At 37.0% G+C, this 115,343-nt stretch carries 106 protein-coding genes, 5 tRNA genes and 1 CRISPR repeat array (1 of these 112 running past the window's edge); of the genes, 85 read left to right on the top strand and 26 right to left on the bottom strand.

Translation table 11 applies throughout. From position 1 onward, the window contains the following. From map to HMPREF9699_RS11255, 4 genes are all read left to right on the top strand, one after another. Positions 1-454, top strand: the 3' portion of a protein-coding gene (gene map / locus HMPREF9699_RS10365) for a type I methionyl aminopeptidase (RefSeq protein WP_002664596.1). The gene continues 356 nt to the left of window position 1, outside the view; 454 of the gene's 810 nt are visible here — the last part of the coding sequence; its start codon lies beyond the left edge, outside the window; the stop codon is at positions 452-454. A 323-nt stretch (positions 455-777) separates the two neighbouring features. Continuing rightward, a complete protein-coding gene (locus tag HMPREF9699_RS10360; RefSeq protein WP_002664595.1) occupies positions 778-1,740 on the top strand; it encodes a T9SS type A sorting domain-containing protein in 963 nt (320 codons plus the stop codon). Positions 1,741-1,836: 96 nt separating this feature from the next. Then, positions 1,837-2,796, top strand: a complete 960-nt coding sequence (locus HMPREF9699_RS10355) for a T9SS type A sorting domain-containing protein (protein WP_002664594.1) — start codon at positions 1,837-1,839, stop codon at positions 2,794-2,796. A 162-nt stretch (positions 2,797-2,958) separates the two neighbouring features. After that, positions 2,959-3,294, top strand: coding sequence for a hypothetical protein (locus HMPREF9699_RS11255; RefSeq protein WP_147292203.1), 336 nt, complete (start codon positions 2,959-2,961; stop codon positions 3,292-3,294). Positions 3,295-3,392: 98 nt separating this feature from the next. On the opposite strand, the gene HMPREF9699_RS10345 is transcribed toward HMPREF9699_RS11255, so the two are convergent. The 4 genes from HMPREF9699_RS10345 to HMPREF9699_RS11340 form a co-directional block, all read right to left on the bottom strand. Then, positions 3,393-4,910, bottom strand: coding sequence for a RagB/SusD family nutrient uptake outer membrane protein (locus tag HMPREF9699_RS10345; RefSeq protein WP_002664592.1), 1,518 nt, complete (start codon positions 4,908-4,910; stop codon positions 3,393-3,395). Between the two features lie 14 nt (positions 4,911-4,924). Next, on the bottom strand, positions 4,925-7,783 hold the full coding sequence (locus HMPREF9699_RS10340) for a SusC/RagA family TonB-linked outer membrane protein (protein WP_002664591.1): 2,859 nt from the start codon (positions 7,781-7,783) through the stop codon (positions 4,925-4,927). Positions 7,784-7,907: 124 nt separating this feature from the next. Further along, positions 7,908-8,039 (bottom strand): hypothetical protein, encoded by a 132-nt coding sequence (locus tag HMPREF9699_RS11490; protein ID WP_002664590.1) that lies wholly within the window; start codon positions 8,037-8,039, stop codon positions 7,908-7,910. 124 nt (positions 8,040-8,163) lie between these two features. Further along, the gene (locus HMPREF9699_RS11340; RefSeq protein WP_002664589.1) at positions 8,164-8,304 is read right to left on the bottom strand and encodes a hypothetical protein; all 141 of its coding nucleotides are present in this window, start codon (positions 8,302-8,304) and stop codon (positions 8,164-8,166) included. A gap of 277 nt (positions 8,305-8,581) precedes the next feature. On the opposite strand from HMPREF9699_RS11340, the gene HMPREF9699_RS10335 reads away from it, so the two are divergent. From HMPREF9699_RS10335 to HMPREF9699_RS10875, 23 genes are all read left to right on the top strand, one after another. Continuing rightward, entirely contained in the window at positions 8,582-8,896 is a 315-nt protein-coding gene (locus HMPREF9699_RS10335) for a DUF4298 domain-containing protein (RefSeq protein WP_034985959.1), read from the top strand. Positions 8,897-8,931: 35 nt separating this feature from the next. Then, complete coding sequence (locus tag HMPREF9699_RS10330; RefSeq protein WP_002664587.1) at positions 8,932-9,315, top strand: DUF4180 domain-containing protein; 384 nt, start codon at positions 8,932-8,934, stop codon at positions 9,313-9,315. A gap of 36 nt (positions 9,316-9,351) precedes the next feature. Next, on the top strand, positions 9,352-9,891 hold the full coding sequence (locus tag HMPREF9699_RS10325) for a transposase (protein WP_002664581.1): 540 nt from the start codon (positions 9,352-9,354) through the stop codon (positions 9,889-9,891). A gap of 52 nt (positions 9,892-9,943) precedes the next feature. Further along, on the top strand, positions 9,944-10,123 hold the full coding sequence (locus HMPREF9699_RS11610) for a YdeI/OmpD-associated family protein (RefSeq protein WP_081580590.1): 180 nt from the start codon (positions 9,944-9,946) through the stop codon (positions 10,121-10,123). Next, on the top strand, positions 10,120-10,644 hold the full coding sequence (locus HMPREF9699_RS10320) for an alpha/beta hydrolase (RefSeq protein WP_002664580.1): 525 nt from the start codon (positions 10,120-10,122) through the stop codon (positions 10,642-10,644). The genes HMPREF9699_RS11610 and HMPREF9699_RS10320 overlap by 4 nt, the downstream gene beginning before the upstream one ends. A gap of 128 nt (positions 10,645-10,772) precedes the next feature. Then, the gene (locus HMPREF9699_RS10315; protein WP_002664579.1) at positions 10,773-11,159 is read left to right on the top strand and encodes an HU family DNA-binding protein; all 387 of its coding nucleotides are present in this window, start codon (positions 10,773-10,775) and stop codon (positions 11,157-11,159) included. Positions 11,160-11,356: 197 nt separating this feature from the next. Continuing rightward, positions 11,357-11,710, top strand: coding sequence for a VOC family protein (locus HMPREF9699_RS10310; RefSeq protein ID WP_002664576.1), 354 nt, complete (start codon positions 11,357-11,359; stop codon positions 11,708-11,710). 18 nt (positions 11,711-11,728) lie between these two features. Next, complete coding sequence (locus HMPREF9699_RS10305) at positions 11,729-12,295, top strand: hypothetical protein (RefSeq protein WP_002664574.1); 567 nt, start codon at positions 11,729-11,731, stop codon at positions 12,293-12,295. Positions 12,296-12,409: 114 nt separating this feature from the next. After that, a complete protein-coding gene (locus tag HMPREF9699_RS10300) occupies positions 12,410-13,147 on the top strand; it encodes an SDR family oxidoreductase (RefSeq protein WP_002664573.1) in 738 nt (245 codons plus the stop codon). 28 nt (positions 13,148-13,175) lie between these two features. Continuing rightward, positions 13,176-13,382: a YdeI/OmpD-associated family protein gene (locus HMPREF9699_RS10295; protein ID WP_002664571.1), complete on the top strand. Its 207-nt coding sequence runs from the start codon at positions 13,176-13,178 to the stop codon at positions 13,380-13,382. After that, positions 13,379-13,738 carry a DUF4260 domain-containing protein gene (locus tag HMPREF9699_RS10290; protein WP_002664569.1) on the top strand — a complete coding sequence of 120 codons (360 nt, stop codon included), beginning with the start codon at positions 13,379-13,381 and terminating at the stop codon, positions 13,736-13,738. Before HMPREF9699_RS10295 ends, HMPREF9699_RS10290 begins: the two co-directional genes overlap by 4 nt. A gap of 23 nt (positions 13,739-13,761) precedes the next feature. Further along, a complete protein-coding gene (locus HMPREF9699_RS11250; RefSeq protein WP_002664568.1) occupies positions 13,762-14,145 on the top strand; it encodes a GNAT family N-acetyltransferase in 384 nt (127 codons plus the stop codon). Continuing rightward, positions 14,115-14,396 carry a hypothetical protein gene (locus HMPREF9699_RS11245; RefSeq protein ID WP_095917179.1) on the top strand — a complete coding sequence of 94 codons (282 nt, stop codon included), beginning with the start codon at positions 14,115-14,117 and terminating at the stop codon, positions 14,394-14,396. Before HMPREF9699_RS11250 ends, HMPREF9699_RS11245 begins: the two co-directional genes overlap by 31 nt. A gap of 26 nt (positions 14,397-14,422) precedes the next feature. After that, the gene (locus HMPREF9699_RS10275; protein WP_002664567.1) at positions 14,423-15,214 is read left to right on the top strand and encodes a cation transporter; all 792 of its coding nucleotides are present in this window, start codon (positions 14,423-14,425) and stop codon (positions 15,212-15,214) included. A gap of 33 nt (positions 15,215-15,247) precedes the next feature. After that, positions 15,248-15,694, top strand: a complete 447-nt coding sequence (locus HMPREF9699_RS10270) for a GyrI-like domain-containing protein (RefSeq protein WP_002664565.1) — start codon at positions 15,248-15,250, stop codon at positions 15,692-15,694. Between the two features lie 197 nt (positions 15,695-15,891). Further along, the gene (locus HMPREF9699_RS10265; protein WP_002664564.1) at positions 15,892-16,377 is read left to right on the top strand and encodes a GNAT family N-acetyltransferase; all 486 of its coding nucleotides are present in this window, start codon (positions 15,892-15,894) and stop codon (positions 16,375-16,377) included. Between the two features lie 24 nt (positions 16,378-16,401). Then, a complete protein-coding gene (locus HMPREF9699_RS10260; protein ID WP_002664562.1) occupies positions 16,402-17,031 on the top strand; it encodes a class I SAM-dependent methyltransferase in 630 nt (209 codons plus the stop codon). Positions 17,032-17,186: 155 nt separating this feature from the next. Continuing rightward, a complete protein-coding gene (locus HMPREF9699_RS10255) occupies positions 17,187-17,900 on the top strand; it encodes a DUF3822 family protein (RefSeq protein WP_051008213.1) in 714 nt (237 codons plus the stop codon). Between the two features lie 5 nt (positions 17,901-17,905). Then, positions 17,906-18,481 carry an RsmD family RNA methyltransferase gene (locus tag HMPREF9699_RS10250; RefSeq protein WP_002664558.1) on the top strand — a complete coding sequence of 192 codons (576 nt, stop codon included), beginning with the start codon at positions 17,906-17,908 and terminating at the stop codon, positions 18,479-18,481. An 11-nt stretch (positions 18,482-18,492) separates the two neighbouring features. Further along, positions 18,493-19,239 carry a tRNA pseudouridine(38-40) synthase TruA gene (truA, locus tag HMPREF9699_RS10245; protein ID WP_002664557.1) on the top strand — a complete coding sequence of 249 codons (747 nt, stop codon included), beginning with the start codon at positions 18,493-18,495 and terminating at the stop codon, positions 19,237-19,239. An 88-nt stretch (positions 19,240-19,327) separates the two neighbouring features. Then, positions 19,328-20,359 (top strand): tetraacyldisaccharide 4'-kinase, encoded by a 1,032-nt coding sequence (gene lpxK, locus HMPREF9699_RS10240; protein WP_002664555.1) that lies wholly within the window; start codon positions 19,328-19,330, stop codon positions 20,357-20,359. Continuing rightward, positions 20,343-21,161, top strand: a complete 819-nt coding sequence (locus HMPREF9699_RS10235; RefSeq protein ID WP_002664554.1) for a purine-nucleoside phosphorylase — start codon at positions 20,343-20,345, stop codon at positions 21,159-21,161. The genes lpxK and HMPREF9699_RS10235 overlap by 17 nt, the downstream gene beginning before the upstream one ends. A 1,156-nt stretch (positions 21,162-22,317) precedes the next feature. Beyond that, positions 22,318-24,141 (top strand): hypothetical protein, encoded by a 1,824-nt coding sequence (locus tag HMPREF9699_RS10875; RefSeq protein WP_002664552.1) that lies wholly within the window; start codon positions 22,318-22,320, stop codon positions 24,139-24,141. Positions 24,142-24,536: 395 nt separating this feature from the next. On the opposite strand, the gene HMPREF9699_RS10220 is transcribed toward HMPREF9699_RS10875, so the two are convergent. After that, the gene (locus HMPREF9699_RS10220; protein WP_002664550.1) at positions 24,537-25,319 is read right to left on the bottom strand and encodes a zinc ribbon domain-containing protein; all 783 of its coding nucleotides are present in this window, start codon (positions 25,317-25,319) and stop codon (positions 24,537-24,539) included. Between the two features lie 2 nt (positions 25,320-25,321). Continuing rightward, complete coding sequence (locus tag HMPREF9699_RS10215) at positions 25,322-26,416, bottom strand: Nif3-like dinuclear metal center hexameric protein (RefSeq protein ID WP_002664548.1); 1,095 nt, start codon at positions 26,414-26,416, stop codon at positions 25,322-25,324. 46 nt (positions 26,417-26,462) lie between these two features. Here HMPREF9699_RS10215 and HMPREF9699_RS10210 point away from each other — a divergent pair, with 46 nt between their 5' ends. Next, entirely contained in the window at positions 26,463-27,314 is an 852-nt protein-coding gene (locus HMPREF9699_RS10210; protein ID WP_002664547.1) for an ion transporter, read from the top strand. A 78-nt stretch (positions 27,315-27,392) separates the two neighbouring features. Continuing rightward, positions 27,393-28,217, top strand: coding sequence for a CvfB family protein (locus HMPREF9699_RS10205; RefSeq protein ID WP_002664546.1), 825 nt, complete (start codon positions 27,393-27,395; stop codon positions 28,215-28,217). Between the two features lie 5 nt (positions 28,218-28,222). On the opposite strand, the gene HMPREF9699_RS10200 is transcribed toward HMPREF9699_RS10205, so the two are convergent. From HMPREF9699_RS10200 to eno, 3 genes are all read right to left on the bottom strand, one after another. Beyond that, a complete protein-coding gene (locus HMPREF9699_RS10200) occupies positions 28,223-28,807 on the bottom strand; it encodes a ribonuclease HII (protein WP_034985954.1) in 585 nt (194 codons plus the stop codon). A 26-nt stretch (positions 28,808-28,833) separates the two neighbouring features. Further along, the gene (locus HMPREF9699_RS10195; protein ID WP_002664544.1) at positions 28,834-29,409 is read right to left on the bottom strand and encodes a Tll0287-like domain-containing protein; all 576 of its coding nucleotides are present in this window, start codon (positions 29,407-29,409) and stop codon (positions 28,834-28,836) included. Between the two features lie 386 nt (positions 29,410-29,795). Then, positions 29,796-31,088: a phosphopyruvate hydratase gene (gene eno, locus HMPREF9699_RS10190; protein WP_002664543.1), complete on the bottom strand. Its 1,293-nt coding sequence runs from the start codon at positions 31,086-31,088 to the stop codon at positions 29,796-29,798. 94 nt (positions 31,089-31,182) lie between these two features. Here eno and HMPREF9699_RS10185 point away from each other — a divergent pair, with 94 nt between their 5' ends. Further along, entirely contained in the window at positions 31,183-31,521 is a 339-nt protein-coding gene (locus HMPREF9699_RS10185) for a hypothetical protein (RefSeq protein WP_002664542.1), read from the top strand. Positions 31,522-31,591: 70 nt separating this feature from the next. After that, positions 31,592-33,733 (top strand): endonuclease MutS2, encoded by a 2,142-nt coding sequence (locus HMPREF9699_RS10180; protein ID WP_002664540.1) that lies wholly within the window; start codon positions 31,592-31,594, stop codon positions 33,731-33,733. Positions 33,734-33,832: 99 nt separating this feature from the next. On the opposite strand, the gene HMPREF9699_RS10175 is transcribed toward HMPREF9699_RS10180, so the two are convergent. The 4 genes from HMPREF9699_RS10175 to HMPREF9699_RS10160 all read right to left on the bottom strand — a co-directional run bounded on the left by HMPREF9699_RS10175 (position 33,833) and on the right by HMPREF9699_RS10160 (position 37,981). Continuing rightward, positions 33,833-35,986 (bottom strand): TonB-dependent receptor, encoded by a 2,154-nt coding sequence (locus HMPREF9699_RS10175; RefSeq protein ID WP_002664539.1) that lies wholly within the window; start codon positions 35,984-35,986, stop codon positions 33,833-33,835. Positions 35,987-36,181: 195 nt separating this feature from the next. Beyond that, a complete protein-coding gene (locus tag HMPREF9699_RS10170) occupies positions 36,182-36,949 on the bottom strand; it encodes a TPM domain-containing protein (RefSeq protein ID WP_002664537.1) in 768 nt (255 codons plus the stop codon). Then, positions 36,930-37,361 carry a TPM domain-containing protein gene (locus HMPREF9699_RS10165; protein ID WP_002664536.1) on the bottom strand — a complete coding sequence of 144 codons (432 nt, stop codon included), beginning with the start codon at positions 37,359-37,361 and terminating at the stop codon, positions 36,930-36,932. The genes HMPREF9699_RS10170 and HMPREF9699_RS10165 overlap by 20 nt, the downstream gene beginning before the upstream one ends. Before the next feature lie 5 nt (positions 37,362-37,366). Next, positions 37,367-37,981 (bottom strand): LemA family protein, encoded by a 615-nt coding sequence (locus tag HMPREF9699_RS10160; protein ID WP_002664535.1) that lies wholly within the window; start codon positions 37,979-37,981, stop codon positions 37,367-37,369. Positions 37,982-38,045: 64 nt separating this feature from the next. Between HMPREF9699_RS10160 and HMPREF9699_RS10155 the strand changes: the two genes are divergently transcribed. Continuing rightward, complete coding sequence (locus HMPREF9699_RS10155) at positions 38,046-38,555, top strand: dihydrofolate reductase (protein ID WP_002664533.1); 510 nt, start codon at positions 38,046-38,048, stop codon at positions 38,553-38,555. A 118-nt stretch (positions 38,556-38,673) separates the two neighbouring features. On the opposite strand, the gene HMPREF9699_RS10150 is transcribed toward HMPREF9699_RS10155, so the two are convergent. From HMPREF9699_RS10150 to typA, 3 genes are all read right to left on the bottom strand, one after another. After that, positions 38,674-40,800 carry a S8 family peptidase gene (locus HMPREF9699_RS10150; RefSeq protein ID WP_002664532.1) on the bottom strand — a complete coding sequence of 709 codons (2,127 nt, stop codon included), beginning with the start codon at positions 40,798-40,800 and terminating at the stop codon, positions 38,674-38,676. A gap of 10 nt (positions 40,801-40,810) precedes the next feature. Then, complete coding sequence (locus HMPREF9699_RS11485) at positions 40,811-40,939, bottom strand: hypothetical protein (RefSeq protein ID WP_260182294.1); 129 nt, start codon at positions 40,937-40,939, stop codon at positions 40,811-40,813. Between the two features lie 177 nt (positions 40,940-41,116). Beyond that, a complete protein-coding gene (gene typA / locus HMPREF9699_RS10140; RefSeq protein WP_002664530.1) occupies positions 41,117-42,925 on the bottom strand; it encodes a translational GTPase TypA in 1,809 nt (602 codons plus the stop codon). A 121-nt stretch (positions 42,926-43,046) separates the two neighbouring features. Here typA and HMPREF9699_RS10135 point away from each other — a divergent pair, with 121 nt between their 5' ends. The 16 genes from HMPREF9699_RS10135 to guaA all read left to right on the top strand — a co-directional run bounded on the left by HMPREF9699_RS10135 (position 43,047) and on the right by guaA (position 57,470). Continuing rightward, positions 43,047-44,156 carry a 5-(carboxyamino)imidazole ribonucleotide synthase gene (locus HMPREF9699_RS10135; RefSeq protein WP_002664528.1) on the top strand — a complete coding sequence of 370 codons (1,110 nt, stop codon included), beginning with the start codon at positions 43,047-43,049 and terminating at the stop codon, positions 44,154-44,156. 70 nt (positions 44,157-44,226) lie between these two features. Continuing rightward, positions 44,227-44,730 (top strand): 5-(carboxyamino)imidazole ribonucleotide mutase, encoded by a 504-nt coding sequence (gene purE / locus HMPREF9699_RS10130; RefSeq protein WP_002664527.1) that lies wholly within the window; start codon positions 44,227-44,229, stop codon positions 44,728-44,730. A gap of 149 nt (positions 44,731-44,879) precedes the next feature. Then, positions 44,880-45,530 (top strand): hypothetical protein, encoded by a 651-nt coding sequence (locus HMPREF9699_RS10125; protein ID WP_002664526.1) that lies wholly within the window; start codon positions 44,880-44,882, stop codon positions 45,528-45,530. 15 nt (positions 45,531-45,545) lie between these two features. Continuing rightward, positions 45,546-46,271, top strand: a complete 726-nt coding sequence (locus HMPREF9699_RS10120; RefSeq protein ID WP_002664524.1) for a hypothetical protein — start codon at positions 45,546-45,548, stop codon at positions 46,269-46,271. 112 nt (positions 46,272-46,383) lie between these two features. Next, positions 46,384-47,643 carry a pyridoxal phosphate-dependent aminotransferase gene (locus HMPREF9699_RS10115; protein ID WP_002664522.1) on the top strand — a complete coding sequence of 420 codons (1,260 nt, stop codon included), beginning with the start codon at positions 46,384-46,386 and terminating at the stop codon, positions 47,641-47,643. A gap of 3 nt (positions 47,644-47,646) precedes the next feature. Next, a complete protein-coding gene (gene kdsB, locus HMPREF9699_RS10110; protein WP_002664518.1) occupies positions 47,647-48,390 on the top strand; it encodes a 3-deoxy-manno-octulosonate cytidylyltransferase in 744 nt (247 codons plus the stop codon). Positions 48,391-48,393: 3 nt separating this feature from the next. Then, the gene (locus HMPREF9699_RS10105) at positions 48,394-49,068 is read left to right on the top strand and encodes a hypothetical protein (protein ID WP_034985949.1); all 675 of its coding nucleotides are present in this window, start codon (positions 48,394-48,396) and stop codon (positions 49,066-49,068) included. Positions 49,069-49,079: 11 nt separating this feature from the next. Continuing rightward, a complete protein-coding gene (locus HMPREF9699_RS10100; RefSeq protein ID WP_002664516.1) occupies positions 49,080-49,661 on the top strand; it encodes a glutathione peroxidase in 582 nt (193 codons plus the stop codon). A 92-nt stretch (positions 49,662-49,753) separates the two neighbouring features. After that, entirely contained in the window at positions 49,754-50,323 is a 570-nt protein-coding gene (gene purN, locus HMPREF9699_RS10095) for a phosphoribosylglycinamide formyltransferase (RefSeq protein ID WP_002664511.1), read from the top strand. A 65-nt stretch (positions 50,324-50,388) separates the two neighbouring features. Continuing rightward, positions 50,389-50,973 carry an outer membrane beta-barrel protein gene (locus HMPREF9699_RS10090; RefSeq protein ID WP_002664510.1) on the top strand — a complete coding sequence of 195 codons (585 nt, stop codon included), beginning with the start codon at positions 50,389-50,391 and terminating at the stop codon, positions 50,971-50,973. Positions 50,974-51,119: 146 nt separating this feature from the next. Continuing rightward, a complete protein-coding gene (locus HMPREF9699_RS10085; protein ID WP_002664509.1) occupies positions 51,120-51,407 on the top strand; it encodes a hypothetical protein in 288 nt (95 codons plus the stop codon). A 51-nt stretch (positions 51,408-51,458) separates the two neighbouring features. Continuing rightward, the gene (locus HMPREF9699_RS10080; RefSeq protein ID WP_002664508.1) at positions 51,459-52,046 is read left to right on the top strand and encodes a hypothetical protein; all 588 of its coding nucleotides are present in this window, start codon (positions 51,459-51,461) and stop codon (positions 52,044-52,046) included. A 12-nt stretch (positions 52,047-52,058) separates the two neighbouring features. After that, entirely contained in the window at positions 52,059-53,573 is a 1,515-nt protein-coding gene (purH, locus tag HMPREF9699_RS10075; RefSeq protein WP_002664507.1) for a bifunctional phosphoribosylaminoimidazolecarboxamide formyltransferase/IMP cyclohydrolase, read from the top strand. Between the two features lie 97 nt (positions 53,574-53,670). Continuing rightward, positions 53,671-54,279, top strand: coding sequence for a hypothetical protein (locus HMPREF9699_RS10070; protein ID WP_002664506.1), 609 nt, complete (start codon positions 53,671-53,673; stop codon positions 54,277-54,279). A gap of 303 nt (positions 54,280-54,582) precedes the next feature. After that, positions 54,583-55,821, top strand: coding sequence for a phosphoribosylamine--glycine ligase (gene purD, locus HMPREF9699_RS10065; protein WP_002664504.1), 1,239 nt, complete (start codon positions 54,583-54,585; stop codon positions 55,819-55,821). A 119-nt stretch (positions 55,822-55,940) separates the two neighbouring features. Continuing rightward, the gene (guaA, locus tag HMPREF9699_RS10060; protein WP_002664503.1) at positions 55,941-57,470 is read left to right on the top strand and encodes a glutamine-hydrolyzing GMP synthase; all 1,530 of its coding nucleotides are present in this window, start codon (positions 55,941-55,943) and stop codon (positions 57,468-57,470) included. A gap of 328 nt (positions 57,471-57,798) precedes the next feature. Here the strand turns inward: guaA and HMPREF9699_RS10055 are convergent. Together HMPREF9699_RS10055 and HMPREF9699_RS10050 are read right to left on the bottom strand one after the other, a co-directional pair. After that, positions 57,799-57,870 (bottom strand) — tRNA-Glu (locus tag HMPREF9699_RS10055). Between the two features lie 52 nt (positions 57,871-57,922). Next, positions 57,923-59,158: an N-acetylmuramoyl-L-alanine amidase family protein gene (locus HMPREF9699_RS10050; RefSeq protein WP_002664501.1), complete on the bottom strand. Its 1,236-nt coding sequence runs from the start codon at positions 59,156-59,158 to the stop codon at positions 57,923-57,925. 81 nt (positions 59,159-59,239) lie between these two features. Here HMPREF9699_RS10050 and HMPREF9699_RS10045 point away from each other — a divergent pair, with 81 nt between their 5' ends. Further along, on the top strand, positions 59,240-61,846 hold the full coding sequence (locus tag HMPREF9699_RS10045; protein WP_002664500.1) for a putative LPS assembly protein LptD: 2,607 nt from the start codon (positions 59,240-59,242) through the stop codon (positions 61,844-61,846). A gap of 104 nt (positions 61,847-61,950) precedes the next feature. Beyond that, the gene (locus tag HMPREF9699_RS10040; RefSeq protein WP_002664499.1) at positions 61,951-62,706 is read left to right on the top strand and encodes an alpha/beta fold hydrolase; all 756 of its coding nucleotides are present in this window, start codon (positions 61,951-61,953) and stop codon (positions 62,704-62,706) included. 51 nt (positions 62,707-62,757) lie between these two features. Here the strand turns inward: HMPREF9699_RS10040 and HMPREF9699_RS10035 are convergent, their stop codons facing one another. After that, complete coding sequence (locus tag HMPREF9699_RS10035) at positions 62,758-63,483, bottom strand: hypothetical protein (protein WP_002664498.1); 726 nt, start codon at positions 63,481-63,483, stop codon at positions 62,758-62,760. A 55-nt stretch (positions 63,484-63,538) separates the two neighbouring features. Between HMPREF9699_RS10035 and HMPREF9699_RS10030 the strand changes: the two genes are divergently transcribed. After that, positions 63,539-63,961, top strand: coding sequence for an RNA-binding S4 domain-containing protein (locus HMPREF9699_RS10030; protein ID WP_002664496.1), 423 nt, complete (start codon positions 63,539-63,541; stop codon positions 63,959-63,961). Here HMPREF9699_RS10030 and HMPREF9699_RS10025 read toward each other — a convergent pair. After that, complete coding sequence (locus HMPREF9699_RS10025) at positions 63,958-64,485, bottom strand: shikimate kinase (protein WP_002664495.1); 528 nt, start codon at positions 64,483-64,485, stop codon at positions 63,958-63,960. The genes HMPREF9699_RS10030 and HMPREF9699_RS10025 overlap by 4 nt on opposite strands. Before the next feature lie 95 nt (positions 64,486-64,580). On the opposite strand from HMPREF9699_RS10025, the gene HMPREF9699_RS10020 reads away from it, so the two are divergent. From HMPREF9699_RS10020 to HMPREF9699_RS10010, 3 genes are all read left to right on the top strand, one after another. Next, positions 64,581-64,653 (top strand) — tRNA-Lys (locus HMPREF9699_RS10020). Between the two features lie 8 nt (positions 64,654-64,661). After that, a tRNA-Leu gene (locus tag HMPREF9699_RS10015) sits at positions 64,662-64,748 on the top strand. A 7-nt stretch (positions 64,749-64,755) separates the two neighbouring features. Then, positions 64,756-64,828, top strand: a tRNA-Lys gene (locus HMPREF9699_RS10010). Positions 64,829-64,927: 99 nt separating this feature from the next. Here HMPREF9699_RS10010 and HMPREF9699_RS10005 read toward each other — a convergent pair. Further along, positions 64,928-65,614, bottom strand: a complete 687-nt coding sequence (locus tag HMPREF9699_RS10005; RefSeq protein ID WP_002664494.1) for a metal-dependent hydrolase — start codon at positions 65,612-65,614, stop codon at positions 64,928-64,930. A 132-nt stretch (positions 65,615-65,746) separates the two neighbouring features. On the opposite strand from HMPREF9699_RS10005, the gene csx27 reads away from it, so the two are divergent. The 7 genes from csx27 to HMPREF9699_RS10870 all read left to right on the top strand — a co-directional run bounded on the left by csx27 (position 65,747) and on the right by HMPREF9699_RS10870 (position 82,734). Next, complete coding sequence (gene csx27 / locus HMPREF9699_RS10000) at positions 65,747-66,406, top strand: type VI-B CRISPR accessory protein Csx27 (protein WP_002664493.1); 660 nt, start codon at positions 65,747-65,749, stop codon at positions 66,404-66,406. Between the two features lie 9 nt (positions 66,407-66,415). Beyond that, the gene (cas13b, locus tag HMPREF9699_RS09995; protein WP_002664492.1) at positions 66,416-70,090 is read left to right on the top strand and encodes a type VI-B CRISPR-associated RNA-guided ribonuclease Cas13b; all 3,675 of its coding nucleotides are present in this window, start codon (positions 66,416-66,418) and stop codon (positions 70,088-70,090) included. A gap of 58 nt (positions 70,091-70,148) precedes the next feature. Further along, positions 70,149-70,778: a CRISPR direct-repeat array (repeat unit 36 nt; unit sequence GTTGGAACTGCTCTCATTTTGGAGGGTAATCACAAC). A 2,085-nt stretch (positions 70,779-72,863) separates the two neighbouring features. Continuing rightward, positions 72,864-75,722 (top strand): aminomethyl-transferring glycine dehydrogenase, encoded by a 2,859-nt coding sequence (gcvP, locus tag HMPREF9699_RS09990; RefSeq protein ID WP_002664487.1) that lies wholly within the window; start codon positions 72,864-72,866, stop codon positions 75,720-75,722. Positions 75,723-75,855: 133 nt separating this feature from the next. After that, positions 75,856-78,669 carry a T9SS type A sorting domain-containing protein gene (locus HMPREF9699_RS09985; protein WP_245946128.1) on the top strand — a complete coding sequence of 938 codons (2,814 nt, stop codon included), beginning with the start codon at positions 75,856-75,858 and terminating at the stop codon, positions 78,667-78,669. Continuing rightward, positions 78,669-79,097 (top strand): hypothetical protein, encoded by a 429-nt coding sequence (locus HMPREF9699_RS09980; protein WP_034985944.1) that lies wholly within the window; start codon positions 78,669-78,671, stop codon positions 79,095-79,097. Before HMPREF9699_RS09985 ends, HMPREF9699_RS09980 begins: the two co-directional genes overlap by 1 nt. A 942-nt stretch (positions 79,098-80,039) precedes the next feature. Further along, a complete protein-coding gene (locus tag HMPREF9699_RS09975) occupies positions 80,040-80,426 on the top strand; it encodes an HU family DNA-binding protein (RefSeq protein WP_002664482.1) in 387 nt (128 codons plus the stop codon). A gap of 220 nt (positions 80,427-80,646) precedes the next feature. Then, on the top strand, positions 80,647-82,734 hold the full coding sequence (locus tag HMPREF9699_RS10870; protein ID WP_002664480.1) for a hypothetical protein: 2,088 nt from the start codon (positions 80,647-80,649) through the stop codon (positions 82,732-82,734). A gap of 147 nt (positions 82,735-82,881) precedes the next feature. Here HMPREF9699_RS10870 and HMPREF9699_RS09965 read toward each other — a convergent pair whose 3' ends face one another. After that, positions 82,882-84,045: a THUMP domain-containing class I SAM-dependent RNA methyltransferase gene (locus HMPREF9699_RS09965; RefSeq protein WP_002664478.1), complete on the bottom strand. Its 1,164-nt coding sequence runs from the start codon at positions 84,043-84,045 to the stop codon at positions 82,882-82,884. A gap of 74 nt (positions 84,046-84,119) precedes the next feature. Between HMPREF9699_RS09965 and HMPREF9699_RS09960 the strand changes: the two genes are divergently transcribed. The 9 genes from HMPREF9699_RS09960 to HMPREF9699_RS09920 all read left to right on the top strand — a co-directional run bounded on the left by HMPREF9699_RS09960 (position 84,120) and on the right by HMPREF9699_RS09920 (position 94,981). Then, positions 84,120-84,857: a class I SAM-dependent methyltransferase gene (locus tag HMPREF9699_RS09960; RefSeq protein WP_002664476.1), complete on the top strand. Its 738-nt coding sequence runs from the start codon at positions 84,120-84,122 to the stop codon at positions 84,855-84,857. Beyond that, positions 84,854-85,546 carry a ZIP family metal transporter gene (locus HMPREF9699_RS09955; protein ID WP_002664475.1) on the top strand — a complete coding sequence of 231 codons (693 nt, stop codon included), beginning with the start codon at positions 84,854-84,856 and terminating at the stop codon, positions 85,544-85,546. The genes HMPREF9699_RS09960 and HMPREF9699_RS09955 overlap by 4 nt, the downstream gene beginning before the upstream one ends. A 65-nt stretch (positions 85,547-85,611) precedes the next feature. Next, positions 85,612-87,087, top strand: coding sequence for a lipopolysaccharide biosynthesis protein (locus HMPREF9699_RS09950; RefSeq protein WP_002664474.1), 1,476 nt, complete (start codon positions 85,612-85,614; stop codon positions 87,085-87,087). Positions 87,088-87,109: 22 nt separating this feature from the next. Next, positions 87,110-88,048 (top strand): ABC transporter ATP-binding protein, encoded by a 939-nt coding sequence (locus HMPREF9699_RS09945; protein WP_002664473.1) that lies wholly within the window; start codon positions 87,110-87,112, stop codon positions 88,046-88,048. Between the two features lie 109 nt (positions 88,049-88,157). Further along, a complete protein-coding gene (locus HMPREF9699_RS09940; protein WP_002664472.1) occupies positions 88,158-88,616 on the top strand; it encodes a MarR family winged helix-turn-helix transcriptional regulator in 459 nt (152 codons plus the stop codon). A gap of 83 nt (positions 88,617-88,699) precedes the next feature. Continuing rightward, a complete protein-coding gene (locus tag HMPREF9699_RS09935) occupies positions 88,700-91,108 on the top strand; it encodes a 3-hydroxyacyl-CoA dehydrogenase/enoyl-CoA hydratase family protein (protein WP_002664471.1) in 2,409 nt (802 codons plus the stop codon). A 154-nt stretch (positions 91,109-91,262) separates the two neighbouring features. Continuing rightward, positions 91,263-91,616 (top strand): four helix bundle protein, encoded by a 354-nt coding sequence (locus HMPREF9699_RS09930; RefSeq protein WP_002664470.1) that lies wholly within the window; start codon positions 91,263-91,265, stop codon positions 91,614-91,616. Positions 91,617-91,759: 143 nt separating this feature from the next. After that, positions 91,760-92,938 (top strand): thiolase family protein, encoded by a 1,179-nt coding sequence (locus HMPREF9699_RS09925; RefSeq protein WP_002664469.1) that lies wholly within the window; start codon positions 91,760-91,762, stop codon positions 92,936-92,938. Positions 92,939-93,217: 279 nt separating this feature from the next. Then, complete coding sequence (locus HMPREF9699_RS09920) at positions 93,218-94,981, top strand: acyl-CoA dehydrogenase family protein (RefSeq protein WP_002664468.1); 1,764 nt, start codon at positions 93,218-93,220, stop codon at positions 94,979-94,981. 300 nt (positions 94,982-95,281) lie between these two features. Here HMPREF9699_RS09920 and HMPREF9699_RS09915 read toward each other — a convergent pair whose 3' ends face one another. From HMPREF9699_RS09915 to acs, 3 genes are all read right to left on the bottom strand, one after another. Further along, the gene (locus tag HMPREF9699_RS09915; protein ID WP_002664467.1) at positions 95,282-96,427 is read right to left on the bottom strand and encodes an inorganic phosphate transporter; all 1,146 of its coding nucleotides are present in this window, start codon (positions 96,425-96,427) and stop codon (positions 95,282-95,284) included. Positions 96,428-96,449: 22 nt separating this feature from the next. Then, positions 96,450-97,088 carry a DUF47 domain-containing protein gene (locus tag HMPREF9699_RS09910; RefSeq protein ID WP_002664466.1) on the bottom strand — a complete coding sequence of 213 codons (639 nt, stop codon included), beginning with the start codon at positions 97,086-97,088 and terminating at the stop codon, positions 96,450-96,452. Positions 97,089-97,373: 285 nt separating this feature from the next. Beyond that, complete coding sequence (acs, locus tag HMPREF9699_RS09905; RefSeq protein ID WP_002664465.1) at positions 97,374-99,281, bottom strand: acetate--CoA ligase; 1,908 nt, start codon at positions 99,279-99,281, stop codon at positions 97,374-97,376. 435 nt (positions 99,282-99,716) lie between these two features. Between acs and HMPREF9699_RS09900 the strand changes: the two genes are divergently transcribed. The 5 genes from HMPREF9699_RS09900 to HMPREF9699_RS09880 all read left to right on the top strand — a co-directional run bounded on the left by HMPREF9699_RS09900 (position 99,717) and on the right by HMPREF9699_RS09880 (position 105,109). Continuing rightward, positions 99,717-100,052 carry a DUF3276 family protein gene (locus HMPREF9699_RS09900; RefSeq protein WP_002664464.1) on the top strand — a complete coding sequence of 112 codons (336 nt, stop codon included), beginning with the start codon at positions 99,717-99,719 and terminating at the stop codon, positions 100,050-100,052. 86 nt (positions 100,053-100,138) lie between these two features. Beyond that, positions 100,139-102,202 carry a protein-disulfide reductase DsbD family protein gene (locus HMPREF9699_RS09895; protein ID WP_002664463.1) on the top strand — a complete coding sequence of 688 codons (2,064 nt, stop codon included), beginning with the start codon at positions 100,139-100,141 and terminating at the stop codon, positions 102,200-102,202. Positions 102,203-102,305: 103 nt separating this feature from the next. Continuing rightward, entirely contained in the window at positions 102,306-103,277 is a 972-nt protein-coding gene (locus HMPREF9699_RS09890; protein ID WP_002664462.1) for a polyprenyl synthetase family protein, read from the top strand. Between the two features lie 90 nt (positions 103,278-103,367). Further along, positions 103,368-104,351 (top strand): GSCFA domain-containing protein, encoded by a 984-nt coding sequence (locus HMPREF9699_RS09885; RefSeq protein WP_002664461.1) that lies wholly within the window; start codon positions 103,368-103,370, stop codon positions 104,349-104,351. Beyond that, positions 104,348-105,109: a TatD family hydrolase gene (locus tag HMPREF9699_RS09880; RefSeq protein WP_002664460.1), complete on the top strand. Its 762-nt coding sequence runs from the start codon at positions 104,348-104,350 to the stop codon at positions 105,107-105,109. Before HMPREF9699_RS09885 ends, HMPREF9699_RS09880 begins: the two co-directional genes overlap by 4 nt. A 45-nt stretch (positions 105,110-105,154) precedes the next feature. On the opposite strand, the gene HMPREF9699_RS09875 is transcribed toward HMPREF9699_RS09880, so the two are convergent. Continuing rightward, positions 105,155-106,411, bottom strand: coding sequence for a cation:proton antiporter (locus HMPREF9699_RS09875; RefSeq protein ID WP_002664459.1), 1,257 nt, complete (start codon positions 106,409-106,411; stop codon positions 105,155-105,157). 214 nt (positions 106,412-106,625) lie between these two features. On the opposite strand from HMPREF9699_RS09875, the gene HMPREF9699_RS09870 reads away from it, so the two are divergent. The 10 genes from HMPREF9699_RS09870 (at position 106,626) to HMPREF9699_RS09825 (ending at position 115,116) form a co-directional block, all read left to right on the top strand. Continuing rightward, positions 106,626-107,111 (top strand): hypothetical protein, encoded by a 486-nt coding sequence (locus tag HMPREF9699_RS09870; protein ID WP_002664458.1) that lies wholly within the window; start codon positions 106,626-106,628, stop codon positions 107,109-107,111. 43 nt (positions 107,112-107,154) lie between these two features. Next, the gene (locus HMPREF9699_RS09865) at positions 107,155-109,023 is read left to right on the top strand and encodes an ABC-F family ATP-binding cassette domain-containing protein (RefSeq protein ID WP_002664457.1); all 1,869 of its coding nucleotides are present in this window, start codon (positions 107,155-107,157) and stop codon (positions 109,021-109,023) included. A gap of 60 nt (positions 109,024-109,083) precedes the next feature. After that, on the top strand, positions 109,084-110,082 hold the full coding sequence (ribD, locus tag HMPREF9699_RS09860; protein ID WP_034986247.1) for a bifunctional diaminohydroxyphosphoribosylaminopyrimidine deaminase/5-amino-6-(5-phosphoribosylamino)uracil reductase RibD: 999 nt from the start codon (positions 109,084-109,086) through the stop codon (positions 110,080-110,082). Between the two features lie 54 nt (positions 110,083-110,136). Then, positions 110,137-111,012 carry a GTPase Era gene (gene era / locus HMPREF9699_RS09855; protein WP_002664455.1) on the top strand — a complete coding sequence of 292 codons (876 nt, stop codon included), beginning with the start codon at positions 110,137-110,139 and terminating at the stop codon, positions 111,010-111,012. A 118-nt stretch (positions 111,013-111,130) separates the two neighbouring features. After that, positions 111,131-111,215 (top strand) — tRNA-Ser (locus HMPREF9699_RS09850). Between the two features lie 501 nt (positions 111,216-111,716). Further along, positions 111,717-112,643: a 1,2-phenylacetyl-CoA epoxidase subunit PaaA gene (gene paaA / locus HMPREF9699_RS09845; RefSeq protein WP_002664454.1), complete on the top strand. Its 927-nt coding sequence runs from the start codon at positions 111,717-111,719 to the stop codon at positions 112,641-112,643. Positions 112,644-112,661: 18 nt separating this feature from the next. Further along, positions 112,662-112,943, top strand: a complete 282-nt coding sequence (gene paaB / locus HMPREF9699_RS09840) for a 1,2-phenylacetyl-CoA epoxidase subunit PaaB (RefSeq protein WP_002664453.1) — start codon at positions 112,662-112,664, stop codon at positions 112,941-112,943. Between the two features lie 20 nt (positions 112,944-112,963). Then, entirely contained in the window at positions 112,964-113,704 is a 741-nt protein-coding gene (gene paaC, locus HMPREF9699_RS09835) for a 1,2-phenylacetyl-CoA epoxidase subunit PaaC (RefSeq protein WP_002664452.1), read from the top strand. 70 nt (positions 113,705-113,774) lie between these two features. Then, positions 113,775-114,242, top strand: a complete 468-nt coding sequence (paaD, locus tag HMPREF9699_RS09830) for a 1,2-phenylacetyl-CoA epoxidase subunit PaaD (RefSeq protein WP_002664451.1) — start codon at positions 113,775-113,777, stop codon at positions 114,240-114,242. Positions 114,243-114,315: 73 nt separating this feature from the next. Next, positions 114,316-115,116, top strand: a complete 801-nt coding sequence (locus HMPREF9699_RS09825) for an enoyl-CoA hydratase/isomerase family protein (protein WP_002664450.1) — start codon at positions 114,316-114,318, stop codon at positions 115,114-115,116. The last annotated feature ends 227 nt before the right edge of the window (positions 115,117-115,343 follow it).

Genomic DNA, 115,343 nt, shown 5'->3' with positions numbered 1-115,343 from the left:
GAAAAAACTCCTTGAGGTTACTAAGGAATCATTGTATAAAGGCATAGCACAGTGTATCCGAGGGAAGCGAGTAGGAGACATTTCTCATGCTATACAAACCCATTGTGAAGCACATGGCTATGGCGTGGTGCGTGAACTGGTAGGGCATGGATTAGGTAGAAAAATGCACGAAGACCCACAAGTGCCGAATCATGGAAAAAGAGGAAGTGGTAAAGTACTGAAAGATGGTATTGCCTTGGCGATAGAGCCCATGATTAATCTAGGAACGCATGAAGTAATCTTCCATGATGATGGCTGGACGGTTACCTCTAAAGATAATTCTCCTTCCGCTCATTTTGAGCATAATGTGTGTATCATCGGAGGAAAACCCGTTTTGCTCTCCACTTTTAAGTATGTGTACGAAGCACTCGGCATCCAAAGCGATGAAGAAGCACCGTTTACCATGGATTTTTAAAAAAAGAGTGGATATATATATCCGTGTACTTTTTAAATCGTTTGCTAGAAATAAACGAATGAAGTAATAATTTCACAGCTATTATACAAAACCACATAGGTACATTAAGTTAGTTCTAATGTTTCTATGTGTTTTTTAATTTAATATTCAGGGAAATGATTTTTACTCGCTTCTTTTAAGAGAAATTGAAAAAAGAAATGAGATTATTTATGTGAAATATCCATAATCATTTTTTTTTTTGTAGCAAATTCTTGCAATAAGTATATTAGGGTACCCTAAAAAAATGATATATTTGCACCAGATTTTTTTAAAAATATTTTTTTATGAAGAAACCTTTACTTATAGGAATGCTAGCACTAGGGGCTTTGCTTTCTGCACAGCAGCTCATTTCTTTTGAAAACACCGAAGGATTTACCTTTGGGAATGTCCATGGGCAACAAGGATGGATGACAGGGGTAATGGTAGGTAGTAATATGGGAATTAATAATTCTGCATTATTGACCACTAATATTCCTAATATGGATGTAGTTAATCATCAGTTTTTCCATGGCACACAGGCACTAAAATTATTTCCTAACGCTAACCACAGTAGCTTAACTAATTATGATTTATTAGGTGCTTTTCGTACGCTTTCCACTCCCATAGATACTAGTAATTTTACTGTTTCTTATGATGTCAAAATTCAGGAGTTGTATGCTTCTGAGTACATTTTTCAAGGAGTGAATACCAATGCCAATGGCACGGCTCAGGTTTATCGTATGAATTTTGATTTTGATGGAAATGTATATGTAGGAACGGGAGTTTCTAATGGAGTAACATTAGCACAAGTAAGCTCTTGGACACCTAATACTTGGCATAGAGTAAAAATCGTAGGAACACCTACAGGAATAGATTATTATTTAGACAATAATCTTATTGCTGTAGCTCCTCATTTGAATCCTGCCAATACTACTATGAATCGTATAGATTTTGTGCATGATAATGATGGGGACACGGGGGCTTTTGTGGATAGAATAGCCATTAACAATGAGGCTGCACTCAGCGTAAAAGAAACTGCGGAAACTAATACAGCCATTACTATCTATCCGAATCCTACTGCAGATATACTCCATATTTCATCTGAGGAAAAGATACACAGCGTAGCCATCTTTGATATGACGGGCAGAAGAATGAATGCCGAGCTAAAGGCACATGAAGTAGATGTAAATCATTTCCCAAAAGGAAATTATATCATTACTATTTCTACTAGAAAAGGGGAGTTTTCTAAGAAGTTTATTAAAAAGTAATCTATTTATCTGCCATTTTTGTAGCGTCTCAATGATTTGGGACGCTTTTTTATTAAAAAAATGGTATATTTGTGTAGATGTAAAAAAAATAAATCTATGAAAAAACATTTACTTGTAGGAATGGTAGCGTTCAGTTCGTTACTTTCCGCTCAGCAGCTTATTTCTTTTGAAAGTACCGAAGGTTTTACACTCGGGAGTATCCATGGGCAGCAAGGATGGGTTACAGGGGTAATGGATGGCTATGATCTAGATGTCAATAATACCGCATTATTGGCTACCAATATTTCTGATATAGACATCACCAATACTCAGGCATTTCATAATACCCATAGCCTTAAATTATCTCTTACTCCCCATACTTCTTTAGGAGGTTATGACTTATTAGGTGGTTTTTATGAGCTATCTGCTCCGTTAGATGTGAATAATTTTACTATTTCCTTTGATGTGAAAATAGAAAATGTGAGCAATAATGATTTTATATTTCAAGCCGTGAATACCAATGCCAGTGGTACTCCATTTATCTACATGCTCGATTTTTCTTATGATGGGAATATTTATGCTTTAACAAGTACAGGCGTAGGATTTGATTTAGCACAAATTTCTCCTTGGACACCTAATACTTGGCACCGAGTAAAAATAGTAGGGACACCTACGGGAATAGATTATTATCTGGATAATAATATTATCTATGTAGCTCCTCACCTAAACCCTGCCAATACGACCATCAATCGTATAGATTTTTTACATGATAATATAGGGGATACCAATGGTTTTGTAGATAGAATAGCCATTAATAATGAGGCTGCACTCAGTGTAAAAGAAACTGCGGAAAAGAATACAGCTATTACCATTTATCCGAATCCTACAGCAGATGTACTCCATATTTCATCTGAGGAAAAGATACACAGCGTAGCCATCTTTGATATGGCGGGAAGAAGAATGAATGCTGAGCTAAAGGCACATGAAGTAGATGTAAATCATCTCCCAAAAGGAAACTATATCATTACTATTTCTACTGAGAAGGGAAAAGTTTCTAAAAAGTGGATAAAAAAATAGCTTTTATTTTAAATGAAGTCATCAGAAAAGATGCTTTTTGTTATTTATACTTTGTCAAGGCTTTGAGGCTTTGACAAAGTGCTTTATATGCCCATGTGAGATACTTTCCTGTCTTCGGAAAACGCCAAACATTCGTGCGGGAGATTTTCCTGTCTTCGGAAAATGCCAAACATTCGTGCAGGAGACTTTCCTGTCTTCGGAAAACGCCAAACATTCGTGCAGGAGACTTTCCTGTCTTCGGAAAACGCCAAACATTCGTGCGGGAGACTTTCCTGTCTTCGGAAAACGCCAAACATTTGTGCGGGATACTTTCCTGTCTTCGGAAAACGCCAAACATTTGTGCGGGATACTTTCCTGTCTTCGGAAAATGCCAAACATTCGTGCGGGAGATTTTCCTGTCTTCGGAAAACGCCAAACATTCGTGCAGGAGGTTTTTTCCAAAAAAATAAGCACACCCATCAGGTGGATGTGCTTACCATGAAACAATTTAACTGTTAATATGAGTGTAAATTAAAATTAAACCGCTTCAAAGAATGAAAAAGAAATATTAATTAGGGAATGAAAAGTAGGATAAAGATTTATCCTACCTTTTCGGGTTAGTATCCTTTGTTTTGTACCACATTGGGGTTGGCAGATAGTTCAGATAGAGGGATAGGTAGGGTGTACCTATAATCTCCGTTTGGCAAATTCAGAAGTTTAATAGGATGTACATCTGCATTTACTCTATCCATGGTTACTCCTGCTTTGGCAGCCACTCTTTTTAGGTCTATATAGCGGTGTCCTTCAAATGCCAGTTCCACTCTTCTTTCTTTCAGGATGTCTGCCCAAGCCTCTTTTGCATTGGCATATTGAGGTGTAGAGGCTAGTCCTAGGTAATTACGGGCTTCTCTTACTTTCTGTATATAGTGTCTCGCTTGTGCTAAATTGCCCTCGTGGGTAGCACACTCTGCTAAGATGAAATAGATTTCAGAGAGTCGGGCTACTTTTAAATCATTTCTTACTGGGGAAATGCCTTTTCCTGGGTATTTATCTATCACTCCGGACTGTACACCACCATTGGCTTCTAGTGGAGAGGTAGGGTCTATATAGGTGTATCTTCTGATGTCTCCTGGAGTTTCGGAGATGATTTTGGTGATATTGGTACCCGCGAACCATTGTACTGACCCTTGGAAATTGGTACCATTAAGAGCGAATATCCTTGCTACGGCAGAACCTACTCCTCTTACGGGTCTAGATAACGCAAAAATCACTTCGCCTTGGTCTGCATCTGACCAAATTCTTCGGTATGGGCTATTAGAGTTATCTCTATAGAAAGCATTTCTCCATGCTTGGGTTTGTACCTCTGCTGAGGTGAAGTTTCCTGCTGGGGTGAGGCTAAGCCCTGATTCTGTGAGGACTTTTTCTGCAAATATTTTTGCCTGTGCGTGGTTGCCTCTGTAGAGGTAAAATCTTGCCTTAAGGGCATTTACGAAATTTTTGCTTACAAAATATCTGCTTCCTTGGTCTAGAGCGTCATAGGCTTCGTTCAGGTCTTGTAGGATTACATTTTCCACCTCTTTATTAGAGCTTCTCGGGAGTTTAGAGTTGGCATCTAAGAAAGTAGCATTACTGATGATGACACCTTTTCCATTGTCTTGTGTAAGGTCTTCAGAAAAATGGGTGAGTAGCTGTGTGTAGGCCAAAGCTCTTAGCACTTTAGCTTGTGCGATGGCTTTATTATATTGTGCCTGTTCTGATGAGGTAGGAGTGTATTTTTGGGCACCTTCTAAAAATCGGTTGGCATTCAGAATAAGTCCATAGTACTTGAGCCACAAATCGGAAGAATAGCTGTTATTACTATTAAAAGTATGGGTAAAGAGTACATTACTTAGGATGTTGTTTGTCTTTACTTCATCGGAGATAAGTGCAGAGGCTTCTATAGCATCTACAATATCGGTGCTATTGTACACATCATTGAGTGCTCCTTCTATATTTTCTAAGCTGGTAAAGAGTTTTTCTGCGTTTACCTCCCCAGGCTGTACTATATCTATGGCATCTCTACAGCTGTGGAGTGCGGTAAGGGTTCCTACGGATAAAAGGGAAAGTATGCTGAGTTTTAATATCTGTTTTTTCATTATGTTTTTTTTATTTAAAGGTTAATATTTACACCTAAAGAGTAGGTTCTTGGGTTAGGATAAACGGCTCTGGAAGTACCTACAATTTGTTCTGGGTCAAAGCCTTTCCATTGGGTCCAAGTAGCGATGTTTTCTCCTACTATATAGACTTTAAGCCCTGATATCGGTAGGTTTTTGAGTGCTTCTTTGGTAAGATTGTATCCTAAAGTAATGTTTTTAAGTCGGATAAAATCTGTTTTAAACAAAGCAAAATCAGAGTTTCCTACATAGGTTTCGGACACATTCAGTGATGGAAGATTGAGTACATCACGGCTTACATTATATCCTTCTAATACACGAGATGGCATCTGGGTATATCGATACATTTCATCATACGCCCATCCTCCTGCTTGGAAGCTGAATAAGGAAGTAAGGAAGAAACCTTTATAATCTACATCAAGACCGAAACCACCGCTGTATCTAGCGTAGGCAGGTTTGCCAGTAAGTACTCTGTCATTAGGTGTAGGGGCTTTGGTATGTTTTCCATGTTGGTCTAGATACACGAACTGTCCATCTGCCTTATCAATGCCTATATAACGATACAGCTGCCATTGCCATGCTTCCTCTCCTACTACATTTACTATATTTCTACTTCTATCTTCGGAAGCGAGGCTGAGGATTTTATTGCGAGAGTAAGCTGCATTTGCAAATACCGATAGATTAAAATCTTTAGTTTTCACGGCATTGAATCTTAGGGTAGCTTCTATCCCTCGGTTTCTCATTTTCCCACCATTATCTTTATAGGTAAATACGCCATTTACTCCAGAAACAGGTCTGTCTAGATACATATCAGAGAAAGATTTTTCATAGACATCAATGCTTCCCGTGAGGGTATTTCTCCATATTCCGAAATCTAGACCGATATTCGCTTGGGTAATTTTCTCCCAAGAAAGGTAAGGGTTATTCAGTGAGGCATAGAATCTTGGGCTGTTATTATATCCCGTAGCACTGGCATATACGCTTCTTACTATGCTAGGAGATTCTAGTAATGCTACACTATTATTGGTAACAGGGATAATGTTTTGGTTACCATTAGTTCCATAAGAAGCCCTTAGTTTAAGCAAATTAAATGCAGAATCCTCTAGGAAGTTTTCTTTATCAATGTTCCATCTACCAGCCACAGACCAGAATGTATCCCACTTTTTACCATCTGAGAAGCGATAAGAACCATCTCTCCTTACCGTTCCAGAGATACCATATTTGGATTTATAGTCATAATCTACCGTTCCGAAGAGTGCTAGGGTTCCTCCAGTTATCTTAGATGCAGAGATTAGAGGCACATATTTATTAGGGTCCGCAGGGTTAAATGGCACATAGCCTAGTCCAGTTCCTTGTTCCCAGAAGGTAGCATTGAGCCCCGTTTGTCTAAGGTATCTGCTTTGGGAAAATGCTCTTAAATAATCAATATACCCAGCTACGGATAAAGTATGGCCACCCCATTTTTTATTAAAATTCAAACTCGTGATAGAGTTAAAAGTAGCATCGGAGAAGAGATTAAAGAATTCCCATCCACCATATTGTACTCCATTTTGTGTGGCTTGGTACACCTGCATGTAGGAGTTGGGTGTTTCGGCTAAGTTTTTCTCGTGTGCATTATAGGAGATACCTGTTTTATTGGTAACGCTTAGTGCATCAGTTAGTTTATAAGTTCCAGTAGCATTGGCAGTGATGGAGGTTTGGGTATAGTGGTTTTTAGTTCCTCCTTGTAGTAGGGTATCGTAAGCAAGGTAAGGAATATTATCCCCAAAGTATTTCACACCTATGGCTTCATACATGGCTTTACCGTCTGCAAATCTTGGTGCTGCTGTATATCTAGGTGCATATACACTCATTTGTAAAGGATTGTGCAGGTAGCTTCGATTGGCAATATCATTATCTGTGGTGGATTCTCCTCTCAGCTGATTTCTTTTTGAGAAAGAGAGCCCAATTTGGGTGCTATAAGTAAATTTTCTGTTATTAGAACGCCCATTGGTATTGCTTCGTAGGGTAAACCTTTGGAAATCTGTATTTCTTACGATTCCTTCATTCTTAAGATAACCCAAAGAAACATAAGAGCTTAGGTTTTGGGTACCGTAGCGTATTGCTAAGTTATGCTCTTGCGTTGCTCCTGTACGGAAGAATTCTTTTTCCCAGTCGGTATTCAGTGCGTCGTATTTAAGGATATCTTCCTCCGTAGCAAAAGTTTCTCCTAATAGCGGGTTGGCAGGATTTTGTCTTTTAAGCCTGTGCTGTATTAGAAGCTGCTCCTTTCCACTGGCAAGGTTATATTTGTGTTTAGGAAGTCTAGAAAAGCTGGTGGATGCATCATAGCTAATCTTTACACCACTATTGTACGCAGCAGATTTGGTAGTAATCACCACCACACCATTGGCACCAAAGTTACCATATATTGAGGTGGCCTGTGCATCTTTCAAAATAGATACGGTCTCTATATCATTAGGGTTTAGGTTTCTATACTCTGTAGATGAAGACACTATACCATCTATCACATAAAGCGGTTCATCTGAAGCACCTAGAGAGGCCATTCCTCTAATTCTTACATTGATTTTCCCAGAACCTGGCGACCCTGATGATGAAGTTACAGACACTCCAGACGCTGTACCTTGTAGGGAGTTCAGGAAGGATACATTGGGTCTATTTTCTAAAGTTTCTGCTGAAATGGTGGTACTTGCAGTACTAGATTTAGACTTGGTAGAGGTTTTTCCGTATCCTAATACCACTACCGTTTCAATGTTTCTTTCAGAAAGAGAATCTTTCTTTTTCTGTGCTTCTATCCCTTGGCTTCCTAAGAAGAAAAATACTCCAGCGGATAGTAATTTTAATGGTTGATTCATATAAAGTAATTAAATTGTTTTAAAATGATTGTGATTAAAAAATGATAGCCATAGGCTTTTGGTGGAGATGAAAAAAGGGCTCCCGAAAGAATCGGAAGCCCCCAAAGTATAAGTACATTTCAAGCTATCTCGATTCATAATATCCCCTTTTCATGATAAACATCATGAAGCAAATCATCATCATAAAAATGGCTCCTACAATTCCCGTATTGGTAATCGTGGTAATGGCTGTGTTGATGATATTGGCTGTATTCATTGTTGTTTTTTTTAAGTTTTTAAAAGAAATATATGGTTTGAAATAAAGAACTGAAAGGACACAAAAAAAGCTCTCGGAAGAACCGAAAGCCTTTACTTATATTGAGTCAATATATGCCCTCGATTCATAATAGTGTATGGATAAACATCATACCCATCATCATAAAAGAACAGATAGCTCCTTTACAAATAGTTTCTACCACTACTGTAATACCACCGATGGTAGTACACTGAGCAGATGCGGTATGGTGATTTAATTTTTCCATTTTTTTAACTGATAGTATTTTTTAGTTTCTGATGAAATGCCTCTCAGAAAACGGTTGCAAAAGTATAGCCTCTTTTTGAACCTACCAAATATTTTACAATATTTTTTATCAATGAGTGTATAAGAATTTGTCAATAGTAAGTGTATGATGTTGATAATTATTTATATAGTACTCGTGTAATGATAGAAATTCGAATCCTTATACCTACAAAAAATGTTATTTGCTAGTCGTAAAAAGTATTAATTTTGTAGATATTCAAATCATTTTTTTATTTACAATGACCCCAAAACAACTACAAAACATCGCCCAAATGGAGGGAATCCTCAATAAAATAGAAGATTTCACCCCGAAAGCGGAAGGATTTCTAAAACAATGGCAGGAATTACTTCCCGAAGTACAAAAACTTAACACCTATTACGGAAGCGACCAGTGGCGACAAGATTATGACGATGCTAACGCGGGTAAAATCCCCGAAGGAATGCCCCACGGAGTACTCTCGGAAGACCTTGCATACAATGCTTTGGGCGACCAGTATTTCTTGGCAGTGGATTTCTTAAAATTGGTAACCAAAATCATTTCGAGAGAAGAGTAATATTATGATTGTTAAATCTTAGAAAAATCATAAAAATGGAAATAAAAACACACCATAAAAATAGTTCAAAAATTGCTGAAATTCTTTCAGAAAAAGTAATATTAACATCGGTTGATGATACTTTGGACTTAATAGGCAATCTGTCTTATCAGGGATTTTCGCAAATCATTATTCACGAAAAAAATATCTCAACAGATTTTTTCGATTTAAAAACTAAAATTGCGGGTGATATTTTACAGAAATTCACTCAATATCAGATGCCTTTGATTATTGTTGGGGATTTTTCAAAATACGAAAGTAAAAGTCTGAATGATTTTATTTTTGAAAGTAATAAAGGAAAGCAAATCAATTTTATAACATCAATTTCAGATTTTTTTAGTGAAGGCGACCTCAGCGATAGAACAAATAATACTATGTAAGAGCGAAATATTTTTCGCCCCAATAATAGATTGATTATGAAAAAATACAATCCCGATAAACACAAAAGGCGTTCTATTCGTCTGAAAGGATATGATTACAGCCGTGAAGGGTTGTATTTCATCACGATTTGTTGCCAAAACAGAGCACATTATTTTGGGGAAATCATCAATGAGGAAATGCAATTAAACGAAATAGGAGAAATTGCCCAAAAATGTTGGAGAGACATTCCCAATCATTTTAAAAATGTTTTGTTGCATACATTTGTGGTGATGCCCAATCACATTCACGGCATAATAGAAATTGTAACCCCCGTAGGGGCAAATCAACATTTGCCCGATGATAATAGGGCGAAAGATATTTCGCCCCTACGGGGGACATCAAACACCATTGGTTCCATCGTGCGTGGTTTTAAAATTGGTGTAACCAAATGGGTGCGTTCCAATACAAATATCCATCAAATTTGGCAACGCAATTATTACGAACATATTATCCGAAATGAGGCATCGTATTTCAGAATTCACGAATACATCGAAAATAATCCTGCAAAATGGACAGAAGATTGTTTTCACAAATAACCCCGTAGAGCAAATCAACATTTGCCTATAATAAACAATGTAAGGGCGAAAAATATTTCGCCCCAACATATTAAAAGAAACCCCCGAGGCATATGCCGTGTTTCAAAAACTGAGTCCGTCTCACAAAAACGAGTATATCCAATGGATAAATGAAGCCCAAAAGCAAGAAACTAAAGAAAGGCGTTTGGAGAAAATGATAAGTATGTTACTAAACAAAAAGGAAAACCAATGAAAAAACTCATCGTTATTTCGGATTTATGGGGTGTAAAACAATCACAATGGTGGCAATATTACACCGAAACCTTATCCAAACATTTTGAGGTTATCTTTTATGACGCTTGTCAGTTAGGGCAGATAGATGTAAGCCAATATACCGAGGTGGCACTGCATCAGCAATTTATGGACGGTGGCGTTCTACAATCTGTACAAAACTTAACCCACAAAGAAAAAGAAACCTTCGCCATACTAGGTTTTAGCATAGGTGGCTACATCGCTTGGAGAGCCTTACACAGCGGATTAAAAGCCCAACATTTGGTAGCCGTATCTTCCACTCGATTGCGGTATGAAACAATACCTCCAAAAGCTCAGCTTCACCTATTTTATGGTAAAAAAGACCATCATCTGCCCAGTACTGCGTGGTATGATACAATGAAAACATCGCCATACCTGTTTGATGAGGCGTATCACAACTTTTACCAAAAAGAACACATCGCCCAGCAAATCTGTGAGTACATCGAAAATAAGATGCTATAAGCCCTGATAATTCAAAGATATAAAAATGAAAATCAATGCCGTATAATGCTTAAAAATATTATCTTTGTTAGCCATAGGACATACAAGGTATTCCTTAATGAATGTATCATTTCTAAAAATTTTCAATTATGAGCATCAAGTACAAAGTTATCGAGAAAGGGCAACCGGGCGTTGCAGGAGGCGGAACCAAAAAGTTTTATGCCAATGTAGTAACCGAAGGAGAGCTATCGGTAGATGATTTGGTAAAGCAAATCGAGAAATTTTCCGCTCTTAGTGAGGCGGACATTCGCGGGGTGATTATCGCTTTGGAAAATGTAATTCAACAAGGATTAGCCGATAGCAAAATCATTCGTTTGGAAAAACTCGGCAGTCTATACCCTACGCTCAGCAGTAATGGAGTAGCTACCGAAAAGGAGTTTACGGCTAACCAGATAAAATCCGTTAGTGTGAATTATCGCCCAGGTACCCGCATTGTAGAAGCAATGAAAGCAGCAGGTTTTGAAAAGAAAAAATAGTTTTCAGAAAAACCTGCGGTAGTATCCCAAAAAACCAAGCGTGGTTTCACCTAAAACCACACTTGGTTTTATTTCAAACCTGCCGTGCTTTTGCCCAAAACCTGCGGTGGTTTTTTCCGTATGGGTAAATTATTCTTTGCTAAGTGTCATTAGCAAAGAATATTTAAAAACGTTTAATATTTTAAAAGGAATAAGGTATGAATTACGACAATTTTTTTCTTCCCGCCGAAGATTTCGAAAAAAGCAAACATTTTTTTGCTGATGTTTTGGGTTTGGAAATCAAATTTGATTTCTCCCAAATGGGAATGATTGCCTTTAAAGTGGGCAATGAAGAGGCTGCTATTATCTTAAAAGACAAGAAAAAATTTCCGAATGTGAAACCTACCATTTGGCTGGAAGTAGATAATGTAACGGAAGTGTACGAAGATTTAAAAACTAAAGGCGTGGAATTTTTAACACCACCTTTCCCCATAAAAACAGGTTGGGCGGTGGAGTTTTTAGACCCTTCGGGCAATGTAATGGGCTTTACGGATTATCGTTCTAATAATTGAATTTTTAAAAATAAATAAATGATAAATAAGGACAAAAAATATTTTACCTCCCAATGTAAGGGTAAAACATTTTTTACCCCAACGAAACTTTGGCTGTATTTCATCATCACAATGTCGGTGTACTTACTGATGGTTTTTATCACTATCCCTACACTGAACCGCCTTGCCAACGGATTGGATATTATTGATGTCCTCCCTTTTTACGATAGCGAATATGTAGTGCGTCTTTTGGAATATTTGGGAAGCGAGGGCAGACATTACTATCTGTACAAGCAATTACCTATTGATATGATATACCCGCTACTTTATGCCTTTACTTACAGACAGATATTAAAGCATTTCATTGATAAATTGGATTTCAAAAGAGTAAGATGGGTGGTCTTTTTACCCATTTTGGCGGCAGTGTTTGACTACTTGGAAAACATCGGCATCGGCATATCGCTTTACCGCTTTCCGTCGCTTTCAGATGCTGTTTTATCGGTATTGCCTTTTTTCAGTTTGCTAAAAAATCTCTTTGTAGTACTGTATCTGTTAGCATTTTTCGGATTGGGAATTATGGTTTTGGTGAGAAGAAAGAAATTATGATAATTAAAAAAACTCAATTTACTTTTTTTATATGTTTTTATCAATTTAGATAGCAAAACTTAAAAAAAATGTGTTAAAATTATATAACTTTGTCCATTAGTAAAGGATTTAACAATGAAACTATCAAACAACACTATTTTAATTACGGGCGGTTCATCAGGTATTGGTTGGGCATTAGCAAAGCGTTTTTATGAACTTGATAATAAGGTAATTATCACAGGAAGAGACCCTGAAAAATTGGCTCAAATCAAAAGCCAATACCCAAACATTGAAACTTTTGCACAAGATTTGACCCAGCCCCAAGCTCTTGATGATTTAGCCGCTTTTATTAAAGAAAATCACCCTGATTTAAACATTTTGATAAACAACGCGGCGGTGCAGTACAATTATTTGTTTATTGAAGAGCGTGATTACGCCCAAAAAATAGATTACGAACTGGCTATAAATCTGGCTATTCCAATGAAGTTAAGTGTTAATTTACTTCCTATTTTGTTGAAAAACAAAAATTCGGCAGTGGTCAATGTCAGTAGTGGACTTTTTATTGCACCGAAAAAAACGGCTTCGGTGTATTGTGCCACCAAATCGGCATTGCATAGTTTTAGCCAAACGCTTCGTTATCAGTTAGAAAGTACACCTGTTAAGGTATTTGAAATCGTGCCTTCGCTCATCGATACGCCAATGACCCAAGGGCGTGGCAAATCAAAAATCAGCCCTGAAAAGTTGGTTGATGAATTTATAAAAGGCTTTAAGTCAAATAAATACGAAATTTATATCGGCAAAACCAAATTGCTTAAATTCATACATCGCATTTTTCCGAAAGTGGCTTATAATATAATGAAAAACGGATTGTAATCACTTAAAAATCAAAGATAAAATTCATATGGAAAATCAGTTTAGTAATATGGATATAGAAAACATCTTAAAAGAAACCCCTGAGGCGTACAATGTGTTTCAAAAAATGCCCCTTTCGCACCGAAACGAATACATCAAGTGGATAAACGAAGCCAAAAAGCAAGAAACCAAAGAAAGGCGTTTGGAGAAAATGATAAGTATGTTACTTGATAAAATAAACAAGGAAAAACAATGAAAACACTTTTAAAATTAGAATACATCGCTCTTTTCGTGTTGGGCGTTGTGATGTTTGGGCAATCAGAATACGAATGGTGGTGGTTTTTAGTGCTATTCTTCGTGCCTGATTTGTCTATGGTGGGCTATTTGTCAAATCCTAAAATTGGGGCAATGTTTTATAATTTTGCTCATCACTTCGGGACGGCTGTTATTGCTTTTGTGTTAGGTAAATATCTATCTATAAATGAATTGACACTAGCAGGAGGTATTCTATTGGCTCATTCGGCTTTTGATAGAATCTTAGGCTTTGGACTCAAATACAGCGATGATTTTAAAAACACACATTTGGGAAAAATTGGAAAAGAAAGTAATTAAAAATATTTATTAAATCAAAAATTATGAAGCTAACTATCAACGAAAATCTATACCTCAAATTGGTAAAACTATCTGACGCGACGGATATTTTTAACACAATTGACCACCAACGCGAATATTTGGGCGAATGGTTGCCTTTTGTTCAGTATATCAAAGAGGTTGCTGATGAGGAAAATTTCCTAAAATCAGTTTTGGAAACAATGGAGCAAACGCAAGAATATATTTTTTGTATCCGCAAAGATGAGAAGTTTGTGGGGCTTATCAGTTTTATCAAACCGGATATTGCCAATCAGAAAACGGAAATTGGTTATTGGATTTCAAAGGATTATCAAAAGCAAGGCGTTGTAACTCAGGCTACCAAAAGGCGTGGGAACTTTTGCACGAACGATTTTCGGCAGAAGAAATAGAAGAACATCGCTATTTTTTACGCAATCGTTTTGAAATTGGCGGTTTGCGAAAAGACACGGGCAAAGCCGAAATTATTTTTCATTTTGAAAAAGAATTTAGCGACCTTTGCCACCGAGAACAGAAACAAAAAATCAGTGAATATTTTTTGACCGCCCTTCGTGTTTTTGCCCAAAAACAAAAGAAAATCAATTATAATTTTGAGTTGATGTTGGCTGATTTTGAGCGAATTGTGAAGGATTGGCAAAAATGAATTGAATCAAAACAAACAAGAAAAAAATGTACAAGACATCATTTAAAATATCAAAAATGGATTGCCCTTGCGAAGTGCAAATGATAAAAATGAAGCTTGCAGAGTTGCAAAATATTCATTCAATGGAATTTAGCATAGATAATAGACTGTTAATTGTTTTTCATAGTGGTAACTATCAGCAGATTTTTCAGCACCTTAAAAGCCTACAATTAGACACTTCTCTGATTGATAGCAGTGCTGCAGATGATTACTCAAAAACAAATGACACCAATGAAAGAGTATTGCTCTGGCGTGTTTTATATATCAATTTTTTCTTTTTTATTTTAGAAATGGCAACAGGATTTTTATCTGGTTCTATGGGGCTTATCGCCGATAGTTTGGATATGCTTGCTGATAGCTTAGTGTATGGACTTGCTTTATTAGCTGTTGGTACGAGTATCATTTATAAAAAACGCATTGCAAAAATAGCAGGTTATTTTCAAATATTTCTTGCCATTATCGGACTTGTAGAAGTCATTAAGCGATTTATTGGCAGTGAATCCATTCCTCATTTTCAAACGATGGCTTTTGTTTCGTTGCTGGCACTTATTGGTAACGCTCTTTGCTTGTATTTATTGCAAAAGAACAAAAGCCAAGAAGCTCATATGCAAGCCAGTATGATTTTTACTTCTAATGATGTCATTATCAATATAGGGGTGATTATTGCTAGTGGATTGGTTTATTTGACTAATTCTAAATCTCCTGACCTTATCATCGGAGCCATTGTATTTTGCATTGTTTGGCAAGGGGCAATAAAAATTTTAAAACTCTCAAAATAATGTAAATTAACTTTAATTAAAAAAGGAAATCATATGACACACGAATTTAAAATTATAGGCATCGCGGTACGCACGACCAATGCCAACGGACAAGCCGCAACAGATTTGGGCAAACTTTGGGGACAATTTATGAGCGACACCATTTCAAAAATCCCTAATGCCATTTCCGAAGAAATTATCGCGATTTATACCGATTATGAAAGTGATTATCAAGGGGCTTATACCGCGATTATCGGAAAGAGAGTCAGTTCGTTAGACGAAATTCCAAACGGAATGATTGGGCGAGAATTTCCTGCTACAAAATTTCAGAAGTTCATTGCCAAAGGAGAAATGCCCAATGCCGTTATGCAGACTTGGAAAGCCATTTGGGAACAAGATGAAGTGCTGAATCGTGCCTACCAGTACGATTTTGAGGTGTATGGCGAAAAATCCCAAAACGGCAGTGAGTCCGAAGTGGAGGTTTTTATAAGCGTAAAGTAAACAACTCAAAAATGGACACTTACATTGCACTACTCAGGGGCGTGATGCCCAGAAGAAAGAATAGCATTCTAAATATGGGCTTATTTGATTGAACAAAAATTTCTTAGAAAAGAAACTGAAAATCACAAAAACCACACGCAATTTCAATACATTGAACAAGTTGGTGGGAATGGCGGAGGAAATGGAAAATTAGAACTATGGATTTTATTTTAAATAAATTTACAGCAACCGATTTTGAAGATTATTACCGATTGGTAAGCGATGAGCGGGTAATGGCGATGATTACCGAAAGAGCCATTCCCTTGGAGGAAGCAAAGATTGATTTTGAGAATGAACTGAAAAAAAATACCATACATCCCGATTTTGGTATCTTTAAAATCATCGATGAAGAAAATCATTCTTTTATTGGTTTGGCAAAATTGGAAATTGAAACATCAGAAAGTAGAGAATTGGAATTGGGTTATATGTTATTACCCGAATTTTGGGGCAAAGGCATCGCAGGAAAAGTGGCTCGTCAGTTGGTAGATTTTGCTCGAAGCCACTCTCAGATAGAGGGAATTTTTGCTATTATTGACCCGAAAAATATTCCGTCAAGAAAAATATTGATAAACAATGGTTTTGAACATCAAGAATATAAAGATTTCGACGGATTACCTGGTGAAATTCTCAGATTAAAATTTTAATATCAATCGCTCAGCAACAACACTATGAACAACAACCAAAATTGGATAGATAAGTGGAATCATAATTTCCAAAACAAAGAATATGTATATGGCAAATTGCCTAATGTATTTTTGAAAGAACAATTGGATAGGCTTCCTGTTCAAAACATTCTCTTTGCTGCCGAAGGCGAAGGTAGAAATGCAGTATATGCTGCACAAAAAGGGTGGAAAGTTACGGCTTTTGACATCAGCGAGGAAGGGCGAAAAAAGGCACTACAATTAGCGGACGAAGTAGGGGTAAACATTGATTATAGAGTAGGCGAACTGCCTAATTTGGATTTTTCTAACCAAAATTTTGATGTGGTGGCACTGATTTACGCCCACTTTCCCGCAAAAATAAAATCTGATTATCATAAACAACTCGCAAAACTTTTACCAACCAATGGACTTGTGATTTTCGAGGCTTTTTCCAAAAAACATTTGGCGTACCGAGAGCAAAACCCTAAAGTAGGTGGTCCTGCCGATGAAGCTTTGCTATTTTCCATCGAAGAAATTAAAGCCGATTTTTCAGATTTTGAGTTTCTCTATCTCGAAGAACTTGAAATAGAACTGAACGAAGGGTTACTTCATAACGGAAAAGGAGCTGTGATTCGGTGGGTGGCAAGGAAGAAATAAAAATTAATCATTATAAAAACAATATTGTCATTTATAAGAGTCTGTTTACATCTTACCCAGCAAAATTCAAATAAGTTCTAAAAGCCATCTACTAAAAGCCAACCGCTTTTGTGGATTGGGGATTTAAAAATTATTCTCTACCTTTGTTTCCGAATATGAAACTACAATTGCTCTTTACAAAAGACGGATTGCTATGCCGAGAGGTAAAAGGAAGGGCTACAGTAAAATCAGAGCTCTTTCTCAATAGTCCAGAAAATCCTCCGATTTCTATAGAAGATGCACTCCACCAATATCTTCAGCATCCTTATTTTACGGAGATAGAAGTAATCTCTGCGATGAATCATTTTGCCATGATGCCGAGTACTTTTTCTATGCACGAAAAGGGCATGGAGCTTATTTCTTATAATGCAGAGGTGCATCCGGAAAATGAAGAACTTATGCTTACCGTGAATCCGCATTATGGCGTGCAGTATTATTTCACATTACCCAAAAAGTATTATCATCAGATAAAAGAGAGAAACTTGCCTACTTCGTTTAATTTTTCGGGAGAAAAATTTTTACAGTCCATAGAGTTTAGAAATAAACCCGAAATTCATATTCATCTTTATCATCAGCAGTGTGAATTTTTCGTTTCTGACCATAAGAAAATTCTTCTGTACAATAATTTAGACCTGTCATCTGAAGTGGATTTTCTATATTTTATTATGTTCACCGTCAGTAGAATAGGTTTTGACCTGAAGCATACCCACTTTTTCATCTATGGTGAAGTGAGAGAAAACGAAACTTTTGTTTCCGAACTTAGAAAATTTGCATCGCATCTAAAAATTAAGACAGAAAATACCCCGAGAAAACATTTTTTATTAGACTAAAAATCGTGAATCCTACTTATAGAATTATCAGTGGGCAGTGGAAAGCAAAACGGATTTCTGCCCCGAAACATTTTATCGTTCGTCCTACTACTGATTTTGCCAAAGAGGCTCTGTTCAGTATATTGGATAATCGATATGCTCTTGCATCCTCATCTGTATTAGATTTATTTTCGGGCATTGGTTCTATTACTTTGGAATTTGCCTCCAGAGGTTGTCAAGATATCCAATCCGTGGAGATGAATGCCAAACATGCGGGGTTTATTCAGCATACGGCTTCTGAACTTGATTTGGTGCTCAATATGAATATCCAAAGGGCAGATGTATTTGATTGGCTCAAAAAAAATAAAGGGAAAAAACAATATGACATTATTTTTGCCGACCCTCCATTTGATTTAGATGAGAAGAAGTATCAGGAGCTCATTGCTTTGGTATTAGAAAATGATTATCTCAAAGAAAATGGTGTTTTCATTTTAGAGCATTCGTCTAGAATGAAATTAGAACATTCTCAGTTATTAGAAAGCAGAAAATATGGAAATATTTCCTTTGCTTTTTTTAATAAAGAGACCGAAGTTCCACTTTAAAATTCTTTACCATGAGGTATTGTGTAGAATTTTCCTACTTCGGTAAGCACTATTTTGGTTATCAGATTCAGCCTCATCAGGTGAGCGTTCAGGAGGTGATAGAGCGAGCATTTTCTACATTGCTTCGTGAGGAAATAAAAATAACGGGAGCCGGAAGAACGGATACAGGGGTGCATGCTAAAAAAATCTATGCCCACTTAGATACGGAACAAATCATAGTGCAAGGGTTTTGCAGAAAGGTCAATAGCTTTTTACCTCCAGATATAGCCGTCCACCGAATTTTCCCTGTTACCGATGCTTTTCATGCTCGGTTTGATGCTACTTATAGAACTTATGAATATCATATTTCATTAGACAAGAATCCTTTTCTTACGGATTTTGCTTGGCAACATTGGAAGAAAGATTTAGACATGGATAAGATGAATCAAGCGGCTGAAATACTCTTTGAATACCAAGATTTTGCTTGCTTTTCCAAGGTAGGTGCAGATAATAAAACCACCATTTGTCAAATTTTCTTTGCACAGTGGGAGCAAAAAAATGGAAGGCTTATTTTTACCATTTCTGCCAATCGTTTTCTAAGGAATATGGTAAGGGCCATTGTAGGAACTTTAGTAGAGGTGGGTAGAGGGAAAATAGAGCTGAATGATTTTAGAAAAATCATTGATTCCAAAGACCGTGGGAAGGCGGGAAGTTCCGCTCCAGCACAAGGATTGTACTTGGTGGATGTGGGGTATGAATGGGAGAAATTTAAACGCTGAAACTGTCCTGAAATTTTATCCCGAATCCATCTTAAAAACGCATAAGTTTTCGTAATTTTGCTGTCAATTTTTCAAGTAATTTTCCCTCATGAAAAGATGGTATCTTTTTCCGTTTTCTATTTTATATGGCATCGGTGTAGGCATTAGAAATCTGATGTATCATCTCGGTATTAAAAAATCTACTCGGTTTAGGACGCCTGTAATCTGTGTGGGGAATTTATCTGTAGGGGGAAGTGGTAAATCTCCTATGGTCATGTATCTGGCAGAGCTTTTATCCCAAAAAGGAAGAACGGGTGTGCTCTCCAGAGGATATGGAAGAATGACTAAAGGGTATGGCGTAGTGAATTATGATAGCAACTATAAAACGGTAGGAGATGAAGCCATGCAGTTGTTTGAGCGGTTTAAGAACCGTTTTGTCATCGCGGTATGTGAAAAAAGAGTTTTTGGAGCGAAAAAACTCGTTGAAGATATGGACTTGGATTTCCTAATTCTGGATGACGCCATGCAGCATAGAGCCATTAGACCAGGGTTTACCATCATGATGACAGAATACCAAGACCCTTATTTTAAAGATTTTTTGCTTCCCGCAGGAAATCTCCGTGAATTGAGGTCAGGTGCTAAGAGAGCGAATATCATCGTGGTATCTAAATGCCCACCCACAATAACCGACGAAGATAAAAAACTCTATATTTCTAAAATCCATCCTTCGCGTAAGCAAAAAGTATTTTTTTCTTCTATTGGGTATAAAGAAACCATCATGGCAGCCAACCAAAAAGATCATTTGCCCGATAATAATTTGGCATATTATGATATTCTTTTGATCACTGGAATTGCTAACCCTAAACCGTTAGAGGAGCAAATAAGAAAATATAATCCTAATTTTAAGCATTTGAAATTTAAGGACCATCATAATTTTACCGATGCCGATGTAAAGAAAATTCGTGAAGAATTTAAAAAGATGGGTGATTATAAAATTATTTTAACCACGGAAAAAGACTTTGTAAGGCTAAAATCTTACGAGAGTTTGAGAAATAATCTTTATTTTTGGCCTATTCAAACTATTATTGACCAACAAGAAGCGTTTAACCGAAGCATTTTAGAATATGTTAGAAAAATATAAAGCAACCGCAGCATTTATTCAAGAAAAAATAAAAGATACTCCAGATTTTGCCATTGTTTTAGGTTCAGGTTTAGGAGCATTAAAAAAAGAAGTACAGTCCATTTGTACCCTTAAGTACGAGGATATCCCGAATTTCCCACAAACCACCGTGGTAGGGCATGGTGGAAGTCTTATCTATGGGGAATTAGAAGGAAAAAAGGTGCTGATGATGAGTGGAAGATTCCACTATTATGAGGGCTATTCTATGGAGCAAGTTACTTTCCCTTTCCGCGTTTTTCACCTTTTAGGAATTAAAAACCTCATTGTTTCTAATGCATCTGGTGGAGTAAATCCTAGCTTTAATGTAGCGGATATTATGCTGATTACAGATCATATTAATATGATGCCAGAACATCCTTTAAGAGGTAAAAATTTAGATACTTTTGGACCTAGATTTGTGGATATGAGTGTGCCTTATGATAGAGAGATGCTCTCCATTGCCGAAGCGGTAGCAAAAGAAGAAAATATAGATATAAAGAAAGGGGTGTATCTGGGGCTTCAAGGGCCTACTTTTGAAACACCTGCAGAATATGGCATGGTAAGAGCGTTAGGAGGAGATGCTGTAGGAATGAGCACTGTGCCAGAAGTCATTGTAGCAAGACATCAAGGGATGAATTGCTTTGGAATTTCTATTATTACAGATTTGGGTGGTCCTGAAATTTCTTTTGCTGTTTCTCATGAAGAAGTGTTGGCAGCAGCAGATAAAGCGATGCCCAATGTGATTAAAATAGTAAAAGGCGTAGTACAAAGATATGGTGTGTAATTTTCTTTATTATAATCTAAAATAATTTTAGCTAGCGATATAAGTTTCCCCCACTGGCATAAGGTGGGGGATTTTTTATAAGAAAACTTTGCGAATGGCTATTGGCAAATAGCCAATAGCTTTTGGCAATCTGCTTTCTGATCTCTAACCTCTAAATTTTAAAAGCAGTATGCAGTAAGCAATAGATATTAGACTTTTGGTCTGACCTCGTAGAGGTCGGATGTTTATAGTGTGGGATATGATTTCGTATAATATATGACCCCAAAGGGGGCAGCATAAGAAATGGAGTTTTAGTGAATAGGTGATTGAAATCTAAAAGATTTAAAAATCGAAAAAAATAAAGAGAAAGGAGAAACGATTGTTTTCTTGTTTAAAAAGGCTTCTAGCTTTTAGCAATTAGCGAATAGCTTTTTCTAATCTCTTACTTCTAATTTCTAAAATCATTATACATTCTACTTTGTACATTGTACAATTTCTAATCCCTAACATCTTATCTTCAACATCTAAAATTTGTGTCTTGTACAACTTATAAAAAACTTTTTGCATATTAGAAAACTTTATCTATCTTTGCCTCGTTATGTTACACACAATCAATACATATAAAATTACTGAAAAAAAGTGGGCCAAAAATTTGGTCAATTCAAATGATTGTGTAAACACACACACACACACACACACACACACACACACACACACACACACACACACACTTACCTTCGCTAAGTATATATAAATATGCGTGTGTACGCGGAATCTATAAAAAAAATCTAGAGCGAGCAAATATCGGATATTTTAATTTATATCCTCCTTCTTTCGGAAGGGGGCAATTTTGTTTGTGTCTATGTCATCATCATAGTTATTCATTACCCCATAGAGGAGAGACCTGTACCAGTACCTTCCCTATCCTTCACCAGAACCTTTTACAAAAATCAATACGATATCAGTGTCTCCCTTCTAATTTGTACAGTTCACTAATTGTTTTTTGGGAGGATAGGGATTTAATAAGGAATTATCTAAAAAAAGGAAAGAAACTAAAGAATCTAAAGAAACTAAAGAATCTAAAGAAACTAAAAAATCGAAATCATCGAAATGAACGGAATTTTTTAATCTTTCAATCATTTAATAATAAATAACAATCGTTTTTAAATTTAAAATTATGAACAAAACAACAATCAAGATCAGTGTGTTAGCGTTCTTAGGTTTTATGACTTATGGCTACGCACAGCAACAGCAGCAAGACCCACACAGGGGTAAAGTAGGGGTAAACACCATAGAGCCGAGTGCTACGATGGACATCCGCCCAAGTACAGCCAATGCTCAGAAAGAAGCCACCACTAACGAAGGGATTATTGCCCCAAAGCTGAGCAAGACGAGAATTGCTAATATTGCTACGCCAGTAGAAGGTACTTTAGTATATGCTACGGATGATGCTACTTCACTTATTTCTGCTTATACAGGTAATGACCCTAAAGTAGCGAAGATTACGGAAAAAGGGTACTATTTTTACAACGGTACAGAGTGGGTGAAAGCGGGGAGTGATGCTACTGACCAACTTTGGAAATTTGTAAAAGAATTTACAACATCATATTCTTTTCCTCCTACTAATACAGCTAAAGTAACAGAATATGGATTAGTCCCTTCTTTAAAAGAAGGTGAGTATGTAGCTAAAATTCATGTGTTTGATTCTCAAACTGCTGATGATTATTCTGGAATTTTAGATTTGAGTACTGTAGATAAAACAACAAAGGTACCAGCATCTCGTACTAGAATCGGAGCAGCAGGAATGGAACTCTTTAACCATAGAAGCGATCAGACTCATATGGGATATATAGATATGGGAAAGACTGATGATGTAGATTATTCTATCAGAATTATAGGTCAAGACTTGCTTGCTAATACTGATTCTAATGATGATATTCATAACAAGAGGCTTACTATCAGTAGTGTGGATGCTGTGAATGGAAATACATTTTTTTTCCATTTAGATGGGGCTCAAACTCGTTTCTCAAATAATAATGTTAATTATTTGTTTGATGATAATGGATTTTTTTTACAGTCCAAAAAAGCAGTTTCTTCGAACGATATAAATTCTTATACTTATTTTAACATAGCAAAAACTACAGGTGTTAATAGTACAGGAAACAATAGCAAAATGACATTATCTTTAAATCGTTTTTTTAATTCCAATGGAAGTTGGGCTGGTACTACGGAGCGTTTACAAAGAATAGTAAATGCTACTAAAATGGGATTTATTGATTTCGGAATTCATGGAGCGGAAAATAGTAGTAGCTATAATGGTCTTGGATTTGGTTTTAACGAAACCCTCCATGCGGTAATCCGTGAAAACGGCAATGTAGGTGTCGGTACTACAACCCCAACCGAAAAACTCGATGTAGCGGGTAATATTAAGTCATCTTCTTTAGCAAGTAATGCAGGTAATCGTCATGTATATGCAGATGCCAATGGAGTGTTAAAAATAGGTACTAATGATGTAACTACATTAGCCAGCTTATGGACGGAAGATGTTACTAACAATTCCATTAAACTTGCTGTAAATTCGGATGGTTCTACTCGTTCCAATGCGGTTAGTATTTTAGATGATGGTAAAGTACATGCGTCTTCATTTATGGGTACCAATGGAGCCACTATCTTCCCAGATTATGTATTCCAAAAGTACTATACAGGAACTTCTTCTATCAAGGCAGATTATAACTTCAAATCCCTAAGCCAAGTAGAAGATTTTGTAAAAGCGAATGGACACTTACCAGGGTATAAATCTGCGGCAACCATTAAAGCACAAGGATATGTAGATTTAATGGAAACGCAGCTGACCAATGTGGAGAAAATAGAAGAGCTTTACTTGCATAGCATAGAGCAAGACAAAGTGAATAAGCAACAAGCAGAAGCATTGAGAGCTAAAGATGCAGAGATTGCAGATTTAAAGCAGAGGCTTGAGAGATTAGAAAAATTAATTCAATAAATTTTACTTTGCCCTATCAGAGTTGTAGTTCTGATAGGGCTTTTTTTATCAGTTTATAGCTTTGGGCTGCTAGCAGTGGGCTTCTATTTTTGGCCTTTTAGCTTTCTAACCTTTAATTTCTAATTTCTAAAAATATTGTATTTCAAACTTTGTACATCGTATAATCAATTTATCTCCATTTTTTATTGTAAAGAGTTAAAATTGAGTTGGTGAAATTTAATTCGTAGGAAGGGAATTGTTGATGCAGAAAATTTCATTTTCAATCTTCAAAATCAAAAAAATATCCAAAAAAATAAAAAATCCAACAGCTCAAATAAGAAAACTGTTGGATTTTTTTGAAATTTATTTTTTTCTGAAAAAAGGTACATCTTATGAATGTCCCAACTCTCTAAATACTACGAGAACTTTACTATTTCTCTCATTTTCTCATTTTCTTGCTCTACCAGTTCGTCATCTACAAGGATTTTTCCGCTATGCTCGTCGATGATGATTTTTTTTCTTTGTGCTATTTCCATCTGCTTTTGTGGTGGAATGGTGAAGAAAGAACCCTTAGGGGCCCCTCTTTCTAGGCCTACTACTGCTAATCCATTTCTGGAATTTTCACGAATTCTTTTATAAGATTTCAGGAGTCTATCATCTATTTTAGATGAAAATTCTTCTGATTTTTCTAGTAAATATTCCTCCTCTTTTTGTGTCTCGGCAATAAGGCCATCCAGCTCTTCTTTCTTGTGCTTCAGGTGTCCTTTTTGTTGGTCTATTTTTGCCAATAACTCATCCAGTTTTTCTTGTTTCTGAGCAATTTTTGCATTCGCTTCACGAATTCTCTTTTCTGCCAGCTGAATTTCTAAATCTTGAAATTCTATTTCTTTTTCTAAAGCATCGTACTCCTTGTTATTTCGTACATTATCTTGCTGTGCCTTGTACTTTTCTATCAAAGTTTTTGCATGATTGATCACCTCCTTTTTGGTAGAAATATCATTCGTTACTTCTTTGATATCATTTTGAAAATTATCTGCACGCTTTTCCAAACCTTGGATTTCTATATCCAAATCTTCTACTTCCATTGGTAATTCCCCTCTGGTATTGCGTATTTCATCCAATCGTGAGTCTATGATTTGAAGATCATAAAGTGCTCTTAATTTTTCTTCTACTGAAGTCTCAATTGCTTTTTTGGCCATATTTAAAAATAGTTAACTGGATTGGTATTTACCTCTGATTTTAAGATTGCAAAGTTAGCAAATTTTTCCGATAAACGAGCTATGATTTGAGAAACTACAAATTGTTCTGATTCTAAGTGTCCTAAGTCGCAAAGTAGCATCTGTCCTTCGGGCTGAAAAAAATCATGGTATTTCAGGTCTGCCGTAAGGTAGGCATCGCATTTTCTGGTCATTGCTGTATGGATTCCATCGGCACCACTACCTCCTAAAACTGCTACTCTACGGATGGTTTTATTAGAAAAATGAGAATGACGAATCATCTTTACCTGGAAAACATCTTTTATTTTTTGTAAAAAATCTTCCACCGGCAATGCTTGGGGTAAGTCTCCATATTTCCCAAGTCCTACAAAGGGATTTTCATTCTCTAAGGTGATGATTTGGTGGGCTACTTCCTCATAAGGATGCGCAGATTTCATGGCTTCTATTACGGCTTTTGTTTTATGGTTTTCACATACCACAGTTACCATATCTTCTGTAACGAGTTCTCTTGTATGGGTGTTGCCTAAAAAAGGATGAGAGCCTTCCAAAGGTCTAAAACTTCCCATTCCTTCCACGGAAAAGCTACACTGGTCATAAAAGCCAATTTTCCCAGCACCCGATTGAAAAACAGCATTTTTTACCGTTTCAGTATGGGATTTCGGAACGAAAAACTGAATCTGATGGAGACTCTTTTTTTTAGGCATGAGAATCTTCGAGTTTTCAATGCCTAGTGCTTTGCATATTCCTTCATTTACTCCGAAATAATCATTATCTAGGGCGGTATGAACGGCATAAATGGCAATTTTATTTTCGATGGCTTTCAGCACTACCTTTTCTACATAATTGCTTCCCGTGATTTTTTTCATTCCTCTGAAAATAATCGGATGAAAGCAGATTACGAAATTACATTTCTTGTCTATAGCTTCATCAATAACTGCTTCCAGTGCATCATGCCCCACCAAAACGCCTGTGATTTCTCTATCGGGATTTCCACATAAAAGCCCCACATTGTCAAAGTCTTCGGCCTGTTGTATGGTGAAAAGGGTATCTATCTTTTTTGTAAATTCTGATATTTTCATCTTGTTATTTTGCACGAAGATAGTACATTTGCCAAAAATTTGGTCAATGAAAAAGCCAGATCATAGTTTGTTACCCGTAAAAAATCCTACATTAAAGCAAATTTATAGGATCATTTATTTTGCGGATACTCCTGCAGGAAAAATATTTGACATTGTGCTATTAGTATTAATCTTGTTAAGTAGTGCGATGGTCATGATGCAGACGGTAAAGGAGCTAGATGTGAGGTATCATCCGTTCTTTGTTACTTTAGAAGTTACCATTACCATTATTTTTGCCATAGAATATATTCTGAGGATAGTTACGGTAAGAAATAAGAAGGCTTATATTTTCAGTGCTTTAGGAATTTTAGATTTCTTATCCATTGTGCCGTTTTTTATTAGCCTATTCTTTCCTGTGGTTCATATATTCGTCATTGTCCGTACGCTGAGATTGCTCAGAATATTTAGGATTTTTAATCTCGCCGATTATATGAATGACGGTGCCTATATTGTGAGGGCATTGAAAGGAAGTCTGAGGAAAATTTATATTTTCTTGCTTTTTCTGTGTATATTTATCATCATTATTGGCTCCATAATGTATGTAGTGGAGGGCGGAGAGAATGGGTTTAATAGTATTCCTCTGTCCATTTATTGGGCAGTAGTAACTATTACTACCGTGGGATACGGAGATATTTCGCCTATCACTCCTTTGGGGAAGTTTATCTCTATTATTGTAATGCTGGCAGGTTACTCCATCATTGCGGTACCTACGGGAATAGTAACCAGTGAACTCCGAAATTTGAGAAATAAAATGCCTTCGTGTACCCGATGTGGTAAAAATAAACATGATAATGATGCCAGATATTGTAATCACTGTGGAGAAAGATTAGTCATAGAGGAAGATCATCATCTGAAGTGATTCTTATTGGGCTGAAATGTCGGTTAGCGGACATAATTAATTACCATCATCTCTTTCATCACCTTAATACTTAAAAATATGAAAATAGGACAATTTAATCAACTCATCGTGAGTAATAAAAATGAGCATGGATACTATCTGGAAGACCGTAATGGAGCGTGTGTATTCATAGCAAAACTTTTTGCAGAAAATCATTGGCAAATCGGTGATGAGGTGAAAGTTTTTATTTATCAAGATGAAAACGAAATTAAAGCAACGATAGAAGAGCCTTTTATCCAAGTAGGTGAATTTGGTATTCTTAATTGTGTACAGAATCTACCAGCGGGTTCTTTTATGGATTGGGGAATTATTAAGGACTTATTTGTTCCCTATAAGCAGCAGCGAGGGAAAATGGTGGAAGGAAGAAACTACCTAGTCTATGCCTATATAGATGAAGAAACGGGACTCATTACAGGAACTACTAAGTTGCCTAAAAATAATACTACCAGAGATTTCCCTTTTAAAAATGGAGATAAAGTAGAGCTTATTATTGCCAATACCACAGACTTGGGCTGGAATGTCATTATCAATAGAAAATACATTGGTCTGCTTTATAATTCCGAGGTTTTCCAAAATCTTCGTCCCATGATGGAAACCGAAGGTTATATTAAAAATATTCGTGAGGATGGTAAAATAGATGTTATACTACAGCCCGTAGGATTTGAAAATATAGATGCTTTTCAGACCAAAATATTAGAAGAATTAGATGCCAACTATGGTATTCTTTATCTTTCAGACCAGTCTTCTCCTGAAGACATTAAGGCTGAACTCCAAATGAGTAAAAAGAATTTTAAAAAAGCCATCGGTGGACTTTATAAAGCCAAAAAAATAGAAATTTTGGAAGATAAAATACGGCTTTTATAGTGAGGCTAATACTCTAACCTAAAGGTCTTTCTATGGTGAGGCGTAGGCCCGAATTTTCTTAATGCCTCCTGATGTACCTTTGTGGCATATCCCATATTTTTATTCCACCCATACTCAGGATATTCCTCATGAAGTTCTAGCATTATGGCATCTCTATGATTTTTTGCTAGTATAGATGCAGATGCTATAGAAAGGTATTTCGCGTCTCCTTTTACGATGCACTGGTGCGGAACAAAAGGGTAGGGCAAAAATCGGTTCCCATCTACAATAATCAGCTCAGGACGAACGGTCAATTGGTCTAATGCCAAGTGCATTGCATGGATGGCCGCCCAAAGGATATTATGGGTATCTATAAAATCTACATCTACCGTGGCGATGCCATAGTCCATGGCGTTTTGCTGGATGAAAGCACTGAGGTTTTCTCTTTTTTTGAAATTTAATTTCTTAGAATCATTAATAAATTCATTTTTTAGTGCATCAGAAACCACCACTGCGGCAGCCACTACGGGACCGCAAAGACATCCTCTGCCCGCTTCATCGCATCCTGCTTCTAGATACAGATGGGAATAGGAGGTGAGTAATTTTTCCATGAAACTATTGCCCAATAATGTTCAGTTTATTTATTCATCTTTATTTTCCACATTCCTCTCAGTTCGCCTTGGGTATATCCTATTGCTTTATCTTCGGGGTATTTGGAGGAGATGATTGCTAAAGTTTCGGGAGCAATATCCTTAGAGGGATTTCCATGACAAGCAAGACAAGTAGGCATTCCCAGCGGAATGGCTTTGTAGTAATATACAGCATCTTCTCCCTCTATCAGCAGATGATTAGGCATGGTTTTGCTCTGCATTTGTGTGAAAAGCTGTTGCCATGCTTCTTTATCTTGCTCGGTGCTGAGGGTATTATTGGGGTTTCTATTCTTATCGGTTAATCGCTGAATTTCCACTTGATAATTTTGAGACAAAGAGTCTGTGAGCGGAATGGCTTTTTCATTACAAAAGTTTACCGCCTGTGAAGCACCTCCTGCTTTCATCTGTGCCGAAACATGTCCCAGGAGTGCCAATTGGCTTTGTGTGGCAATACTATCTCCCTTTGCTAAAAAAACGGATTGTTCAGACTCAGAAAGTGGAGAATGAGAAGGCTGACACGAAAATAGTACCGCTGCCCAAGCTGAATAAAATATCTTTTTCATAGTATTCTGTATCTTTTTACAAAGATAATTTTTTCTATGCAACTATCCTTGTTTTAAATCTAAAAAAGCCGTTAAAGGGGGTGCTGCTTATTGTACTTTGTCAAAGTTTCGAGACTTTGACAAAATGCTTTTTGCCCGAAGGTAGAGTGAAAGACCTTTCAGCTTTCAGGTATATTTTTTGTTAAAAATTCCTATAAATGGGTTGATAAGAATATTTCGCTTAATGATTTTCATTTTTTTGAGTGTTTTTTCAAAGTGCTTTGAAAGTGCATTAAAACTCAGAAATGTAAGTAAAAAAGTCAAGATGATTTTCATTTTACTATAAAAAACCTTCCAGAGTATAATTCTGAAAGGTTTTAGAGGTGTTTTTGAATCAAAACATTATTTTATCTTTTTACTTTGAAGGCATCCAATCCAGGGAAGATGGCTGTTTCTCCCAATGCTTCTTCTATTCTCAGTAATTGGTTATATTTTGCCATTCTATCAGAGCGAGATGCAGAACCTGTTTTGATTTGTCCGCAGTTCATAGCTACGGCAAGGTCTGCAATGGTAGCATCTTCGGTTTCTCCAGAGCGATGAGACATTACTGAAGTGTATCTATTATGCTGAGCCATTTGTACTGCTGCCATCGTTTCAGAAAGAGAGCCTATTTGGTTTACTTTCACAAGGATGGAGTTTCCTACGCCCTCTTGGATTCCTTTAGAAAGTCTCTCTACATTAGTTACGAAGAGGTCATCACCTACCAGCTGTACTTTATCTCCTATTTTATCAGTGAGCATTTTCCACCCTTGCCAGTCGTCCTCGTGCATACCATCTTCGATGGAGATGATCGGGTATTTTTGAGTCAATTCAGCCAAGTAAGAAACCTGCTCTTCACGGCTTCTGAAAGCACCCTTTTCGCCTTCAAATTTTCTATAATCATAAGAGCCATCTACATAGAACTCTGATGAAGCACAGTCTAATGCCAGCATAATGTCATCACCAGGCTTATATCCTGCTTTTTCAATGGCTTGAAGTAGCGTATCCAGTGCATCTTCGGTTCCGTTAAATGTCGGAGCGAAACCACCTTCGTCTCCCACTGCTGTAGAAAGTCCTCTACCTTTTAATATAGACTTTAGGTGGTGGAAAATTTCCGTTCCTTTTCTCAAAGCATGAGAGAAAGAGTCTGCTTTTACAGGCATAATCATAAACTCTTGGAACGCGATAGGAGCATCTGAGTGAGAGCCTCCATTGATGACATTCATCATAGGTACAGGGAGTGTATTAGCATTCACACCTCCCACATATTTATAAAGTGGCATTCTCAGTTCTGTAGCGGCAGCTTTAGCAGCAGCCAAAGAAACCCCAAGGATGGCATTCGCACCTAACTTACCTTTGTTATTCGTGCCATCTACATCAATCATGATTTGGTCAATGAGGTTTTGCTCAAACACAGGTAAACCGATGAGTTCTGGTGCGATGATCTCTTTTACATTTTCTACTGCTTTTAGTACCCCTTTACCCAAGTAATCTGTACCTCCATCACGAAGTTCTACCGCTTCGTGTTCTCCTGTAGAAGCACCAGAAGGTACCGCTGCACGGCCCATGGCACCGTTTTCCGTGAATACATCTACCTCTATGGTAGGATTTCCTCGAGAGTCTAAAATTTGTCTCGCATCAATAAAAGAAATGTAGCTCATACTTTTTGATATAAAAAATGTTGATGGGCAAATTTACTCATTTTCTATATTGATTTCCAATTTATTTTACAGATATTTGTTCAAATTTTATACGATGAAGATAAAAAAAGTGCTCCTCTTAGGACTGATGAGTGTAGGTATGCTTTACTGTAACTCTACCTCTAAAGATGAAAACCAAAAAGAAGAAAGAATTTCTCAGCGTTTCATCGCTACAGATGGTACCAATGCTATGGTGTTTTTTGGCAAAAAAGAAGGTAAAAAGTATGTGGAGATTCAGAATAATGGGAAAACCATCCGTGTTCACCAGCAACCCACGGATGATAGCCTACAATACACTGAAAATGGAATTATTGTAACGCATAAAGGAGATAGCCTTACCATAGAGCAAAATGATGCCATCATAGAACTCAGAAGACCGAAGAATCATGATTAGGTTTGAGATTTGAAATTCATTATCCCATTCCCAAATTTCCAAATTCCCTCATTATCCTTACCTTTGCCGTGTGAAAATACAGCCAGAAGATTTACAGGAATTAGAATTTCCAGCACTATTAGAAGAGATTATTCCCTTTGCTTTTTCCCATAAAACAGCAGAGCGGATTGCTCAGCTACGCCCATTACCCATAGATGAAGCAGAACTTGAACTCAAAAAAACGGCAGAGTTTTTAACGAGTTTTGAAAGTGCTAATGCCATTCCGTTCAGTGAATATGAAGATATAGAAACTGAGCTGAAGAGAATGTGTATTGAGAATTATAGATTGGATAATCCCTCTTTCGTAAAAATAAAGAACATTACCGAACAAGTAGGACGGCTGAAAAAATTCTTCCCTACGCTGTCCGAAACTTTTCCACATCTTTTGGAGGAAGTACAAGATATTGTATTTCATAAAGAAATTATAGATAAAATAGACGGTGTTTTTAATCGTTTCGGGGAGGTGAAAAGTGACGCTTCTGCTCATTTGAAGCTATTAAGAACGGAGATTCAGCATGCTAAAAAATCCATTCAAGAAAATTTTAACCGTGCATTAACCACCTATGCCGATGTGTTAGAAGATATCCGTGAAACAATTATAGATGACCAAAGGGTGATGGCGGTAAAATCAGGGTTTAAAAAACGCGTTGCTGGGCGTGTGTTGGGCGTGTCCAAAACGGGTTCCATTACTTACATTCAGCCTGAAAGTGTACTGAAACATCAGTTTAAACTGCGTGAGAATGAAGAGGAAGAACAAAAAGAAATCGATAGAATTCTTCGGCAATTGACTGCAGAAATTGCGGAGTATCAGCCGAGTTTAGAAATTTATCAAAATTATATTTTTCATCTTGATTTGACTCGAGCAAAAGCAAAATTTGCCGAAAAAATACATGCCGTACTTCCTAAAATCAATCGGCATAAAACTCTAAGGCTTAAAGCGGCTTATCACCCTTTACTTTGGTTACAAAACAAGGCAGAAAATAAGCAGATTTTTCCACAAACGCTCACACTTACAGAGCATAACAGGATTATTTGTATATCGGGACCTAATGCAGGTGGGAAATCTATTACGCTAAAAACAGTAGGGCTACTTCAGCTGATGATTCAGAGTGGGATTTTGGTGCCTGTACACCCTAAGTCTGAAATGTTTTTCTTTGATAATATCATGACGGATATTGGGGATAATCAGAGTATAGAAAATCATCTTTCCACCTATTCTTCAAGGCTGAAGAAAATGGCGAAAATCATCCGAAACGCCGATGATAAAACGCTTTTACTCATTGATGAATTTGGTACTGGCTCGGACCCCGAATTGGGTGGTGCTTTGGCAGAAAGTTTTCTGGAATTTTTCTACGAAAAAAAGAGTTTTGCCATCATTACTACCCATTATACCAATATAAAATTAGTGATAGAGCAGCTCCCGAATGCCACTAATGCAGCGATGCTTTTTGATGAAAACACCCTAGAACCTTTGTATAAATTAGAAATCGGGCAGGCGGGAAGTTCATTTACTTTTGAGGTGGCAGAGAAAAATAAAATCCCGAGGTTTATCATCCATTCAGCCAAGAAAAAAGTGGAAAAAGATGTGGTAAATCTAGACAAAACCATTGTGAAACTTCAGCAAGAAAAATTTGAGGTGGAAAAGCTCAAATCTAATCTTTCGGAGCAAAAAGAATCCGTAGAAGATAAGAGAGAAAATCTTCAAAAACTGAATCAACAACTGGAGCAAAAACTTTTTAATTTCCAGAAATTGTATGAGGAAGAACATAGAAAATTACAGTTTGGAAATAAGATTGAAGCTTTTATAGATGGCTATGTAAAAGGCAAATCTAGAAAAAATATCGTTCGGGATTTCGTGAAACTTTTGGAACAAGAAAAATACCGAAAACTCGGTACAGATAAAGACGAAAGTAAACGACTGCAAGTGGTAAAAAGAAAAATTACCCAACAGCTAAAACGCCAAGAAGTCATTGAAAAAATTACGGAAACCAATGAGAAACTCGAGGAAAAACGCCAGCAGGAAAGAGCCGTTTGGCTGAAGGTAGGGCAGAGAGTGCGTATTACCGGTTCTACCTCCGTAGGAACAATAGAAAAAATTTCTAAAAATAAAGCTGTTATTAACTACGGTGCTTTTAAAACTACCATCAGCACAGATGAGCTGGAACGCATATAAATTTTAAAGTAAAATGAATAAAAAGCCCTGTAGAAAATTTTCTACAGGGCTTCTCTTTAAAATTGAAAAATATTAAAGTGTTTTCTCAGGTTTTTGTTTTTATTTTATTCGGAGTGTAAATCCAAGTAAGAAATTGGTTCCTGCCTGTGGATAAAGCCCTGGTGTAGGTGAACTGTACCAATCTGGATCACGGAGAGTATATCCATTATTTACATACATTCTATTGAATATATTGTTTACATTCAGGTGGAGAGTAACATCTGTATTTTTTAGATTCAGATCATACCCTGCAATGATATTGGAGACATTGTATGCTCCTAAACGCATGGCATCTTCTTGAGTATTATCTACATACTGAGCTCCTACATATTTATTCACGAAAGAGAGCAGAAGTCTATCAAAAGGCTTGAAGTTCATTGATAGGGAAGTAACAATATCAGGAGAAAAAGCAATTTGTGTATCTCCTTTATCTACCGTGGTTTGGGTATATACATCATAAAACTGATAATTTCGTATTTTATTTTTACTCAGTGCAATATTACCATGGATGCCGAAAAAAGATGTCAGCTGAGCGTTGGCGGATACTTCCACCCCCATACGATAAGAGTTCGGAACATTTTCTTGTAGAGCACTGCCTACATCATTGAGTTTTCCAGTAACTACCAGCTGGTCTTTGTAGAGCATATAATATCCATTGATATCCAACCCAAATTTTCCAAATTGTTTCTCAATCCCCAATTCAAAATCGTGGAGTTTTTCTGGACGAACTTTATCCGATTCTACCAAATCACTTCTTTTCGGTTCTCTATTGGCTTGGGCGTAAGAAAAATAGGCTTTACCACCGTTAAAAAGGTAGCTGATACCTGCCTTAGGATTGAAAAAAGAATAGTGGTTATCGAAATCTACTATTTCTGATGCTACCCCGTGGACAGGCGTTACCGTGTAATGAATATTTCTATATTGTACATCTCCGAAGAGTTCAAAATGATGGATTTTCCATACCGCTTTGAGGTAAGATGCAAATTCATTCTTAAGCCCGTTATTTCGGTAGTATTCATGAACATAATTAGGGTCGGTGCTGATATTGGAATTAAAGACTTGTCCAAAGTGTTTACCATAATACTGGTTTCCTACCAAGCCGATATTGATGAGCATGTTCTCCAAATCTACATTCAAATCGGATACGATGCCGTAGAAATCATTATCTAACCATTTTTTACGAATAAAATCTAACCGATTGAATGAAGTTCCTCCAATGGTAATTGGTGAAAGTCCGTATTTGGAGACTTTGTCATTTTGTTTAAAATTTTCATAATAACCTTCTCCCATAGTATAGTGAGCGGTGGTATTGAGTTTCACTCTCGGTGAAAAACGCTCTTCCCAAGAAAGATGGAGATGAGTTTGGTTATAATTATCGGTTTCATTATTATAAAAACCTACTACATTCCAGTTGGCATCAAAAATTTCTCCTGAAGGATTGTATCTTCTGTTCTTTATGTATTGCTGAGGGGTAATTCCGTTCCAAGCGTGATAAGTTTTTTCTTCCCCACCAAAGAGCCATAGTTTTATTTTTCGTTTATCCGTTCTGTACATTCCCGTTACACTGTAAGAGTTCAGTTTAGAGGAAGCTCTTTCAATGTATCCGTCAGAATTAATCATAGAATACCTTGCTTTAAAAGACAGTTTTCCGTCTAGGAATGTACCCGTATTCACTTCAAAAGTGTTTCTTCTAGAGTTAAAAGAACCATAGGAATGCTGTGTAAGGAAGCTTGCCTTATCTTCTGGCTCAGCGGTAAGGATGTTCACACTGGCTCCGAAAGCCGCCGCTCCATTGGTGGAAGTACCTACTCCTCTTTGGATGATTATCTGGGAAGCAGAAGCTGCTAAATCTGCCATATTGACAAAGAAGGTACCTTGTGATTCAGAATCATTGTAAGGGACATTATTGAGCATTACATTAATTCTGCTGCCATCTACGCCACGAATACGCATTGCGGTGTAGCCTACGCCATTCCCGTCATCTGAAGTGGAGACCATAGCGGTCTGTTGTTCTAATAAAGTGGGAAGATTTTGTCCTAAGATACGGTTTTTAAGGTCTTTTTTTACGCTGATAACTTCGGAAGTTACAGGTAGTTTTTTGGTAAAGTGTACTGCTTCTATGGCAGTTTCTTTCAGAGAGTCTTTCGCTATTGATTCTTGAGCGTAAAAGACAGCAGGACTAAGGCATAGCCCGCACAAAAAAAATCCTTTCATTCTTAATAATTTTTTTAATTATATTGAATAAAAGGGGAAATAATACCTAGGATAAAGGAAGTGTGCACCGTTTTCCTTTCACTTTCGTGTCCCTAAACAGCATTACCTGTTCGAGGTTCATTGGGTATAATCTCAGCCGCCATTGCAGCACCCCTTTTCTATTCGGTTGCAAAAGTAATAAAATTTTCGGAAAAACTACCATCCACCAGAGGCACCGCCGCCGCCGAAACTTCCACCACCGCCGAATCCTCCGAATCCACCAGAAGAGCTTCCTCCACCCAAACTGCCGCCGCCAAATCCACCACTAAAACCGCCGAAGCCACCCCCATAGCGAGTTCTACCACTTCCTGTAATGATGGTTCCACCTCCATTATTCCCAAATAGAGACAATAAAACGATGATTCCGATGAAGATAAGAAAAACGGCTACCCATGAAATATCTTCTTCTTTATCAGAAGGTTTCATCTCATATTTACCTTGTACGGCTTCCATAATGGCATCCACTGCAGCGTTAATACCTTGTGAGTAGTTTCCTTTTTTGAAGGAGGGAGTGATGAGGTAGTCAATGATTTGTCCTGTTACGGCTGCGGTAAGGTATCGCTCTACATCTCTTCCTTGCTGAATGGAGATTTTTCTATCCTCAGAGGCAATGAGCAATACCACGCCATTTTCTTTTCCTTTTTTACCCACCTTCCAGGCATTACCTATCTGGGAGGCTGAGAAGTTAATATCTTCCCCATGAGTGGTAGGGATAATTGCTACTAGAATTTCTACCGAAGTGGAATCATGAAAGGCAATGAGTTTTTGATTGATATTCTCCTTTTCTTGTGTGGATAGCATTCCTACTTCATCATATACAGGATAGATGATAGAGGGTGCTTTGGGTACTACGAATTGGGCGTTTACCCAAAAAGTAAAGCCTAGAAATAGTACTATCCACAGCCTAGGAAAAGCTAAGTTCATTAGGGAGTTCGTTTTCTTTGTTTTCGGTATTAGGGAAATATTTTTGGAGCTGCTCTCCTGTTTTTTTTACGGCATCATTCAGTGCATCAAAATATCTTTCTTGAGCGAATTTTTGAGTCATTTCATCATGTAGTTCATCCCAAAAAGACTGATGTACCCATTGGTGAATTCCTTCATCGCCAATAATGGTAAGATATTTCTGATGGAAATGCACATAAAAGAGAACAGCATTTCTTTCTTTTGTTTTGTGCATTCCCAGTTCGTGGAAAATATTCATGGCTTTTTGAGCGGGAATAGCAGCTTCTTCGGTATCAATATGGATTCTGATTTCCCCTGAAGTGCATTCTTCCGTTTGATGAATGGTTTTTACCAAAGTATCCATTTCGTTTTCAGAAAGATGATTTTTCGGCATGATGATTATTTTTCGTCAGAGAAAACAGATGGAGCTACTTCGGCACCAGCATTGGATTTGAAGTAAGGTTTTTCATTGAAATTAGTAATACCAGCCAAAATATTGGTAGGGAATTTTTTAATCATACTATTGTAGTCTTTTGCTGCATTATTGAAGTTCACCATTTCCACTCTGATGCTGTTTTCTATAGCGGTATATTCTCTTTGGAAATTGATGTACTGTTGGTCAGCTTTTAGGTTGGGATAGTTTTCTACCACGGCTAAAAGTTTGCTGAGTGCACCGCTTAGTTCACCTTGTGCCGCTTGGAATTTTGCAATATCGGCTTCTGTCATATTCGTAGGGTCCACGGTAATATTGGTCGCTTTAGACCTTGCCTCCACCACTGCGGTGAGGGTTTCTTTTTCAAAGTTGGCATAAGACTTTACGGCTCTTTCTAGATTAGGAATAAGGTTGGCTCTTTTTTGATAAACGGTTTCCACATTACTCCATTTGGCTTCTACATTTTGTTCTGTTTCTACCATTTGGTTGTATTTTGGGATTCCCCATAATACGCCTAGACCTAAAATCACTACGATAGCGATGAGCATGGTACTCGCACTAAGACATCCTTTATTTTTCATAATATAATTTTTATCACGATGAAGAGTAGCAAAATTTGTGCTATTTTTGTCTAAAAGTAAAAAAATGGTGACCATTATCGTAGCAATGGGGAAAAATAATGCCATAGGTTTAGAAAATACCATGCCTTGGCATCTTCCTAAAGATTTAAAACATTTTAAAGAAAAAACTTCTGGACATCCTGTCATTATGGGAAGAAAAACTTATGAAAGCATAGGTAAACCACTTCCCAATCGGACGAATATTGTCATTTCCAGAAAGGAAAATTGGTTTGAAGAGGGAATACTCATTGTAGGGTCTATTAAAGAAGCGATGAAATTTGCCCAAAAGATTAATGAAGATTATTTTATCATTGGTGGGGGAAGTCTTTATGAGCAAACGATGAGTTTGGCAGATCGGCTTATCGTTACCGAGGTAGATGCTACGCCTGAGGCAGATACTTTTTTTCCGAAAATTGATGAGAAAATTTGGAAATTGGTGGAAAGTACCTATGAACCTGCAGATGAAAAAAATGCCTACGACCTTACTTTTAAGGTGTATATATCTCATCCTAAAAATGATATAGAATCAAAATAAGATAAGTGTTATTGGAAGAATAGTGAGTTGCAAATTAAGTTCTAAAATATTTAGTAGTTTTCTGTTAAAAAGCCGCTCTTTATTAAAGAGCGGCTTTTTTTGTAAAAGAATAGAAATGTTATTCTTTGATAAACTTTTTAGAAGTTTTGAGGTCTTTAGATTCTATTGAAATGATGTATACACCTTGTTTTAGATCATTTACATGAATAGTACCTTCCTGCTTGATGTCTTGTTGTTTAACCAGTTTTCCTGAAGTGTCAAAAATAGAAACTTTGGCAGAAGAGCTACTAGGAAGCTGAATGTTTACAGTTTCTTTCGCTATGGTAGGGTAGATAAGAGCATCTTTTTTCTTCGCCTGCTCATCAGTGGAAAGAATACCATTCGTTCCTTCTGCAATGATGGCGAAATTTTGAGCCTCATTATTTTGTAAAGTTCCTTTGTGAGCAACTTCTATTCTGTAGGTTCTACCTCCGATGGCGTTTTCTATGAGTACTTGCTCTACATTGTCCACTGTATTGTCTCCTCTTTCGGCTCCAGCATCCAAGTTATTAATGTTAAGTCTCCAAGGGAGTACAGGGGTGTTTGTGGTAGTATCGATGATTCTTAAATCTAGGTCATTGATGAGTTTTGAACTTCTATCATTATGTGCATTAGCAATGGTTAATCCAGAAGGTATCTCAAATTCAGGATCTACCCAAGAAATAGTAACCTTAAGTGGACCATTAGAAGTAGGGGTGATATTGAGCGTGTAAGTACCATTATTATTTAATGCAGGTTCTTCGAAGATCACATTGCCATTAGATTTTCCTACCAAAAGTTCGGCACCTCTCTTAGCATCTGCAAATCCCCAACCAAACCAAGCGTCAGGTCCTGGGTGATTTCCTGCTTCTTGTGCGGAGTGGAGAAGAAGTGTTTTGGCTTTTGCAGCATTGAGGTTTTGACCGTTAAAAAGAGAGGAATAGATGGTATTCCAAAGTCCGATGATACCTGTAACATTTGGTGCAGAGTAAGAAGTACCACTTCCTTGGGTATAGCTTGGTCCGTTAGTTTGAGCATTGTAAGTAGCTGAAAGAACATCACTTCCTACCCCTGCGATATCGGGCTTAATACCGCCGTCATCTCTTGGACCCGCACTACTGAATCCTGATTTTACCACATCAGAAGCATTAGTATATCTACCGTTATTGGCAGTGATTTTCATAGTAGAGCCTACCACAATAATGTTTTTAGCCAAAGAACCAGCACCTATACAGTCATAATTTGTATTACAATTGTTCGGAGGGGGTACCATTGTAGCTGTAAATGGTTCATAAGAATTACCCGAACGATAAAAAGCATTCGCAGTTGCTCCGCTTGGTCCATCACCAAAAGAATTTCCTGCAGATTTTACAATAATTAATGATGGATAATGTCTAACAAGGATATCATAGTTTCGATCTGAATGTAAATAAGAACCTTGAAGATCATGACTTGAATTATCAGTTGGATTAAACTGTCCATGCCAATAATAATTTAAAGCACCATTTTGAAATCTTACATTCCATCCTGAATTTACGCCATACGAATGGTTAGAAATATGAGGCTGAACTTGTAATATTTTTTGGAAAACATTTACTTCATTTGTTCCTCCAGGCAGTGTAGAATTTTGGAAAGAATAGCCCACTACCTGTGCATTAGGTGCTACACCTTTGCTATTTCCTACAGGTGTACCATTAGATGATAGGTTTCTACCTACACTTGCCATCATGCTGGCTACATTGGTGGCATGGAAATTATAAGGCACAGCACTCCCTTCACCATTGGTGATTCTAGTGCTTTCTACTCCTGGCGTAACGGTAGGTGTAGTGGTAGGGGCGGTACCTCCTAAATCTGGGTGATAGTTGTAGATTCTTCCGCCATCAAACTGATGAAGCTGGAGTCCATTTCCTGTAAAAGTTCCGGTGAGTCCACTGATGGTGCCATCGTGCAGAAAGTCAATATTTGCATTCGTGTTCTGGTGGGTGTCATCGGTGCTTAGATAATAAGGTTTTCCCTCCAAAAAGAAAGCTACGCTATTTTTAAGTTGCTCTTTTTCAGATTCATTTTTGAGCGTTGGATTTAAGCTACTCCAATACTTTTCGAATTGAATATTATTTTCAATTCTTTCTTTTTCAAATTTTTCGTACAACTTACGATTGATTCCTTCCTGTGCAGAAAGCGTGAGGGCAGAAACTAAACTACCCAAGAGAATTAATTTTTTATTCATTATACAATTTTTACTTGTCTTTAATTTCTTGTACTTCTTTAATGTCTTTCACTGGTGGTATTTCGGGTTCCAGATTAATCTCTTCTATTCGGATTTTTTCGGCACCCTCTGGCTGTTTTGTATTTTTCTCTTTTTCCATATTTTGTAGAGACTTTTGGCTACAACAAGCGGAAATCCCAATTGAAACGGCCAACAAATATATTATTTTCATATTGATTTAGAACTATATTTATGTAACAAAATTAATGATTTGGTTTAAAATTTCCAACCAATTATAAAAAAACACATTCAATTTAAATGAATGTGTTTTTTTTACTTATTCAGACTTTGCCATTCTTTCGGCTCTTTTTCTATCTTCTTCAGCGAGAATTTTCTTTCGCATTCGGATGAAATTAGGGGTTACTTCTATGGCTTCATCGGCTTGGATGTATTCCATACATTCTTCTAATGACATCTGAATTTTAGGAGCTATGTTTCCATCTTTATCTTTACCCGCAGCACGCATATTATTAAGCTGTTTTCCTTCTACTATGTTTACTACCAAGTCTCCAGGTTTATTTTGCTCTCCTACTATCATTCCCGCATATACTTCCTCTCCTGGATCTACAAAGAACCGTCCTCTATCTTGTAATTTTTCTATGGAGTATGCGGTAGAAGAACCTTGGTTTTTAGAAATCAGTACCCCGTTATTTCTCCCTGCGATGCTTCCTTTAAAAGGTTTGTATTCTGAGAATCGGTGAGCCATGATAGCTTCCCCAGCGGTAGCGGTAAGCATCTGAGAACGAAGTCCAATGAGTCCTCTAGAAGGAATTTCAAACTCTAAATGTTGCATTTCTCCTTTCGTTTCCATGATATGGAGGTCTCCTTTTCTTTGGGTAGCGAGGTCTATTACTCTAGAGGCGTATTCTTCAGGAACATCTACCACCATAGATTCATAAGGCTCGTGCTTTTCTCCGTTAATATCTCTCAGGATGACTTGTGGCTGTCCGATGGTCATTTCGTATCCCTCTCTTCTCATGGTTTCTATTAACACAGAAAGATGGAGTATCCCCCTACCGAACACTAAGAAAGTATTGGCATCCTCCGTTTGCTGAACTCTGAGTGCAAGATTTTTCTCTAGTTCTTTTTCTAACCTTTCTTTTAAGTGGTTAGAAGTTACATATTTTCCATCTTTCCCGAAGAAAGGGGAGTTATTGATAGAAAAAGTCATATTGAGCGTAGGCTCATCAATAGAGAGTCTTGGTAATGGCTCTGGGTTTTCTAAATCCACAAAAGTATCCCCGATTTGGAAGGCGTCAAAGCCTACCACAGCACAGATATCTCCCGCACCTACAGTCTGTACTTTTTTCTTGCCCAAACCTTCAAAAACATAGAGTTCTTTTACTTTCCCTTTGAGGATATTGCCACTCTCCTGAGCGAGTCCTATCCACTGTCCTTCAGAAATGCTTCCTCTGCTTACTTTACCTATGGCTATTCTTCCAAGGAACGAAGAGTAGTCTAAAGAAGTTACCTGAAGCTGTAAACTGCCTTCTTCTACCTTTGGTTCAGGAACATATTGTAAGATACCGTCTAATAATGGTAGAATGCTATCGCTCGGTTCTAATGAAGTATTGAACCAGCCTTGTTTAGAAGAGCCGTAGAAGGTAGGGAAATCCAGTTGTTCTTCAGTAGCATCAAGGTTAAAGAAGAGGTCAAAAACTTGGTCGTGAACTTCATCAGGTCGGCAGTTTTCTTTATCTACTTTGTTGATGACTACGATAGGTTTTAGTCCCAATTCCAGTGCTTTATGGAGTACAAATCTCGTCTGTGGCATCGGGCCTTCAAAAGCATCCACTAGGAGAATCACCCCATCTGCCATTTTCAGTACCCTTTCTACCTCTCCACCGAAATCAGCGTGTCCAGGTGTGTCTATTACATTGATTTTGGTGTCTTTATAAGTTACGGAAATATTTTTAGAAAGAATGGTAATCCCTCTTTCTCTTTCCAAATCATTATTGTCCATGATCAGCTCCCCAGATTCTTGATTTTCGCGGAAGATATTAGTCGCATGGATGATTTTGTCCACCAAAGTTGTTTTTCCATGGTCTACATGGGCAATGATGGCGATGTTTCTAATCTGTTGCATGAAAAAAATTTAGGGAGCAAAAGTACAAAAAAACGAATAAAATCCTTTGAAAAATCCGTACCTTTACCCCAAATTAATTTTATTTTTTATTAATCTTTTCAATTTTTTAATTTTAATTTTTATGAAAATAGGAATCCTCGGTGGGGGGCAGCTCGGAAGAATGTTCATCCAAGAAGCATTAAAATACGATGATGAATTTTATGTTTTAGACCCTAGTTCCGAATGCTCGTGTGCATATATTTCAAGGTTTACACAGGGAGATTTTAATGACTATCAAACTGTTATAGATTTTGGGAAAGATAAAGATGTACTTACTATTGAGATAGAGCATATTAATGCACAGGCTTTGGAAGAGCTTGAAAAACAAGGGGTAAAAGTGGTGCCGAGACCTCATATTATCAAAACCATTCAGCAGAAAATTCTGCAGAAAAAATTTTATCAGCAAAATAATATTCCAAGTCCTGATTTTCAAGTGATTCAAGGTAAATCGGAAGTGGATTTTCCTTTGCCTTTCGTGCAAAAACTGAATACAGGAGGGTATGATGGTAAAGGTGTTCAAGTAATTAAAAATACGGGGGATTTAGAAAAAATGTGGGACGCTCCATCGGTGCTAGAAAAATTAGTGGATATAGATAAAGAGCTTTCGGTCATTATCGCTAAAAATGAGGATGGTGAAATAAAAACATTTCCTGTAACGGAGATGGTAGCAGACCCTAAGCTTAATTTGTTAGATTTTAATATTTGCCCTGCTCATATTTCAGAATCGGTTCAAAATCAAATTGATGAAATTGTAGAAAAGTTTGTTTCAGCTGCAGATTCTGCTGGGCTTTTTGCGATAGAATTATTTTTGGACAAAGAAGGAAAGGTATGGGTGAATGAAACGGCACCGAGACTTCATAATAGTGGTCATCAAAGCCAAGAGGGAAATGCAAACTCACAGTTTGAGCAGTTTTATCGCGTGGTAGCCAATGCACCGTTGGCAGATACAGATGCGAGTGGTTTTTCGGGAATGCTGAATTTGGTAGGAGAAGAGGGGTATTCAGGAAAGGTGAGATACGATGGCATTCAAAAGGTACTCAAATTCCCCAAAACCTATGTTCACCTTTATGGAAAAACTGATACTAAGCCAGGGAGGAAAATGGGACATATCAATGTCCTTGCTGATAGTAGAGCGGAGCTGATGGAAAAACTCATCGAAATCAAAGAAATGGTAAAAGTGATTTCTGAATAAGGATATAGTAAGAGAAATAAAAATAGAAAAATTTAAACAAACAGTACTACATTAAATTAAAATATAAAAAATGGTTGGAATTATTATGGGCAGTCAGAGTGATTTGCCGATTATGAAACAAGCAGCAGATTTTTTGGAATCCATGGGCATTCCGTATGAGCTTACCGTGGTTTCTGCACATAGAACCCCCGAAAGAATGTTTGATTATGCTAAAACCGCTCAGCAGAGAGGGCTAAAAGTGATCATTGCAGGAGCAGGAGGTGCTGCACATCTTCCAGGAATGGTGGCAAGTTGTACCACTTTACCCGTGATAGGTGTTCCTATTTTGTCTTCCAATTCCATTGACGGTTGGGACTCTGTATTGTCTATTTTGCAGATGCCGTCAGGAATTCCTGTGGCAACGGTGGCACTCAATGGAGCTACCAATGCAGGGATTCTCGCAGCGAAAATAGTGGGTACTGGTGATGAAAAAGTTTCCGCAAAACTGCAAAGCTATCAAGATACGCTAAAAAATAAAGTTTTAGATACGGTAGAGGTAATAAAAGATCAATATCCCAATGAGTATGATGGATAAAATGTGATTTTGCTCTATTAAAGTAGGCACTGAATTACAGAGGAATATGAATAAAAGGTGTAAACTTTTGTTCATATTTTTTTGTATTAAAGAGAAAATTTATACTTTTGTAATTCTAAGATTATAATAATTATAATATAAACACAATTATGAAGAAAATTTATTTTGCTTTGGCAATAGGTGCCTCTTGTGTGGCCTTTGCTCAAAAAGGGAAAATCGGAGTGAATAACAGTGATCCTAAGGCTACCTTGGATATCCAAGTAAAGGCAGGAAATACGGATACCAATGAAGGTATCCTTATTCCAAGAGTAAATAAAGCAAGGGTAAAAGCAATTTCATCTACTAATAGAGTAGAAGGAACCTTGGTTTATGTTACTGATGCAGTTCAAGATTCTGATAGTGCTACCTTTACAGGAACAGGAAAAGGGTTTTATTACTATGACGCAGCTACTCAAAGATGGGTGAAAATGGGAAGTGGTGCCGCTACTGCACCAGCGCCAGAGGGGTCTTTTACTAGGAATATTAGAAGTGATAATAGAACTACTGTTGTCGTTGATCAATTGCAAGATGGATCTACTCCTACAGTAGATTACTTTATTCGTATGACTGGTAACCCTACGGCATTAACTTTGCCTAATGTTTCTACTAATGTGGGTAGAGAGATTTGTGCGTATAATCCAGGTACAAATACGGTTACCGTCACTCCTCAGCCTATTGGTGTGGAGCAATCTGTTCAAGCTTCTAGTACAATTTGCTTTATTTCTGATGGTACTAATTGGATAAATTCAAAAGGTTATTAATAATTAAATAAAGAGATGAAAAAAATAATATACTCATTAGCTCTGACAACATTAGCGTTTTCAGCACATGCACAAGTTAGGACTAATCTTAATGTTACTCAAGGTGCTATAAATTCTCAAACCGCATTTATGGATGCTGCCTCTACGGTACAGTGGAATAATTCTAACAATATAGGGAAAGGTATGGTTTTTCCAAGAACGGATTTGACACTTTTGCAAACATTAGTTGCTAATCCTAATGGAATTGGTTCGGCACATCCAAACCGTCTAGATGGTATGATTGTGTACAATGTGGGAACGGGAGCACCAAAAATTAATCCTACGGCAACGCCCAATGTAACCCCAGGGTTTTATTACTATGAAAATAAATCAAGAACTTTGCAAGGGGGAAAATGGGTAAGAATTGGAGATGGTTCTGCTAATAGAGTTTTAGAAATTGCCACTAACGAAGTAGCTACCAATGTAAAAGTAGAGAATAATCAGGTGTACACCATTAAAGGACAATTTACATCTGATGGTTCTACACAGGCGAGAATTAATTTCCCTGCGGGAATGACCTCATTATACAATATCAAGATTTACAAGAAAAATAACTCTGGTGCTACGCAATTAGTACACACTCAGTTGTATGATTATAATCTAACAGCAAATAGTGGTAACAATGTAACTTTCGGTAGTGGAGTAATGTCCACATCTATTCCGGCAGGTACTTATGATTATGTATTAGAGTATTTTAAATAGAAAATTCTGTTTTTACATAAAATTAAGCTCAACTTTATCCCCTTTTCCAAAGAAAAGGGGATTTTTTTTGGTGTCGTTTTTTTCTTATCTTAGCCTTCGAAAAAAATAAGCTATGAAACTTTCAAATCTTGCAGAAAACCTTATCGGTTCAGAAATTATTAAAATAGGAAATGAAGTCAATGACATGAAAGCCAAAGGGGCAAATATTGCCAATCTTACCATTGGAGATTTAAACGCTTCTATCTATCCTATCCCCGCAGGACTTAAATCTGAAATCACAAAAGCATACCAAGAAAATTTAACCAATTATCCACCTGCCAATGGGCTGCTTTCACTGAGAGAGGCTGTATCTAAAGATCTTAAAAATCGTTGGGGGTTAGATTATGATGCTAAGGATATTTTGGTGGCAGGAGGCAGCCGTCCGCTTATCTATGCAGTGTACAGAGCCATTGTAGATGAAGGCGATAAAGTAGTGTACCCTATTCCTTCTTGGAATAATAATCACTATACTTTCCTCACTTCGGGAACACCTGTAGAGGTGGAAACGGCAGTGGAAAATAATTTCTTACCTACAGCAGAAGACCTTAAAGGGAAATTAGACGGAGCGGTACTCTTGGCACTTTGTTCTCCACTGAACCCTACTGGAACGATGTTTACCGAAGACCAGCTGAAAGCGATTTGTCAGCTCGTTATCGAAGAAAATAATAAAAGAAGTGCAGATGAAAAACCACTGTACATCATGTATGACCAAATCTACGCGATGCTTACTTTCGGTGGAAAACATGTAGATCCAGTTTCTCTTTTTCCTGAGCTGAAGCCTTATACCATTTATATTGATGGCATTTCAAAATGTTTTGCCGCTACGGGGGTGCGCGTAGGGTGGAGCTTTGGGCCGAGCCATGTCATTGATAAAATGAAATCATTATTAGGGCATATCGGAGCATGGGCACCTAAACCAGAACAAGAGGCAACGGGTAAATTTCTTAATCAGCCAGCTTCTGTAGATGCGTTTGTGCAAGAGTTTAAAGGAAGTCTTCAGGAGAGTCTATATACGCTGCACCAAGGAATTCAGTCCATGAAAGAAAATGGTTATCAAGTAGATTCATTGGTGCCAATGGGGGCGATGTATCTTACCGTAAAATTAGATTATCTCGGTAAAAAAACAGCTGACGGACAAATGATAAAAGATACCAGCGATTTGGTTTTTTATCTGATTAAAGAAGCCCAGTTGGCACTCGTACCATTTTCGGCATTCGGAAATGAGAAGGAGGTTCCGTGGTTTAGAGCTTCTGTAGGAGGCGTGAGCAAAACAGAAATAGAAGATGCTTTCTTGAGACTACAAAAAGCATTAGACCAATTAGTAGATGCTTAGACTATGAAAATCGTAGCGATAATTCCTGCCCGATTGGCTTCTTCCCGCTTTCCCAATAAATTATTAAAAGATTTAGGAGGGCGAGCAGTCATTGTCCATACTTACCAAAATGCTGTAGCATCAGGGCTCTTTGAGGAAGTCATCATTGCCACAGATTCAGACCTGATTCGGGAGGAAATAGAAAAACATGGAGGCAAAGTGGTGATGACGGGTAAGCACGAAACGGGAAGTGATAGAATAGCCGAAGCCGCAAAGAAGGTAACCGCAGATATTATTATCAATATCCAAGGGGATGAACCTTTTCTTCATAAAAAGCCACTGCAAGATTTGATTTCTGTGTTTAAACAAGATGAAAATCAGGAAATTGATGTTGCATCTCTCTATATACCATTACAAGAAAAAGAGGAAATTCAAAATCCGAATAATGTAAAATTGGTTTGTGATAGAGCGGGGAATGCCATGTATTTTAGCAGATGGCCCATCCCTTTTTTACGCGATGAAACCGAAAATGTGGAATACAAAAAACATATTGGTGTATATGCTTTTAGGAAAACAGCACTAGAAAAGTTTTCAGAATTGCCTTTGGGAGCATCCGAAAATGCAGAAAAAATAGAGGCTATACGGTTTTTGGAAAATAATATGAAAATCCGAATGGTAAAAACCCACTTTGTGGGAGTAGGCATAGATACCCCTGAAGATTTAGAAAAAGCCAAAAAAATCTTAGAAAGATATCAACTAGATGAATAGCGTATGCAAATTTTCAAAATAGTAATGACGGTGCTACTGATGATTGTAGGAATCACACGGCATCAGGCACAGACAGCAAAAGAAATTATCTCTAAAAATATAGAAAACACAGGCGGGCTATTGAGCTGGAAAAAGCTCAATACGGTGCGTCTTATGGGAAAATTGGTTTTAGGAGTGAAAGAATCTTATCCGCTCACTATTTACCAAAGTCGTCCCAATCTCACTCGAACCATCATCAAAAATGGAGGAAAAGAAGTAACCTTAGAGGGCTATGATGGAAAGAAAGGCTATGCCATGAACTACGCCAGTGGACAGCTCCAAGAGTATAAAAACTACATGCCCGAAAGTTTTGATAGTGATTTCATAGACTATGAAAATAAAGGCTTTGAAGCCAAAGTATTGGGTACTGAAAATATCGGTAAACGGCAGGTTTTTAAGGTAGAACTTACCAAAAATGTAAACAAAACCATCTACTATTTTGATACCGAAACTTATATGCTCCTCAAAGAAGACAAGGCAGGAGAAATTTTAGAATACAGTGATTATAAAAAAGTAGGAAACTATCTTTTCCCTTTCAGAATAGAGGGAAGTTCAGTGAAAAAAGACGCTGATTTCGTCATGATTTTTACTAAGATAGAAACCAATTTGGCATTTGATGCTACCACTTATAAATTTTAATACCTTATTTTATGAAAAAACTTTTTCTTTCATTCCTCGCATTGGGAATGATTTCATTAGGAACAGCACAACAATCTTCGCAGAAAAAAAACAATACCGTAACACAAAAAAAAGTAGCACCAGCCTCTATTCACCATTTTAAAATAAAAGCATTAGACGGCTCTGTAATAGATTTTAGTCAATTTAAAGGAAAGAAAATCCTCATCGTAAACACTGCGTCTAAATGTGGATATACGCCACAATACGAACAGCTAGAAAAATTATATCAACAGTACAAAAATCAATTGGTCATCGTAGGTTTTCCTTCCGATAATTTTGGCGGGCAGGAACTGGATACCGATAAAGAAATTGCCTCGTTTTGTAAAGTAAATTATGGCGTTACTTTTCCCATGGCCACGAAAGTGGATGTAAAAGGAAGCCAAGCAACACCTATTTTTAAATTCCTTACCCAAAAATCCCTTAACAGAGTAAAAGATACCGAAATTAAATGGAATTTTACTAAATTTCTTCTTGACGAAAAAGGAAAATTCATGGATAGCTTTCCAAGTAAGGTAGAGCCTTTATCACAAGAAATTCAAAAACATTTGAAGTGATAAGAATGGGAGTGAAATAATGAGGGAATGAGATAATGCGGGAATGTGGGAATTTTTTAATCAATTAATTTTTTAATTAACTAGGGCAAACCATGAAAAACATCATTGTTTTAGTTTCAGGGGGAGGCACCAATCTCCAAAGGATTATAGATAGTATCGATCACGGAGAAATCCCCAATGCAAAAATCAGCCTTGTGGTGGCTGACCGTGAATGCTATGGACTCACCCGAGCCGAAAATCATAAAATCCCTAACCTCCTCATCAAAAGAGGAAAAGATTTTTGTGAAAATTTAGAAAAACATTTGCCCGAAAAGGTAGATTTGATAGTTTTAGCAGGATTTTTATCCATCATTACCCAAGATTTCGTTCAGAAATATGAGGGTAAAATCATCAATATTCACCCATCTTTATTACCCAAATTTGGAGGTAAAGGTATGTGGGGAATGCATGTCCATCATGCCGTGATAGAGGCTAAGGAAACCGAAAGTGGAGCTACCGTACACTATGTAACGGCAGGGATAGATGAGGGCGAAATTATCTTACAAGGCAAAGTTCCCGTTTCAGAAACCGATACTCCAGAGTCCCTTGCTGAGAAAATTCACCAAGTAGAATATGAGATTTTTCCCAAAGCGATAAAAAGAGTATTGCAGGTGAGCGAATAAACGCTGGAAAAACCATAGCAATAGTAAAAATAACTAATTTTTAAAAATAATAAATAAGCATTATTATGAAAAAACTTTTATCCATGGCGGCTTTAGCCGTATTGTCATTTGCCAACGCCCAAAAATGGGATCAAGGGATTAAATTAGGTTATGTGAACTCCACCATTCAGGCCAAGGATGGCGTTCACACACACAATTTCAATCCGATGTCCAACATCTACCTTACTTCATTTTATGAATACAAATTCAATAAATTTTTGTCTGCTCAAGCGGAGTTAGGGATTGCAGGTTTGGGAGCGACTAATTTTCCAAATAATAGTGGGGAACTTGGTAAGCTTAATGTAGCTTTGGTATATATCCCAATAGGAGTGAAATTCTATCCCATCGAAAACAAATTGTCGGTAGGAGCAGGTCTAAACCTTGGGTTCAATGTAGGGGTATATGGTAGAGAAAGGGGAGAAAGAATAAAATATGATAACTTCAATACGGGAAATCACTCTTATTACGCTGGTTTGGAATATAAAATTACCAATAGAATTCTTGCCGAGTTTAAATATGCCAGAGGCTTGAGTAAACTCATAGAACAAGACGGGATAGGTATGAAAAACAACTTCTTCCAAATAGGGGTTGGTTATGGCATAGGTTTATAAACAAATCAAAGTAACTACCTTCTAAATAATTATCTTATTTTTAGATAGATATTAGTAGGGTGGAGGGATAGTTTTTGTAAAACAAGAAAATCTCAGCTGTTCATATCTAAGAATATTTAAAACAAAATAATAAACATTACAATAAAATGGAAAACCAAGAAGAAATCACTAAAATAGTAGAAAAAAACACCGTTGTAATAGTGAAAAACAATAAAAGTGTAGGAGTATCTCTTTTGCTTACTTTTCTATTTGGGCCATTTGGAATGCTTTACTCCACTGTCCTTGGTGCCATTTTGATGGTCATCATCTCTGCGATAGTAGCCTTTTTTACATTAGGATTCGGACTTTTGGTTACTTGGCCTATTTGTATGATTTGGGGAGTATTAGCGGTAATCATTCATAATAATAAAAGCGTGAAAATTAAAGATAATTAGCTAGGAGATGCCTAGCATTATTAACAGAAAGGATACAAAATACCACTCAAAATGAAATACATAGTATTGCTTTTTTTTCTCCCAATTATGATTTTCGGGCAAGAAATAAAAATAGAATCCAAATACGGGGCACACAATAAAGAGTTGAGGGATATTCTATCGTTTGAAGGAATAGATAAAATAAATGTGAAATTTATAGGTAAACAGATTAAAAACAAGCATTTTAAGATATTTGTAAAGCATATTTGGGAGGGAAAAATTACCCAAGTAGATACCTTGATAGATACTCGAGAGCTTTTTAAAAAATCTATTATAGAGAGTGATACCTTATCATTTAACGCTATGGCTAAAAAAGCCACTGAAAATCAGGTTAAAGTGGCGTTCAACTTTAAGCAATTTGGAAATTCTAAAATGTACGATGCTACTAAATCTTTCGATTATTCCTTTAGGTTAATTGGTGATAAAGTAAAAATCCAGCTAGGAAAGGCTTTTCCCTTATTTGCCTACATTCTCCCTTATGAGAAAGATGGGTGGAAACTTTATTGTGCAGTAGATAGCAGTGGAAAAGAGGTAGAAAAATGGGGAGAAGAATTTGGTATCGCACACTACATAATCTACGAAATGATTTTTGAAGAATAAAATAAAGATATAATGAAAAAACGCGCATTAATCTCCGTATCAGATAAAAACGGACTTACAGAATTTGCACAATTTTTAGAGCAAAACCATTACGAACTCATCTCTACGGGAGGAACTTTTAAGCATCTCAAAGAGGCAGGGCTCAATCCTATCCAAATCGATGAGGTGACGGAATTTCCCGAAATGCTAGACGGTAGAGTGAAAACCCTACACCCCAAAGTTCACGGAGGGCTTTTGGCAGTTCGCAACAATGAAGAGCATATGAAAACCGTTCAGGAGCATGGTATTGGACTGATTGACATGGTCATCGTGAACCTTTACCCATTCTTCGAAAATGCCAATAAAGATATTTCTTTGGATGAGAAAGTAGAATTCATCGATATCGGTGGACCTTCCATGCTTCGTTCCGCAGCCAAAAACTTTAATTCTGTAACGGTGATTACTGATGTTCAGGATTATGAAAAGGTGAAATCCGAAATGCAACAAGGCGGAGATACCACTTTAGAAACGCGTAAAACTTTAGCAGGAAAAGTATTTAACCTCACTTCGGCGTACGATGCTGCCATTTCCAAAATGCTTTTGCAAGAAGAATATCCACAATATTTAAACGCTTCATACAAAAAGGTAGCCGATTTGAGATATGGTGAGAATCCACACCAGTCGGCAGCTTACTATGTTTCTACTGTGGAAAACGGAGCGATGAAAGATTTCGAGCAGTTGGGAGGAAAAGAATTATCGTTCAATAATCTTCGTGATATGGACTTGTGCTGGAAAGTGGTGAATGAGTTCAAAGACGAAATGGCTTGTTGTGCCGTGAAGCATTCCACGCCTTGCGGTGTGGCGATTGGAGAAACGGCTTTGGAGACTTACCAAAAAGCCTTTGAGTGCGACCCTGTGTCTATCTTCGGAGGAATAGTGGCGATGAATTATAAAGTGGATAAAGCTACAGCAGAGGAACTTAACAAAACTTTCCTTGAAATCGTAATGGCTACGGATTTTGATGCTGATGCTTTGGAAGTTTTAGCCCAAAAGAAAAACTTAAGAGTGATTAAAATTAAGAATGCGGTCTCTGACCGTCAGGTTTGGGTGAAAATAGATGGTGGAATGCTTGTGCAAAATGCAGATGACCGGTTTTCTACCGATATTAAAGTAGTTACCGAAACCCAACCAACCGAGGAACAAAGAAAAGCTCTTCTGTTTTCCCAAAGAGTGGTAAAATATGTAAAATCCAATGCCATCGTGGTTACTAACGGTAAGCAAGCCTTGGGCGTAGGTGGTGGACAGGTAAATAGAATCTGGGCAACTCAACAAGCCATAGAAAGAGCGAAAGAAAAATTCGGTGGCGATTTAGTTTTGGCCTCTGATGCGTTTTTCCCATTCCGAGATGTGGTGGATACTTGTGCCAAAGAGGGTATTAAAGCCATCATCCAGCCAGGTGGAAGTATAAGAGATGAAGAAAGCATCACCGCTGCGAATGAGCACGACATTCCAATGCTATTTACGGGGATGAGACATTTCTTTCATTAAGCATTGAAGATTTTTTAAGAATCAAAAAAAAGAAAAATTAAAAACCCTTTCAGAGTTCTAAACTTTGAAAGGGTTTAGTAAATAAGATTAGAGTATTATGAAGACTAAAATTTCTTTATTATTGTTGTTTTTAGGGCAATTGGTTTTAGGACAAAACTTAAAAATGACATTGAAAAATGTAACATCCCATCCCGAACTTAGAGAAGTTTTGTATTTCCAAAATATTCAGGTTTCAGAGTTTAATTTTGAAAACGAAAAGCTCGGTGGAAAACATTTTGAAGTGAATGTTTATGAATTTGTAGAGGGAAAATTAAAGCAAAAAACTCAACTTTTAGATACATCCGAAGCAGACTTTTTAAAGATTAAATATTCGCCTTTTTCTATGAAGATATTCACTCAAATATTGAGAGGAACTTTTAGTATTAAAGCAGATTTTTATAACATTTCCTCTAAGACATTAGATTTGGATATTTTAGAGAAAAATAAATCCCGAGATTATATAGCGAAAGACTTTTTTGGGAATAAAATTGTGAAGGAATACCCTATGAATAAAGAAATTCCATTATTAGCCATCATTACACCTACGATTCATAGCGATGGTTCTGGCTCGTATTGTGAGGTAGTGCAAACGGATATTTTACCTGAAAAATTGGGCGAACATTTTAAAATTCCCCATTATTTCCTTGTAACGATGAAAGTGAAGTAGTAAGTTTTATTTTGAAAAGGGAGAGTGTTTTTTGCTAAAAATAAAGATATTTTAAAGCACTTTGTCAAAGTACTAAGAACATTGACAAAGTACCCAAAAGGGTTCAATTCAACCTTCTTTATCAATTCATTTATAGATTTTTAATAAAAGAATTACGATACTTCATTTTTTTATTTTTCAATGGAGTTTAATGCCAAATAAGTAGAAATAGCTTCGATGAAAATTAGTATAAAAAAAAGTAAATAAACCACGAAAATTCAGTATTTTTGCATGAAAGTTAATCAGAATAAATATTAAATAGATATGAGAGTACTCATTGTAGGTGAAGGAGGGAGAGAATCCGCTCTCGCTGCCAAGCTAAATTCAGATAGCCGTGTTTCAGAAATGTATTTCGCAAAAGGAAATGCTACTACCAGTAAGTTCGGGAAAAATATTTACGAAAATGATATCATCAAACTTCGTGATTTTGCCATCAAAGAAAAAATAGACCTTACCATTGTAGGTCCAGAAGCTCCTTTAGTAGAAGGTATTGTAGATGAATTTCAGGCACATGGTCTTAAAGTTTTCGGGCCAAGATCTAGAGCAGCGAAATTAGAAGGAAGCAAGGCGTTTTCTAAAAAATTCATGCAAACCTATAATGTGAAAACAGCCAACGCGGTGGTTTTTGATTCTTATGAATTTGCAAAGGAGCATATCGCCAAGAGAACATATCCTATCGTAATCAAAGCCAGTGGACTGGCAGGAGGAAAAGGAGTGGTTATTTGTGAAGATCATGCAGAGGCAGAGGCTACATTGGAAAACTTTATGATTCGTAGAATCTATGGTGATGCAGGTATCCAAGTGATTATTGAAGATTATTTAGAAGGCTTTGAAGCATCAGTAATCGCTTTCTCTAATGGAGAAAAGTTTTTCCCTTGTTTGCCGGTGAAAGATTATAAGAAAGTAGGAAACGGAGATACAGGAGCCAATACTGGTGGAATGGGAAGTGTAGCACCAAGTCCTGAATTTCAAGATATGCACGCCTATGATTTCCATAAAAATATTCTTGAGCCTACATTAGCAGGGCTGAAAGCAGAAAACTTACAGTTTAAAGGAATGATTTTCTTTGGACTGATGGTTACCAAAAATGGCTGCCATCTTTTAGAGTACAATATGCGTTTTGGGGATCCTGAAACACAGTCTATCATGGCATTATTAGAAAATGATTTATTAGATGTCATTGAAGATTGTTTAGAGGGGAAAGAGGTAGAGCTTAAGTTTAAAGATGAAAAGGCGGTAACCCTTGTCATGTGCTCCGGAGGATATCCAGGAACTATTCAGACGGATTTGGTTATCAGTGGCACAGATAAAGTAAAACATTCTCAGTTGCTTTACGCGGGAGCTACCAATAGTGGAGATGAAGTAGTAACATCAGGAGGAAGAGTACTGAATCTTGTGGCTACAGGAGCTACCTACGAAGAGGCAAGAAGGAAAGTGTATGAAGATGCACAAGTGGTAAAATTTGATTACGCTTTCTACCGAGAAGACATCGGGAAATTTTAAATAAGCAATAGGCGGTGAGCAATAAGCTATAGGCAGAATGCAAACCGCTTTTTTGTTTTTTCAGTCTTTCAATCTTTTAATTTTTTAATCTTTCAATCTTTTAAATATTCAACTATTCTATGCAAAACGGAATTATCATATTAGACTTTGGCTCTCAGTACAATCAGTTGATTGGTAGGAGAATTCGCGAGATGGAGGTGTACTCGGAAATCATTCCTTTTAACACTCCATTGGAAGATATTTTAGCTAAAAAACCAGCAGGGATTATCCTTTCTGGAGGGCCAAGTTCAGTAAATGCAGAGGATGCTCATTTGGTAGAAAAAACGCTTTTCGAGGCAGGAGTTCCTGTATTGGGAATTTGTTACGGGATGCAGCTCACGGCACATCTTTTAGGAGGAAAAGTAACCAAAGGCGAAAAAGGAGAGTATGGAAAGGCAGAATTGGAAATAGTGAAAACCAATGCTCTTTTCCAAAATGTATCTGAAAAATCTACCGTATGGATGAGCCATTTCGATGAGGTTTCCGAAGTCCCAGCAGGTTTTGAGGTTTCGGCGAAGAGTGGCGTTATCGCTGCAATGGCAAATGAAGATAAAAAAATCTATGCCGTACAATTTCACCCCGAAGTTACCCACTCCGAAGAAGGAGCAAAGATGCTGGAAAATTTCGTTACTCATATTTGTAAAGCGGAGAAAAACTGGAAACTGACAGGTTATATAGAAAGAACCGTAGCCGAAATTAAGGAAAAGGTAGGAAAAGAAAAGGTGATTCTTGGACTCTCGGGAGGGGTAGATTCTTCGGTAGCGGCAGTGCTCATTCATAAAGCTATAGGTGATCAGCTGACTTGTATTTTTGTGGATACAGGGCTTCTTCGTAAAGACGAAGGTAAAAAAGTGATGGAAAACTACGGGGAGCATTTCAATATGAATATTAAAATGGTAGATGCTTCCGAGAGGTTTTTATCTAAACTAAAAGGCATCTCAGATCCTGAGCAGAAAAGAAAAATCATCGGTAATGAATTTGTAGCCGTATTCGATGAAGAATCTCATAAAATGGAAGGGGCTAAGTTTTTGGCTCAAGGCACTATTTATCCAGATGTAATAGAAAGTCAGTCGGTAAAAGGGCCTTCAGCGGTGATTAAATCGCACCATAATGTAGGAGGGTTACCCGAGGAAATGAAGCTGGAATTGCTAGAACCTTTGCGTGAACTTTTCAAAGATGAGGTGAGAAAAGTGGGCGAAGAGTTGGGGATTCCACATCATTTGGTGTACAGACATCCGTTTCCAGGGCCTGGTTTGGGTATCCGTGTTTTAGGGGAAGTGGATGCTGAAAAGGTAAGAATTTTACAAGAAGCAGATGATATTTTCATCGAAGAATTGTATAAAAACGACCTTTATGAAAAGGTATCTCAGGCTTTCGTGGTTTTACTTCCTGTAAAATCTGTAGGTGTGATGGGCGATGAAAGAACCTATGAGTACACCGCAGTGGTGCGTTCTGCCAATACTATTGACTTTATGACGGCCACTTGGAGTAAACTGCCATACGAGTTTTTGGAACTGGTATCCAACCGTATCATCAACGAGGTGAAAGGCATCAACCGCGTGGCATACGATATTTCTAGCAAACCCCCTGCAACCATTGAATGGGAGTAATCGAATAATGCTAATAATAAAAATCACTCTATTTAGAGTGATTTTTTTGTATAACTAACAGTGACTTCAGAAAAAAGAGTATTTGGAATAATAGAGGGCTAATTAAAATTCATTTTCTTTCTTGAGTTTTTTGTTTTTTAGTCTTCTTCTATTTCTGCTTTGTAATTGTATTCTTGATATCTTATAAAAGGAAAATGTTTTGAAATCGTCCTAGGATTCGGAAAATTTATGACGGATAAGAAGTGGTTTTTATAATCAGGTTAAGCCAATTTGGGGAGATTATTGGATATGTAGAAAAAACCACCTCAATTTGAGGTGGTTTTTTTAGTAGCCTATAGGGGAATCGAACCCCTGTTGCAAGAATGAAAATCTTGAGTCCTAACCACTAGACGAATAGGCCGTTTTTGAGACTGCAAATATAATGAAATATTTTAATGTCCCAAAAATATTTTTTATTTTTTTTGTATAGCGGTGTTTTTGATGCCTTTTTCAGCCAATTCTTCTTGAATTTTGATGGCTTCCTCTAGTGTTTTTGCTTTGCCATAGGTGTAATAAAATACGCCGTTTACTTTTTCTCTTTGTACATCTTTTAGTGTTTTCAGTATATAGCTGTCATTTTTCAGTCGGTCTGCTCCTACATACACCTCTATGGTATAGTAGGAATAGGCAAGTGATTGATTAGGCATAAAGCTGATGGCTGAGGCGTTTCTAAATCCTGCATCTTTGGCGGTTTTAAGATTGGCATCACGGATAGACCCAAAATTCGTTTTACCAAAGTAGTATTTATAGAATTTGCCTTCTTTTATCACCAATACATTGCTGAGTCCTTTCAGTGCTGGGTCTCCGTAGTTTATTTTATTAGGAGTGCTCATGAGCCAAATTCTGAATTCATTTTTGAGAGCCACTTCCTTTGGTTTTTCGGGTTCTTTTGCTTTGGCGGAATAGCCCATTTTTTTGTCCCATGCAGTTTTATAAGATAAAATGGCATTCACTATACTTTCTGCTATTTCTTTTTGTCCTTTTTCGGATGCCAAGTACCTTGCTTCTTCAGGGTTACTTACAAAGCCAGTTTCTATCAATACAGAAGGTCTAGCGTTCATACGAAGTACATGGAGATTTTGTTGTTTTACGCCTCTGGAAAATCTGCCGTCTTTTTTTACGAAATTTTCTTCCACAAGTCCCCCTAAGAGTAAGCTGCTTTCTAGATATTTACTCTGCTGAAGTTTCAGTGCGATGAGTGATTCAGGAGAAGTAGGGTCATAGCTTCCGAAAGTTGCTTTGTCTTTTTCATCTAAGTAGATTACAGAGTTTTCCGCTTTCGCTACTTCTAGATTGGCTTTGTTTTGGTCAGGGCCTTGTACGAAGGTTTCTGTGCCAAATGGAGCACTTTTAGTAGTAGCATTCACATGTACCGAGACGAAAAGGTCCGCTTTACTTCTATTGGCTAAGTTGGTTCGTTCTAAAAGAGAAGGGAATACATCTGTTTTTCTCGTGTAGATGACTTTAAAATCTTTATTTTTTTCCAACACAGCTCCTACGCGGAGTACCACTGCCAGAGTAACATCTTTTTCGGCTACTAGACCTATATCATCATACTTTCGGTATGCACCCCAGTCGGACCCACCATGTCCTGCGTCTAAGACGATGATGAATTTTTTTTGAGCAAAAAGCCCTACTGAAAAGAGCATGAGTATTAGGAAAGTGATTTTTTGTAATCTATGGATGTAAATCATGATTCTATCTAAAATTTTGTTTAATTTTGACCCCTGATGAGGAATTGTACAATAGAAATATCGGTCAAAAATAAATTACTATTTCTAATTATCCTAATTTTTAACGCTTTTTTAGGAAAATTTGTAGGACAAGAAATACAGAAAATTCCTAAAAAAGAGGTTGCTGGTACGCTAAAAAAAGATACGGTAATTACGCTTCAGGAGGAGCAGCTGACAGATATTCTGAGGACCAAAGCAGACTCAGAGCGGAATGATTTTGCTAATAAAATGACTTATCTCCTCGGTAATGCACAGATTACTTATCAAGATATGCAGATTGATGCAGACTATATCCGTATAGACCATCAGAAAAATCTTATTTATGCGAGAGGCAAGGTAGATGATAAGGGGAATGTAATAGCTTCTGCAGTAGCCAATCAGGGAGGCAAGAAGTACGAGTATCGGGATTTTGAGTATAATTTCAAGACCAAACAGGCCATTGCTTATAACGCTCGTACGGAAGAAAATGAAGGGGTAATTATCGCTGCAAAAACGAAGAAGTATAATGACTCCGTCTTTCATATGAGGAGGGGAATGTTTACCACAGACCAATATTTTCTAGAGAAAAAAGATTCTTTGGCAGACTATCATTTGATGGCAAAAGATATAAAACTTCTGAAAGGGAAAAATAGTACTTCCATAGTTACAGGACCTATACAGATGTATATAGAGCAAGTTCCTACACCCCTCATTATGCCTTTTGCTATTCTTCCTTTTTCCGAAAAAAGATCCGCAGGGATACTTATTCCTAGTTTTGGAGAGAGGCAAGATGTAGGATTTTTTCTGAACGGATTAGGATATTACCAGCCTATTGGTAAACACTTTGACCTGAAAATTCTTGCCGATGTTTATACTAAAGGTAGCTTTAACTTGAGACCTGAACTGAATTATCTCAAGAAATATAAGTACAGTGGTGCTTTTACAGCAGATATAGGACATACTGTGGTGGGAATAAAAGGATTAGATAGTTATAATAAAACCGCTACCTATAGAATCAGCTGGAGACACTCCCAAGATGCCAAAGCCAATCCACTTCTTACTTTTAATGCCTCGGTGGATATCGTTTCTTCTAAGTTTTATAATAATACTATTAATAATAATTACATTTTCAATCAAAATGTACTGAACACACAGCAGAATTCCAGTATCAGTTTAACCAAAAGATTTCTCACACTTCCCGTAACTATTACAGCCAATGCAAATTATGGGCAAAACTTCCAAACGGGAACTACGGACTTAAGATTGCCTACGGTGAATGTAGCGGTAGCTCAGTTTTACCTTTTTAAACCTAAAACGGGAGTAAGGCAAGGGCTTTTAGAGAATATTAATGTGAATACTTCATTGAGTTTTAATAATTATGTTAATTTGAACCAAGGGGAAATATTCACTCCCGTGATGTGGGAAAAGATGCAAACGGGGCTTCAAGCACCCATTTCTTTACAAACCAATTCTACCATTGCTAAGTATTTCACATTCTCCCTTTCGGCAAATATAGAAAATGCCATGACCACGAAAACCGTGAGAAAACACTATAATCCGATGACCAATCAGATAGAAACTACGGTCAATAGAAAAGTAGCAGGGTTTTCTACTTTTGGCTTTGGAGCAAGCCTTCAGACCACCCTTTATGGAATGAAAATGTTTTCTAAAAATGCTACCATCAGAGGAATTCGGCACATGATGAGCCCAAGTATAGGGTTTAATTATAGACCTGATTTTGGGAAACCAGAGTTCGGCTATTATAGAATGTTCCAAGATGCTAACGGGCTCCCTACCGCATATTCTATTTTTGAGGGGGGGATTGTAGGAACACCATCTATGGGGGTACAGGGAAGCCTTACCTATTCTATTAATAATAATATAGAGATGAAAGTAGCTTCTAAAAAAGATTCTACTGGAGTGAGGAAGATAAAAATATTTGAAGCACTCAATATCTCAGGGAGCTATAATTTTGCTGCGGAGAAACATCGTTTTTCTACGATTAATATCAGTGGACAAACCAGCCTTTTAGAAAATAAATTGAGAATTAATTCCAGCCTTATTATTGACCCTTATAGAACGAATATAGAAAATAATCAGCTCATCCGTACCGAGAAAATAGGGCAGTTTGGAGTACAATCCTTTGGGATGCAGCTTTCTTTCCCGATGAATAATGAAACCTTCAACCCTAAAAGAGAAACTGATTTGTCTAAAAAATACAAGACTAAAGGAGAAATTCGGAATGAGAAATACTATTTTGATGAGGATAACTATGCTCAGTTTACCCAAAGCTGGACACTGAATGTGAATGCAAATTATGGCTATACCCGAAGCATTATCCCAGAAAATAGACATTTGGCAACGGTCAGCTTAGACGGAACGCTGGCATTGACTCCCTATTGGAATATCAATGGAAGTATTCATTATGATTTTATTTCTAAGAGTTTTCAGATGCCAAGAATAGGCTTTGCAAGAGACCAAAGAAGTTTTACCATTCATTTTAATTGGGTGCCTTTTGGGCAGTATAAAGTATATGATTTCTTCATAGGAATCAAAGCCAATATTTTAAGTGATGCACTAAAATATAAGCAAGTAACACCACCGATTAATAATGCTCCTTTTTAGTAGAAAAGAAAATGAAAGAGGTGCTATAAGTATCTGAATGAAGCAGCCTGAGAGTGCTTAAGATGATAAAAAAGAGATTGTACAATACTTGATTTTTAATAAAAATGTTACACTATACAAAAATAGGAACAGGAAATGAAGCACTGGTATTGCTTCATGGGTTTATGGAAAATAATACCATCTGGCAAGAGATGGAGCCGCTATTAAAAGATAAATTTTCTTTGATTAAAATAGATTTACCGGGGCATGGTAAATCACCAAACCAAGCTTCTGTGCATACTATGGAAATGATGGCAGAGGCGGTAAAGGAAGTAGTACAGAGTGAAAATATAGCACAGTTTCACCTTTTGGGACATTCTATGGGGGGATATGTTAGTTTGGCTTATGCTGAAAAATATGCGGAAGATTTGAAGAGCTTAACTTTGTTTTTCTCTACATTTTTAGAAGATTCTGAGGAGAAAAAGGAAATGAGAAAGAAAAGTTTTCGCGTAGTAAGGGAAAGTATGAATACCTACATTAATGCAGGGGTTCCACTGTTATTTAGTGCTTTAGAAAGAAAAAAACTGGAATCTAAAATTACTTTGGCTAAAGAAATAGCCCTCTCTACAGCACCAGAAAATGTAATCGCAGCATTGGAAGGAATGATGCTCAGACCCAATCGGCTTTCAGTAGTGGATACATTGAAAGGAAAAGTGATGTTCATCCTTGGGAAGCATGATAATGCGGTAAATGCCTCTGAGGTGATGAAGCAAATACCGATGAAAGAAAATATTAAAACCTATATTTTAGACTGTGGGCATAATGGACATTGGGAAAAGCCAATAGTGTGTAGTTCAATATTAATAGAGGAATTAAGTTAAAAAAAATCCCCTTGTGCATACACAAGGGGAATATTTATTGTAATAATGGTACTATCTTGCTTGGCTTTTGTACACTTGGAAATTAAATACCACACTTCTATCATACATATTATAGGTTGTGTAAGGATAGTGGGCATCACGGGCGAAAGCCGCTCTGGACGGAACGATGATTACCCCCTGTAGCTGAGGAAATTCATCATCTGATTTATTAAACGCTTGGAAATGCTGTAATGCTTCTGAAAATCCTTCGATTTCAAAAAAAGACTTATCGTAAGATTTACCTTTGGTGGTGTTGTATTGGTCAATAAAACTTTTCGGTGCAAAGAAATATTTCGGATCTACCTCTATTTCCCCTGATTCTAAACCACTTTGGAATATAATGTCTTCTCCGAATCTTCCTCCTTTTTCTGTTTTGTTGGATTTATAAGATACTGCTCTTCCCATAAGACGAATCACGCTATCTGAATGAATAGGTGTACCATTATTAGGCTGAGCATTGGGTCTTAGGATATAGTAAGTTCCATTAGAAAGCTGTTTAGGATTCAGGTCAGCCAGTTTTGTAAAGTGGTCATCAGAAGGGTCATTGTCCTTAAACATTTTAATCACTCCGTTATCATCCATATATCGGGTTTCTAAGAAGTGGGTCATCGCCTCGTTGTCCAGTTGGTTTCTTTCTTGTATGCTTATTTGTTCAGTTACGGTGTTATCATCTTTATCTCTATTGCACGAAAAAGCCAATAAAGAAATGGCAGCGGTGTATAAGAAAATTTTTTTCATTGTTAAATAAATAGTAAATTGCTTCCAGTTATTGGGACAAATGTAATTAAAAATAATGAGAATAGACAAATTTCTTTGGAGCGTACGGGTGTACAAAACCCGAAGCATTGCTGCAGATGAGATAAAAAAGAATAGGGTAATTATCGGTGAATCAGCAGTAAAGGCTTCTCGGGAGGTGAAAGTGGGGGAGGTGATTAAGATAAAAAAGAATACCATTACCTTCACCATAAAGGTAGAAAAAATCCCCAAAAGTAGAGTAGGGGCAAAACTGGTGGCAGAGCATATCATAGACCTTACCGATGCCAAAGAATATGAAATGCTCAAGATGAAGAAAGCACAGCAAAACTATTATAGACAAAAAGGAGAGGGAAGACCTACTAAAAAAGACCGTAGAGATATCTATGACTTTGTACAGCAAGGCGAAACCGATTGGGAGGCTTTCTTCGAAGATGACCAAGACGAAATGGACGAAGATTAAGTATAATCTTGCCTGAAGATTTTCTCTTTAATTTCTAAAGTGATTTCTTCGGGCGTTTTTCCATCGGTGATAATGGTGGTCTGTGCCTGAGTGTAGAAAATATTTCTTTCGAAAAGATGTTTTGCTATAAATTCGGGGAGCTCTTCATCAGAGATTCTGGAGATGAGGGGTCTTTTATTCTTGTTGAGTAAAAGGTTTCGGGTAAGTGTGGAGACGCTTGCTTGGAGGAAAACGGTATGCGTGGAAGAATTCAGCAGTTCCATATTATTGTAATAACATGGTGTGCCTCCTCCTACGCTCAGAATGAGATTTTCATGGGTGGCTAGTATTTCTTCTAATATTTCTTTTTCCTGTCTTCGGAAGTAAAGTTCACCTTTTGTTTCGAAAATCTGACCTATACTTCTGTTGTTTCTCTTAGAAATTTCAAAATCTGTATCTATAATGGGTAAATTGATTTCTTTGGATAGTTGACTGGCTATCAGTGATTTTCCGCTTCCCATATATCCGATAAGGGTAATAATCATGTAAAAATTTTTCACAAATTTGAAGAAAAATTTTGAGAATAGAAAAAATATCGTATCTTTGCACCACTTTAAAACGGAGGATATCTGTTTTAGGAGACTCGGTAGCTCAGCTGGTAGAGCAATACACTTTTAATGTATGGGTCCTGGGTTCGAATCCCAGCCGAGTCACAACAATAGCCTGTGTGGTGAAATTGGTAGACACGCCATCTTGAGGGGGTGGTATCCTTAAGGATGTGCTGGTTCGAGTCCAGTCGCAGGCACCAAAAAACCGACTCGGTAGCTCAGCTGGTAGAGCAATACACTTTTAATGTATGGGTCCTGGGTTCGAATCCCAGCCGAGTCACAAGTTTACTGTGTTAGTAAATTTTTTTTTCATATTAATATTTTGTGATTTGGTGTTCAGAAGCCTTCCATTTTGGAGGGCTTCTGGATTTTTATTCGTTTATGAAGTGAGGGCTATTCTTTCCCCTACTTCAGGAAGGGTAAGTGTAATGTCTTTTTGTTCAAAAACTTCTTTCGCCCATGCGTGATGAATACGAATAGGAGGGAAAGTATCAAAATGACAACCGATGACTTTTGTAGTTTTTAGCAGTTCTTTAGCGGCAATACTCGCTTGCTGTGCATCCATTGTATAGTGCCCGCCTATAGGTAAGATGGCTTCCGTAATGGTGCCAAAAAGGGTAGGGAAGAGTTTCATATCTGCCATTACTCCTGTGTCTCCTGCAAGGTACACGCATTTTTCGTTGAATTGAAGCATGTATCCACTTGCCGTTCCGCCATAGCTTCCATCAGGAAAAGAGTTGGTGTGGTGTGCAGGAACCATGGTGATTTTGAGGTCTTCTACCATTGTGCTTCCACCGATATTTAAGTCGATATTTTTAGAGTGTCCGAAGTGTCCACAGATTTCGGGTTGACCGATAATGGTAGCTTCAGGATGATGCTGTAATACCTCCTTTACATCGGCGGTATGGTCACCGTGAGCGTGCGTGATAAGTACAAAATCAATCTTTGACTTCGTAATGTCAAAGCCCGATTTTTCCTTTTGAAAATTGTAGAAAGGATCCGTAAGGATATTCTTTCCTTTGTACTGAATAAGAAAGCAATTTTGCCCAAGAAATTGTATGTCCATAAATATGTTAATTGTTTCACAAATGTACTTTATTTTATCGGAATAATGGAAAATTTAAGGTGTAAGAACTTCAAAATTCAATGGAATTATTGTAATCAATAGTTATATTTGTAGAATTATAATTTTTAGTTTATGGACAGATTATCTATTTACGAATTGCTCTCCTTTGTAGTTCCGGGAGTCATTATGATTGAGCTGATAAATTTTTCAGCGGAATATGTTTTTGGGAAAGCCCCACTCATTACAGCAGGAAACCTTAGCGACGGTCTGTTGTTTTTTGCCATTGCCCTATTTATAGGATGCTTGATTCATATCATCACATTTTGGTTGATAAAGAGAAAGTGGTATAAGAAATTGGCTTGTACGCCTATGGACAAAATGAAAAATGACGAGTACATCACTGAAATTCTTCCTGATTTGAAAGAAATTTACAGAACAAATAAAGGAATTTCGGTAACAGAAAATATCAGTAATGGAAGTGTCTTTGATACAGCGTATTATTATTTAGAGGCACAAGGCAAAATATCCCAAGCAAAAAATTTTCAGAGTATTTATTTCTTGTTTCGGAACATCGTAACGCTTTCGTTATTTGTACTTCCCGTGAGTGTTATCTTTTTATTAGCATCCTTTTTTATGAATGATTGTTCGCTGAGTGAGAAAATCATTACAATTATTATAGGAACCTTCGTTCTAGGTGGATTATCATCGGTTATAGCCCAATGGTTTCGGGTAAAAATGACAGACAGAATTTTCGGACTTTACTATGCAGAATTAACACACAATAAAAAATAAAAACGAACTATGGAAAACAAAACATCTTTGGGGAATAATATTTATTACAACCCTTTTAAACCACAAGATAAATCGTATTTTGCGGGTTATTTCAATGCAGCAATGGAAAATACAGATAGTGTATTTAGAGAATTGGGAAAAAGATTAAAAGGTAAAGAGTACACTTCGGAGAATTTTTTTGATGCTATCTTTAAGGAAAATATTTCATTAGTGGAATACGAAAGGTATGTGAAATTGCTTTCTGATTATTTCCCTATGGCTCGTCTTTTGGATAAAAAAGAAGTTCCTATAAAAGAACGAAAAGAAAATTTTAAAAAGAATTTTAAAGGCATTATAAAAGCCGTAAGAGATTTAAGAAACTTTTATACGCATAAGGAACACGGAGAGGTAGAAATTACAGATGAAATATTTGGCGTATTGGATGAGATGCTGAAAAGCACGGTTTTAACGGTAAAAAAGAAAAAAGTAAAAACCGATAAAACAAAAGAAATCCTGAAAAAAAGCATAGAAAAACAATTGGATATTTTATGCCAAAAGAAATTAGAATATCTAAGAGACACAGCAAGAAAAATAGAGGAGAAGCGTAGAAATCAAAGAGAAAGAGGAGAGAAAGAATTGGTAGCTCCATTCAAATACAGTGATAAAAGGGATGATTTAATAGCAGCGATTTATAATGATGCTTTTGATGTTTATATCGATAAGAAAAAAGATAGCCTAAAAGAATCCAGCAAAGCAAAGTACAATACCAAAAGTGATCCTCAGCAAGAAGAAGGCGATTTGAAAATTCCAATTTCGAAAAACGGAGTAGTCTTCCTGCTTTCTTTGTTTCTCACCAAACAAGAAATACACGCATTCAAATCTAAAATAGCAGGGTTTAAGGCTACGGTTATCGATGAAGCAACGGTATCTGAAGCAACGGTGAGCCATGGAAAAAACAGCATTTGTTTTATGGCTACGCACGAAATTTTCTCGCATTTGGCTTACAAAAAATTGAAACGAAAAGTGAGAACGGCTGAAATCAACTATGGTGAGGCAGAAAATGCTGAACAGCTTTCCGTTTATGCCAAAGAAACTCTAATGATGCAGATGCTTGATGAATTGAGCAAAGTACCCGATGTGGTCTATCAGAATTTGAGCGAAGATGTACAAAAAACTTTCATCGAAGATTGGAATGAATACCTAAAAGAGAACAATGGCGATGTAGGGACAATGGAAGAAGAGCAGGTAATTCATCCAGTGATTCGCAAGCGTTACGAAGATAAATTCAATTATTTTGCCATTCGATTTTTAGATGAGTTTGCTCAGTTCCCTACGCTTCGTTTTCAAGTGCATTTAGGGAATTATCTTCACGATTCTCGCCCTAAAGAAAATCTGATTTCTGACCGAAGAATAAAAGAAAAAATCACCGTTTTCGGAAGGCTTTCGGAATTGGAACATAAAAAAGCATTGTTTATAAAAAATACCGAAACCAATGAAGATAGAGAACACTATTGGGAAATTTTTCCTAACCCCAATTATGATTTTCCTAAGGAAAATATTTCCGTTAATGATAAAGATTTTCCTATCGCGGGTAGTATTTTGGACAGAGAGAAACAGCCTGTCGCAGGGAAAATTGGTATAAAAGTGAAATTGCTTAACCAACAATATGTTTCAGAAGTAGATAAAGCCGTAAAAGCCCATCAGCTCAAGCAAAGAAAAGCCAGCAAGCCGTCTATCCAGAACATTATAGAAGAAATAGTGCCAATCAATGAAAGCAATCCAAAAGAAGCTATTGTTTTCGGTGGGCAACCCACGGCTTATCTGAGTATGAATGACATTCATTCCATTTTGTATGAGTTTTTCGATAAATGGGAGAAAAAGAAAGAAAAGTTAGAAAAGAAAGGTGAAAAAGAATTAAGAAAGGAAATTGGAAAAGAGTTAGAAAAGAAAATCGTAGGAAAAATTCAAGCTCAAATCCAGCAAATCATAGATAAAGATACCAATGCCAAGATATTAAAACCTTATCAAGACGGAAATTCTACTGCTATTGATAAAGAGAAATTGATAAAAGATTTGAAGCAAGAGCAAAACATTCTACAAAAATTAAAAGATGAACAAACGGTTCGTGAAAAAGAATATAATGATTTTATTGCTTATCAAGATAAAAATAGGGAGATAAATAAAGTCAGAGATAGAAATCATAAACAATATTTAAAAGATAACCTTAAACGAAAGTACCCTGAAGCTCCTGCACGAAAAGAAGTTCTTTATTATCGAGAAAAAGGAAAAGTAGCGGTTTGGTTGGCGAATGACATCAAACGCTTTATGCCTACCGATTTCAAAAACGAATGGAAAGGGGAGCAACACAGCTTGTTACAAAAATCGTTGGCGTATTATGAGCAATGTAAAGAGGAGTTGAAAAATCTTTTGCCTGAAAAAGTATTTCAGCATTTACCTTTTAAGTTGGGAGGATATTTTCAACAAAAATATTTGTACCAATTTTACACTTGTTATTTAGATAAACGGTTGGAATACATCAGTGGGTTGGTGCAACAAGCCGAAAACTTTAAATCCGAAAATAAAGTCTTCAAAAAGGTAGAAAATGAGTGTTTTAAATTTTTGAAAAAACAAAATTATACTCACAAAGAATTAGATGCTCGGGTTCAGTCTATATTGGGGTATCCTATCTTTTTAGAGCGGGGCTTTATGGATGAAAAACCTACGATAATCAAAGGAAAAACTTTTAAAGGAAATGAAGCTCTTTTTGCCGATTGGTTTAGGTATTACAAGGAATATCAGAATTTTCAGACATTTTATGATACTGAAAATTATCCGCTTGTAGAATTGGAAAAAAAACAAGCAGACCGAAAACGAAAAACTAAAATCTACCAACAAAAGAAAAACGATGTGTTTACACTTTTGATGGCAAAACATATTTTCAAATCGGTATTCAAGCAGGATAGCATCGATCAGTTTTCGTTAGAAGATTTGTATCAATCTCGGGAGGAACGCTTAGGAAATCAGGAGAGAGCCAGACAAACGGGCGAGCGAAATACTAACTATATTTGGAACAAAACCGTTGATTTAAAGTTGTGTGACGGAAAAATTACGGTAGAAAATGTAAAGCTAAAAAATGTAGGAGATTTCATAAAATATGAATACGACCAAAGGGTTCAAGCTTTCTTAAAATATGAGGAAAATATAGAATGGCAGGCGTTTCTAATCAAAGAGAGTAAGGAAGAGGAAAATTATCCGTATGTGGTGGAAAGAGAAATAGAGCAATATGAAAAAGTGAGAAGGGAAGAACTGTTGAAGGAAGTCCACCTTATAGAGGAATATATTTTGGAAAAGGTAAAAGATAAGGAAATATTAAAAAAAGGGGATAATCAAAATTTCAAATACTACATTCTCAACGGACTTTTAAAGCAACTTAAAAATGAAGATGTGGAGAGCTATAAGGTATTCAACTTAAATACTGAACCTGAAGATGTGAACATTAACCAACTAAAACAAGAAGCAACCGATTTAGAACAAAAAGCTTTTGTTTTAACCTATATTCGTAATAAATTTGCACACAACCAATTACCTAAAAAAGAATTTTGGGACTATTGTCAAGAAAAATACGGCAAAATAGAAAAAGAAAAAACCTATGCCGAGTATTTTGCTGAGGTATTTAAAAAGGAAAAAGAAGCACTGATAAAGTAAAATATAGGATATTACACTCCTGATAGACAGTTTTATACACTCATTTTTTAGCATTGAGGTTGGAACTGCTCTCATTTTGGAGGGTAATCACAACAATAGATAAAAAAGGGTTTAAAAAATGAAAGTTGGAACTGCTCTCATTTTGGAGGGTAATCACAACGAATTGGGTTATAATGCGGTACGAAATCACGTTGGAACTGCTCTCATTTTGGAGGGTAATCACAACATTTTATAAGAGGGGTAGGAGACTTAGGTTGTTGGAACTGCTCTCATTTTGGAGGGTAATCACAACCAGCATTTCTTCCTTAGAAAGGTTTGGTTTGTTGGAACTGCTCTCATTTTGGAGGGTAATCACAACTCCAAAACCATAATATCCGAAGCATACATAGTTGGAACTGCTCTCATTTTGGAGGGTAATCACAACACAGGAGCTCGTACATATAGAACTTCAGTAGTTGGAACTGCTCTCATTTTGGAGGGTAATCACAACTAAGGGGATGCCCGCCAATCTACCGAGAAGGTTGGAACTGCTCTCATTTTGGAGGGTAATCACAACTATGTAGGAGCTGTCAATTTTTAACGGGATGTTGGAACTGCTCTCATGTTGGAGGGTAATCACAACATTTTTGCACCAGGAGATTTACTAGTCCTAGTTGGAACTGCTCTCATGTTGGAGGGTAATCACAACTAATAGATGGCGAGATAACTCTCTCCCAACGTTGGAACTGCTCTCATTTTATTCGTGAAGTTTTTATTTGTTTTTAAAGGAACTCATGAATGCAAAGCATTTGGAGGGTAATCACAACTGTCGGAGGGATATAATAACAGAAGAGCTAGTTGGAACTGCTCTCATTTTATTCGTGAGTTTTTATTGTTTTTTCAAAGGAACTCATGAATGCAAAGCATTTGGAGGGTAATCACAACTAAGTCGGGATTAGATTTTCTTTGAAAATCGTTGGAACTGCTCTCATTTTATTCGTGAAGTTTTTATTTGTTTTCAAAGGAACTCATGAATACAGAGTATTTGGAGGGTAATAACAACACCACTTAGGACATTCCCATGCAGCAACACGTTGGAACTGCTCTCATTTTATTCGTGAGTTTTTATTGTTTTTTCAAAGGAACTCATGAATGCAAAGCATTTGGAGGGTAATCACAACTAAGTCGGGATTAGATTTTCTTTGAAAATCGTTGGAACTGCTCTCATTTTATTCGTGAAGTTTTTATTTGTTTTCAAAGGAACTCATGAATACAGAGTATTTGGAGGGTAATAACAACACCACTTAGGACATTCCCATGCAGCAACACGTTGGAACTGCTCTCATTTTATTCGTGAGTTTTTATTGTTTTTTCAAAGGAACTCATGAATGCAAAGCATTTGGAGGGTAATCACAACTCTACTGTAAATTGTTGGAGAGATGGTATAGTTGGAACTGCTCTCATGTTGGAGGGTAATAACAACCCTTTTTTTTGAGTATCGTATTCTCTAACGGTTGGAACTGCTCTCATTTTATTCGTGAGTTTTTTATTTGTTTTCAAAGGAACTCATGAATGCAAAGCATTTGGAGGGTAATCACAACTATATTCATAACTAATCCATCTGCGATATTGTTGGAACTGCTCTCATTTTATTCGTGAGTCTTTATTGTTTTTCAAAGGAACTCATGAATGCAAAGCATTTGGAGGGTAATCACAACAGGGAAAATGGAGTTTCTAGAATATGATGAGTTGGAACTGCTCTCATTTTGGAGAGTAATCACAACTGTGCTACGATCGTTGGATCGTAAAGTCTTGTTGGAACTGCTCTCATTTTATTCGTGAGTCTTTATTGTTTTTCAAAGGAACTCATGAATGCAAAGCATTTGGAGGGTAATAACAACAGGTCATATTCATACGACTTTCTACATTCCGTTGGAACTGCTCTCATTTTATTCGTGAGTTTTTTATTTGTTTTTAAAGGAACTCATGAATGCAAAGCGTTTGGAGGGTAATAACAACACACTCTATCAATATCTTCAATGAAAAGAAGTTGGAACTGCTCTCATTTTATTCGTGAGTTTTTTATTTGTTTTTAAAGGAACTCATGAATACAGAGTATTTGGAGGGTAATAACAACAGGTATGGAGAAGATAAGTTCCAAAAAGAAGTTGGAACTGCTCTCATTTTATTCGTGACTTTTTATTTGTTTTTTCAAAGGAACTCATGAATACGAAGTATTTGGAGGGTAATCACAACTATTATGTAATTACCAGCACTTAATCTCTCGTTGGAACTGCTCTCATTTTATTCGTGAGTTTTTATTGTTTTTTCAAAGGAACTCATGAATGCAAAGCATTTGGAGGGTAATAACAACGCCCTGTAGCATCGTGAGGATTTCGTAAGTGTTGGAACTGCTCTCATTTTATTCGTGAAGTTTTATTTGTTTTTCAAAGGAACTCATGAATGCAAAGCATTTGGAGGGTAATCACAACTTTTTCCTTGATGAAGAAGTGGTGTATCAAGTTGGAACTGCTCTCATGTTGGAGGGTAATCACAACGGTATTTCATCAGCCAAAGCATATAGCGGTGTTGGAACTGCTCTCATGTTGGAGGGTAATCACAACTTCATGTAGGTTTTACACAGAAGGATATTTTGTTGAGAAACTATAAGCTCCCCTCCTTCGGAGGGGCTGGGGGAGGAATGTGCTTAACAGCTAACAGCCAATAGTTAATTATTTTGCTCATCTTTTTTACAATTCGTACCTTTACGGAAAATTAGATTACATAAAATTCTATGAATACTACTCAATTTGTGAATCGTCATATTTCATTGAATGAAAATGACAAAAATGCGATGCTCAGCAAGATAGGTGTGGCATCTGTGGAAGAACTTTTAGAACAAACCATTCCTTCGGCTATTCGTTTGGAGAAAGATTTAGAGCTTTCGGCACCTCTGTCAGAATTTGAGATGCTTCAGCATTCTAAGAATTTATCTCAGAAAAATGCTCAGTATGATAACTATATCGGTTTCGGATACCATGGCACCATCTTACCGCCAGTAATTCAAAGAAATATTTTCGAAAATCCAAGTTGGTACACGGCATATACGCCTTATCAAGCGGAAATTGCCCAGGGGAGATTAGAGGCTTTGCTTAACTATCAGACCATTGTAGCCAGTCTCACAGGCTTTGCATTGGCAAATGCTTCCCTCCTCGATGAAGGAACTGCCGCTTCCGAAGCGATGAATATGTTCTTTGCCAATAGAACCAAAGAGCAGAAAAAAGCAGAAGTAAATAAATTCTTCGTTTCAGATTGGGTATTGCCACAAACCATTGCGGTGCTAAAGACCAAAGCAGATGGTTTAGGAATAGAAATAGTAATCGGTAATCATGAGACTGTACAGTTAGATGATGCTTTCTTTGGGGCGTTGCTTCAGTATCCAGGGAAAAATGGAGCGGTGGTAGATTATACTTCTATCATTGCAAATTATAAAAATAATAATGTACAGGTGGCAGTAGCTTGTGACCCATTGGCATTGGTAAAGCTAAAATCTCCAGCTGAAATGGGTGCCGACTGTGCCGTGGGAACTACACAGAGATTCGGTATTCCAATGGGATTTGGTGGGCCTCACGCTGCATTTTTTGCTTGTAAAGATTCGTACAAGAGAGATATTCCAGGGCGTATCATAGGCGTTTCCCAAGATATGTACGGAAAGAGAGCACTCCGTATGGCACTACAAACCAGAGAACAGCACATCAAAAGAGAAAAAGCTACTTCTAATATCTGTACCGCCCAAGTGTTATTGGCCGTAATGGCTTCTATGTATGTGGTATATCACGGGCCTAAAGGTTTGGAGTTCATCGCAAATCAAATTAATTATAAAGTAAATGCCCTTTCTAAAGGTTTAGGAGCATTGGGCTATCAGGTGGCTGAAGAGCCTTCTTTTGATACGGTGAAAATTTTCGTCCATGAAGATGAAAAAATGGACATCAGAAGAATAATGGAGGGCAGAAAAATAAACCTTAATTATTTTACCGAAGGGGTAATTAGCGTTTCTATCAATGAAACTTCTACTTTAGACAAACTTAATGAACTGATGGATGCCTTTGCTTCTTTTAAGCAAAAACAAGCATTCAAATTGGTACTGAATGAGGAGCTTACACTTCCTGCTGAAGTATTGAGAACAGATGAAATTCTTACCGAAGAGGTATTTAACTCTTATCATACCGAAACGGAACTGATGAGATATATCAAAATGCTGGAAAGAAAAGACCTTTCGCTTACGCACTCCATGATTTCTTTAGGTTCTTGTACCATGAAACTCAATGCCGCTGCAGAGATGTTGCCTCTTTCTTGGTCAGAATGGGGAAGCGTACATCCATTTGTACCAGTAGCTCAGGCACAAGGGTATATAGAAATGCTCAAAGAATTAGAAAAAGATTTGGCAAAAATCACAGGCTTTGCAGGAACTTCACTCCAGCCGAACTCGGGAGCTCAAGGAGAATATGCAGGGCTTATGGTCATCAGAGAGTATCACAAAGCCAATGGGCAAGGGCATAGAAACATCGTCCTCATTCCACAGTCGGCACACGGTACCAATCCAGCATCTGCAGTGATGGCAGGGATGAAAGTGGTAGTGGTAAAAAATCTAGAAAACGGAGAAATTGATTTTGAAGATTTAAAAGCAAAAGCAGAGCAGCACAGCGAAAATCTTTCGGCGGCCATGATTACCTATCCATCTACTTATGGTTTCTTTGATGCCAATATCCGTGAAATTACAGAACTCATCCATCAACATGGCGGACAGGTGTATATGGATGGAGCCAATATGAATGCTCAGGTAGGATTTACCAGTCCAGGGAACATCGGGGCAGATGTTTGTCACCTCAATTTACATAAGACTTTTGCCATCCCTCACGGAGGTGGAGGGCCTGGTGTAGGGCCTATCTGTGTGGCAGAGCATCTCGTTCCTTTCTTACCAAGTAACCCAAATATCGCTACTGGAGGAAGTAATGCTATTGATGCCATTTCTTCAGCACCTTACGGCTCGGCGTTGGTGTGCAATATTTCTTATGCTTATATTAAAATGCTCGGAAATGAGGGGCTTAAAAAAGCAACAGAACATGCGATACTTAATGCCAACTACCTCAAAGAAAGATTAGCAGAGCATTATCCTATCTTGTATGCGAATGCCAACGGTAGAGTAGCACATGAATGTATCGTGGATTTCCGTCAGTACAAAGCAGCAGGAATAGAAGTGGGGGATGTAGCGAAGAGATTAATGGACTATGGCTTCCACGCACCTACGGTGTCTTTCCCAGTGGCAGGAACCCTCATGATAGAGCCTACAGAATCTGAAAGTAAAGCAGAGATAGATAGATTTGCAGACGCTCTAATTAGCATCAAGCAGGAGATTGAAGAAATAGTAGCAGGAAAAGTGGATGCTAAAAATAATGTAATGAAAAATGCACCACATACAGAGCAGGTACTTCTTTCGGATACTTGGGACAAGCCGTACAGCCGTGAAAAAGCAGCTTATCCTTTAGATTGGGTGAGAGAGAATAAATTCTTCGCTTCTGTATCTAGAGTAGATGATGCGTATGGAGATAGAAACCTTATCTGTACTTGTGCACCAATAGAAGCGTATGTGTAGATAGATTTAAAAATTAAAAGATTTAAATTATTAAAAGTTAAAAGGTTTTCAGAAAATGAGTTCGACAGTAATGTTGAGCTCATTTTTATTGAATGAAATATCATTATATTTGCTATCAATATTTAATAATAAAATGAATAAAATAATTACTTCTATCCTCATGGTAGGAATGGTGGCTGGAGTTGCAGCACAAGTGGAAACAGAACAGCAAAAGACACTGAAAAAACTTCAAGAACATTATCAAAGGCATGATGCCAAGGTGAAAAGTGTATTAGAGAGAAAAGCCGATGAGCTGATGAGCCCTCCAGATAGATACTATATGGAAGACTATAAAAGAACCATGGATCCTATTACGGGGGTTACCTATTTTTCTGAATTAGCGAAAGTAAAAACAGAAATAGAAAGAGGAAAATACGCCCCAAAAGCAGGATTAAAATTGCTTAATGCAGGAAATTTTACTGATAGAGGATTTGATCAGCCTTGGGTGGAAAGAGGGCCTTATGCCGTAGGAGGAAGAATTAGAGCCATTGCTTATGACCCTAATGACCCTGCAGGAAGAAGAGCTTTTGCTGGAAGTGCTACGGGAGGACTTTGGGTAAACCAAGACCCCGCAGATGCTAATAATGAGTGGACACCTCTGAGTACTTTTTGGGCGAGTACTTCTATTCACTGTATAGCCTTTGACCCGAATAATCCGCAAACCATGTATGTGGGAACAGGAGAAGTGGAAACGGGAGATGGCTTAGGCTCTGGAATTTGGAAATCTACCGATGCAGGACAAACTTGGCAACAGATTTTTACTATTCCTGCTACTTACTCCAATACAGTAAGAAATGGTAATTTCTTCGTGAACGATATCAAAATCAGAAATGTAAATGGTACTTCTGAAATCTTCGTAGGAGTAAGTGGAGGCTACTCCGAAGGATGGCAAGGATTGTATCAGTCAGGGTTATATGTTTCTACCGATGGTGGAAATACTTTCACTAAAAACGATAATTTTAATATTGTTAATCCCAATACCAATGCCCCTTCTAACATCGGATATTCTGTTCAGCAAATAGAAATAGGAGCAGATAATTCTGTATGGGTGAGTACAAGGGCTTCTAGATTTTCTAATCTTCCTTCTGGGGGTAAGATTTTTAAATCTACCGATGGGGTCAATTTTACCCAAGTATATACCAATGGAAATGGAAATGCTAGAGTGAACTTTACCATCTCTCCACAAAATCCTAATGTAGTCTATGCTTTGATGCAAGGGGTATCTCAAGCAGAGCCCGTAAGAATAGCTAAAACTACTGATGGAGGTACTACATGGAACCATAGTGGAGAAGGCACGGGAGTGGTTACATTACCTGTGGATGCAGATAATGGTATTCCCAATAATGACTTTACCAGAGGGCAGCATTTCTATGATTTGGTAATTAAAGTGGACCCGAATGACCAAAATACAGTCTATGCAGGGGGAATAGATACTTTTAAATCTACCAATGGAGGACAATCTTGGACGCAGATTACTAAATGGTCTAATAATAACAATCTCGTGGGACTTAATATCCCAGTGATTCATGCAGACCAGCATGTCATAGAGTTTAATCCTTCGAATACCAATGAAATGCTCATCGGGAATGATGGAGGAATGTATTATGTGCCTAATAAAAATAATTTCCAAGGAGGAAGTAGTGCTGTGAAGAGGAATAACCGCCTGAATGTTACACAGATTTATAGAGCGGCACTTAACCCTACCAAAACTACGAATAACGAAGAGTTATCTGCAGGAGCTCAGGATAATGGAAGTTTTTGGCTTTCCACTCCAAGTTTGGCTCAAGCCAATTTCTTGACTCATTACCCTTCTACAAGTGGTGATGGAGGCTACACAGATTATGATGACCAAGATGAATACCTCATTACCAGCTATGTGTTCAATTCTCACTATAAGATTTTTACCCAAGGAAATACGCTGGTAGCTAGAAATCTCATCACAAGTCCAAATGATAGAAATATGGGGCATTTTATCAATGAAATGGCACTGGACAGAACCAATGATATCATGTACTCTTACAGAAGTGGACTTTCTATTTTTGTAGTGCCTAATGTGTTACAAGGAAATGGAACACAGACTGCACCGTTTATCAATCGTGTTTTGACTTTAGCTACGGCACAGCAAAGTGAGCAGATTACTCATCTTAAAGCCTCTCCATACTCAGCTGTGGGAAGTTCTACACTTTATGCAGGAACCAACCAAGGGAGAATCATCAGAGTGGCAGATGGCGGTGGTACTAATCCTACCTTTACGGTACTTAATACGCCAGGTATTGGCTCCATTTCAGATATTGAGTTTGGAACAGATGAGCAGCATATCATCGTTACGATGACCAATTATAATATTAATAATATTTACTATACTACCGATGGTGGAAATAATTGGCTTCAGAAAGATGGAAATTTGCCAGATATGCCTGTGAGAACGGCATTGGTAAATGCTGAAGATGCAGATGAAGTAATCATAGGTACAGAAATGGGAATCTGGGGAACGAATAACTTTACCAGTCCGAACCCTATTTGGGCTCAATATGCGAGTAATCTAGGCAATGTAAGGGTAACCGATTTAGACTATAGACCATCCACCAGAACAGTATTGGCAGCTACCTATGGTAGAGGAGTATGGACCACCCAAAACTCTACACTTTCTACCAGTGAAGAAGTGAATAAGAGCAGATTGCGTTCTGTGTATCCTAACCCTTCCAGAGGGAACCTGAATGTCCGTTTGCCAGAAGGTGTACATTCAGCTACGGTAAAAATGTTTGATGCTTCAGGAAAACTAGTGTACACGAATCATCAAGTGAAGAATATGGAAGAGTTCTATGTACAGCTGGCAAAAGGAGCATATATGCTTACCGTGGAGAAAGATGGTAAACAATTATTTAGTACCTCTGTAATTATCAGATAATGAAAATAATGATATATACCATGATGATGGCATTAGGAGTTGGCTGTGCGAGTATTCGCACAGCGAGCTCTTTTTTAGATGTGCTTTCATCCACCTATTATATTCGTCATGGAGGGGTGCAAGGAGCGAAGACTTATCATTACGCTCTAGAAATCCACCCAAAGAAAGATGATGCAAAGCAGTTTTCAGACTTTGAATTGCATTTCGGTACGCTGAAAGTACCTATGCAAATGAGTAGTGATGCAGGAAAGAATATACATCTTACAGGTCTATATTCGGTATCTGCAGATTTTCCATCTGTGGAGGAAAATCATGCACATGATGAGAAAAAAGCCGTGCTTCATTACAAAAAATCGGGAAAACCTATCCATATTCCTATTACATTTACCCTTTTCGAAGGAAACCCAAACGAAGAGATGTACCCTTAATAGGTTTTTAGCGAATAGGCGATTGAAATCTAAAAGACTTAAAAATCCAAGAAATAAAAAGAAAAGAGAAGTGATTGTTTTCTTGTTTAAAAGGCTTCTGGCTTTTGACAGTTAGCTTTTTCTAACCTCTAAATTCTAATTTCCAACATCTAATTTCTAAAAGCAGTAGGCAGGAAGCAATGTGAAGGAGGCTTTCGGTTGCTAGCAGTTGGCTTCTAACTTTTTAGCCTTTTAGCTTTCTAGCTTCCAAATTCTAAAATCATTATACATTCTACTTTGTACATTATACAATCTCTAATCTTCAACATCTAAAATTTGTGTCTTGTACCACTTATAAAAAAACTTTTTGTGTATTAGAAAACTTTATCTATCTTTGCCTCGTTATGTTACACACAATCAACACATATAAAAATACTGAAAAAAAGTGGGCCAAAAATTTGGTCAATTCAAATGATTGTGTAAACACACACACACACACACACACACACACACACACACACACACACACACTTACCTTCGCTAAGTGTATATAAATATGCGTGTGTACGCGGAATCTATAAAAAAAATCTAGAGCGAGCAAATATCGGATATTTTAATTTATATCCTCCTTCATTGAGAAGGGGGCGATTTTGTTTGTGTCTATGTCATCATCATAGTTATTCATTACCCCATAGAGGAGAGACCTGCACCAGTACCTTCCCTATCCTTCACCAGAACTTTTTACAAAAATCAATACGATATCAGTGTCTCCCTTCTAATTTGTACAGTTCACTAATTGTTTTTTGGGAGGATAGGGATTTAATAAGGAATTATCTAGAAAAAGGAAAGAAATTAAAGAGTCTAAAGAATCTAAAAAATCAAAATTATCGAAATCATAGAAACGAACGGAATCCTTTAATTTTTTAATCCTCTAATTTTTTAATCCATTAATAATAAAAGCCTATGTCACTAAAATTTAAGACCATTGAGAAGAGCCAACCGGGTGTTTCGGGAGGCGGAGCGAAGAAATATTACGCATCTCCAGTGTACAGCGGAGAGCTGACGCTGGAAGATATGACGAAGCGAATAGAGAAAATTTCTACAGTAAGCGGGGCAGACATCCGTGCGGTGCTGTATGCCTTTGCCGATATATTGCCTGATGAGCTTACCAATGGCTTTATAGTACGCTTGGGAGAGGTAGGATCTTTCCGTCAGAGCATTAGCAGTGAGGGTAAGGAGGCGGAATCAGAAGTAACGGCGAGTGCCATTAGAGACTCTAGGATACTTTTCACACCGGGTAAAAAGCTGAAAGATGCTCTGAAAACAGCCAAGTACGAAAAGGCACCTTAGGGATGGAAAATTTCCTAGCTAGGAAAATATAATTTCCTAGTTAGGAAATTGAAATTCCCTAGTTAGGGAATTGAGACTATGAAAAGAATATATAAAAAAGGGAAAAATCTAAAGAATCTAAAAAAATCGAAATCATCGAAATGAACGGAATCTTTTAATTTTTTCAATCTTTTAATCATTTAATAAAAAAAAATAAATCAACATTTTAAATTTAAAAACGATGAACAAAACAACAATCAAGATCAGTGTGTTAGCGTTCTTAGGTTTTATAACTTATGGCTACGCACAGCAACAGCAGCAAGACCCTTACAGGGGTAAAGTAGGGGTAAACACCATAGAGCCGAGTGCTACGATGGATGTACAGCCGAATAGTGATAACGCTAGAGTAGAGGCAAAAACGAACGAAGGGATTATTGCCCCAAAGCTGAGCAAGACGAGAATTGCGAATATTGCCGCTCCCGTAGAAGGTACTTTAGTGTATGCTACGGATGCTACTTACACTGTAGCAGGTGATGCTACAGTAGATAATAGAGTAGCGAAGATTACGGAAAAAGGGTACTATTATTACAACGGTACCGAGTGGGTGAAAGCGGGGAGTGATAGTGCTGAGCAAATTTGGATAGAAAAAGATGGTAATAAAGTAAGCCTTAAAAGCTCGTTAATCGAACAAGATGTTCACTATACACCTAAAGGTTTTTATCGAACACCTAAAAATAAAACATCCGTTGTAGATTATGATTATAATACAAATCAAACAATAGATACCTCTTTTTCTGATATAAAACAAACAGATTTTTCAATGTATAGTTCCTCTGGTAAAGAATATAATAGAGGATTAGATGGGAATCAATCTTTTGATTTTATTTCAAATCGTTTGGAAGTTGATGGATTAAAAGATAACACAGGAGCGAACTCTAATATTGTATTTCATTCTAATAATGTAACAATACCTCCATCTTATCCTTTAGGTGTTCGGCTACTGAGAACAGGTTTTTTTTCCGCAACGAAACTTAATGATGGTGCTACTTCAGAATTAACTGCTTTAGGAACAAGAGCTTTGGATGCAGGAGCGGGAAACACAGGTACTATTATAGGTACTTCAGGGTCGGTTATGTTACAAAAGTCCGCTGGAATAGTATCTAATATTCATGTAGGACTTACAAGATTGGATATCTTATCTCAAAACAAAGCAAATGTAACTAATCTTATAGGCTCTAGGGTGCATTTTAAAGTTTTGGGTTCTGGAAATATTACCAACATGTATGCATACGCTCCTAGGATAGAAGCCAATGATACTTTCACAGGAACGGTTACTAATTATTATGACTACTATGCAGATGGGCATCCGACTCAGTTTAATGTGACTAATAGATATGGAATCTACATTAGCGGAGCTAATAAAATCAATTATTTAGAATCTAATTTAGGTATAGGAACAAAAGAACCAAAAGGAAAAATTCATGCATTCAATGAAAGAAATGTAGATACGCCTTTATTGGTATTGGGGACTCGAAATAATACCAATAATAATGTAAGTAAAGCTATAGAACTTTATACGGATAATCCTGCTTCTTCTGCAAAAATAAATGTTGTAAGAGGAATAAATTCAGGGTTTACGGGTTTCGCTTTTTCTACCTCTAATTCAGGTATAACAGAAGAGGCAATGAGAATTACTCCAACAGGAAATATAGGTGTCGGCACTATAACCCCATCTGAAAAACTCGATGTAGCGGGTAGTATCAAATCTACGGCTTTAGCAGGATCAGGTAATCGTCCAGTATATGCAGATGCAGAAGGTAAATTGGTAATCGGTAGTTCTACTACTATCAGATCTGCATGGGTTCCAGATACAGCGAGTAATTCTGTACAGCTTGCCATTACATCTGCTAATGGAGACAGAACTACTCACCCAATAAGCATTACAGATGAAGGAATGGTAAGAGCTACTTCTTTCCAAGGAGTTAATGGAGCCACCATCTTCCCAGATTATGTATTCCAAAAGTACTATACAGGAACTTCTTCTATCAAGGCAGATTATAACTTTAAATCATTGAGCCAAGTAGAAGATTTTGTAAAAGCGAATGGACACTTGCCTGGGTATAAATCTGCGGAGACTATTAAGGCACAAGGTTATGTAGATTTAATGGAAACGCAGCTGACCAATGTGGAGAAAATAGAAGAGCTTTATTTGCACAGCATAGAGCAAGACAAAGTGAATAAGCAACAAGCAGAAGCATTGAGAGCTAAAGATGCAGAGATTGCAGATTTAAAGCAGAGGCTTGAGAGATTAGAAAAATTAATCCAATAAATTTTACTTTGCCCTATCAGAGTTTTAGTTCTGATAGGGCTTTTTTTATGATAGTGAGTTTTTAGCTTCTAGCCATTGGCAGTTAGCTTTCTAACTTCCAAATTCTAATCTCTAACTTCTAAAATCATTGTACTTAGAGATGTGATTTTATTTTTGAAATCGGTGTATTTTCTTTGTTCCTTCGTACATTTCGTATTGTAGGAAACGGGTTTCTAATTTTCCGTTGTAGAGTTTTATTTTTCGGGATGGGCGAAGTCCTATTTTCTTTACGGCTTCTAAATCAGAGCTGATGAGCCATGCTAAAGTATTGGGATAGGATTGTTTAAAAGTATCTCCTATTTTTTTATAAAAATCTTCTTGACGAATACGGATTCTTTCGTCATAAGGCGGATTAAATACCATGAGCAGTGGGAAATTTTCTTTTTTGCTCTCGAAAAAATTTTTCTTTTCTATGGTAATCACATCTTCCAGCTCTGCGGAAAGGATATTTTTTTGGGCAATGGATAGCATTTTGTTATCAATGTCATAACCGCGTATCACGCCATTGAACTCCCGAATTCTTTTTAGCCTAAATTCTCGAATGGTAGCAAAGAGGTGACCATCATAATTTTTCCAATTTTGAAAACCAAACCTTTTTCTAAATAGCTGTGCCGGAAGCTCCATGGCTATCATGGCGGCTTCTATGAGGAGTGTCCCCGAGCCACACATGGGGTCTAAGAAATTTCCTTTACCGTCCCATCCTGCTATTTTTAGCATTCCTGCTGCCAGTACTTCATTGATGGGGGCATCTCCAGACTGTACCCTATAGCCTCTTTTGTAGAGGGGTTCGCCTGAGGAATCTAATGCAATGGTAACTTTGTCTTCATCAATATGGAGATGAAATTTAATGTCAGGGTTCTGAGTGTCTATGTTGGGGCGAGTGCTGTATCGGTCTCTAAAAAAATCCACAATGGCATCTTTCATTTTCAGCATCATGAACTGAGAGTGTTTAAACTTTTCAGAGTGTACCGTAGCATCTATGGCAAAAGACTGATGAGGTGAGAGGTAGCTATTCCAGTCTAAAGATTTTAATTTTTGGTAAAACTTATGTTCGTTAAAGGCTTTAAAAGAGGATATAGGCACCAATATCTTGAGTGCCGTTCTTAGGCTGTAATTGATTTTGTAGAGAAAACCGAGGTCTCCCACGCAGTTGACCGCTCTGTTTTTGATTTCTATGGATTTACCGCCAAGCTGTTTTATTTCTTGAGCCAATACTTCCTCTAAGCCGAAAAAAGTTTTTATCTGAATGGAAAAATCTCCGTCTAACTGCATCTGTTTAAAATATAAATTGAAAAAAACGAAAGAAAGAAAATATTTCTTTCTGCAAAATTAAGTATTTTTGCCGAATGGCTTGGTATGCGAAATGGTTTGATACACCGTACTATCATCTTTTGTACAGTAACAGAGATTTTAAAGAAGCAGAGCGTTTTTTGGATTTGCTCACAGAATTTTTACAATTACCAGAAAAAAGCAGCATAATAGATTTGGCTTGTGGTAAGGGGAGGCATTCTTTGTATCTCAATCGGCTAGGGTATGATGTCATCGGGTTAGATTTGTCAGAGAACAGTATTCTTCATAATAAGAAATATGAAAATGATTCGCTGAAATTTGAGGTGCATGACATGAGAATGCCAATGGCGTATCAAAATATCAATGCGGTATTTAATCTGTTTACGAGCTTTGGTTATTTTGATGATGCTCAGGATGACCATAAAGTGTTTCGTTCCGTATCCGAAGTGCTCCAGCCGAATGGTATTTTTGTATTGGATTTTTTGAATGCTGATTTCGTGAGGAGTAATCTCATTGCTTCTGAAATAATCAGAAGAGAGCGGATGGATTTCCACATTAAAAGGAGAATAGAAAACGCTTTCATTATCAAGGATATTTTCTTCAGAGACCAAGGGGAAGATTTTCATTTTTTTGAAAAAGTAAAATTGCATACCATGCAAGAAATAGAACAGCTGGCTCAGCAATATGGTTTGCATCTAAGAGCGAAATTTGGAGATTATCAGCTGAATGAATTTCACCCTGAAACTTCTCCAAGAACGATAATGGTATTTATCAAAAATGAAATGAAAGGATGATGGTGGTTTTATTAATCCTAAGTGTTTTAGTGGGGGTAGTGCTGGGAATTTTTTTTGGTAAAGAAGAGAAAATAGCCAAAAATTTTCTTATTCTCAGTGCGGGTTTTCTCATTGCCATTTGTATGAATGAGCTTTTTCCCTCCATTTATGCTGCACATACGCATTCTATTGGACTTTGGGTGCTGGGGGGCGTAGTTTTACAGATGTTTTTAGAAAATTTTACTAAAGGGTTTGAGCATGGGCATATCCATCAGCCTACAGAGAAGAATATTTTACCTATTGGTTTGGTAATTGGGCTTTTCATTCACGCCTTTATAGAAGGGATACCATTGGCCAATGAAAAAGATTTGGCTTCGCCTTATTTACAAGGGATATTGGTGCATAATGTTCCTATTTCTTTTATATTGGGTACATTTTTATTCAGGCATAAGAAACTTTCCTCTTACTCATGGTTTATTATAGGGCTGTTTGCTATTGCTTCACCTTTGGGGTATTGGTTGGGAGATTTTCTGCCTGTCTCTTATATTCCTTATATTATGGCAATTGTGGGAGGGATATTTTTACATATATCTTCCGTCATTATATTTGAAAGTAATAAAAATCATAATATTGATTGGAAAAAAATCGGTTTTGTGGTTTTGGGGATTGCTTTGGCTACTTTGTTTCATTTCGTAGGGCATGAACATTAATAAACCAGAGGCTGAAACATTTTTTTTCTCCGTGGGTTTGAAATTTTAAATCTTATCTTTGTACCATGAGTGTAGTGGCGAGGCAGGGCATAAAATATACGATGGTGGGGTATGCTGGGTTTTTGCTCGGTGCACTTTCTACTTATTTTCTTTTTCCTTATCATTTTGAGTTTTATGGGACACTTAGCTACATTATGTCTATGGCTGAGATTTTTGTTCCTATCGTGGTATTTGGTATCTCTTATGCTAATGTGAAATTTTTTTATCATACTCACAGTCTGGGGAAGCATCAGAATATTTTCTTTCTTTCTTTGGGGATGATAGTTTTTAATTTTCTTTTATTTTCATTGCTTTTTTTCGGTATCCACTGGCTTTTTCCTTCATTGCAGTTCAGTGAACGATGGAATTATAAGTGGTACATTTTGCCTTTGGTTTTAATATTATCATTATCTCATTTATGTAATCGTTATGCCAGTAATTTTAAGCGAATAGCCATTCCTAATATTTTTGAAAATATTTTTCCTAAGATGGCGAATGTTTTGGCATTCAGTGCGTTTATATTGGGTGTGGTAAGTGCTATTTCTTTGGGGATATTTTTAGGGGTGTTTTTTATGGCTCTGCTGGGCTATTGGATGTATCTACAGCGATTAGAAAAGTTTCAGTGGGATACCGGTACAGATTTTATTAAGAAAGATGGTTTTTATAAATCGTTCCTTAATTATAGTTTTTTTAGTTTCCTAGGTAATATCGGTAACTTTATTGCTATTAAAATTGACAAAGTGATGATAGGTGATTATATCAGCATGCAGGAAGTAGGTATTTACAGTACTATTTTAGGAATTATTTCTTTGATTTCTATGCCTCAATTGGGGCTTTTTAGTATCTCGGCTCCCATTATTAACACTTACTTGGAGGAGAATAATATGGAAGCATTGGATAAATTTCATAAGAAGACTTCGCTGAGTTTATTTTTCTTAGGAACGCTATTATTCACAGGTTTATTGTCAGGGTTTCCTTATCTCACTATGTTCATTAAAAATGGAATGTATCTTTTAGAGTCAGAGCCTGTTATTTGGATTTTGGGTTCTGCTATTCTCATAGATCTGGCTACGGGGTTTAATGGGAATATTATTTCTCTTTCTAAGTATTACCGATTCAATATTTTGGTGATGCTACTTCTCGCTTTTCTTACTATTTTTACCAATTATCTTTTTCTTTCATTTACAGATTTAGGGATAGTAGGAGTGGCATTGGCTACGGCAATTTCTCTTTTATTGTATAATGTAATTAAGTTGGTCTTTAATTATAAAAAATTTAATGTACATCCTATTACCATAGAGATGATATTGCTGGCAATCATTTCTTTTCTATCGGTAATTATTGCTACATATTTACCTGAATTTAGATATCCTTTGGTCAATTTAATCTACAAGCCATTGGTGGCGATAGGTATAGTGCTTTTGGGAAATCATTTTTTTAAGCTTATGCCATTGGATGAATACCTGAATAAGGGATTCCTGAAAAAACTTTTTGGAAAATAATTTTCGATAAAAATGTTATTTTATGGCTCACCATCTCATCATTTCCAACGCCAAAATAGGGTATCATTATCCGTTGGTAGATATCCCACATGCGGAATTGCATACAGGGAAAGTAACGCTTTTGGTAGGAGATAATGGAGTGGGCAAGACCACATTATTAAAATCCATGCTTGGACAATTACCTCTTTTGGATGGGGCTATTTTTTTGGATCAGAGGTCTATTGGTCAAATGACAGCTAAAGAAATAGCACTGAAAATGGCAGTGGTATTTTCTAAATCTAAAATTCCTGATCAGTACACCGTGTTTGATTTAATTGCACTCGGGAAATTTGTTCATTACCCTTATTATTTTCGTTTGTCCAAGAAAGATGAACAGAATATTCATGACATTATTGATATGCTTCATCTTGAGCGGTATAGATATACTCATATTCGTGAACTCTCTGATGGTAACCTCCAAAAATCCTTGATAGGAATGGCATTGGCTCAAGAAACGCCTGTGTTATTATTAGATGAGCCTACTACGCACCTTGATCAAAAAAACAAAATCATCCTTTTGGAATTGCTTAGAGAAATAGCTCAAGCGTATGATAAGTCTATTCTTCTTTCTTCTCATGATTGGCGAATGGCAATGCAGTATGCGGATTTTCTTTGGCTTATAGATAATGGTAAGCTGTACTCAGGGCTTTCGGAAGATGTGCAGAGGATGAAGAAAGATTTTTTTACTGAACACTCCCCCTTATTTTCATCTGCTTTTATTCCTCCTAATATTCAAGGCGATGTGGAGCATATTGAGCTGATGGTAAAAGCATTACAGAAGAATTTTTCTACTGATTTATCTTCGGTAAATATTGTTTTTAAGAATCGTCAAATTTTTATTTCTTTTTTGGATAATCAAAAAGAATACATAGTAAATAATTTATTTGAAACAATTGAACTTCTTAAAAAAATAGGATTTTAAAAAATAATATTTCTTTTATTATTGGATTTGCTAAAATTTAACATTATTTTAACATTGTTTGTTATTATGCGTGCATAATATTTGCTACCTTTGAGTAAAATATGATATTATGAACAATTTAACGAATGAAAAAGTAGAGAGTATAGATCTCATCTTGAAACAAACATGGTTGGCAGTTTCTAAAATGTATTCTGAAATCGCTCAGGCGTATGATTCCACTACGGTACAAGCATTGACATTGCTGAAAATAGACCCTAAACATGGTACTCGTAGTACGGATTTGGGGCCTAAAATGGCAATAGAGCCTACTTCGCTTACTAGAATTATTAAACTTTTGGAAGATGGGGAATATATCTATAAAGATAAAGGAAGTGATGATAAAAGAGAGGTTTTTATTAAACTTACAGAAAAAGGGGTAAATGCGAGAAATATTTCTAAAGAAATGGTACTTTCTTTTAATAAGATGATTGTGGATAAAATAGATGCTGAAAAATTAGAGGTATTTAAAGAGGTAATGGATACCATCTTGAGCCTTGCCCTTGATGCGATTGCTAAGAATAAAAAATAATAGAAAAATTATTGTAAAACAGTTGTATCTTTTTATTGTACTTGTTAAGGGAAAATAAAAGGTAAATATAAAACCTATCATATATGAAAAAAAGAAGAATCAAGCACATTACGGTTTTAGGTTCTGGAATTATGGGGAGTGGAATTGCCGCACATTTTGCTAATATCGGTGTGGAAGTGCTTATGCTGGACATCGTCCCAAATGAACTCTCTGACACCGAACGAAAAAAAGGACTGACCGAAGAAAGCAAAGCGTTCAGAAATAGAATTGCTACTGAGAATTTTGAAAAATTAAAAAAATCAAGTCCTGCTTTGCTGTATTCTCCAAAGTTTGCAGAGCGGATTACAGTAGGGAATTTTGATGATGATTTACACAAAATAAAAAATACCGATTGGATTATCGAAGTCGTGGTGGAAAGATTAGATATTAAAAAATCGGTTTATGAAAAGATAGAGCAGTTTCGGAAAGAAGGTACTTTGGTGTCTTCTAATACTTCAGGAATACCTATTCATCTCCTTACTGAAGGGCGAAGTGATGATTTTAAAAAGCATTTCGCAGGAACCCACTTTTTTAATCCTGTACGGTATTTACCACTTTTAGAGGTGATTCCTACTAAAGATACTGCCCCAGAAATTGTAGAATTTTATAAAGAATACGGAACGAAGTTTTTAGGGAAAACCACAGTCATCGCTAAAGATACCCCTGCTTTCATAGCGAATAGAATAGGTGTATTTAGCATGATGGACTTACTTCATAATGTGAGGAAATTAGGCCTTACCGTATCAGAGGTAGATAAACTTACAGGGCCTATCATAGGAAGGCCGAAATCTGCTACATTCAGAACGGCAGATGTGGTAGGCTTGGATACTCTCGTCATGGTGGCAAAAGGGGTGCATAAGAGCGGTATGGAAGCACAAAATTTTAATGATGTATTCCAGTTGCCAGACTATATCCAAACCATGGTGAGTAATAAATGGTTAGGAGCTAAAACAGAAGGAGGCTTTTATAAAAAAGTAAAAAATGCAGAGGGGAAATCAGAAATTCATGAGCTGAATTTGGAGACATTAGAATATTCAGCACAAGCTAAATCTAATTTTCCTACGCTAGAGCTTACCAAAAACATTGACAAGCCAATAGACCGATTTAAGGTGCTGATTGGTGGAAAGGATAAGGCATCGGAACTGTATAAAAAGTCGCTAGGTGCATTGTTTGCTTATGTTTCTCACAAAGTGCCTGAGATTTCAGACGAAATTTATAAGATAGATGATGCCATGCGTGCAGGGTTCGGCTGGGAGAATGGACCTTTTGAAATTTGGGACGCCGTAGGAATAAAAAAAGGCGTAGAGCTGGCTAATGAAGCAGGATATATTGTATCTGACTGGGTGAAAGAACTTGCGGAAAATAACGGCTCTTTTTATCAAGTTAATGATGGAGGGCTTACCCTTTTCTTTGACAAAGAGAAAAAAGAATACGCCCAAATTCCAGGGCATGAGCAGTTCATCATATTAGATAATATCCGAAAAAATAAAACGCTATGGAGTAATTCTGGAGCGGCTATTCAAGATTTAGGAGACGGAATTATCAATTTTGAAATTCGTTCTAAAATGAACTCCTTAGGTGGGGAAGTTTTGGATGGGCTCAATCGTGCCATAGACCTTGCAGAAAAGGAATACGATGGTTTAGTTATTGCCAATCAAGGAGCGAATTTCTCCGTAGGAGCCAACTTAGCCATGATTCTTATGATGGCCGTGGAGCAAGACTGGGATGACCTTAACATGGCAATTGCTTATTTCCAAAAATCTATGATGAGAGTGAGATATTCCTTCGTACCAGTAGTGGTGGCTCCTTTTGGAATGACCCTTGGGGGAGGTTGTGAAATGACACTTCATGCGGATAGAGTGGTAGCTGCCGCAGAAACTTATATCGGATTGGTAGAAGTAGGCGTAGGAGTAATCCCTGGAGGCGGTGGAACTAAGGAAATGACGCTAAGAACTTCCAGAGATTTTGTGAAAGACGATGTGAAAAATAATAGACTGAGAGATGCTTTTATGAATATCGCAATGGGTAAAGTGGCTACCTCTGCATATGAAGCTATGGATATGCATATTTTGGAAAAAGGTAAAGACCTTATCGTAGTGAATAAAAATACCCAAATCCAAACGGCAAAATCCGTAGCATTAGCAATGGCTGAGCAAGGCTATACCCAGCCGATACAGCAGAAAGTAACCGTCTTAGGTAAAGATGCTTTGGGAATGTTTTATGTAGGTACGGATCAGATGTTGGCAGGGAATTTCATCTCAGAACACGATAAGAAAATTGCAGATAAACTCGCTTTCGTAATGGCAGGAGGAAATCTCTCAGAACAAACGCAAGTATCAGAACAATATCTCCTTAACTTAGAGCGAGAAGCATTCTTACAGCTCTGCGGAGAAAGAAAAACGCTAGAAAGAATCCAATACATGCTCCAAAAAGGAAAACCATTGAGAAATTAAATTGATTTTTTCATTGTATAAAGTACAATGTAAAAGGTATAAAGATATAAGATTGTAAATTAATGTATTAAGAAAATAAAAATTATAACCATATTGTAGGCTTATAATACATTAATACTGTATTGAACAATTAACCAGCACTATACAATTAAAAATGCATAATTTCAGAGAATTGGAAGTTTGGAAAAAAGCGATGGCTCTTACTACAACTTACTATAGCGTGTCTAGAGATTTTCCGAAAGAGGAAGTGTTCGGATTGACCTCGCAGTCTCGGAGAAGTTTGATTTCCATAGCGTCTAATATAGCCGAAGGAGCAGGAAGAGAGACGGATAAACAGTTTGTTCAATTTTTATCCATTGCTTTGGCATCATCATTTGAATTTGAAACTCAATTGATTGTAGCTAATAACTTGGATTACATTTCAAAAGAATGTTTTGAAAATATATTTAGTGATTTGAGATATATTCAGAATATGCTTATAAAACTGATAAACAAGCTAAAGCAATAGCAAAATTTTGCACATTATAAAAGTAAAGTCATCATACTTTGTACCAGTATAATATTAATATAAGAATAAAGTTGTTGTATAATAAAAAATCATTATACTTAGTACATTATACTTAGTACATTATACAATAAAACAAAAAGAATATGAAACCAGCATACATTATAAAAGGGTTTAGAACTGCCGTGGGTAAAGCACCTAAAGGAAGTCTAAGATTTACTAGACCAGACATTATGGCCGCTACTGTAATAGAAAAACTTATGGAAGCGGTGCCACAGTTAGATAAAAATAGAATAGATGACCTCATCGTGGGAAATGCAATGCCCGAAGCAGAGCAGGGACTTAATGTTGCCAGACTCATCTCCCTCATGGGACTTAATACCGATAAAGTGCCAGGGGTAACCGTGAATAGATATTGTGCATCGGGTTCTGAGGCTATCGCTATTGCTTCTGCTAAGATTCAGGCAGGTATGGCAGATTGTATCATCGCAGGGGGGACAGAATCTATGAGCTACATCCCTATGGGCGGATACAAGCCTGTGCCAGAAACGAATATCGCTAAAACTAACCCCGACTACTATTGGGGAATGGGCTACACTGCAGAGGCGGTGGCGAAGGAGTTCGGTATTACCAGAGAAGAACAAGATGAGTTCGCATTTTATTCCCATCAGAAGGCATTGAAGGCGTTGGAAGAAGGGAAATTTGTGAATCAAATCGTCCCAATTCCTGTGGAGCATACTTTTGTAGATGAAAACCAAAAACTTCAGACCAAGAAATTTGATTTCGCCATAGATGAAGGTCCAAGAAAAGACACTTCTTTGGAGGGACTGGCAAGGCTGAAACCTGTTTTTGCCAATGGAGGAAGCGTAACGGCAGGAAATTCGTCCCAAATGAGTGACGGGGCGGCCTTCGTTATTGTGATGAGCGAAGATATGGTAAAGGAGCTAGGATTAGAACCCGAAGCTCGATTGGTGGCTTATGCTGCGGCGGGTCTTGAACCGAGAATTATGGGAATGGGGCCTATTCACGCTATTCCCAAAGCACTGAAACAAGCTGGGCTGGCATTGAATGATATTGAATTAATAGAGCTTAATGAAGCTTTTGCTTCTCAATCCGTTGCCATTAGAAAAGAACTTGACCTTAATCCTGAAATTCTCAATGTGAATGGGGGAGCTATCGCTTTGGGGCATCCACTCGGTTGTACGGGGACAAAACTTACCGTTCAGCTCATTGATGAAATGAAACGAAGAGGTAACAAATACGGTATGGTAACCATGTGTGTAGGAACAGGACAGGGAGCAGCATCCATCTTTGAAATCATGTAATTGTACAAAGTGTAAAGTACGATGTACAAAGTATAGCGTATAAAGACTTATAAGGGAAATTTCACGCGAGGCTTACGGAGATTTCACGCGAGGCTTACGGAGATTTCACGCGAGGCTTACGGAAATTTTCTTCGAGGCTTACGGAGATTTTGCTCGGACTTGACGGAGATTTAAGTACAATGGACAAAGTATAAAGTACAAAGACTTCTGACGGAGATTTTCCTAAAAGAGCCTAAAGCTTACTGCTTACTGCTTAAAAATTGTTAAAAAAATAAACTTATGAATACACTAAAAGGAGGAGAATTCCTCATTAAACCAATAGAAGCAAAGTATGTTTTTTCATTAGAAGAACTTACAGAGGAACAAAAAATGCTTCGCGACTCTGCAAAGGAGTTTATCGATAAAAAAGTGGTACCCAATAACGAAAGATTCGAAAAGAAAGACTATGCCTTTACTGAAGAATGTATGAAGGAACTCGGTGAACTGGGATTGCTTGGCATCGCTGTGCCTCAGGAGTATGGTGGTTTGGGAATGGGCTTTGTGAGTACTATGCTCGCATGTGATGCTACTTCTGGTGCCAATGGTTCACTGGCCACTGCCTATGGTGCACATACAGGGATAGGTACTTTGCCTATTTTGTTTTACGGTACAGAAGAGCAAAAACAAAAATACCTCCCTCATTTGGCTGCAGGAACTAAATTCGGTGCCTATTGTCTTACAGAGCCCGATGCAGGGTCTGATGCCAATAGCGGAAAAACGAAAGCCAGATTATCAGAGGACGGAAAACATTATATCATTAACGGACAGAAAATGTGGATTTCTAACGCAGGTTTTGCAGATACTTTTACTTTTTTTGCCAAAATAGATGATGATAAGAACCTTACAGGTTTTGTTGTGAATCGTTCCGAATTAGAGCAGCTTGAAAGCTTAAGTTTGGGCGAAGAGGAGCATAAACTTGGCATCAGAGCATCATCTACCCGTCAGGTGTTTTTTAATGATATGAAAATCCCTGTAGAAAACCTTCTGGGAGAGAGAAATAATGGGTTTAAAATCGCCCTTAACGCTCTCAATGTAGGTAGAATAAAGCTGGCAGCGGCTTCCTTAGATGGGCAAAGAAGAATTATCCAACAGGCAATTCAGTACTCCAATGAAAGAAAACAATTTGGGGTGAGTATCTCTACTTTCGGTGCTATTCGTAAGAAAGTGGCAGAGATGGCAACACTTCATTTCGTGAGCGAATCAGGAACTTACCGTGCAGCAAAAAATATTGAAGATAAAATTGCTCAATTCATAGAGGAGGGAATGACGCATCAGCAGGCAGAACTTAAAGGTGTGGAAGAGTTCGCAGTAGAATGCTCTATCCTTAAAGTATTCGTATCTGATGCTACTCAGCACATCGCTGATGAAGGTATCCAGATTTATGGAGGAATGGGCTTCTCTGAAGATGCTCCTATGGAAGCGGCATGGAGAGACTCTAGAATTTCAAGAATCTATGAAGGTACTAATGAAATTAACAGATTGCTCGCCGTGGGAATGCTTATCAAAAGGGCTATGAAGGGGCATCTGGATTTAATTTCTCCAGCGATGGAAGTAGGCAAAGAACTCATGAGCATACCGTCCTTTGAAGTACCAGACTACTCTGAATATATGAGCGAAGAAAAAGCCATTATTGCCAATCTGAAAAAAGTTTTTCTCATGGTGTCAGGAGCAGCATTACAAAAGTATATGATGGATATAGAAAAGCAGCAGCACCTGCTTCTGAATGCTTCTGAAATTCTGAATCAGATTTACATGGCAGAATCAGCAATACTTAGAGCTGAAAAGCATTTTGATACCGATAGCGTAGAGGCGGCTATGGCAAGGCTGAATCTTTATCATGCGGTAGAAAAAATCATTGTAGCTGCCAAGGAGGGAATTATCTCTTTTGCGGAAGGAGATGAACAGCGTATGATGCTTTCTGGAGTAAGAAGATTTACTAAATACACCAACTATCCGAATATTGTAGCACTCACGGAAAAAATAGCAAGTGCCAAGATTGGATAAAAAAAGAGGCTGTCCCATGGTTTTAGGACAGCTTTTTTTATTTCGCTTTTTTCCTTGAAAACTAAAAATATGATTTTTCCTGCCGAGAAGTTCTAATGTTTTTTTCTTGCTTATTTTATCTCAAATCCGGTGAATTAATGAGGTTCTGCCTAAGGACTCTCTTTAGAAAAATTACTCCTTGACCGATTGGAAGATTTTCCTCAACAAAAAGTGAAAATTTAAATATAAAAATAGGGTTTATCAAGTGAAAACCCTATTTTATTTTTGATTAATTTTTTAATATCTTGGATTCTCTTTTCCTTATCCAAAATAAGTAACTCCCAAGTAACAGAGTGCTGCCACTATAGCGGAAATAGGAATGGTAAGCACCCATGCCCAAAGTAGGCTTACAGTGATTCCCCACCTTACGGCAGATATTCTCTTGGTAAGCCCTACCCCGATGATAGATCCCGTAATGGTATGCGTGGTAGAAACTGGAATACCAAAATGATCCGTAAGGAAAAGCGTCATGGCTCCTGCTGTTTCGGCACTTACGCCTTCTAGAGATGTTACTTTAGTAATTTTAGTCCCCATGGTTTTCACTATTTTCCATCCACCACTCATGGTTCCTAAACCAATGGCAATAAATGACACCAAAGGTACCCAAATATAATCTTGGGTAAAGAAATCAAATCTTTCAGCATGCGGAAGAAGTGCATAAGGGTCATTCCCTCCTATCATATTCACATGATAGTAAATTACGGCTGCACCAATGATTCCCATTACCTTTTGAGCATCATTAAGACCATGCCCAAGACTGAAAAGTGCTGAAGAAAAAAGCTGCATTTTCTTAAATGCCGATTCCGCTTTATGAGGATTGGATTTTCGGCAAATATTGACAATGATAAGCGTAATGATTACCGAAGCAATCATACCTATTACCGGTGCTAAAAAAATGAATAAGAAGATAGGAATTACTTTGCTGTATTTCACTACATCTTGTGTAAAAAGCATCTGAAATGCCAGTTTTAGCTTTTCAAACATGGATAAATCAGGCTGCGTTACCGCGATATGGTGATAATCCTGCATCAGGGCATGCATGAGAGCAGCCCCTAAAAAACCTCCGATGAGCGTATGCGAAGAGGAAGAAGGGATACCAAACCACCAAGTAAGCAGATTCCAAGCAATAGCCGCTACTAATCCCGCAAATATCACTTCTAAATTAATAAAGTTTTCATTTACAGTCTTGGCAATGGTGTTACCTATTTTAAATTCACCGATGATGTATGCCGCAATGAAAAACGCCGCAAAATTCCAAACGGCCGCCCAAAGTACCGCCTGAAAAGGGGTAAGTACTTTAGTAGATACGATGGTGGCAATAGAATTGGCAGCATCATGAAATCCATTGATATAATCAAAAATCAACGCCAAAGTAATGATGGCGATAAGAAGTATAGGAAATTCCATACACAAAAAAATTGGTTCTACTCTAAGCGTATTTAATAATGATACTATCTAAAACATTGGCCACATCTTCTGCCTTATCGGTTACCTCTTCTAGATAATTAAGCACTTGTTTTACCTTGATAATATTAATCGGATCATTGGTTTCAAACAGTTTGATAAGTGCCTCGCTTTGAACATCATCTGCGATATTCTCTATACTATTAATCTTAATACAAGATTCTTTTACTGCAGCTAAATCTTTAAAATCTTTAAGATTATCAATGGCCTTTTGAATCTCTACACACGCTTTATGGATAAGAAGTGCAAATTCCTGATAAGCCGCTGTTTCTGGGCTTTTATACAAGAAAATGTATTTAGTAGAAGCATAGATATAATCTGCAATATCATCTAAGCTCGTTGCTAGAGAGTGAATATCTTCTCTATCAAAAGGAGTGATGAAGTTTTTCCCTAGTTCTACATAAATTTGATGCGTGGTATCATCATTGACATGCTCATATTCTCCTATTTTTTTTAGGAGCATATCATCATTCATGTCAAAATCTTTGATACCTTCGTAGAAAGCTTCTGACATCTCTACTAGCGTATTCGCCATTTTTTCAAACAACACAAAAAAGACCTTGTCTTTCGGTTGAAATGCTTTAAAAATGTTTCCAATTCCCATGTTAATTTTATTCTTAATTTTCTTGTGGCAAATATCCAAATAATTACCGTTAATTATATATTAATTTTTATTAACATTCGTCATGTTTTTGAAATTTATAGTTTTTACAAATACTACTTCAAAAAATAAAAAAGGCGGAGAATGAAGAGGTTTTGAATCTTTAAGCGTATCTATGTATAAACCAAAATTACACAAAGGTAAGTATATATGAGCAATTTATTTAAAGAATTAGAGGAGATTGATGAAAAAAACAGAGACGCCTAAAAAAATTGCGTCTCTAAAAAATTATATTCTACCTTCTTGGATTTCGTTAATGATTTCAGGATTAATAAGTGTAGAGGTATCTCCAAAATTAGAAAAATCTCCTTCCGCTATTTTTCTCAATATCCTACGCATAATTTTCCCAGAACGGGTTTTAGGAAGGCTACTTACAAACTGGATTTTATCTAGCTTCGCTATAGGACCTACCCCCTCAGCAATTACTTGATTAATTTCCTTTCTTAGGTTTTCTCTATCTCTACTTTCTCCCACTTCTTTTAGCATCACAAAACCATACAATGCATTTCCTTTAATATCATGTGGATAGCCTACAATAGCAGATTCTGCCACCGCAGGATGTAGATTTACGCTATCTTCTATAGGTGCAGTACCTAGATTGTGCCCCGAAACTATGATCACATCATCTACTCTTCCTGTGATTCTATAGTAACCTGTTTCATCTCTTAATGCCCCATCTCCCGTAAAATATTTTCCTGGAAATGCCGAAAAATAGGTTGCTCTATACCGCTCATGGTCTCCCCATATCGTCCTTGCAATTCCCGGCCATGGAAAACGAATGCACAAATTACCATCTACTTGATTTCCTGAAATCTCATTTCTTTTCTCATCCATTAAAACGGGCTGAATTCCTGGCAATGGCAGCGTAGCATAGGTAGGCTTGGTAGGGGTAACAAAAGGAATGGGCGAAATCATGATACCTCCCGTTTCCGTTTGCCACCAAGTATCCAAAATAGGGCATTTTTTCTTCCCAATATGGGTGTTAAACCAATGCCATGCTTCGTCATTGATAGGTTCTCCTACAGAGCCAATAACCCTAAGGCTAGATAGATCATGTTTTTCTACCCATTCAATGGATTCCTTTGCCAAAGAACGAATGGCTGTAGGTGCGGTATAAAATTGTGTTACTTTATGTTTCTCTATGATTTCCCAAAAACGATCAGGCTCAGGATAGGTAGGTACCCCCTCAAAAATTACCGTGGTAGCTCCATTAATGAGAGGTCCATAGATAATATAAGAATGTCCTGTAATCCAGCCCACATCTGCTGAGCACCAATGCACATCATTCTCCCTGTAGTCAAAAACATTTTGAAAAGTATAGCCCGTATAAACCATATACCCCGCTGTAGTATGTAGCATTCCTTTAGGTTTTCCCGTGGACCCCGAAGTGTAGAGAATGAAAAGCGGATCCTCGGCATCCATTATTTTAGTAACGAAGTCATTTGATGCCTTGTCTAAATATTCTGCCAACCAAAAATCTCTCCCCTCTTTCATGGTTACTTCATGTCCCGTTCTTTTTACTACTAAAACTTTTTTTACAGAAAGACACGCTTCCACTGCTTCATCTATGATACTTTTTAGGTCTATAGATTTGTTTCCTCTATAGCTTCCATCAGAAGTGATAATGACTTTTGCTCCGCAATCATTTACCCGCGAGGATACCGCAGAAGCAGAAAAACCTGCAAAAATAACGGAATGCACTGCTCCCATCTTTGCACAAGCCAACATTGCTACCGCTATTTCTGGAATCATTGGAAGGTAAATACATACTCTATCTCCTTTTTGCACTCCCATTTCGGTGAGAACATTGGCCATTTTACATACTCTAGAATGAAGTTCCCTATAACTGATGTATTGTGCTTGTTCATTAGGATTATTCGGTTCCCAGATAATTGCTGTCTTTTCTCCTCTCTCATTGAGGTGTCTATCTAAACAGTTTTTAGTGATATTCAGTTTTGCATTTTTAAACCATTTGATATGTGCATTTTCCATATCAAAATCCACTACTTTACTCCACCTTTGATACCAAACGAAATTTTCATCGGCTATTTTATCCCAAAATTTCTTGGGATTCTTTATGGATTTCTTATATTGTTTAAAATAATCTGGAAGATCTTGAATTTGGTATTTTCTCATCTGTTTAATTTTTTCTTTGGGGAAGTTACAAATTTTTTCTTTTCATAAAATCAAAGTCGTGAAAAAAAACATGAATCCGCATGATAGATTTCTTCGGTAAAAACAAGATGAATTACCACAAAAATTTCAAAACATGAATATTTATCGATCTATATGACCTAGATTCAACTTATAAAAGTAACTTTCCGTTATTATTAATTGCTTTCAAATATATTTCTTTTGAACTTAAAAAAACAAATCTTTTGCGTGGTCTTGTATTTAAAACATTTCTTACTGATTGTCAAAGCATAAAATCAATAAAAAAGCTTAAGTTTGCTCTTATATTACGCTCGTCAATTACTCTTTTTCAAATAAAAATGAATATTTTTTGAAAAAAAATTTTGTGATTCCAATTTTTCTATTAATTTTGTTGGGAAAGATTTCAAAACAATTATGATGAGTGACTACAAAGAACGCCACGAGAATGAAATTTTTACCAGAGTACTAAAAGCTGGTAGAAGAACTTACTTTTTTGATGTCCGTGAAACCAAAGCGGGAGATTATTACCTTACCATTACTGAAAGTAAAAAAACTTTGCATGATAATGGAGAGGCTACTTTTGAAAAGCATAAAATCTATCTCTACAAGGAAGATTTTAAGGCTTTCCAAGAAATGCTAGGAGAATCATGTGAGTTTATCCTTACAGAAAAAGGAGAGGATGTAATTTCTGAGAAGCATGATAAAAATTTTAAATCGAGAAATTTCACCATTGAATCAGAGGAGGAAATTTAAGTAATAAATTTAATTTTATTTTCATTAAAAAACACAAAAGCATCCTGATAGCTTATCGGTATGCTTTTTTTCAATCTATGAAGCATATGAAAAAAAGATTTTTCTGGAGTACGCTATTTATCTTTATAGTACAATTATTTTTCGCTCAAATCAAAGATCCTGTAAAGTTTACCTATGCTATTAATGCTATAGATGATACTACTTATGAAGCGGTATTGAGTGCTAAGCTGGAAAAAGGGTGGCATATTTATTCTCAAGATTTACCCGAAGATAGCGGTATTCCTACTGAGATGCTTCTCTCTTCTAAAGAGGGTATTACCTTGGTAGGGAAAGTAGTAGAAGTAGGAAAAAAACACAGCGAATTTTCCGAAGCCTTCGGAGCTCAAATTGTTTATTACAGTAATTCTGTTCTTTTTAAACAAAAATTTAAACTCAAAAAGCCAGAGGCTAAAGCCACAGTTACTGCTGAAATCACTTATCAGACTTGCGATGATAAAGTATGTTTGGCACCTGTTACTTTAGAATTTCAAAAAACAGTAGAAGGTAAGAAAGTGGAAACTTCCGTAACTACTGACGAGGAAGTTATACCCACAAAGGAAGTGAAAACGGACTCTGCCATTGCAGCTGTGCCAATGGTAAATGAAACCCCAGCAGAAGCTCATGTTACTGCCCCACAAGGACTTAAATTTAGTACGATAGACATTCAAAACCCTTTAACCGATTGTGGGGAAAAGAAAACGGAAGAAAGTGGGCTATGGATGTATCTCTTCCTTGGATTCATTGGTGGTTTGGTGGCACTCCTTACGCCATGTGTTTTCCCAATGATTCCCCTTACGGTGTCTTTCTTTACCAAAGGTTCAAGAGATAAAGCGAAAGGGCGTTCTCAAGCACTATTATACGGATTTTTTATCTTAGTTATCTTCATCTTACTTTCCGTACCTTTCCACCTCATTGATGGTATTGCAGGAAATATTTTTAATGAAATTTCTACTTCGGTAACGCTCAATATCGCCTTTTTCCTTATTTTCCTCTTCTTTGCAGGGAGTTTCTTTGGTTACTATGATATTACCTTACCAAGTGCCATCGCAAATAAATCTTCTAAAGCAGAAGAAGCAGGAGGAGTCATTGGGATTTTCTTTATGGCACTCACCCTTGTCATTGTATCTTTCTCTTGTACAGGGCCTATATTGGGGACGCTATTAGGAAGTGCCGTAACAGGTTCTACAGATGTGCCTATGCTGCTTACTTTTGCCTTGGCAGGATTCGGGCTTTCGTGGGCCATTGTTTTTGGACTATTAGCACTCTTCCCACAGGCACTACAAAGTTTACCCAAATCAGGTGGATGGATGAATACTGTAAAGGTATTCCTTGGCTTTGTGGAACTGGCATTGGCATTGAAATTTTTATCAAAAGCCGACTTAGTAACCAAAACCTTCTTGCTCAAAAGAGAGTTATTTATTGCACTTTGGATACTCATCACAATAGGATTGGTACTCTATCTGTTCGGGGTGATTCGTTTTCCACATGATGATAAAAAAGCAAAAATTTCTACTACTAGAAAAGTGATTGGCTTCCTTGGTATAGGCTTCATCGTGTATTTGGTACAAGGGCTTATCCCTTCTGATAAACCTAAATTACAGTTGCTTTCAGGAATTTTACCTCCTGCTAATGTGAGCTATTTCCATAAAGAAGGAGATGATTTCATGGGAATAAAAATGGAACACGACTTCTTTAAAGCTTTAGAAATAAGTAAAGAACAAAACAAACCTGTACTCATAGATTTTACTGGATACGGCTGTGAAAACTGTAGAAAAATGGAGGAGTTTGTATGGTCAGAGCCTGATATATTACCTATTCTTCAGCAAGATGTGGTACTGGCTTCCCTCTATGTAGATGATAAAGAAAAACTCCCTGAAAATGAACAAACGAGTATAGATATGGGGGGGGGACAGATGAAAAAAATAAAAACCATTGGGGATAAATGGAGCATGTTCCAGCAGTTGAATTTTAATAATAATTCTCAGCCGCATTATGTACTCCTTATGCCAGACGGAAGATTGATTAATCACCCTGTATCTGGCTATATGCCAAAAGAGGACTTCAAAAAATTCTTAGAATGCGGAATAGCGTATTATAAGAAGAATAGATAGTTTCTATTCATTCGTATAGCTCTTTATAGACTAGGAACGAATGAAAATATCAAAGAAATAATCTATAATATATTTCTAAAAAAGAATTCAAAAGAAACAAACGATGGAACTTCTACATCATTATCAAGATATAATATCAAAAGCAATAACGCGTTATCAGTTTAAAGATAAGCCAGAAGAGCTCTATGCTCCGATGAATTATATTATTTCTAACGCAGGAAAAAGGCTCAGACCTATTATGGTGCTTATGGCATGCGAACTTTTTGGAGGGGATATCCAGAAATGTATTAAACCAGCTTTGGCAATAGAGTTTTTCCATAATTTTACATTGATTCATGATGATATTATGGATGAGGCTCCTCTCAGAAGAGGAAAGCCTACGGTACATACGCTGCATGGTATTAATACGGGGATTCTTTCAGGAGATGGTCTTTTGCTTAAGGCGTATAAGTTTTTTGAAGATTTAGAACCTCATATTTTTAAGGCGTGCATCCGTGTATTTACCCATACAGGGCTTTTGCTTTGTGAGGGACAGCAGTATGATATTAATTTTGAAACGCAAGAGAAAGTTACCTTCCAAGACTATATCCGAATGATTACTTATAAAACGGGAGTGCTTGCTGCCAGTTCCTTTGAGATAGGGGCTTTAATTGCGGGAGCAGATTTTAAAGATGCAAAAGCCATTTTCAATTTCGGAAAACATTTAGGCATCGCTTTCCAAATTAAAGATGATTATTTAGATGTATTCGGAGATATGGAGCAATTCGGAAAAAAACAAGCGGGGGATATTTACGAAAATAAAAAAACAGTGCTTTACCTTTTAGCAAGAGAAAATGCCAATGAAGAAGAGCGAAAAGAATTGGATTTTTGGTATGCTAAAAAAACCGATAATGTGGATAAAGTGTATGGAGTAGAAAAAATCTTCCGAAAGACAAAAGCGGATGAAAAGACGCTAAGGTTGATAGAAAAGCATAATGAAATAGCTCATAACTACCTGATGCAGATTAATGCACCTGAAGAAAAAAAGAGACCTTTTATAGAGCTGGCAAATTATCTTTTGAGGAGAGAAAGTTAGAGGTTAGGTGTTAGAAAGTTAAGAAATGATGAGGTTAAAAGCCTCCTGCCTATTGCTTCCTGCTTATTGCCTATTATTAAACATAAAAAAATGAAATTTAGAACAGAAGTTTTTATTTCGGAGCAATCCGTGAAAATTCAGCCCAATAGTGCTATATTGAGTATGGGGTCTTGCTTTGCAGATGAATTGGCTTATGTTTTTAAAAAATCACAATTCCAAATCTTGTCCAATCCCTATGGTACGATGTTTAACCCCTTTTCCATCGCTGAAGCCATAGAAAGAATGGAAAAAAATCAGAGTTACTCTGAAAGTGATTTATTAGAATACAAAGGGAAAATAATCTCTTTAGACCATCATACCGAGTTTGATGGGATTTTCGTAGAAGATGTATTAAAAAGAATTAATGAATCCCTGAAAGCAGCACATTTTTTTCTTCAAAAAACACAGTTTGTTTTTATTACTTTGGGAACCAGTTTTGTACATCGTTTTTTGCCTAAAGATAAATGGGTGGCCAATTGCCATAAAATTCCAAATAAATTCTTTGAAAAACAATTGCTCACAGAACAGCAAATTCGTGAAAGTATAGAAAGAATTATCACTTCTATAAAAAATATATGTACTGATGAGGTGGCGGTGTATTTTACCGTTTCACCCGTTCGGCATACTCGGGAAGGAATGGTAGAAAATCAGCGAAGTAAATCCAGACTCATTTCCGCTCTTCATGATGTGGTAGAACAATATGATACTGTGCATTATCTCCCTATTTATGAACTGATGATGGATGACCTTAGGGATTATAGATTTTATAAAGAAGACATGATACACCCTTCGGAACAAGCGTTTCAATATATTTTTGAGAAATTTAGCCAAGCGTTTTTTTCACCTTCCGCATTGGATTTTATGGATGAAAATATGAAAATTCAGCAAGGATTGGCACACCAGCCTTTGGATGAAAAAAGCATAGATTATATTAATTTTCAGCGGAAATTAAAGGAAAGAATAAAAGCACAACAGGCAAAGGTACAGCACACTATTTTTTCCGAAGAACTCCAAAAACTCCCTTATTTATTATGATAGATACCCATACTCATCTCTATTCAGAACAGTTTGATGAAGATAGAAAAGAGATGATAAAGAGAGCTTTAGATGCAGGTGTAGAACGATTTTATCTTCCTGCAATAGATGCTTCTCATCATGAAAAAATGCTTGCTTTGGAGGCAGAATATCCTGAATATATGCACGCTATGATGGGGCTTCATCCTTGCGATGTTCGTGCTGAAGATTATCATCATGAATTGGCTATTGTTAAAAAATATTTAGATGAAAGAACTTTCTGTGCCATTGGAGAAATCGGCATTGATTTGTATTGGGATAAAAGCACTTTTGGTATTCAGAAAGAAGCATTTGAACAGCAAATTGATTGGGCAATAGAGAAAGATATTCCTATAGTCATCCACAGCCGAGAAAGTACAGAGGAAACGCTGGCGATTTTAAATGCTAAAAAACATCCTAGACTCAGAGGGATTTTTCATTGCTTCTCAGGGAATAAAGAACAGGCAGAGCGGGTGGTAGAGCTTAATTTTCTATTGGGTATCGGTGGAGTAGTTACCTTTAAAAATGGGAAAATAGACCAATTTATTGCCCAAATTCCTTTGGAGCATATCGTATTAGAAACAGATGCTCCTTATCTTGCTCCCGTTCCTCATAGAGGAAAGAGAAATGAGAGTGCTTTTATAAAACTCGTTGCCGAAAAACTCGCTACGCTTTATCAAAAACCATTAGAGGAAATCATCGCCCAAACATCAGCTAATGCCAAGAGGGTATTCAGGTAAGGGAAATATGTTTTGTATAAAATGCGTGGAATAGTTCAGTGATTTCTATTCCACTTCGTTTTTTAGTACTTTTTTTGCTACATTTCCCACGGTAAGCCCTTGTACTACAATGGAAAAAAGTACTACGATATAGGTGATTTCTAAGAGTACATCTTTAATTTCTCCTGCACTATTGGGAATACTCATGACTAAAGCAATGGAAACGCCACCGCGTACACCGCCCCAAATCATGGTAATAAGAGCCCCATTAGAATAGGTATTTTTTCTTAAAATAGTACGGGCAGGAAGTTTTATTGCCAGGCTCCTTGCAATGAGGCAAATGAAAATAGCTACCCCTCCCAGTAACAACTGCTTTTGTAAATCAGGGAGCATGAGCAGTTCAAAACCGATAAAAAGGAAGAGTATCGCATTGAGTATTTCATCAATGAGTTCCCAGAATTTACTCAGATAATCCCTCGTAGTTTCCGTCATTGCTACTTTTTTGCCATAATTTCCGATGATAAGTCCAGAAATAACCATGGCCAAAGGAGAAGAAAAATGCAATTGTTTTGCCAATAAAAAACCGCCCATCACAATGGCTAAAGTGATGAGTACTGAAAAATTATAATCATCTGTTTTCTTCATGATGTTGCTGGCTAGAAACCCTAGCGTTGTCCCTAGAAGAATTCCTCCTCCTGCTTCTAAGAGAAATAATTTAGAAACGGAAAAAAATGAAGCATCAAAATGTGTATCCGTTGCCATTTTGAGTACCACGGCAAACATTACTACCGCCACACCATCATTAAAAAGAGATTCGCCCGTAATTTTTGTTTCTATCATTTTAGGAACTTTCGCTTCTTTCAGAATGCCCAGTACTACAATGGGGTCTGTAGGGGAAATGAGCGTACCGAAAAGTAAACAGTAGATAAAAGGAATATGAACTCCTAGTAAAGGAGCCGAATAAAAAAGTAATCCTGCAACAATGAAAGCGGAAAGTACTACCGATATAGATGCGTAGGTAAGGATAGACCATTTGTGCTCTTTGAGGTCAGAGAAATTAATATGCAAAGCCCCTGCGAAGAGTAGAAAATTCAGCATAGCCCCCATAAGTACCTCTGTGAAATCAAAATCTTTGATGAGGTCAAAAAACTCTCTTGTGGTTTCTGGAAAATAGGTGTTTCCGAAGAAACGAATTCCTAAAGATACTAATACCGCAATAAGCATAATTCCTATGGTATCAGGAAGCTTTAAAAACCGAATATTGAGGAATGAAAATACTGCTGCTAATACAATGAGGATAGAAAAAGTATAATATAACTCCATAAATTTCTGAAAACGAGTGTGAAAATTTTGATTTTCGCGAAAATAAGGAAAAATAAGGATAATAGGAAATAATTTGTTCTTAGATGAGAATGCCAAAATGATCTATCGCTCATTCATTCTATTGAGCTTAAAGCTATATACGCATCGCGTAAATTCTATATTTTTATGTGGGTTCAATTTCTAGAAATTTCGTAAGTTTGGACAAATTAAATCTATGAAACACATTTATTCATTTTTGGCACTCGTATTCACAGCATTGCTCGTGGTTCAATGTAAAAAAGACGAAACTCCTGAGCTGGGAAAGATTAAAATAGATGGCGTGGGCATGTCCATTGTTTCAGCTAAGCTCACTTCTGCAAAAGCACAAAATTCTACGGATGATAACATCCATGCTTTTCATTTTTACATTAAAGATGAAGATGCCGAGAGAGAAGTGAAAATAGTGCTTTCACATCCGTACAACTACACGAATATTGATGGGGACTATAATATCCTCAATAATACCAGACAAATGAGTATTACGGACAGCTTTTACTTTGTAAAAAGAGGAAATAGCACGCAGTACTATAGTAATTTGTCCATTGGTCAATGTTCTGTGAAAAAACTTACCGATGGTAAATATAAGGTAAGCTTTGTGATGCAAACTGAAAATGGTCCTATGCTTGCGGGAAATATTCATGGAAGAGTAGAAGTGCAATAATTCTTAATTTAACTAAAACAGACACTCAATCTCTTAACGGTATATGAATTACATTTCCGCAGAAAATCTTTCCAAAGCATACGGTGTAAAAAAATTATTTTCAAACATTTCTTTTCATATTAATGAGGGAGATAAAATTGCTATTGTAGCAAAAAATGGCAGTGGCAAATCTACACTTCTCAAAATTCTTACAGGTAAAGAAATTGCAGATAGTGGAACCATCACCATTCATAAGGATATACAAGTAGTTCTTTTTGATCAGGAAATAGATTTTGATGAAAATAGCAGCATAGAGGAATTTATGATGTCCTTAGATTCTGCTCCTATCCTCGCTCTTAAAAATTACCATAAAGCATTAGTATCTCAAGATGCAGAGGAGATGGAAAAAGCATTGGCAGAAATGGAAATACACCATGCTTGGGATTTAGAGAATGAGATGAAACAGATTCTTTCTCAGCTAAAAATCGAACATCTGAACCAAAAAATGGGAGAGCTCTCGGGAGGGCAAATTAAACGAGTAGCTTTGGCAAAACTCCTTACAGAAACCCGAGTACAGCATACGCATACCCTGCTCATTATGGATGAACCTACTAACCATCTGGATGTGGAAATGGTAGAATGGCTGGAAAATTATCTGAGTAAGCAAAAAATTACTCTGCTCCTCGTTACCCACGATAGGTATTTCTTAGATTCGGTATGTGATATGATTTGGGAAATGGAAGATGAGCAGCTCTATATTCATCATGGTGCTTACGCTACTTATCTGGAAAATAAAATGATAAGAGAGGAAAATCTCCATGCTACAATAGATAAAGCCAATAATCTCTACAGAAAGGAACTAGAGTGGATGAGGAGACAGCCCAAAGCCCGAACTACAAAATCTAAAAGCCGTATAGATGCTTTCTACCAAACCGAGAAAATAGCAAAAACAGATACCCGAAAACAAGATTTAGTCTTAGATTTTGAAATGAAAAGACTAGGAAAAAAGATTTTGGAGCTGGAAGGTATCTCCAAAAGCTATGGTGAAAAAGTACTCATTAAAGATTTTTCTTACCAATTTCAGCGAGGCGAAAAAGTAGGCATCATCGGGAAAAATGGTGCAGGAAAATCTACCCTCCTCAATATTATCCAAGGATTAGAAAAACCTGATGCAGGTAAAATAGATACAGGGGAAACCATTCATTTTGGTTATTTCTCTCAAAAAGGCATTTTCTTTAAAGAAGATGAAAGAGTAATAGATAGTATTAAGGAAATTTCTGAGCATTTTCCTTTAGCAAATGGTAAAACTATTACTGCCTCTCAGTTTTTAAGGCTCTTTTTGTTTGATGACCAAGCACAATATTCACCGATAGCCAAACTTTCGGGGGGCGAAAAAAGAAGGCTTCATCTGATGAAAGTTTTGTATGAAAACCCGAATGTATTGATTTTTGATGAGCCTACTAATGATTTGGATTTACCTACACTTACCGTTTTAGAAAATTTTTTACAAAATTTTCAAGGTACAGTACTCATCGTCTCTCATGACAGGTATTTCATGGATAAAATAGTAGATCATGTTTTGGCATTTGAGGGAGAAGGTAAAATTCGGAATTTTGTGGGTTCATTTACTGAATACCGAGAAAGAAGAAAAGCAGAACTGGCTAATCATGAGAAACCTGTAGCGGTGGAAGAGAAAACGGAAAAACCCAAGACCGCTAAAAAGAAACTCAGCTATAACGAACAAAGGGAACTGGACAAGCTGGATAAAGAAATTCCATTGAAAGAAAAAGAGAGAGCAGATATTCTTGGTTTGCTTAATAATGAAACGGAATATGAAAAAATAGCCGCACTCTCTACGCAATTGGAGCATATTTCCAATGATTTAGAGGAAATGGAAATGCGTTGGCTAGAACTACAGGAGAAAAGTTCATAGAAAGAGAGAGTAAATTAAAAATCATTTTCGGTGAAAAATTCTATAATAGAAAATACCGCCATGTGCCGTAGCATTGGTTTAGCACAATTAGCCCTCGGAAAAACTTATCCTAATCCGATGGTGGGAAGTGTGGTGATGTTTGAAAACCAGTGCATCGGGGAGGGCTTTCATCCCAAGGCAGGGCAGCCTCATGCAGAAGTTTTTGCCATCCGTTCTGCCGTTCAAAATGTACTTCCACAGTCGCATATCTTCGTTACTCTAGAACCTTGTGCTCATTTTGGGAAAACGCCTCCTTGTGCCGTATTGATTATGGATAAAAAAATTCCCGAAGTTACCATAGGTACTAGGGATATTCATCAGAAAGTTAATGGGAAAGGGATTAAAATGCTAGAAGAAAAAGGGATTACGGTTCATGAATCTCACTTCAATGAAAGTTGCCAAGAACTGAATAAGAGATTCTTTACCTATCATGAAAAAAAACGACCATATATCATACTTAAATGGGCCCAATCTGCAGATGGATTCATAGATAAAAATGGAAAACCTTTTGCCATAAGTAATGGCTTGGTGAAACAATTTGTCCATACACTGAGGAGTCATGAACATGCCATTATGGTGGGTAAAAATACCGCTTTGAATGATAACCCCTCGCTGACTACCCGAGCGGTGAGCGGAAGAAATCCTACACGCATTATTTTAGATAGAAAGCTAGAGATTCCTAGTCATTACACTATTATGAATGATGAAGCAGAAACGATGATTATCAATGAAGTAAAAGATGAGGTACGAGGTAATATTCGTTTCGTTCAGGTTCAAAATATAAAAAATTTACAAGAAGTTTTTGAACAATTGTGCTCACTTGAAATTCAGTCTGTATTGATAGAAGGTGGAAATCAGTTGCTCACGGCTTGTATTGCCCAAGGTTTTTGGGATGAAGCTATCGTGATAAAAAATCACCATTTGAATTTGGAAAAGGGAACTTACGCTCCGAAAATAGAAGGCACTCCAGTGGCTAAAAAAGCGTTTAGGGATAATGAAGTGCTGTTTTATCAGCATTGATTTCTACTTGAAACCCAAACGGAATCCTTATCTTTGTGCCGAAAAATAATGAATATGCACAAAGCAGGATTTGTAAACATTGTAGGGAAGCCTAATGCGGGAAAATCTACTTTGCTCAACCGTTTGATGGGAGAAAAACTCGCCATTGTTACCCAAAAAGCTCAGACCACTAGACATAGAATTTTTGGTATTTATAATGAAGACGATTTACAAATCGTATTTTCAGATACTCCTGGTGTTTTAGAACCGAAATATGAATTACAAGAAAAAATGATGGATTTTGTAAAAGATTCTTTGCAAGATGCAGATGTTTTCTTGTTCATTGTGGACAGTACGGATAAAAGTGAACCATCTGAATTTTTGATAGATAAACTCAATAAAATTCCTGTACCTGTACTTATTTTGCTCAATAAAATAGACCGTTCTAATCAGGAGCATCTTAATACAATGATTGATGAATGGCATAAGCGAATTCCTAAGGCAGAAATTCTACCTATTTCGGCATTAGAAGGCTTTAATACAGAATATATTTTACCCAAGCTGAAATCTTTGCTTCCAGAAAATCCCCCTTACTATGATAAAGACCAATTTACAGATAAATCAGAAAGATTTTTTGTAAATGAAGCCATCCGTGAAAAGATTTTACTTAATTATGAAAAAGAAATTCCCTATTCTGTAGAAGTGGTTACCGAACAGTTTAAAGAAAATGAAGGAATTATTTTCATTGATACAGTTATTTATGTAGAAAGAGAAACGCAGAAAGGCATTCTCATAGGTCATAAAGGAGAGGCAATAAAAAAAGTAGGAACGCAGGCGAGACTCGATTTAGAACAATTTTTCGGTAAAAAAATTCACTTAAACCTCTTCGTCAAGGTAAAAAAAGACTGGAGAAAAAATGAGAGAGACCTTAAAAACTTTGGGTATAGATGATTTTTTATTATTGATAATCAATATAGTATATATTTTTTTAGAAAAAAATATTCAAAAATATTTTTAATTGAGAAAAAAGTCTTATATTTGCACCACTGAAAACGAGAGATAATCTCTTGGAGAGATGGCAGAGTGGTCGAATGCGGCGGTCTTGAAAACCGTTGACTGTAACAGGTCCGGGGGTTCGAATCCCTCTCTCTCCGCAAAAATCCCTGTAAGTAATTAACTTACAGGGATTTTTTATTTGTTTTGGAAAATGAACAAAAAATTGGAATAAATTGCCGTGTTTTCAAAACAAACGATGAAATTTTCCAAGTAATATGCTTGTTTTTTTTAAGCATATACCAAGAATCAATAGTTCTATTGTTGTTAATTTTCTTAAAATCAATTGTTTTTTTGATCGATTATTGATAAGAGTGAGGTTTAATTTTGTTTTATAAATACCTATTTCTGCGTAAACTTGATAATTTTTCATATCTTTGTCTTTGACAAGTTTTTAAAGAGTTGAATACTTTAATGTCTTCATAGGCTTTGATGTCTATTATACCATTTGAAGATTTCAACCAAATGTTTAATGACAGGCAAAGGATTAGAAAAGAGTTTTTAAAACTTAACCTCTAAGTATAGTTCACTTTTGTTTGCTTTGAATAAGTTTATTTATGTTTTTTCTCGATACCAAGTAAAAGACCACTAACCCAATAAAAATGAATCAAGAAAAATTTTTAGAATATGTACAGGCAGAAAATAAGGTGGAGCCTAAAGATATGATGCCTGAAGATTATAGAAAATTATTAGTTCGTCAGATTTCCCAACATGCACACTCTGAGGTAGTAGGGATGCTTCCAGAGGCCAACTGGATTACCAGAGCTCCTTCTTTGAGAAGGAAAATGGCTCTTTTGGCAAAAATTCAAGATGAGGCTGGGCATGGGCTTTACCTCTATGCAGCTACGGAAACACTTAATGATGGTACCCTGCATGCAGATAGAGATGCTACCTACAATGATATGCTTGCTGGAAAGGCGAAATATTCTAGTATATTTAATTATCCCGCACTCAGCTGGGCAGACATCGGAGCCATTGGTTGGCTAGTAGATGGTGCGGCCATTATGAACCAAGTGATGCTTATGGGGAATTCTTACGGTCCTTATTCTAGAGCGATGGTAAGAATTTGTAAGGAAGAATCTTTCCACCAAAGACAAGGCTATGAAATCCTAATGACCCTTTGCCGTGGTACTAAGGAGCAGAAACAGCTTGCCCAAGATGCACTGAATAGATTTTGGTGGCCAGCACTCATGATGTTCGGGCCGAATGATGATGCCTCTCCGAACTCGCAAAAATCCATGAACTATCGTGTGAAAAGAGAGTCTAATGATTCACTTAGACAGCGTTTCGTAGATGTTACCGTACCACAAGCGGAGTTTTTAGGACTTAAAGTGCCTGATGAAAACTTGAAGTTCAACGAGGAAACAGGACACTATGAGTTTTCAGATTTGCCATGGGAGGAGTTTTACGAAGTACTTCAAGGAAACGGACCTTGTAACAAAAAAAGATTAGAAACCAAAAGAAAAGCACAGCGAGAAAATGCTTGGGTAAAAGAAGCCGCATTAGCATACGCTCAAAAACAAAAATAACAATAAACGATAAGAGAAATGAGTAATTTAGATATGTGGGAAGTATTCATCCAGACCAAACCAGGGCTTTCCCACAAGCACGCAGGAACAGTACAAGCCGCTACAGCGGAAATGGCACTCCAAAATGCCAGAGATGTATATACCAGAAGAGGAGAAGGGACTTCTATATGGGTGATTCCTAGTAAATTCGTGGTGACGAGTGAGGGTATGGATAAAGAAGCATTTTTTGATCCTGCTAATGATAAACTCTATAGGCATCCTACTTTCTATCAGATTCCGAATGATGTAAAAAATATGTAATCCTAAGTGTGAGTGGAACAATGAAAAATTATATATTAAAACTGGCAGATGATAGCCTTATCATGGGGCAAAGATTAGCGGAATGGTGTGGTAAAGGACCTTATCTAGAGGAAGATATCGCATTGATTAATATTGCTTTGGATCAGCTTGGGCAGGCGAATAACCTCTATAACCTCGCGGTGAAACATTTCGCTGATGGGAGGAGCATTGATGATTTTGCCATGAAAAGAGTAGAGAAAGAATACCTTAATGCTCAGCTGGTAGAAATGCCCAATGGAGATTATGCTCAGACGATTTTAAAGGCTTATTTTTTTGCTACTTATCAGCTATTTCTTTACGAAGCTCTGAGTCATTCAGAAGATGAAGATTTAAAGGCAATCGGTGTAAAATCTCTCAAAGAAGTAAAATACCACTATACTCATACCGAAACTTGGATGCGAATTTTTGCCAATGGAACCGATGAAAGTAAACAAAGACTTTTAGAGGCAATAGATGCTATATGGGAATATACAGGTGGATTATTTGATGAAGTAGAAGGTGAAGAAAATCTTGTGGCTCTTAACCTCATTCCTAGTGCTAAGCAATTGCATGCAGCTTGGACAGCTAAGGTGAAAGAAGATTTTGCCCATTTTGGATTAGAGTATCCTGAGAGTGTTTTCATGCAAAGAGGAAGTAGAAAAGGAATTCATACAGAGTACTTTGGGTATATTCTTTGTGAACTGCAATACATGCAGAGAACTTATCCTGACTGTACTTGGTAAGTGTTTTCTCCCATTTTTGAGAAAGCGTGTTTAGTCATCATTTTATGTACGAACGATATCATTATAAAAAATGAGTGTAGATTTAATTCAACTTCTCAAGACTATTCCTGATCCTGAAATTCCCGTGATAGACATTGTGGAACTGGGGATTGTAAGGGAGGCTAAAATGCTTGATGAGCGGAAGGCAAAGGTGGTGATTACTCCTACTTATTCGGCGTGTCCTGCGATGTTCAATATAGAGGAGGATATCATCACTCTGTTTCAGAAAAATGATTTGATAGCAGAGGTAGAAACACAGATGTTTCCCGTTTGGACTACCGACTGGATTACTGATGAAGCAAGAGAGAAACTTAGAAAATATGGCATAGCTCCACCTGAAAAAGGAGCAGATGAGCATCATCTTTCGGTACCCAAAAAATGCCCAAGATGTGGCAGTGAAGATACCCAGCAGATTTCTAGATTTGGTTCTACACTGTGTAAAGCCAGCTATCAGTGCAATAGTTGCTTAGAGCCTTTTGATTATTTTAAATGTCATTAGATAGTTGGCGTATAGCTACTCATATTGACTTTTAGCGTTCAACCCTTAATTCTTAAACTTTTCAACAAAAAAAATGTATAATCAGTTTGAAATAGAAAGCCATTTTGATGGCAAATTACAAGTAGTATATCTTAATAATCCGGCTACTTATAACGCACTCACGAAACCAGCTTTGGCAGAGCTAAAAGATTTTTTTCATCGTGTGAACAATGATGATGAAATTCGCTGTGTAGCCATTTCTGGTAGAGGAAAAGCGTTCTGCTCAGGGCAAAATCTGAGTGATGCTTTTGTGCAGGGAGAGTCCCAACAAAACGAAAATCTGATTTACAAAATTGTAAAAGATTATTATAATCCTTTGGTCATGGAGATTACGCATTGTAAAAAACCAGTAATAGCCCTGGTCAATGGCCCTGCGGTAGGGGCAGGAGCGATGCTTGCACTCATTTGTGATTTTGTTTTGGCATCAGAGAAAGCTTATTTCTCACAGGCTTTTTCTAATATTGGTCTCATTCCAGATACTGGAGGGACTTACTTTTTACCTAAATTGGTAGGAAGACAGATGGCACAGTATTTAGCATTTACAGGGAAAAAGCTGTGTGCCGATGATGCTTATCGCTTAGGTTTAGTAGCAGAGGTCTTTAGTGAGGATGAGTTTACTACCAAGTCTATGGAAATTTTAGAAAATATGGCGAATATGCCTACTTCTGCATTGAAATTAACTAAAAAGGCATTTGCACATTCCTATGATAATAGTTTAGAAAAACAACTTCGGTTAGAGGCTGAACTTCAAGAAAAAGCTTCTAGAACCGACGATTTTAAAGAAGGGGTTTCTGCCTTTTTAGAAAAAAGAAAACCTCAGTACAAAGGGAAATAATAAAAAAAAGCTACCCTAAAAGGGTGGCTTTTTAGAACATTAGCCATTAGCTTCTAATCCCTAATATCTTATCTTATTTGTGTCTTGTACAACTTTTAAAAAACTTTTTGTGTATTAGAAAACTTTATCTATCTTTGCCTCGTTATGTTACACACAATCAATACATATAAAATTACTGAAAAAAAGTGGGCCAAAAATTTGGTCAATTCAAATGATTGTGTAAACAC

This window comes from Bergeyella zoohelcum ATCC 43767, assembly GCF_000301075.1.
Taxonomy (GTDB): Bacteria; Bacteroidota; Bacteroidia; order Flavobacteriales; family Weeksellaceae; genus Bergeyella; species Bergeyella zoohelcum.
Note: the sequence above shows the minus strand (reverse complement) of the source record. Positions and strands in the feature narration are given on the sequence as shown.

Bases quoted from the DNA above. Each gene is read 5' to 3' on its own strand.
- HMPREF9699_RS09930 (WP_002664470.1), top strand. From the start codon at position 91,263: ATGCATAATTTCAGAGAATTGGAAGTTTGGAAAAAAGCGATGGCTCTT.
- HMPREF9699_RS10210 (WP_002664547.1), top strand. From the start codon at position 26,463: ATGAAAAAGCCAGATCATAGTTTGTTACCCGTAAAAAATCCTACATTA.
- csx27 (WP_002664493.1), top strand. From the start codon at position 65,747: ATGGACAGATTATCTATTTACGAATTGCTCTCCTTTGTAGTTCCGGGA.
- HMPREF9699_RS10290 (WP_002664569.1), top strand. From the start codon at position 13,379: ATGAAAACACTTTTAAAATTAGAATACATCGCTCTTTTCGTGTTGGGC.
- HMPREF9699_RS10355 (WP_002664594.1), top strand. From the start codon at position 1,837: ATGAAAAAACATTTACTTGTAGGAATGGTAGCGTTCAGTTCGTTACTT.
- HMPREF9699_RS10260 (WP_002664562.1), top strand. From the start codon at position 16,402: ATGAACAACAACCAAAATTGGATAGATAAGTGGAATCATAATTTCCAA.
- HMPREF9699_RS10305 (WP_002664574.1), top strand. From the start codon at position 11,729: ATGATAAATAAGGACAAAAAATATTTTACCTCCCAATGTAAGGGTAAA.
- HMPREF9699_RS10005 (WP_002664494.1), bottom strand. From the start codon at position 65,614: ATGGACATACAATTTCTTGGGCAAAATTGCTTTCTTATTCAGTACAAA.
- HMPREF9699_RS09865 (WP_002664457.1), top strand. From the start codon at position 107,155: ATGAATTACATTTCCGCAGAAAATCTTTCCAAAGCATACGGTGTAAAA.
- HMPREF9699_RS09960 (WP_002664476.1), top strand. From the start codon at position 84,120: ATGGCTTGGTATGCGAAATGGTTTGATACACCGTACTATCATCTTTTG.
- HMPREF9699_RS10050 (WP_002664501.1), bottom strand. From the start codon at position 59,158: ATGCTCTTTTCAGTAGGGCTTTTTGCTCAAAAAAAATTCATCATCGTC.
- purD (WP_002664504.1), top strand. From the start codon at position 54,583: ATGAGAGTACTCATTGTAGGTGAAGGAGGGAGAGAATCCGCTCTCGCT.
- HMPREF9699_RS09885 (WP_002664461.1), top strand. From the start codon at position 103,368: ATGAAATTTAGAACAGAAGTTTTTATTTCGGAGCAATCCGTGAAAATT.
- HMPREF9699_RS10150 (WP_002664532.1), bottom strand. From the start codon at position 40,800: ATGAATAAAAAATTAATTCTCTTGGGTAGTTTAGTTTCTGCCCTCACG.
- HMPREF9699_RS10045 (WP_002664500.1), top strand. From the start codon at position 59,240: ATGAGGAATTGTACAATAGAAATATCGGTCAAAAATAAATTACTATTT.
- HMPREF9699_RS10135 (WP_002664528.1), top strand. From the start codon at position 43,047: ATGAAAATAGGAATCCTCGGTGGGGGGCAGCTCGGAAGAATGTTCATC.
- HMPREF9699_RS10175 (WP_002664539.1), bottom strand. From the start codon at position 35,986: ATGAAAGGATTTTTTTTGTGCGGGCTATGCCTTAGTCCTGCTGTCTTT.
- HMPREF9699_RS10345 (WP_002664592.1), bottom strand. From the start codon at position 4,910: ATGAAAAAACAGATATTAAAACTCAGCATACTTTCCCTTTTATCCGTA.
- paaC (WP_002664452.1), top strand. From the start codon at position 112,964: ATGAAAAATTATATATTAAAACTGGCAGATGATAGCCTTATCATGGGG.
- HMPREF9699_RS09875 (WP_002664459.1), bottom strand. From the start codon at position 106,411: ATGGAGTTATATTATACTTTTTCTATCCTCATTGTATTAGCAGCAGTA.
- HMPREF9699_RS10205 (WP_002664546.1), top strand. From the start codon at position 27,393: ATGAAAATAGGACAATTTAATCAACTCATCGTGAGTAATAAAAATGAG.
- kdsB (WP_002664518.1), top strand. From the start codon at position 47,647: ATGAAAATCGTAGCGATAATTCCTGCCCGATTGGCTTCTTCCCGCTTT.
- HMPREF9699_RS10310 (WP_002664576.1), top strand. From the start codon at position 11,357: ATGAATTACGACAATTTTTTTCTTCCCGCCGAAGATTTCGAAAAAAGC.
- HMPREF9699_RS10035 (WP_002664498.1), bottom strand. From the start codon at position 63,483: ATGAAAAAAATTTTCTTATACACCGCTGCCATTTCTTTATTGGCTTTT.
- typA (WP_002664530.1), bottom strand. From the start codon at position 42,925: ATGCAACAGATTAGAAACATCGCCATCATTGCCCATGTAGACCATGGA.
- HMPREF9699_RS10200 (WP_034985954.1), bottom strand. From the start codon at position 28,807: ATGGAAAAATTACTCACCTCCTATTCCCATCTGTATCTAGAAGCAGGA.
- HMPREF9699_RS10255 (WP_051008213.1), top strand. From the start codon at position 17,187: ATGAAACTACAATTGCTCTTTACAAAAGACGGATTGCTATGCCGAGAG.
- guaA (WP_002664503.1), top strand. From the start codon at position 55,941: ATGCAAAACGGAATTATCATATTAGACTTTGGCTCTCAGTACAATCAG.
- HMPREF9699_RS09915 (WP_002664467.1), bottom strand. From the start codon at position 96,427: ATGGAATTTCCTATACTTCTTATCGCCATCATTACTTTGGCGTTGATT.
- HMPREF9699_RS09950 (WP_002664474.1), top strand. From the start codon at position 85,612: ATGAGTGTAGTGGCGAGGCAGGGCATAAAATATACGATGGTGGGGTAT.
- HMPREF9699_RS09955 (WP_002664475.1), top strand. From the start codon at position 84,854: ATGATGGTGGTTTTATTAATCCTAAGTGTTTTAGTGGGGGTAGTGCTG.
- HMPREF9699_RS09910 (WP_002664466.1), bottom strand. From the start codon at position 97,088: ATGGGAATTGGAAACATTTTTAAAGCATTTCAACCGAAAGACAAGGTC.
- cas13b (WP_002664492.1), top strand. From the start codon at position 66,416: ATGGAAAACAAAACATCTTTGGGGAATAATATTTATTACAACCCTTTT.
- HMPREF9699_RS09920 (WP_002664468.1), top strand. From the start codon at position 93,218: ATGAATACACTAAAAGGAGGAGAATTCCTCATTAAACCAATAGAAGCA.
- ribD (WP_034986247.1), top strand. From the start codon at position 109,084: ATGTGCCGTAGCATTGGTTTAGCACAATTAGCCCTCGGAAAAACTTAT.
- HMPREF9699_RS10115 (WP_002664522.1), top strand. From the start codon at position 46,384: ATGAAACTTTCAAATCTTGCAGAAAACCTTATCGGTTCAGAAATTATT.
- HMPREF9699_RS11490 (WP_002664590.1), bottom strand. From the start codon at position 8,039: ATGAATACAGCCAATATCATCAACACAGCCATTACCACGATTACCAAT.
- HMPREF9699_RS10295 (WP_002664571.1), top strand. From the start codon at position 13,176: ATGGAAAATCAGTTTAGTAATATGGATATAGAAAACATCTTAAAAGAA.
- HMPREF9699_RS10360 (WP_002664595.1), top strand. From the start codon at position 778: ATGAAGAAACCTTTACTTATAGGAATGCTAGCACTAGGGGCTTTGCTT.
- HMPREF9699_RS10220 (WP_002664550.1), bottom strand. From the start codon at position 25,319: ATGGCCAAAAAAGCAATTGAGACTTCAGTAGAAGAAAAATTAAGAGCA.
- HMPREF9699_RS09980 (WP_034985944.1), top strand. From the start codon at position 78,669: ATGAAAATAATGATATATACCATGATGATGGCATTAGGAGTTGGCTGT.
- HMPREF9699_RS10330 (WP_002664587.1), top strand. From the start codon at position 8,932: ATGGAAATAAAAACACACCATAAAAATAGTTCAAAAATTGCTGAAATT.
- HMPREF9699_RS09940 (WP_002664472.1), top strand. From the start codon at position 88,158: ATGAACAATTTAACGAATGAAAAAGTAGAGAGTATAGATCTCATCTTG.
- era (WP_002664455.1), top strand. From the start codon at position 110,137: ATGCACAAAGCAGGATTTGTAAACATTGTAGGGAAGCCTAATGCGGGA.
- HMPREF9699_RS10030 (WP_002664496.1), top strand. From the start codon at position 63,539: ATGAGAATAGACAAATTTCTTTGGAGCGTACGGGTGTACAAAACCCGA.
- HMPREF9699_RS09890 (WP_002664462.1), top strand. From the start codon at position 102,306: ATGGAACTTCTACATCATTATCAAGATATAATATCAAAAGCAATAACG.
- HMPREF9699_RS09870 (WP_002664458.1), top strand. From the start codon at position 106,626: ATGAAACACATTTATTCATTTTTGGCACTCGTATTCACAGCATTGCTC.
- HMPREF9699_RS10105 (WP_034985949.1), top strand. From the start codon at position 48,394: ATGCAAATTTTCAAAATAGTAATGACGGTGCTACTGATGATTGTAGGA.
- HMPREF9699_RS09945 (WP_002664473.1), top strand. From the start codon at position 87,110: ATGGCTCACCATCTCATCATTTCCAACGCCAAAATAGGGTATCATTAT.
- HMPREF9699_RS10275 (WP_002664567.1), top strand. From the start codon at position 14,423: ATGTACAAGACATCATTTAAAATATCAAAAATGGATTGCCCTTGCGAA.
- HMPREF9699_RS10100 (WP_002664516.1), top strand. From the start codon at position 49,080: ATGAAAAAACTTTTTCTTTCATTCCTCGCATTGGGAATGATTTCATTA.
- HMPREF9699_RS10265 (WP_002664564.1), top strand. From the start codon at position 15,892: ATGGATTTTATTTTAAATAAATTTACAGCAACCGATTTTGAAGATTAT.
- HMPREF9699_RS09900 (WP_002664464.1), top strand. From the start codon at position 99,717: ATGAGTGACTACAAAGAACGCCACGAGAATGAAATTTTTACCAGAGTA.
- HMPREF9699_RS11250 (WP_002664568.1), top strand. From the start codon at position 13,762: ATGAAGCTAACTATCAACGAAAATCTATACCTCAAATTGGTAAAACTA.
- HMPREF9699_RS10185 (WP_002664542.1), top strand. From the start codon at position 31,183: ATGAAGATAAAAAAAGTGCTCCTCTTAGGACTGATGAGTGTAGGTATG.
- HMPREF9699_RS10040 (WP_002664499.1), top strand. From the start codon at position 61,951: ATGTTACACTATACAAAAATAGGAACAGGAAATGAAGCACTGGTATTG.
- HMPREF9699_RS11485 (WP_260182294.1), bottom strand. From the start codon at position 40,939: ATGGAAAAAGAGAAAAATACAAAACAGCCAGAGGGTGCCGAAAAAATC.
- HMPREF9699_RS10335 (WP_034985959.1), top strand. From the start codon at position 8,582: ATGACCCCAAAACAACTACAAAACATCGCCCAAATGGAGGGAATCCTC.
- HMPREF9699_RS09895 (WP_002664463.1), top strand. From the start codon at position 100,139: ATGAAAAAAAGATTTTTCTGGAGTACGCTATTTATCTTTATAGTACAA.
- purH (WP_002664507.1), top strand. From the start codon at position 52,059: ATGAAAAAACGCGCATTAATCTCCGTATCAGATAAAAACGGACTTACA.
- HMPREF9699_RS10325 (WP_002664581.1), top strand. From the start codon at position 9,352: ATGAAAAAATACAATCCCGATAAACACAAAAGGCGTTCTATTCGTCTG.
- paaA (WP_002664454.1), top strand. From the start codon at position 111,717: ATGAATCAAGAAAAATTTTTAGAATATGTACAGGCAGAAAATAAGGTG.
- HMPREF9699_RS09925 (WP_002664469.1), top strand. From the start codon at position 91,760: ATGAAACCAGCATACATTATAAAAGGGTTTAGAACTGCCGTGGGTAAA.
- truA (WP_002664557.1), top strand. From the start codon at position 18,493: ATGAGGTATTGTGTAGAATTTTCCTACTTCGGTAAGCACTATTTTGGT.
- HMPREF9699_RS10340 (WP_002664591.1), bottom strand. From the start codon at position 7,783: ATGAATCAACCATTAAAATTACTATCCGCTGGAGTATTTTTCTTCTTA.
- gcvP (WP_002664487.1), top strand. From the start codon at position 72,864: ATGAATACTACTCAATTTGTGAATCGTCATATTTCATTGAATGAAAAT.
- HMPREF9699_RS09965 (WP_002664478.1), bottom strand. From the start codon at position 84,045: ATGCAGTTAGACGGAGATTTTTCCATTCAGATAAAAACTTTTTTCGGC.
- acs (WP_002664465.1), bottom strand. From the start codon at position 99,281: ATGAGAAAATACCAAATTCAAGATCTTCCAGATTATTTTAAACAATAT.
- HMPREF9699_RS09880 (WP_002664460.1), top strand. From the start codon at position 104,348: ATGATAGATACCCATACTCATCTCTATTCAGAACAGTTTGATGAAGAT.
- HMPREF9699_RS10320 (WP_002664580.1), top strand. From the start codon at position 10,120: ATGAAAAAACTCATCGTTATTTCGGATTTATGGGGTGTAAAACAATCA.
- purN (WP_002664511.1), top strand. From the start codon at position 49,754: ATGAAAAACATCATTGTTTTAGTTTCAGGGGGAGGCACCAATCTCCAA.
- HMPREF9699_RS09825 (WP_002664450.1), top strand. From the start codon at position 114,316: ATGTATAATCAGTTTGAAATAGAAAGCCATTTTGATGGCAAATTACAA.
- HMPREF9699_RS10125 (WP_002664526.1), top strand. From the start codon at position 44,880: ATGAAGAAAATTTATTTTGCTTTGGCAATAGGTGCCTCTTGTGTGGCC.
- purE (WP_002664527.1), top strand. From the start codon at position 44,227: ATGGTTGGAATTATTATGGGCAGTCAGAGTGATTTGCCGATTATGAAA.
- paaB (WP_002664453.1), top strand. From the start codon at position 112,662: ATGAGTAATTTAGATATGTGGGAAGTATTCATCCAGACCAAACCAGGG.
- HMPREF9699_RS11255 (WP_147292203.1), top strand. From the start codon at position 2,959: ATGCCAAACATTCGTGCAGGAGACTTTCCTGTCTTCGGAAAACGCCAA.
- HMPREF9699_RS10235 (WP_002664554.1), top strand. From the start codon at position 20,343: ATGTTAGAAAAATATAAAGCAACCGCAGCATTTATTCAAGAAAAAATA.
- HMPREF9699_RS11340 (WP_002664589.1), bottom strand. From the start codon at position 8,304: ATGGAAAAATTAAATCACCATACCGCATCTGCTCAGTGTACTACCATC.
- HMPREF9699_RS10195 (WP_002664544.1), bottom strand. From the start codon at position 29,409: ATGAAAAAGATATTTTATTCAGCTTGGGCAGCGGTACTATTTTCGTGT.
- HMPREF9699_RS10070 (WP_002664506.1), top strand. From the start codon at position 53,671: ATGAAGACTAAAATTTCTTTATTATTGTTGTTTTTAGGGCAATTGGTT.
- HMPREF9699_RS10270 (WP_002664565.1), top strand. From the start codon at position 15,248: ATGACACACGAATTTAAAATTATAGGCATCGCGGTACGCACGACCAAT.
- lpxK (WP_002664555.1), top strand. From the start codon at position 19,328: ATGAAAAGATGGTATCTTTTTCCGTTTTCTATTTTATATGGCATCGGT.
- HMPREF9699_RS10300 (WP_002664573.1), top strand. From the start codon at position 12,410: ATGAAACTATCAAACAACACTATTTTAATTACGGGCGGTTCATCAGGT.
- HMPREF9699_RS10870 (WP_002664480.1), top strand. From the start codon at position 80,647: ATGAACAAAACAACAATCAAGATCAGTGTGTTAGCGTTCTTAGGTTTT.
- HMPREF9699_RS10160 (WP_002664535.1), bottom strand. From the start codon at position 37,981: ATGAAAAATAAAGGATGTCTTAGTGCGAGTACCATGCTCATCGCTATC.
- HMPREF9699_RS10315 (WP_002664579.1), top strand. From the start codon at position 10,773: ATGAGCATCAAGTACAAAGTTATCGAGAAAGGGCAACCGGGCGTTGCA.
- HMPREF9699_RS09935 (WP_002664471.1), top strand. From the start codon at position 88,700: ATGAAAAAAAGAAGAATCAAGCACATTACGGTTTTAGGTTCTGGAATT.
- HMPREF9699_RS10170 (WP_002664537.1), bottom strand. From the start codon at position 36,949: ATGAACTTAGCTTTTCCTAGGCTGTGGATAGTACTATTTCTAGGCTTT.
- HMPREF9699_RS10875 (WP_002664552.1), top strand. From the start codon at position 22,318: ATGAACAAAACAACAATCAAGATCAGTGTGTTAGCGTTCTTAGGTTTT.
- HMPREF9699_RS10120 (WP_002664524.1), top strand. From the start codon at position 45,546: ATGAAAAAAATAATATACTCATTAGCTCTGACAACATTAGCGTTTTCA.
- HMPREF9699_RS10080 (WP_002664508.1), top strand. From the start codon at position 51,459: ATGAAATACATAGTATTGCTTTTTTTTCTCCCAATTATGATTTTCGGG.
- HMPREF9699_RS09975 (WP_002664482.1), top strand. From the start codon at position 80,040: ATGTCACTAAAATTTAAGACCATTGAGAAGAGCCAACCGGGTGTTTCG.
- HMPREF9699_RS10155 (WP_002664533.1), top strand. From the start codon at position 38,046: ATGGTGACCATTATCGTAGCAATGGGGAAAAATAATGCCATAGGTTTA.
- HMPREF9699_RS10025 (WP_002664495.1), bottom strand. From the start codon at position 64,485: ATGATTATTACCCTTATCGGATATATGGGAAGCGGAAAATCACTGATA.
- paaD (WP_002664451.1), top strand. From the start codon at position 113,775: ATGAGTGTAGATTTAATTCAACTTCTCAAGACTATTCCTGATCCTGAA.
- HMPREF9699_RS10090 (WP_002664510.1), top strand. From the start codon at position 50,389: ATGAAAAAACTTTTATCCATGGCGGCTTTAGCCGTATTGTCATTTGCC.
- HMPREF9699_RS09985 (WP_245946128.1), top strand. From the start codon at position 75,856: ATGAATAAAATAATTACTTCTATCCTCATGGTAGGAATGGTGGCTGGA.
- HMPREF9699_RS10085 (WP_002664509.1), top strand. From the start codon at position 51,120: ATGGAAAACCAAGAAGAAATCACTAAAATAGTAGAAAAAAACACCGTT.
- HMPREF9699_RS10165 (WP_002664536.1), bottom strand. From the start codon at position 37,361: ATGCCGAAAAATCATCTTTCTGAAAACGAAATGGATACTTTGGTAAAA.
- eno (WP_002664543.1), bottom strand. From the start codon at position 31,088: ATGAGCTACATTTCTTTTATTGATGCGAGACAAATTTTAGACTCTCGA.
- HMPREF9699_RS10215 (WP_002664548.1), bottom strand. From the start codon at position 26,416: ATGAAAATATCAGAATTTACAAAAAAGATAGATACCCTTTTCACCATA.